Source organism: Phocaeicola oris, from assembly GCF_021295095.1.
Lineage (GTDB): Bacteria > Bacteroidota > Bacteroidia > Bacteroidales > Bacteroidaceae > Phocaeicola > Phocaeicola oris.
Genome location: NZ_JAJLQX010000007.1, coordinates 1 through 115,343, shown reverse-complemented (window position 1 = coordinate 115,343; position 115,343 = coordinate 1). Strand labels below are relative to the sequence as shown.

Annotated in this window: 89 protein-coding genes, 1 tRNA gene and 2 pseudogenes (1 of these 92 running past the window's edge); 47 read left to right on the top strand and 45 right to left on the bottom strand. The window is 38.8% G+C overall.

Going from position 1 to position 115,343, the window contains the following annotated elements; translation table 11 throughout:
• Positions 1-471 carry the final stretch of a lactonase family protein gene (locus tag LO761_RS05365; protein WP_272817296.1) on the top strand. Its footprint begins 690 nt before the window's first position, so only the last 471 of its 1,161 coding nucleotides appear in the window; its start codon lies off the left edge, out of view; its stop codon occupies positions 469-471.
• 57 nt (positions 472-528) lie between these two features.
• Here the strand turns inward: LO761_RS05365 and LO761_RS05360 are convergent, their stop codons facing one another.
• The 4 genes from LO761_RS05360 to dxs all read right to left on the bottom strand — a co-directional run bounded on the left by LO761_RS05360 (position 529) and on the right by dxs (position 6,816).
• Positions 529-1,500, bottom strand: coding sequence for a type I phosphomannose isomerase catalytic subunit (locus LO761_RS05360; RefSeq protein ID WP_272817295.1), 972 nt, complete (start codon positions 1,498-1,500; stop codon positions 529-531).
• A gap of 606 nt (positions 1,501-2,106) precedes the next feature.
• On the bottom strand, positions 2,107-3,561 hold the full coding sequence (locus LO761_RS05355; protein WP_272817294.1) for a TrkH family potassium uptake protein: 1,455 nt from the start codon (positions 3,559-3,561) through the stop codon (positions 2,107-2,109).
• The gene (gene trkA, locus LO761_RS05350) at positions 3,561-4,901 is read right to left on the bottom strand and encodes a Trk system potassium transporter TrkA (protein WP_272817293.1); all 1,341 of its coding nucleotides are present in this window, start codon (positions 4,899-4,901) and stop codon (positions 3,561-3,563) included. The genes LO761_RS05355 and trkA overlap by 1 nt, the downstream gene beginning before the upstream one ends.
• A gap of 16 nt (positions 4,902-4,917) precedes the next feature.
• Positions 4,918-6,816 carry a 1-deoxy-D-xylulose-5-phosphate synthase gene (gene dxs / locus LO761_RS05345; protein WP_272817292.1) on the bottom strand — a complete coding sequence of 633 codons (1,899 nt, stop codon included), beginning with the start codon at positions 6,814-6,816 and terminating at the stop codon, positions 4,918-4,920.
• Positions 6,817-6,945: 129 nt separating this feature from the next.
• Between dxs and LO761_RS05340 the strand changes: the two genes are divergently transcribed.
• From LO761_RS05340 to LO761_RS05330, 3 genes are read left to right on the top strand one after another with little or no spacing between them, the layout of a single operon-like run.
• Positions 6,946-7,935, top strand: a complete 990-nt coding sequence (locus tag LO761_RS05340; protein WP_272817302.1) for a GSCFA domain-containing protein — start codon at positions 6,946-6,948, stop codon at positions 7,933-7,935.
• Positions 7,902-10,367 carry a bifunctional UDP-N-acetylmuramoyl-tripeptide:D-alanyl-D-alanine ligase/alanine racemase gene (locus LO761_RS05335; RefSeq protein ID WP_272817291.1) on the top strand — a complete coding sequence of 822 codons (2,466 nt, stop codon included), beginning with the start codon at positions 7,902-7,904 and terminating at the stop codon, positions 10,365-10,367. The genes LO761_RS05340 and LO761_RS05335 overlap by 34 nt, the downstream gene beginning before the upstream one ends.
• Before the next feature lie 10 nt (positions 10,368-10,377).
• Complete coding sequence (locus LO761_RS05330; RefSeq protein WP_272817290.1) at positions 10,378-13,326, top strand: DEAD/DEAH box helicase; 2,949 nt, start codon at positions 10,378-10,380, stop codon at positions 13,324-13,326.
• Positions 13,327-13,514: 188 nt separating this feature from the next.
• Here the strand turns inward: LO761_RS05330 and LO761_RS05325 are convergent, their stop codons facing one another.
• Positions 13,515-14,597 carry a phosphotransferase enzyme family protein gene (locus LO761_RS05325; protein WP_407951545.1) on the bottom strand — a complete coding sequence of 361 codons (1,083 nt, stop codon included), beginning with the start codon at positions 14,595-14,597 and terminating at the stop codon, positions 13,515-13,517.
• Between the two features lie 137 nt (positions 14,598-14,734).
• On the opposite strand from LO761_RS05325, the gene LO761_RS05320 reads away from it, so the two are divergent.
• The 5 genes from LO761_RS05320 (at position 14,735) to LO761_RS05300 (ending at position 19,595) form a co-directional block, all read left to right on the top strand.
• On the top strand, positions 14,735-15,055 hold the full coding sequence (locus LO761_RS05320; protein WP_272817289.1) for a hypothetical protein: 321 nt from the start codon (positions 14,735-14,737) through the stop codon (positions 15,053-15,055).
• Between the two features lie 3 nt (positions 15,056-15,058).
• The gene (locus LO761_RS05315; RefSeq protein WP_272817288.1) at positions 15,059-16,666 is read left to right on the top strand and encodes a pseudouridine synthase; all 1,608 of its coding nucleotides are present in this window, start codon (positions 15,059-15,061) and stop codon (positions 16,664-16,666) included.
• Positions 16,667-16,759: 93 nt separating this feature from the next.
• Entirely contained in the window at positions 16,760-17,680 is a 921-nt protein-coding gene (locus LO761_RS05310) for a DMT family transporter (protein WP_272817287.1), read from the top strand.
• Between the two features lie 67 nt (positions 17,681-17,747).
• On the top strand, positions 17,748-18,884 hold the full coding sequence (locus LO761_RS05305) for a hypothetical protein (RefSeq protein ID WP_272817286.1): 1,137 nt from the start codon (positions 17,748-17,750) through the stop codon (positions 18,882-18,884).
• A gap of 78 nt (positions 18,885-18,962) precedes the next feature.
• Positions 18,963-19,595, top strand: a complete 633-nt coding sequence (locus tag LO761_RS05300; RefSeq protein ID WP_272817285.1) for a porin family protein — start codon at positions 18,963-18,965, stop codon at positions 19,593-19,595.
• A gap of 36 nt (positions 19,596-19,631) precedes the next feature.
• On the opposite strand, the gene LO761_RS05295 is transcribed toward LO761_RS05300, so the two are convergent.
• On the bottom strand, positions 19,632-20,804 hold the full coding sequence (locus LO761_RS05295; RefSeq protein ID WP_272817284.1) for an acyltransferase family protein: 1,173 nt from the start codon (positions 20,802-20,804) through the stop codon (positions 19,632-19,634).
• Between the two features lie 365 nt (positions 20,805-21,169).
• Between LO761_RS05295 and LO761_RS05290 the strand changes: the two genes are divergently transcribed.
• A complete protein-coding gene (locus LO761_RS05290; RefSeq protein WP_272817283.1) occupies positions 21,170-23,848 on the top strand; it encodes a hypothetical protein in 2,679 nt (892 codons plus the stop codon).
• Positions 23,849-23,891: 43 nt separating this feature from the next.
• Positions 23,892-25,349 carry an NHL repeat-containing protein gene (locus tag LO761_RS05285; protein ID WP_272817282.1) on the top strand — a complete coding sequence of 486 codons (1,458 nt, stop codon included), beginning with the start codon at positions 23,892-23,894 and terminating at the stop codon, positions 25,347-25,349.
• 481 nt (positions 25,350-25,830) lie between these two features.
• Here the strand turns inward: LO761_RS05285 and thrC are convergent, their stop codons facing one another.
• From thrC to LO761_RS05250, 7 genes are all read right to left on the bottom strand, one after another.
• A complete protein-coding gene (gene thrC / locus LO761_RS05280; protein ID WP_272817281.1) occupies positions 25,831-27,132 on the bottom strand; it encodes a threonine synthase in 1,302 nt (433 codons plus the stop codon).
• Positions 27,133-27,134: 2 nt separating this feature from the next.
• Positions 27,135-28,358, bottom strand: a complete 1,224-nt coding sequence (locus LO761_RS05275) for a cofactor-independent phosphoglycerate mutase (RefSeq protein ID WP_272817280.1) — start codon at positions 28,356-28,358, stop codon at positions 27,135-27,137.
• 484 nt (positions 28,359-28,842) lie between these two features.
• A complete protein-coding gene (locus LO761_RS05270; protein WP_272817279.1) occupies positions 28,843-30,924 on the bottom strand; it encodes a beta-galactosidase in 2,082 nt (693 codons plus the stop codon).
• Between the two features lie 24 nt (positions 30,925-30,948).
• Positions 30,949-31,449 carry a pyridoxamine 5'-phosphate oxidase family protein gene (locus LO761_RS05265; protein WP_272817278.1) on the bottom strand — a complete coding sequence of 167 codons (501 nt, stop codon included), beginning with the start codon at positions 31,447-31,449 and terminating at the stop codon, positions 30,949-30,951.
• 2 nt (positions 31,450-31,451) lie between these two features.
• Positions 31,452-32,432: a glycoside hydrolase family 43 protein gene (locus tag LO761_RS05260; protein WP_272817277.1), complete on the bottom strand. Its 981-nt coding sequence runs from the start codon at positions 32,430-32,432 to the stop codon at positions 31,452-31,454.
• A gap of 8 nt (positions 32,433-32,440) precedes the next feature.
• Complete coding sequence (locus LO761_RS05255) at positions 32,441-34,831, bottom strand: beta-L-arabinofuranosidase domain-containing protein (RefSeq protein ID WP_272817276.1); 2,391 nt, start codon at positions 34,829-34,831, stop codon at positions 32,441-32,443.
• A 31-nt stretch (positions 34,832-34,862) separates the two neighbouring features.
• Positions 34,863-36,056, bottom strand: coding sequence for a class I SAM-dependent methyltransferase (locus LO761_RS05250; protein ID WP_272817275.1), 1,194 nt, complete (start codon positions 36,054-36,056; stop codon positions 34,863-34,865).
• A gap of 711 nt (positions 36,057-36,767) precedes the next feature.
• Here LO761_RS05250 and LO761_RS05245 point away from each other — a divergent pair.
• The 8 genes and pseudogenes from LO761_RS05245 (at position 36,768) to LO761_RS05215 (ending at position 47,391) form a co-directional block, all read left to right on the top strand.
• Positions 36,768-37,364 carry an RNA polymerase sigma-70 factor gene (locus tag LO761_RS05245; RefSeq protein WP_272817274.1) on the top strand — a complete coding sequence of 199 codons (597 nt, stop codon included), beginning with the start codon at positions 36,768-36,770 and terminating at the stop codon, positions 37,362-37,364.
• An 80-nt stretch (positions 37,365-37,444) separates the two neighbouring features.
• Complete coding sequence (locus LO761_RS05240) at positions 37,445-38,251, top strand: FecR family protein (protein ID WP_272817273.1); 807 nt, start codon at positions 37,445-37,447, stop codon at positions 38,249-38,251.
• 12 nt (positions 38,252-38,263) lie between these two features.
• Positions 38,264-38,371, top strand: a pseudogene (locus LO761_RS12580) (anti-sigma factor); the annotation flags it as partial.
• A gap of 153 nt (positions 38,372-38,524) precedes the next feature.
• Positions 38,525-41,998 carry a TonB-dependent receptor gene (locus tag LO761_RS05235; protein ID WP_272817272.1) on the top strand — a complete coding sequence of 1,158 codons (3,474 nt, stop codon included), beginning with the start codon at positions 38,525-38,527 and terminating at the stop codon, positions 41,996-41,998.
• A gap of 13 nt (positions 41,999-42,011) precedes the next feature.
• A complete protein-coding gene (locus LO761_RS05230; RefSeq protein ID WP_272817271.1) occupies positions 42,012-43,655 on the top strand; it encodes a RagB/SusD family nutrient uptake outer membrane protein in 1,644 nt (547 codons plus the stop codon).
• A gap of 63 nt (positions 43,656-43,718) precedes the next feature.
• Positions 43,719-45,236: a Gfo/Idh/MocA family protein gene (locus tag LO761_RS05225; RefSeq protein ID WP_272817270.1), complete on the top strand. Its 1,518-nt coding sequence runs from the start codon at positions 43,719-43,721 to the stop codon at positions 45,234-45,236.
• Between the two features lie 11 nt (positions 45,237-45,247).
• Positions 45,248-46,105 carry a sugar phosphate isomerase/epimerase family protein gene (locus tag LO761_RS05220; protein WP_272817269.1) on the top strand — a complete coding sequence of 286 codons (858 nt, stop codon included), beginning with the start codon at positions 45,248-45,250 and terminating at the stop codon, positions 46,103-46,105.
• Positions 46,106-46,122: 17 nt separating this feature from the next.
• A complete protein-coding gene (locus tag LO761_RS05215) occupies positions 46,123-47,391 on the top strand; it encodes a 3-keto-disaccharide hydrolase (protein WP_272817268.1) in 1,269 nt (422 codons plus the stop codon).
• 428 nt (positions 47,392-47,819) lie between these two features.
• On the opposite strand, the gene LO761_RS05210 is transcribed toward LO761_RS05215, so the two are convergent.
• A complete protein-coding gene (locus tag LO761_RS05210) occupies positions 47,820-48,692 on the bottom strand; it encodes an FKBP-type peptidyl-prolyl cis-trans isomerase (RefSeq protein WP_272817267.1) in 873 nt (290 codons plus the stop codon).
• A gap of 12 nt (positions 48,693-48,704) precedes the next feature.
• Positions 48,705-49,289, bottom strand: coding sequence for an FKBP-type peptidyl-prolyl cis-trans isomerase (locus tag LO761_RS05205; protein WP_272817266.1), 585 nt, complete (start codon positions 49,287-49,289; stop codon positions 48,705-48,707).
• A 125-nt stretch (positions 49,290-49,414) separates the two neighbouring features.
• Here LO761_RS05205 and LO761_RS05200 point away from each other — a divergent pair, with 125 nt between their 5' ends.
• Both LO761_RS05200 and rd read left to right on the top strand, forming a co-directional pair.
• Positions 49,415-50,119 carry an SIR2 family NAD-dependent protein deacylase gene (locus LO761_RS05200; protein ID WP_272817265.1) on the top strand — a complete coding sequence of 235 codons (705 nt, stop codon included), beginning with the start codon at positions 49,415-49,417 and terminating at the stop codon, positions 50,117-50,119.
• A 67-nt stretch (positions 50,120-50,186) separates the two neighbouring features.
• A complete protein-coding gene (gene rd / locus LO761_RS05195) occupies positions 50,187-50,348 on the top strand; it encodes a rubredoxin (RefSeq protein WP_272817264.1) in 162 nt (53 codons plus the stop codon).
• A gap of 102 nt (positions 50,349-50,450) precedes the next feature.
• Here the strand turns inward: rd and pnp are convergent, their stop codons facing one another.
• Positions 50,451-52,742 carry a polyribonucleotide nucleotidyltransferase gene (gene pnp / locus LO761_RS05190; RefSeq protein WP_272817263.1) on the bottom strand — a complete coding sequence of 764 codons (2,292 nt, stop codon included), beginning with the start codon at positions 52,740-52,742 and terminating at the stop codon, positions 50,451-50,453.
• 193 nt (positions 52,743-52,935) lie between these two features.
• Here pnp and LO761_RS05185 point away from each other — a divergent pair, with 193 nt between their 5' ends.
• The 3 genes from LO761_RS05185 to LO761_RS05175 all read left to right on the top strand — a co-directional run bounded on the left by LO761_RS05185 (position 52,936) and on the right by LO761_RS05175 (position 55,635).
• Complete coding sequence (locus tag LO761_RS05185) at positions 52,936-54,087, top strand: thioredoxin-like domain-containing protein (RefSeq protein WP_272817262.1); 1,152 nt, start codon at positions 52,936-52,938, stop codon at positions 54,085-54,087.
• Between the two features lie 614 nt (positions 54,088-54,701).
• The gene (gene greA, locus LO761_RS05180) at positions 54,702-55,172 is read left to right on the top strand and encodes a transcription elongation factor GreA (protein WP_272817261.1); all 471 of its coding nucleotides are present in this window, start codon (positions 54,702-54,704) and stop codon (positions 55,170-55,172) included.
• Between the two features lie 55 nt (positions 55,173-55,227).
• On the top strand, positions 55,228-55,635 hold the full coding sequence (locus LO761_RS05175) for an HIT family protein (protein ID WP_272817260.1): 408 nt from the start codon (positions 55,228-55,230) through the stop codon (positions 55,633-55,635).
• A gap of 65 nt (positions 55,636-55,700) precedes the next feature.
• Here LO761_RS05175 and LO761_RS05170 read toward each other — a convergent pair whose 3' ends face one another.
• Complete coding sequence (locus LO761_RS05170; protein ID WP_272817259.1) at positions 55,701-56,744, bottom strand: mannose-1-phosphate guanylyltransferase; 1,044 nt, start codon at positions 56,742-56,744, stop codon at positions 55,701-55,703.
• A gap of 165 nt (positions 56,745-56,909) precedes the next feature.
• Between LO761_RS05170 and LO761_RS05165 the strand changes: the two genes are divergently transcribed.
• Both LO761_RS05165 and LO761_RS05160 read left to right on the top strand, forming a co-directional pair.
• A tRNA-Leu gene (locus LO761_RS05165) sits at positions 56,910-56,991 on the top strand.
• A 498-nt stretch (positions 56,992-57,489) separates the two neighbouring features.
• On the top strand, positions 57,490-60,069 hold the full coding sequence (locus tag LO761_RS05160) for a S8 family serine peptidase (protein WP_272817258.1): 2,580 nt from the start codon (positions 57,490-57,492) through the stop codon (positions 60,067-60,069).
• A 23-nt stretch (positions 60,070-60,092) separates the two neighbouring features.
• Here LO761_RS05160 and LO761_RS05155 read toward each other — a convergent pair whose 3' ends face one another.
• The 7 genes from LO761_RS05155 to LO761_RS05125 all read right to left on the bottom strand — a co-directional run bounded on the left by LO761_RS05155 (position 60,093) and on the right by LO761_RS05125 (position 68,050).
• A complete protein-coding gene (locus tag LO761_RS05155; RefSeq protein ID WP_272817257.1) occupies positions 60,093-61,082 on the bottom strand; it encodes an AAA family ATPase in 990 nt (329 codons plus the stop codon).
• A gap of 87 nt (positions 61,083-61,169) precedes the next feature.
• Positions 61,170-62,510, bottom strand: coding sequence for a MobV family relaxase (gene mobV, locus LO761_RS05150; RefSeq protein ID WP_272817256.1), 1,341 nt, complete (start codon positions 62,508-62,510; stop codon positions 61,170-61,172).
• Between the two features lie 182 nt (positions 62,511-62,692).
• Positions 62,693-63,634: a toprim domain-containing protein gene (locus tag LO761_RS05145; protein WP_272817255.1), complete on the bottom strand. Its 942-nt coding sequence runs from the start codon at positions 63,632-63,634 to the stop codon at positions 62,693-62,695.
• 466 nt (positions 63,635-64,100) lie between these two features.
• Positions 64,101-65,291 carry a primase-helicase family protein gene (locus LO761_RS05140; RefSeq protein WP_272817254.1) on the bottom strand — a complete coding sequence of 397 codons (1,191 nt, stop codon included), beginning with the start codon at positions 65,289-65,291 and terminating at the stop codon, positions 64,101-64,103.
• A 4-nt stretch (positions 65,292-65,295) separates the two neighbouring features.
• Positions 65,296-65,610, bottom strand: a complete 315-nt coding sequence (locus LO761_RS05135) for a helix-turn-helix transcriptional regulator (protein WP_004342657.1) — start codon at positions 65,608-65,610, stop codon at positions 65,296-65,298.
• Between the two features lie 174 nt (positions 65,611-65,784).
• Positions 65,785-66,705, bottom strand: coding sequence for a DUF6043 family protein (locus tag LO761_RS05130; protein WP_272817253.1), 921 nt, complete (start codon positions 66,703-66,705; stop codon positions 65,785-65,787).
• A 7-nt stretch (positions 66,706-66,712) separates the two neighbouring features.
• A complete protein-coding gene (locus LO761_RS05125) occupies positions 66,713-68,050 on the bottom strand; it encodes a site-specific integrase (protein WP_272817252.1) in 1,338 nt (445 codons plus the stop codon).
• Between the two features lie 446 nt (positions 68,051-68,496).
• Between LO761_RS05125 and LO761_RS05120 the strand changes: the two genes are divergently transcribed.
• From LO761_RS05120 to LO761_RS05090, 7 genes are all read left to right on the top strand, one after another.
• Positions 68,497-69,417, top strand: a complete 921-nt coding sequence (locus LO761_RS05120; protein WP_272817251.1) for a hypothetical protein — start codon at positions 68,497-68,499, stop codon at positions 69,415-69,417.
• A gap of 124 nt (positions 69,418-69,541) precedes the next feature.
• Positions 69,542-69,835 carry a helix-turn-helix domain-containing protein gene (locus LO761_RS05115; protein WP_004354446.1) on the top strand — a complete coding sequence of 98 codons (294 nt, stop codon included), beginning with the start codon at positions 69,542-69,544 and terminating at the stop codon, positions 69,833-69,835.
• A 3-nt stretch (positions 69,836-69,838) separates the two neighbouring features.
• A complete protein-coding gene (locus LO761_RS05110; protein ID WP_272817250.1) occupies positions 69,839-71,029 on the top strand; it encodes a primase-helicase family protein in 1,191 nt (396 codons plus the stop codon).
• A 482-nt stretch (positions 71,030-71,511) separates the two neighbouring features.
• Positions 71,512-72,441: a toprim domain-containing protein gene (locus tag LO761_RS05105; RefSeq protein ID WP_272817249.1), complete on the top strand. Its 930-nt coding sequence runs from the start codon at positions 71,512-71,514 to the stop codon at positions 72,439-72,441.
• A gap of 141 nt (positions 72,442-72,582) precedes the next feature.
• Entirely contained in the window at positions 72,583-72,936 is a 354-nt protein-coding gene (locus tag LO761_RS05100) for a MobC family plasmid mobilization relaxosome protein (protein WP_006949112.1), read from the top strand.
• Entirely contained in the window at positions 72,933-73,853 is a 921-nt protein-coding gene (locus tag LO761_RS05095) for a relaxase/mobilization nuclease domain-containing protein (RefSeq protein ID WP_272817248.1), read from the top strand. Before LO761_RS05100 ends, LO761_RS05095 begins: the two co-directional genes overlap by 4 nt.
• Before the next feature lie 2 nt (positions 73,854-73,855).
• Positions 73,856-74,503: a hypothetical protein gene (locus tag LO761_RS05090; protein ID WP_219453056.1), complete on the top strand. Its 648-nt coding sequence runs from the start codon at positions 73,856-73,858 to the stop codon at positions 74,501-74,503.
• A 60-nt stretch (positions 74,504-74,563) separates the two neighbouring features.
• Here LO761_RS05090 and LO761_RS05085 read toward each other — a convergent pair whose 3' ends face one another.
• The 10 genes from LO761_RS05085 to LO761_RS05040 form a co-directional block, all read right to left on the bottom strand.
• A complete protein-coding gene (locus tag LO761_RS05085) occupies positions 74,564-76,108 on the bottom strand; it encodes an RNA-binding domain-containing protein (RefSeq protein ID WP_272817247.1) in 1,545 nt (514 codons plus the stop codon).
• Positions 76,109-76,195: 87 nt separating this feature from the next.
• A complete protein-coding gene (locus tag LO761_RS05080) occupies positions 76,196-77,023 on the bottom strand; it encodes a hypothetical protein (protein WP_272817246.1) in 828 nt (275 codons plus the stop codon).
• Between the two features lie 37 nt (positions 77,024-77,060).
• Positions 77,061-79,709: a DEAD/DEAH box helicase gene (locus tag LO761_RS05075; RefSeq protein ID WP_272817245.1), complete on the bottom strand. Its 2,649-nt coding sequence runs from the start codon at positions 79,707-79,709 to the stop codon at positions 77,061-77,063.
• A 3-nt stretch (positions 79,710-79,712) separates the two neighbouring features.
• Positions 79,713-81,317, bottom strand: a complete 1,605-nt coding sequence (locus LO761_RS05070; RefSeq protein ID WP_272817244.1) for a site-specific DNA-methyltransferase — start codon at positions 81,315-81,317, stop codon at positions 79,713-79,715.
• Positions 81,318-81,327: 10 nt separating this feature from the next.
• Complete coding sequence (locus tag LO761_RS05065) at positions 81,328-82,104, bottom strand: hypothetical protein (RefSeq protein WP_124139921.1); 777 nt, start codon at positions 82,102-82,104, stop codon at positions 81,328-81,330.
• Positions 82,105-82,110: 6 nt separating this feature from the next.
• Positions 82,111-83,187, bottom strand: a complete 1,077-nt coding sequence (locus LO761_RS05060; RefSeq protein ID WP_124139922.1) for an XRE family transcriptional regulator — start codon at positions 83,185-83,187, stop codon at positions 82,111-82,113.
• 1 nt (position 83,188) lies between these two features.
• Positions 83,189-83,869, bottom strand: a complete 681-nt coding sequence (locus tag LO761_RS05055) for a hypothetical protein (protein WP_145992937.1) — start codon at positions 83,867-83,869, stop codon at positions 83,189-83,191.
• 206 nt (positions 83,870-84,075) lie between these two features.
• The gene (locus tag LO761_RS05050; protein ID WP_272817243.1) at positions 84,076-85,299 is read right to left on the bottom strand and encodes a site-specific integrase; all 1,224 of its coding nucleotides are present in this window, start codon (positions 85,297-85,299) and stop codon (positions 84,076-84,078) included.
• Positions 85,300-86,010: 711 nt separating this feature from the next.
• Entirely contained in the window at positions 86,011-86,406 is a 396-nt protein-coding gene (locus tag LO761_RS05045; RefSeq protein ID WP_272817242.1) for a hypothetical protein, read from the bottom strand.
• 45 nt (positions 86,407-86,451) lie between these two features.
• Positions 86,452-87,318, bottom strand: a complete 867-nt coding sequence (locus LO761_RS05040; protein ID WP_272817241.1) for an outer membrane beta-barrel protein — start codon at positions 87,316-87,318, stop codon at positions 86,452-86,454.
• Between the two features lie 19 nt (positions 87,319-87,337).
• On the opposite strand from LO761_RS05040, the gene LO761_RS05035 reads away from it, so the two are divergent.
• On the top strand, positions 87,338-87,529 hold the full coding sequence (locus tag LO761_RS05035) for a hypothetical protein (RefSeq protein ID WP_272817240.1): 192 nt from the start codon (positions 87,338-87,340) through the stop codon (positions 87,527-87,529).
• Positions 87,530-87,665: 136 nt separating this feature from the next.
• Here LO761_RS05035 and LO761_RS05030 read toward each other — a convergent pair whose 3' ends face one another.
• The 4 genes and pseudogenes from LO761_RS05030 to LO761_RS05015 all read right to left on the bottom strand — a co-directional run.
• Complete coding sequence (locus LO761_RS05030; RefSeq protein ID WP_272817239.1) at positions 87,666-88,160, bottom strand: RNA polymerase sigma factor; 495 nt, start codon at positions 88,158-88,160, stop codon at positions 87,666-87,668.
• 91 nt (positions 88,161-88,251) lie between these two features.
• On the bottom strand, positions 88,252-88,824 hold the full coding sequence (locus LO761_RS05025) for an Ig-like domain-containing protein (protein ID WP_272817238.1): 573 nt from the start codon (positions 88,822-88,824) through the stop codon (positions 88,252-88,254).
• Positions 88,825-89,042: 218 nt separating this feature from the next.
• On the bottom strand, positions 89,043-89,435 hold the full coding sequence (gloA2, locus tag LO761_RS05020; protein ID WP_272817237.1) for an SMU1112c/YaeR family gloxylase I-like metalloprotein: 393 nt from the start codon (positions 89,433-89,435) through the stop codon (positions 89,043-89,045).
• 202 nt (positions 89,436-89,637) lie between these two features.
• Positions 89,638-90,078 (bottom strand): annotated as a pseudogene (locus tag LO761_RS05015) (mobilization protein); the annotation flags it as partial.
• Between the two features lie 12 nt (positions 90,079-90,090).
• Between LO761_RS05015 and LO761_RS05010 the strand changes: the two are divergent.
• The 3 genes from LO761_RS05010 to LO761_RS05000 all read left to right on the top strand — a co-directional run bounded on the left by LO761_RS05010 (position 90,091) and on the right by LO761_RS05000 (position 92,864).
• The gene (locus LO761_RS05010) at positions 90,091-90,675 is read left to right on the top strand and encodes a DUF6261 family protein (RefSeq protein ID WP_272817236.1); all 585 of its coding nucleotides are present in this window, start codon (positions 90,091-90,093) and stop codon (positions 90,673-90,675) included.
• Between the two features lie 225 nt (positions 90,676-90,900).
• Complete coding sequence (locus LO761_RS05005) at positions 90,901-91,761, top strand: TIM barrel protein (protein WP_272817235.1); 861 nt, start codon at positions 90,901-90,903, stop codon at positions 91,759-91,761.
• 188 nt (positions 91,762-91,949) lie between these two features.
• On the top strand, positions 91,950-92,864 hold the full coding sequence (locus LO761_RS05000) for a glutaminase (RefSeq protein WP_272817234.1): 915 nt from the start codon (positions 91,950-91,952) through the stop codon (positions 92,862-92,864).
• A gap of 86 nt (positions 92,865-92,950) precedes the next feature.
• On the opposite strand, the gene LO761_RS04995 is transcribed toward LO761_RS05000, so the two are convergent.
• The 5 genes from LO761_RS04995 to LO761_RS04975 all read right to left on the bottom strand — a co-directional run bounded on the left by LO761_RS04995 (position 92,951) and on the right by LO761_RS04975 (position 102,826).
• Entirely contained in the window at positions 92,951-94,180 is a 1,230-nt protein-coding gene (locus LO761_RS04995) for a serpin family protein (RefSeq protein WP_272817233.1), read from the bottom strand.
• A 560-nt stretch (positions 94,181-94,740) separates the two neighbouring features.
• Entirely contained in the window at positions 94,741-96,324 is a 1,584-nt protein-coding gene (locus LO761_RS04990; RefSeq protein WP_272817232.1) for an FAD-dependent oxidoreductase, read from the bottom strand.
• A gap of 62 nt (positions 96,325-96,386) precedes the next feature.
• On the bottom strand, positions 96,387-98,228 hold the full coding sequence (locus tag LO761_RS04985) for a RagB/SusD family nutrient uptake outer membrane protein (RefSeq protein ID WP_272817231.1): 1,842 nt from the start codon (positions 98,226-98,228) through the stop codon (positions 96,387-96,389).
• A gap of 10 nt (positions 98,229-98,238) precedes the next feature.
• Positions 98,239-101,568, bottom strand: a complete 3,330-nt coding sequence (locus LO761_RS04980; RefSeq protein WP_272817230.1) for a TonB-dependent receptor — start codon at positions 101,566-101,568, stop codon at positions 98,239-98,241.
• Positions 101,569-101,800: 232 nt separating this feature from the next.
• Positions 101,801-102,826 carry a FecR family protein gene (locus tag LO761_RS04975; protein WP_272817229.1) on the bottom strand — a complete coding sequence of 342 codons (1,026 nt, stop codon included), beginning with the start codon at positions 102,824-102,826 and terminating at the stop codon, positions 101,801-101,803.
• Between the two features lie 133 nt (positions 102,827-102,959).
• Between LO761_RS04975 and LO761_RS04970 the strand changes: the two genes are divergently transcribed.
• Together LO761_RS04970 and LO761_RS04965 are read left to right on the top strand one after the other, a co-directional pair.
• Positions 102,960-103,508, top strand: a complete 549-nt coding sequence (locus tag LO761_RS04970) for an RNA polymerase sigma-70 factor (RefSeq protein WP_272817300.1) — start codon at positions 102,960-102,962, stop codon at positions 103,506-103,508.
• A 54-nt stretch (positions 103,509-103,562) separates the two neighbouring features.
• Entirely contained in the window at positions 103,563-104,096 is a 534-nt protein-coding gene (locus LO761_RS04965; protein WP_272817299.1) for a methylated-DNA--[protein]-cysteine S-methyltransferase, read from the top strand.
• Between the two features lie 63 nt (positions 104,097-104,159).
• Here the strand turns inward: LO761_RS04965 and LO761_RS04960 are convergent, their stop codons facing one another.
• A complete protein-coding gene (locus LO761_RS04960; RefSeq protein WP_272817228.1) occupies positions 104,160-105,245 on the bottom strand; it encodes a metallophosphoesterase in 1,086 nt (361 codons plus the stop codon).
• A 445-nt stretch (positions 105,246-105,690) separates the two neighbouring features.
• Here LO761_RS04960 and LO761_RS04955 point away from each other — a divergent pair, with 445 nt between their 5' ends.
• Together LO761_RS04955 and LO761_RS04950 are read left to right on the top strand one after the other, a co-directional pair.
• On the top strand, positions 105,691-105,981 hold the full coding sequence (locus LO761_RS04955) for an Ig-like domain-containing protein (protein ID WP_272817227.1): 291 nt from the start codon (positions 105,691-105,693) through the stop codon (positions 105,979-105,981).
• Complete coding sequence (locus LO761_RS04950) at positions 105,953-106,114, top strand: hypothetical protein (protein WP_272817226.1); 162 nt, start codon at positions 105,953-105,955, stop codon at positions 106,112-106,114. The genes LO761_RS04955 and LO761_RS04950 overlap by 29 nt, the downstream gene beginning before the upstream one ends.
• A gap of 391 nt (positions 106,115-106,505) precedes the next feature.
• On the opposite strand, the gene LO761_RS04945 is transcribed toward LO761_RS04950, so the two are convergent.
• Positions 106,506-108,212 (bottom strand): Na/Pi cotransporter family protein, encoded by a 1,707-nt coding sequence (locus LO761_RS04945; protein WP_272817225.1) that lies wholly within the window; start codon positions 108,210-108,212, stop codon positions 106,506-106,508.
• A gap of 87 nt (positions 108,213-108,299) precedes the next feature.
• Here LO761_RS04945 and LO761_RS04940 point away from each other — a divergent pair, with 87 nt between their 5' ends.
• From LO761_RS04940 to LO761_RS04915, 6 genes are all read left to right on the top strand, one after another.
• Complete coding sequence (locus LO761_RS04940; protein ID WP_272817224.1) at positions 108,300-109,970, top strand: nucleoside kinase; 1,671 nt, start codon at positions 108,300-108,302, stop codon at positions 109,968-109,970.
• A 72-nt stretch (positions 109,971-110,042) separates the two neighbouring features.
• Positions 110,043-111,572, top strand: a complete 1,530-nt coding sequence (rpoN, locus tag LO761_RS04935; RefSeq protein ID WP_272817223.1) for an RNA polymerase factor sigma-54 — start codon at positions 110,043-110,045, stop codon at positions 111,570-111,572.
• Between the two features lie 7 nt (positions 111,573-111,579).
• The gene (locus LO761_RS04930; RefSeq protein ID WP_272817222.1) at positions 111,580-112,233 is read left to right on the top strand and encodes a hypothetical protein; all 654 of its coding nucleotides are present in this window, start codon (positions 111,580-111,582) and stop codon (positions 112,231-112,233) included.
• A 44-nt stretch (positions 112,234-112,277) separates the two neighbouring features.
• Positions 112,278-112,661 carry a glycine cleavage system protein GcvH gene (gene gcvH, locus LO761_RS04925; protein ID WP_272817221.1) on the top strand — a complete coding sequence of 128 codons (384 nt, stop codon included), beginning with the start codon at positions 112,278-112,280 and terminating at the stop codon, positions 112,659-112,661.
• Positions 112,662-112,740: 79 nt separating this feature from the next.
• Positions 112,741-113,250 (top strand): 5-(carboxyamino)imidazole ribonucleotide mutase, encoded by a 510-nt coding sequence (purE, locus tag LO761_RS04920; protein ID WP_272817220.1) that lies wholly within the window; start codon positions 112,741-112,743, stop codon positions 113,248-113,250.
• A gap of 6 nt (positions 113,251-113,256) precedes the next feature.
• On the top strand, positions 113,257-115,101 hold the full coding sequence (locus LO761_RS04915; protein ID WP_272817298.1) for a 4-hydroxy-3-methylbut-2-en-1-yl diphosphate synthase: 1,845 nt from the start codon (positions 113,257-113,259) through the stop codon (positions 115,099-115,101).
• Positions 115,102-115,343: the final 242 nt, after the last annotated feature.

The following is a 115,343-nucleotide window of genomic DNA, read 5'->3' as shown; positions in this document are numbered from 1 at the left end:
AAGGTGAGCCCTGGGAATGGCCCCCGGCATCTTATATTTAGTGCGGATGGGAAATATGCTTATCTAATGAATGAGCTTTCGGATAATGTGACGGTTTTTGATTATGTCAATGATGATCTGAAAGAAAAGCAGTCTATCAAGTCTGATTCTTTAGACGCTCGGGGTGGAGCTGACATACATATTTCTCCGGATGGAAAGTTTCTTTATTCTTCTGTCCGACTGAAAGGTGATGGTATTGCCATCTTTAGAATTAATCCTACTGACGGTACGTTGACGAAAATAGGTTATCAGTTGACCGCGCCTCATCCACGCAACTTTGCGATTACTCCTAACGGGAAATATATTCTTGTTGCCAGTCGCGATGGTAATTGTGTTGAGATTTACGGTCGGAATGCCGAGACCGGTTTGCTTACTAATATGGGGAAGAAGATTGAAATGGAAAAGCCGATGTTTGTTAATTTTATACAATGACGCAAAGAGAACTGTTTCTTTTTTCGGGGAAACAGCTCTCTTTCTTTTTGTATTAGCTTATACGTAGCTTTCCAAGAACTTAACGTGTTCGTTTACCGTTATTTGAATCATTTTTGTGGTAGCCGGAAATAAGATAGATTCGCCTGCCCGAAGTTGCGACTGATTATTTTCATGGTCGGTGACAGTGCATGAACCTTCTAAGCAGATGTAAATGACGAAAGAATCTAACTCACTGTAATCCACACTCATATCTTCTGTTAAATCGTATACCGAAGTGGTGAAGTACGGGCAGTTAATTAACTCTACCGATTTATTCTGCTCAGGAGTGTATAGGGTGCGATAATCGTCTTGCACAGTATAGTCGATGGCATCTTTTGCCAACTCAGTGTGAAGCTCGCGTGTCTTTCCGTTCTTATCTTTTCGGTTGAAATCATAAATACGATAAGTAATATCGCTGGTTTGTTGAATCTCAGCAAGAAAACAACCTTTCCCTATACTGTGAATTCGTCCGGCAGGGAGAAAATAGACTTCATCAGGCTTTATTTTATAATCAGCCAATGCATCGACAATGGTATGATTCTCAACCATTTGTGCATACTCTTCAGGAGTAATCCGTTTCTTTAGACCACTATGCAGGTGGGCTGTATCATTTGCATTATCAATGATATACCACATCTCGGTTTTTCCCATGGAGTTGTGACGTTTTCCGGCTAACGCATCGTTTGGATGGACTTGAATGGATAGGTCGTCGCGTGCGTCAATAAATTTTATTAGCAATGGAAAAGTGTTGCCGAATTGCTTGTAGTTGTCTTCTCCTACTAATTGCCCTTTGTATTCTTTTACCAGTTGGGCTAAGTTTTTTCCGGTATCCGGACCATTTGATACAATGGACTCACTGCCATGTACGCCAGATACTTCCCAGCTTTCGCCAACTTGTTCTTGCTTGACGTTTAAATGTTTAAAGGGGATAATTTTATCGCCGCCCCAAATGGTCGACTTTAATATGGGATTAAATTTATATGGATACATAATTGTATGTGTTATTTTGAATACAAAGTTACGTTTTTTATTTAAGTTAGTTGGAATTTATAACTTAAAAACTGTTAGTATTTATACCTCAATTCAGGATAAGAAATTCGTTATAACTTTATTAAGAACTTTGTATTCGAATTCGCAGCTCGTAGTCTTTTGGAAAATAAGTCCGCAACGCTTAGTGACTTCATATATATGAATATAGAAAGAGATACGATTGATTTTCCGTATTCATCAGAAGAATTTTTCGTTTCACAGATGTGATTCACTCGTTTCACAGATGTGATTCATTTGTTTCACAGATGTGATTCATTTGTTTCACAGATGTGATTCACTTGTTTCACAGATGTGAAACAACTAAATTATGCGTGTGAGTTGATTGATTCATACGTATCATTTTCTTAAGTTTCTTTATGACAAAATCAATGAGTCTGCCGAGAGAGAACACGAAAACATCGTTTAAACATACTGTAAGGTCGTTATCATCTAAGAGACAATCATTTTTATGTAGTAAGGCTTATCTCTGACTGAGGGAGATATTATCAATTGGTTAACTCGTTTATAGGGGAATGAACGAGTTAGTATTCGGAAGTATTCCGTGTATTACAGTTTTTTCCAGAAACTTGGCATAAAGAGAATCAGGATAGTGAACAGTTCTAAACGACCGGCTAACATCAGGAACGAGCAAATCCATTTGGCGGCAACAGGGATACCACTGTATGAATAGGCCGGTCCGCAACTACCAAGGGCCGGTCCGGTATTGCCAAGGCAGGAAATGACCACACCGTAGGCTTCAGTGAAATTCATACCCAAAATCATCAATATCAGCCAACTGGCAAACATTACAATCAAATAAGTGGATATGAAAGCTAAAACGATGGTTTTAGTTGATTCCGGAATCACTTGCCGACTGATACGGACAGGGAAGATAGCATTTGGATGAATGATTCTTCTGAACTGATTATGAGCGACTTTGCACATAATGGCAAAGCGAATGCATTTAATGCCTCCGGAAGTAGAACCGGCACACGAACCTATAATCATCAATAGGCTGAGTATCATCCAGAGAGACGGTCCCCAGAGCATGTAATCATCGCTCATGAAACCCGTTGAAGTTTGAATGGATACAACTTGGAATAAGGAACGGCGGAAAGAACCCTCCAAGTTGCCTCCTTCGGAAAGAAAGAGTCCTAAAGTAATACCCATAGTCGCGAGTACTACAATGCTGAAGTACCAACGGAATTCGGTATTGTAAAAGAGTTTTTTGATACGTAACTTGAGTAATGTCGTGTACAATAAGGTGTAGTTTACGCCACTGAGGAACATGAAAATAATGGTGATGTATTCTATCCGAGCTGAATGAAAGAAAGAGATGCTCTCTTGTTTGGTAGAGAATCCTCCTGTTGAACATGTTGCCAATGCATGACAAACACTATCGAAAAGTCCCATTCCTGAGAAGTGAAGCAATACGGTTTGAGCAACTGTCATTCCAACATAAATCATCCAAATCCACTTAGCTGTTACGCCGATACGCGGATGAACCTTGTCGTGTGTCGGGCCGGTTGCTTCGGCAGCGAAGAGCTTCACGCCTCCTGTTCCGATGATAGGTAGTACGGCGATGGTAAAGAACACAATTCCCAAGCCACCAATCCATTGGGTGAGACTGCGCCAAAAGAGCAGTCCGTGCGGAAAAGATTCTACATTGTCGAGAATACTCGCTCCGGTTGATGTAAAACCGGAGATGGTTTCGAAGAACGCGTCGCTCACATTATCAATGTATCCGCTGATGAGATACGGATTCATACCCATGATGGATGAGACAATCCATGCTGTAGCTACAATGATGTATCCATCGCGTCGACTGAAAGAGCGTTTTGTCCCTTTCCCCGCATAGAAGAATAAAGAGGCTACTCCGGCGCAAATAGCCATGGAGATAAGGAATGCAACCAAATCGCTCTCCTTATAATATAAAGAAATCAAAGCACAAAGCAGAAGGAATCCTACTTGGATATAAAGCAGGATGCCCATTGCGTAGAATATGATTTTTTTATTGATCATCAGTTGAAATAAATTTCGGCTTTTTTAATCATATCACCAAGACAGAACACCATCACATGGTCGCCCGGAAGAATCTGCGTATTTCCGTTAACCAGCATGCCTTCACCTTCACGAATCATACCGCCGATAGTGATGCCTTTGGGAAGTCCCATGTCCTTTATCGGTTTTTTTGTAATCTTGGAACCTTGCTTTGCTATGAATTCACCGACGTCGGAGTTAGAGAAAGTAAGACATTTCACATTGGTTACATCAGCATCGAGCATCATTTGATAGATATGGCTGGCGGCAATTTTCTTTTTATTGATAACCGTACCGATGTCCAAACTTTCTGCCATACGGATATAATCGATGTTTTCTACTTCTGCGACTGTTTTGGGAACTCCCATCTGCTTTGCAGCGAGACAGGCAAGGATATTAGTTTCCGCATTACCGGTTAGGGCGACGAAAGCTTCGGTATTCACTATACCTTCTTCTTTTAATAGACTAAGGTCGCGTCCGTCACCGTTAATTATCATAATGCGGTCATCAACCTGTTCGGTAAGTTTGTTACATCGGTTGATGTCCTTTTCTATAATTTTTACTTGCATATAATCAGGTACATATTGTGAAGTACGAACAGCTATTCTGCTACCTCCCATAATGATGACATTACGAACATCGGCATAATTCTCCTTACCGGATATCTTTCGGATGTAGGGGATATATTTCTTTGTTGTGGTGAAGTAGACAATATCATTTAGCATGATGACGTCATCACCTCGTGGGATAATAGTTTCGTCACCACGTTTGATAGCCACGATATGGAAAGGAATTTCACGTCCGCCGAGATTTTTCAAAGGGATATTTAGAATCTCAGCGGTTTCATGCATCTTTGTTCCAACCAATACAAGTGCTCCACCTGCGAATTCCCACCATTGACGAATCCAACTCATCTTGAGTGCGTCAACGATTTCTTTCGCAGCGAGCATTTCCGGATAGATGAGCGAGTCGACCCCCAATTTTTCAAAGAATTCTTTATTCTTTGGCAACAGGTATTCATAATTATCTATTCGAGCAACAGTTTTTTTCGCGCCGAGATTTGTAGCAAGCATACAGGCTGTCATGTTACGGCTCTCTTCCGGAGTGACACCAATGAACAAATCCGCGTTAGCTACGTCAGCATCTTTCAGCGCGGATATAGATGTGGGAGAAGCACAAACAGTCATCAAGTCGAAATTTGAATCCATTCCGGCTAACTTGCTTTCGTCTTCGTCCATAAGGATGATGTCTTGCTTTTCATCCGACAAAAGTTTTGCCAGATGCGTACCTACAGAACCGGCTCCTGCTATAATTATTTTCATTCCTTTGTCCTCTTTTTTAGAAAGTGGTTAATACTTTATAAATGCTATCTTCATCCATGCCACAAATGCGATAGAGTTCTTCTATCGGCCCATGTTGTACAAATTTATTATGGACACCAATTCTATAGACTTGCGGATAGAAATGGTGATCATTCATGAATTCTAATACGGCACTTCCCATGCCACCGTTCAGAATACCGTCTTCCAAGGTAATAATTTTTTCGAAATGCTGACCAATTTCTTGTAACATTTCTTCATCTAAAGGTTTCAAAAAACGAAGATCATACCACGCGATGCTTTTTCCATAGTCTTTTTCTGCACGTAGAATAGCTTGTTCGGCAACTTTTCCGATAGATCCCAATGAAATAACGGCCATATCAGTTCCGTTTTTTAACTTCCTGCCTTTACCAATATGGATTTCTGCGAACTGACAACGCCAATTGACAAACGACCCGCGCCCTCTGGGGTATCGGATGACGAACGGTCCTTTATCAGGTAACTGAGCTGTATACATTAGGTTTCGCAACTCTGTTTCGTCAAGAGGAGAAGCAATGGTTACATTGGGGATAGGTCGCATATAAGCCAAGTCGAATATGCCATGATGTGTCGGTCCGTCCTCGCCAACCAGTCCTGCTCTATCCAAGCATAGGACTACATTGAGCTTTAGTAGTGCCACATCATGAATAAAATTATCGTAAGCTCGTTGCATAAACGATGAGTAGATATTGCAGAAAGGCAAGAGTCCTTCTTTAGCCATACCACCGGAGAACGTGACCGCGTGTCCTTCTGCTATTCCCACATCGAATACTCGTTCGGGCATATCCTTTTGCATAATATTCATGGAACATCCCGTAGGCATAGCCGGAGTTACTCCCATTATCTTATTATTCTGTTTAGCGAGTTCCAGAAGTGTTTCTCCAAAAACATCTTGGAATTTCGGTGGTAATCCTTCTTCGTCTTGGATGATGCGTTCGCCGGTTTCCTTGTCGAACATACCGGGAGCATGCCAAACAGTTGCTTCTTTTTCGGCCGGTTCAAATCCTTTGCCCTTTACCGTGTGGATATGAAGCAGACGCGGCCCTTTCATGTCTTTTATATCGTTCAACACTTTAACCAGACCGTTCACATCGTGACCGTCAACCGGACCGAAGTAACGAATGTTCATTCCTTCGAACACGTTCTGTTGGTGCATCAACACGGACTTTATACTATTGTTAAAACGAATAATCCTTTTCCGACGGTCTTCAGTCAGTATTCCCATTTTAGAAAACAGTTGAGACAATTTGTAACGTACGAAGTTATAACTTTCAGAAGTCTGAAGGTTAAGCAAGTACTGTTCCATTCCACTTGTGTTTCGGTCAATGGACATATTGTTATCGTTGAGGATAATCAATAGATTATTCGGGTCCATGGAAGCGTTATTCAATCCTTCGAAAGCCAGTCCGCCGGTCATAGCGCCATCACCGATTACTGCTACGATATGCCGCTTATTCTCTTTTTTAAGCTTGGCTGCTATGGCCATGCCTAATGCAGCGGATATGGAGTTTGACGCATGTCCGCAAGAAAAAGTATCGTATATGCTCTCTTCCGGAGAAGGGAATGGACGCAAACCATTCAATTTTCTGTTTGTTTTAAATGAGTCACGACGCCCTGTCAGGATTTTGTGCCCGTAGGCCTGATGACCAACATCCCAAACAATCCGGTCGTATGGTGTGTTGAAAACATAATGCAAGGCAACGGTCAGTTCTACTACACCCAAGCTGGACGCGAAATGACCGGGATTACAAGAAAGTTCATCAACAATTTTCTGTCGAAGCTCCTTACATATCTCTGTAAGCTGATTAATATCTAACTTACGCAAATCATTAGGAGAATCAATAGTATTTAATAATTGATATGAATTTTCTTCTGTCATCGTTATCAAATTAGTAGAACAGAACTTAGGCACAAAGCCTGTTTTCGCTTTATTTAAGAGACAAAATTAGTATTTTATTGTATATAATGTGTAAATTTGTCCTTAAATTTTATGTTAGGGATCAAGGATATGGAATTTCGGACGCACGTAGATTTGCCGTTAAAGCAAATGGAGATACATCATTCCGATCGATTGATGTTGTTTGGTTCGTGCTTTTCTGAGAATATAGGAGAACTACTTGCCGATAACAAGTTTCGGATTGATATTAATCCGTTTGGCGTACTTTATAATCCGTTATCCGTTTCTGAAGCAATGAATGAACTGTTGGACAGAAAAAACTATCATGTTAATGACCTGTTTTATGAATATGGACTTTGGCACAGCTGGATGCATCATTCCTCTTTTTCTTCTATAGACCAATCCACTTGCTTGGAACAGATTAATTCTCGTTTAAAACAGGCAGCCATTTTGATTAGAGAAGCAGACGTGTTAATCTGTACGTTTGGCTCAGCTTGGGTATATGAAAAAAACGGGAAGGTTGTTGGCAACTGCCATAAGATGCCGGAGGCTTTGTTCATCCGACGCCTGTTGAATGTGGATGAGATTGTGAAAACCTTAAGTACAACTCTGATGCGTTTGCGAAAGCAGAATTCAAAAATTCGGATTCTTCTGACAGTCAGTCCTATTCGTCATAGAAAAGACGGATTGCACGGAAACCAGATAAGTAAATCAACGCTTCTTTTAGCTATTCATAAATTGCAGAAGGTAGTGTCTGATTGTTATTATTTTCCTTCGTATGAGATTATGATGGATGAATTGCGTGACTATCGTTTCTACTCCGATGATATGTTGCATCCTTCTTCTTTAGCCATTGACTATATATGGGAATGTTTCCGGCAATGTTACTTTTCTCCGTCGACGGTTCAAATTATAAATGAATGGGCAGATATAACCAAGCAATTGAAGCATAAGCCTTTTATTCCGAGTTCAGAGAGTTATCGTGAATTCTTAAATGGAATAGTGTTAAATTTAAATCAACTTAAAAGGAAGTTACCTTATATTGATATCAAAAAAGAACTTGAACAATGTCAAACTCAATTGAAAACATTTCAAAAGTGATTGGTGCCAAGCGTATAGGCACAGCACAAGCAAATATAGATTGGTTATTGACCGACAGCCGTTCTTTGGGATTTCCCGAGGAGACTTTGTTTTTCGCGTTAAAAACAAAGCGAAATAATGGGCATAAATATATCCCCGACTTATATGAACGTGGCGTTCGTAACTTTGTAGTGAACGACTTGCCGGAGAATATTGCAGATTATGCTGATGTTAATTTCCTTCAAGTAAAAGATTCGCTAAAAGCTTTGCAGTCTTTGGCTGCCGACCATCGTAAGCAATTTCGGATACCAATTGTTGGTGTCACCGGTAGCAATGGCAAGACCGTTGTGAAGGAATGGATTTATCAATTACTCAGTCCCGATAAAATTGTTACTCGTTCGCCACGCAGTTATAACTCACAGATTGGTGTACCTCTCTCGGTTTGGCTGATGAACGAGCATACACAAGTGGGAGTTTTCGAAGCCGGCATTTCAGAAATGGGAGAGATGGAGTCGCTTCGTGAGATTATTCAGCCTACTATTGGCGTACTGACTAACATCGGAGGCGCTCATCAAGAGAATTTCTTTTCCATGCAAGATAAATGTATGGAAAAGCTTACGCTTTTTAAAGATTGTGATGTTCTTATTTATGATGCTGATAATAAACTTATAAGTTCGTGTGTTCAGAAATCCTTGTTCACGGCTCGTGAGATTGCTTGGTCGAAGATTGATAATGAGCGTCCGCTGTTCATTGAGTCGGTTGAAAAGGGAGTTGAAAGTACCACGATTAAGTATCGCTATCTTGGTATTCCGGCACGATATACTATTCCATTCATCGATGATGCTTCCATAGAGAACTCGCTTCATAGTCTGGCGGTAGCGCTTTATTTTATGGTATCTCCGACAAAAATCGCGGAACGTATGGCCACACTTGAGCCGGTAGCCATGCGTCTTGAAGTGAAAGACGGTAAGAATGGTTGTGTGCTTATTAATGATAGTTATAACTCCGATTTAGCTTCTTTGGATATTGCGCTCGACTTTATGCAGCGCCGATCGGCTGATAAGAGCAAGAAGCGTATGCTTATTTTATCCGATATATTAGAATCGGGACAGAGTAATAAGTTGCTTTACAGAGAGGTTGCTCAAATGGTGCACAACAGGGGGATTGATAAGATTATAGGTGTTGGCGAGGATATAAGCGCGGCTTCTAATCTGTTCGATGAGGAGAAATATTTTTTTCAGACAACAGAAGAACTGATTGATTCTAACATCTTACAGAAGCTTCACGATGAAGTGATTTTGATTAAGGGTGCTCGTGAGTTTCACTTCGAGGATATTTCCGACAGATTGGAGTTAAAGGTACACGAGACCATTCTGGAAGTTAATTTGAACGCGTTGATTGATAACTTGAATTGGTATCGTAATAAGCTAAGACCGGAAACTAAATTAGTTTGTATGGTAAAGGCTTCTGCGTATGGGGCAGGATCATACGAGGTAGCGAAGACTTTGCAGGATCACCGCGTGGATTATTTAGCCGTTGCTGTCGCCGATGAAGGATCGGTTTTACGTAAGGCCGGTATTACCGCTTCTATTATGATTATGGATCCGGAGCTTACTGCGTTTAAGACCATGTTCGATTATAAGCTGGAGCCGGAAGTATATAGTTTCCAATTGCTCGAGGCTTTGATAAAAGCAGCAGGGAAAGAAGGAGTTACCAATTTCCCTATTCATATAAAGATAAATACCGGTATGAATCGCTTGGGCTTTGAGCCTGAAGAGATTCCTCAACTGATTAGCCGTTTGAAACGTCAGACAGCTGTTATCCCTCGTTCCGTATTCTCACATCTTGTAGGAAGTGATTCTGCTCAGTTTGATTCGTATACGGTTCGTCAGATTGATATATTCAAGAAGGCTTCAAGTGAGTTGCAGGCGGCTTTCAGTCATAAAATCCTTTGTCATATTCTGAATACGGCAGGTATTGAGCGTTTTGGCGGCGCTCAGTTCGATATGGCTCGCTTGGGCTTGGGATTATATGGCGTTGATCCGTTTACAAATAAGGTTCTCCATAATGTCAGTACGTTGAAGTCTACTATCCTTCAGATTCATAATGTGAAGAAAGAGGATACGGTAGGTTATAGCCGCAAGGGTTGTTTGGAACGAGATTCCCGTATTGCGGCCATTCCTATTGGTTATGCCGACGGGCTTGATCGTCGTCTGGGCAATGGGCGTGCGTATTGCTTGGTCAATGGACAAAAAGCTCCATACATTGGTAATATTTGTATGGATGTGGCTATGATTGATGTAACGGACATTGATTGCGTGGAAGGTGACCGCGTGGAGATATTCGGCGACAACCTGCCTGTTACTGTTTTGTCTGATATTCTTGGAACTATACCTTATGAAATTTTGACCAGTGTCTCCGATCGTGTGAAACGAATTTACTATCAGGATTAAGGAGGATAGGGTGAACGAAGAAGAAAAACAGACCATCCGTAAGATACGTGTAAAGCTCCTTACCGCGGATAAGGATTATCTGTACGTATTACCTGTGGGATCTTCGGCGGAAGAGGTCATGAAGGTAAAATATCATGTGCGCAAAGAAAATGATGAGTTTGATGAGACTGTTAAAGTGTTGTGGCATGATGCCCGATTGAATCTGTTGGATGTTAAGAGAGTCGGCCCGAATGAGTATGTCCCTTCGTTTATGGTATTGGAACCGGACTATCTGTTGGATATCAGTTCGCTGGCGGAGTGCTATAAAGATTATGGGAATCATCCTGTTAATTACTTATTAAATAGGTTAGAGCCGACTGACAATGCCCGCCCGTTGCTATTGGGTAACATAGCGAATCTATTTTTAGATGAATGGATTCATGCGGGGAAGCAGTCTCCCGATTTCATTTCTTGTATGAAGAAGGCGTTTCGTATGTACCCTATTGAACTTGCCGCGTGTGAAGAATTATTGGATGGAAGGAAAGAAAAAGAGTTTGCTAAAGATTGCCGCGTACATTTCGAGCATATTCGCCGGACGGTAGAAGAAACTTTTGCGCAGTCGGGTTATGAGTTGGACAGAAATGACGCGGTACTTGAACCTTCATACATTTGTGAAGCTCTTGGCATTCAGGGAAGGCTTGACTATATGCAGCGCGATATGAGCAGTTTCATTGAAATGAAATCAGGACGTGCTGACGAAATGACCGTTCGTGGAAAAGTTATTCCGAAAGAGAATAATCGGACTCAGATGTTGCTCTATTTAGCAGTGTTGGAATTTAGTATGAATCATAATCATCGGCATACACATCCTTATCTTTTATACACGCGGTATCCGTTGCTTTATCCGTCACGCGGATCATGGGGCGATGTAAAGAAAATCATCAATCTTCGGAATCTGATTGTGGCCAACGAGTATCAAACACAGGCACGCAATGATATGGTTTATACCAAGGAGTTATTGGGGCAGATTAACCCCGTTACGCTGAATGTTCGTCGTATGCACGGCCGTTTTTGGGAAAATTATCTGAAGCCGACTGTCAATCGGTTTGGCAATCATATAGCTCAACTTTCTGAAATAGAAAAGAGTTATTTCTACACGCTTTACAACTTTATCACTAAAGAACTTTATATAAGCAAGTCCGGTAGTATGGATTATTATGGACGAACGGGCGCGTCCGCGCTATGGCTTAGTTCGTTAGCCGAGAAGAAAGAGGCGGGAGAAATTCTTTATAATCTGAAGTTGACGGATAATAAGGCATCCGAAGAGAGGCATCCGTATGTCACGTTGAGCATTCCGCCATACGATGAGCTGTTTATGCCTAATTTCCGTAGCGGCGATGTGGTGGTGCTTTACGAACGAAACAGCGACGCGGATAATGCCACTAATAAGTTGGTTTTTAAAGGCAGTATAGACGAGATTACAGACGCGAAACTCCGAATTCGTTTACGTTTTTCACAGCGTAATTTGTCTGTCTTTCCTCCGGAGAGTTATTATGCGATAGAGCATGATTCAATGGATACTTCATTCCGTGGAATGTATATGGGACTGGTTTCTTTTTTACAGGCCAATCCGGATCGGAGAGATTTGCTGTTGAGTCAGCGAGTTCCGCGGTTTGACGTGCGTTATGATGAGGCAATTCGGAGTGCGGAGAATGTTTTTGAGCGTATGGCTTTGAAAGCTGACGCGGCGAAGGATTTCTTTTTGTTGGTGGGTCCTCCGGGAACAGGAAAAACATCGTGTGCCCTCAGGAGAATGGTGGAATATTTTTACTTCAGAAAACATCAACAGGTGCTTTTAGTGGCATACACGAACAGGGCGGTCGATGAAATTTGTCAATCAATCAGCGCGATAAATCCGGAGATAAAATATATTCGTGTGGGTTCGGAATTGAATTGCGATAAACGATTTCATGACCACTTACTATCGAATATATTGGCCGGCTGCGGAAGTCGTAGCGAGGTTCGGGAGACGATTTGCGATTGCCGTGTATTTGTTGGAACAGTCGCCTCTATCTCTATGCGTACCGAATTGTTTAAGTTGAAGCGATTTGACGTGGCTATTGTGGATGAAGCGACACAAATACTTGAGCCACAACTGTTGGGCATATTGTGCGCTAAATTCCCGGATGGGGGAAATGCTATCGGAAAATTTGTTTTGATTGGTGATCCTAAGCAATTGCCGGCAGTGGTATTACAGTCGGGTGAGGAGTCGGAGGTACATGATGCGTTACTTCGCAATATTTCTGTTTACAACTTGAAAGATTCTCTTTTTGAACGACTGTATCGTCATTTGCGCAGTGTCGGGAATACGCGGGCAATGGATATGCTTTGTGTCCAAGGGCGTATGCATCCGGGGGTCGCGCTATTTCCGAATAACGCATTCTACTCTGGAAAATTGGAGTCGCTCGGTTTGGCTCATCAAAAAGAGCATATAGACAAACCTGTTCTGTTTATTCCTTCTAAAGTCGATAGTCAAAGCCCTTCAGGGAAGACCAATCGGATGGAAGCCCGACAGGTAGCTGTGCTGGCCAAAGAAATTTATGAGTCGGACTCGGTGAACTTTGATTCTGCGCAGACCTTGGGTGTGATTACCCCTTATCGAAGTCAGATTGCGTTGATTAAAAAAGAACTTCGCGCGCTGAACATTCCGGAGTTAAACAGCATTTCCATTGATACTGTGGAACGCTACCAAGGCAGCGAACGCGATAACATCATTTATTCGTTCAGCGTTAACGAGTTTGGACAACTGAAATGGCTTTCGAACTTGATGGAGGAAGATGGGGTTCAAATAGACCGCAAGTTGAATGTTGCGCTTACCCGTGCAAGGAAACGGATGTTTATTATTGGTGTTCCCGAAATCCTTCAGTCCGATGCTATTTATAAAAAGTTGATGGATAGTATTCCATGGCGGTATATATAATATTGTTTTTAGTTCCAACGAATTGATGAGAACATATAGATAAACGCAAGAAAAATGCTTTCGTCGGCCGACGAAGGTGCTTTTACGAGAGAAAATGCACTGTCCCGCGTCGGGACGACGCAAAAATGTAGCAAAGAACAAAAAAGGGCACCGGATGAAAAGTGCCCTTTTGGTATATGATACGATGATTATCGGATGCTGTTGATGTATTCCGTCATTTCCGGAACGGCTTTCTTTGCTTCGTAATAAAGTTTCATTTGCGCTTTTGTACGAATTAGATTATGCTCCGGATAGTGAATCTGATAGTAGGTATCGCCGTTAATGTAATCGGCTAAGAATCGGACAGCCTGCATGTATGGAAAGAGCGTTGCCGCAAAAGGCAGGTTGTCAATCTCAATAGGAGTGAGGAATGACTTGGCAGACTCAATATAACCCTTTGCAAACGCACGGAAAATATCCATGTTGAATTGAATCTTATCTAAATCCGGCTCATCTTCCGGAGCAGGATTCGCGCCGGAACGGAGGAAGTCACCAAAATCGGAGAAGACAAAACTTGGCATAACGGTGTCAAGGTCAATAACACACAAAACATCGTTGGAATCTTCATCGAATAACATGTTGCTAACTTTTGTGTCGCAGTGGCAGATACGTTTGGGAAGCAGTCCTTGGCGATACAGTTCTTCCGCTTTACACATTTCCTCAGCGTCTCGCTCAATATCGTCGACAATGCTTTGAACTTTTTCCAACCGACCGGCTTTATTCTCCTGAACAGCCTCATGCAACTGGTGGATGCGGAGTTCCATATTGTGGAAATCGGGGATGGTTTCGCCCAGTTTCTCTGGCACGTCAGCCAGCATAGCCTCGAACTCACCGAATTTCAAACCAACCAGATAAGAGGTCTCCGGATTAACGGCATCCAATGTCTTGGAGCGTGGAATGAAGATACAAATTCTCCAGTAACCCTCACCGTCGAAGTAATAAGTCTTACCGTCTTTGGCAGGGATGAAGCGTAACACCTTACGGTCAATGTTTTCGGTATGAGCGGCAATCAGTTTGTCATGAATATGATTGGTAACGACTTCGATGTTATGCATTAAAAGGTCAATGTTCCGGAAAACATTGTGATTTACTTTTTGCAAAACATAATTCGGTTCATTCGGATTGGCAGAAGTAACTAAGTACGTTCTATTGATAAATCCGGAAGTTAGCGGTTTGATATTCTCTACTTTGCCGACTTGCGGAAACTGTTTAATGATTTCTTCTATTTCCATGATATTGATGTATTTGATTATTAATGTTAGCAAAGATAACGTCTTTCCGCTAAATCAGGAAATTCTATATAAAAAAACGAACGACGTTAGACTTTAATAGCAGAATTTCATAACTTTGCCTTATATTACAGATAGGTATGATAAAGAATTTCAAGATTATTACTTTGTGTGGCAGTACTCGTTTTAAGGACGAGTTCATGGAAGCTCAGAAGGACCTTACGCTGTCCGGAAATATAGTTATCACGGTAGGGCTGTTCGGTCATTCCGGTGATGAGGAAGTTTGGAAGCCCGGAGTGAAAGAGATGCTTGATGATATGCATCTTCGTAAAATAGATTTAGCCGATGAGATATTTGTTATCAACGTAAATGGTTACATCGGTGAAAGCACAAAACGCGAGATAGCTTATGCTAAGTCTGCCGGAAAGAAAGTCAATTATTTGGTTCCCATAGCCGATTGATTGATGGCTTTCCATCCGTTATATACAGAAATCCCGAAGCCGGAGCGGTTTACCTTTCCGTTTTGCTATACGCCACACCCTCTTAGTGTGATGGCTGCTGAGGAATTGCAAACTTATATTGCTTCAGTTAAAGTTTGGCAGGAAGAGATAGCAAAAGGAAAGATGTTCGGAGTGCTTGTGGTAGAGAATCAGCAAGGAGAGTTGGGTTATTTGGCGGCTTATTCCGGTATCCTTTCGAATCGGAACGATTGGGAGTATTTTGTTCCTCCTGTTTACGATTTACTTCGGCCGGGTAGTTACTTTCAGGTTCATGAGGCCGAAATATCGCAATTAAATAAGGCTGTTGCGGAAAAGGAAAGAGAGGATGCCTATTTAAAGATGAAAGGATGGCTGAATAAGCAAAAAGAGGAAGTATATCAACGAATTGTATCCTATCGGCAGCAGATGAAGATTGCAAAACAGCAGCGGGATGAACTTCGAAAGCATCTTCTTACACCGGAACAGAAAGCGGAGTTAATAAAGGAAAGCCAATTTATGAAAGCCGAATTGTGTCGGATGAGAAAGCATTTTGAACATGTTATAACTCAAAAGGAAAAAGAGTTGGCCATATTCACGGATGCAATAAATGCTTTGAAGAAGGAGCGGAAAGAAAAGTCGGATGCTTTGCAGCGTTGGTTGTTCAGCCGATTTGTGATGCTGAATGCCCGGGGCGAAAAGAAAGATTTGTTGAACATATTTGCTACCACTTCACAACGTATCCCTCCGGCAGGAAGTGGAGAATGTTGTGCTCCGAAGCTGTTACAATATGCTTATCTTCATCATTATCGGCCTGTTTGTATGGCTGAGTTCTGGTGGGGTGCTTCATCGAAGGAAGAGATTCGACACCATCTGCGGTATTATCCGGCTTGTCGTGGAAAATGTCTTCCTATTCTGACTTTCATGACGCAAGGATTGAGCGTGGATCCGAATCCCTTGGAAGAGAAAGTTTCACTTGAACTTCCTATATTATATGAGGATAATTTTCTGATAGTCGTGAATAAACCGTCCGGAATGCTGTCTGTTCCCGGGAAGAGTCAAATGCCTTCTGTTTATTCTATTATTAAAGAGCGTTGTCCGGCAGCGGAAGAATCGCTCATTGTCCATCGGTTGGATATGGCTACTTCGGGCGTCATGCTGTTAACCAAGACAAAAGAAGCGCACGAGCAATTGCAGAAGCAATTTAAAGAGCGGACAATACATAAAGAATATGTCGCTTTATTAGACGGAGTAATAAAACAGACACACGGGATTATCTCTTTGCCAATTTGTTCTGATCCTTTGAATCGTCCTTATCAAGTAGTTGACTTTCAAAAAGGAAAGTCCGCGGTAACCGATTATCAAGTGATTGATATAAAAGACTGTGCAACACGAGTCTGTTTGGTCCCTCATACAGGAAGAACTCATCAGTTACGTGTTCATTGTGCTTCTTCGTATGGATTGAATTGTCCGATAAAAGGAGATTCTCTATATGGAAAGCCGGCTGACAGATTATATCTTCACGCAGAAAAGCTAACCTTTACCCATCCTAAAACGGGAGAGCGAATGGAGCTTACAGCAGAGGTCCCTTTTTAGAAAGGAAGGGAGGCATAAATAACAAATATAACAGATAGCTTCTTCTCTTTCTATCTATTTTTTATCTTTGCGTTCACTTTATAATGCTTATTCATGGATAGATATAAATTAAAAGGTCATTCGGCCGTTTTCATGGCAAATGTGATTTTTGGTTTAGGTGTTCCTGTCACTAAGCTCCTTTTAGATAATTGGGTTACACCCATAGGATATATCGCGACTCGGAGCTTAGGTGCCGCTATTATTTTCTGGATTGTCCAATGTTTTGCTCCTAAAGAAAAGGTCGTGACAAAAGATTTGATTGTTATCCTTTTGGGCGGATTACTTGGATTCGTGGTTTCTCAAACATTGACATCTTTCAGTTTATATTATACCAGTCCGTTTTATTATTCATTGGTTGCCGCTATGACTCCTGTGGCGGTGATGCTTTTAGCTACTGTTTTTATTAAAGAACAGATTACAACCAGAAGCATTATTGGTGTATTACTGGCTCTCCTTGGAGGAATGCTGATGATTTTTGCCAGTAAAGTGAATTTGAATGGCGGATCAAATGATTTGTTAGGTATCTTCTTGGCAATCCTAAGTTTGTTGACATGGGCTGTTTATTTGATTGTAACCAGAAAGATATCGTCCAGATACAGTCCTGTAACTCAAATGAAATGGGTGTTCCTTATTTCTGCTCTTGTTACTGTTCCGTTTGCAATGAAAGATTTCTCAACGAACAAGTTATATACTTCGGGAATTGCGTGGGATGGTATCATTGAGATGGCATTTATTGTTGTTTTCGCTACCGTGCTTGGATATTTCCTTATTCCGTTTGCGATGAAATACCTGAAAGCAACTACTGTAAGTGTTTATACCAATTTACAAACAGTTGTCGCGGCATTTGTTGCTATGGCTATCGGTCAGGATATATTGACTTGGGATAAACCGATTGCAGGTATTCTGATTTTAGTTGGTGCCTATATCGTTACTACTCGAAATGATGATTCAAATAGTTCGCCGGTAAAGAAATAGCCTGACAGGAATAAGGTTAGAATCTTATATAGGATGAAAGATAATTGTTGATAATATATAATTGTATATGCTTAAAAAGTATTTTCTATTTATCTTGGTCTGCTTGCTAAGCATGACGGTTTACAGTCAGATAGTAACCGAAGCTCGTAAGTCAGGGCATTTGATTTATTTCCCTTCCGGAAAAGAAGGAAAGATAAGGAAAGGTGATAAGGTACTTGTTAATTATCAGATGGATGACGGGAATTTCATGATAGAATATAAAGGGCGAAAAGCCGTTGTTGATATCAGTTATTTGATGGTAAATATCGGAATTTTCCGGATGTTAAGTGCTAAAGAGCTGCTTGCACGGGAGGATGAGAGGTTGCGTGTATATGAGGATTCAGTTAAAGATGCTTATGACAGCAGAATAAAAAAAGAAGCCGAAGAAGGTGTACGGAAAGAAACTCTGGCTTTACCTGCAGTAATGTTGAAAGATCAAGTAATAGCAAAGACGAAAGATTTAGCTTTTCAATCCGATCATTCATTCTTGAAGGGAGATACTGTGTATGTGTTTTATCTGACAGAAAAAGAAGCTGGTGTTTATAATAAGGATTATTACGGATATGTTGACGCGTCGGCATTAGAAATGGAAGAGCGGGATATGAAGATATTGCTGTCTTTGCCTAAGGATGTAAAAGAAAGCTATGCAGACAGGATGATGATTCTTCGGAAGAATTATATATCTCCCGAGAATCAGGAGAAAATTCGGCACTTGATTGAGGCGGATTTCAAGTTGTTATATCAGAGTGGCTATCCCATATATATAATAAAGAGTGATCCGATAGGAGTGAATATTGTAGGTCATTTCGATTTGACTTTTAGTTTTATAAATCTGTCGCCTAAGTCGGTAAAGGCTGTGTCGCTATGCGGTTATTTTGTAGATGAGGAAGGCAAAATGCTGATTAATGATATCGTTCCGAGAAATAAGAATGTATTCTGTCGAGGAACAGTCACTGCATTGAGTAATAAGAAAGGTACACAGACATGGCATGACCTTAGCTTTTATAATATAGCTGTCAGCCAATTTATACCAACTTCTATTCAAATATACTATCAAGATGGTTCTTCAACATCGTTAAACTGGGAGAAATGTCAAACTCTGATTAAGAAATATAATGCTTTAACCACCGAACAAAGAAAGTTTTTTGAGGAACATTGGCAATAAATAACATTTACTTAAACGATGATGTTAGAAAATTGTTGTTTCTTTGTAACGAATATTTTAAGTTTAAAACAGAAGAAAATGAAAAAAGTTTTAATAGCTATTGTTGTTACTGTATTATTGGCTATCCCTTCTTTTGGTCAATACAGTAGTGGAGGTTTTACCCTTGATTCGGAGAATTTGTACTATGGCATCCGTCTTGGGTTTACAAGTGCCGGTTTGAGTGGTGATCTTGACAGATATGGAAGTAAACTCGGCCTTAATTTAGGTGGTGTTGTCGGTTTAAGAGTTTCAGAGACCAATCCTCTTTTCTTGGAGAGTGGATTGTATTATACGGAACGTGGAGGTAAAAAAGGAAAGGAAAGAGTTGGTTATAATAACTTAGAAATTCCATTGTTGATTAAGTATGGTTTCAGAGCTCAGGATGTTGCGTTCCTTCCATTTATCGGACCGTATTTCTCATACGCTATTAGCGGTAAGACTAAGTATACGGCAGATGGTGTAACGATAAGTACCGGTTCTTTTGATGAACATAAGGCTCCGACAGGTGGTTTAAAACGTGCCAATATGGGATTCAAACTCGGCTGTGGTGTTGAATATAATAAAATGTACGCAGAACTCGGCTATCAGTTTGGTGTTACCAATGTTTGTAAGAAAGATGACTTGTCTGCCCGCTCCAATGCTTTGTTCGTAAATATCGGTATTAATTTTTAATACATAGTGCTTTAGTAAGGAAGGTAGCTTTTTGAGCTACCTTTTTTTATTTATAAAACGCTTGGCTAAATACTTTCGAACGGGTTCGTCATAGAGCTTCAGACTGGTGTATGCCAATAGAATATTCCAAATCATAACGATGACAGACATTTCCCACGATTGGCCGAAAGTATAGTATTCATTCTTTATCAGCCAAGAATAAAACAAATACATAAATGGATAGTGTACCATATAAAGCGGATAAGATATATCGCCTAAGAATTTACAGATACCGGTCGATTTCTTATCTGTGGTGGTTCCGGACGCGCCAAGCCATACTAAGGCAGGGAAAACGATAATGATACAAAACGACTCGAATAATCCGTTCATGCAAAAGGGTTCCATCGCGCTGATAAACGGAACGCAAAACAGTAGTAACAATACTAATGAGCATATCCAAAAGGTTCCATTTACTTTTATGGGATGAAATATGCGAGAGAGCAGCATTCCCATGGAATACGGGAAGAGCATTCGTAATGCACCGCCAAAGAAGTTAACCGTGTCTAATGTCCAACCAATTCCCAGACTGCCGTAGTGGGAGATATCCAAAGTGGTAAACCAGATTAGAATTACTCCTAAAATGAATGTTAATCCTGCTAAGATTTTCGTTGATAACTTATGGATGAATATGCCGTAAAGGATGTTTCCTATATACTCAAAGAACAGTGACCAGAAAGGCCCGTTTAATGGATACATTTCTCCGTTTCCACGAACCTCGTAACTACCTCCGGGTGTAGCAGGAATAAGAAACATTCCGCAGAGTACGGCGAGCATGACGGATGATGTGGCTACGTGCGTTCCGTCCCACTGTATGTTTCCTTGCAAACAGAAAGTGATTAATCCTAATACTGCTCCTAAAACTACCATAGGATGCAAACGAATCAACCGGCGTTTAAAGAAATTCTTCTTGGTAAAGCCCTTCTTCCAGCGGTCGTCATACGCATATCCGATAACAAATCCGGATAAAATGAAGAAAAAGTCAACTGCTAAATAGCCGTGATTAAATACTTTAATCAAGCCGTCACTTACTCCGTTAACCGACTCGGCAAAGCCATATCCTTCGTTCACATGATACCATAAAACTAATAAGGCTGCTACTCCACGCAGTCCGTCGAGCAACTCATAATGGGGCTTACTGTCTGAGAATGAGGCAGAGGAAATATCTGACATTTGGAATTTGTTTTATTGTCATAAATGATGAGCGTGCCAAAAGTACAAAATAGATTTATATTTGTTATGGGGTTAAATGTAAAATTTTATGTGAAACAGGAAAAAGGTTATTTGATGATTCCCTCAACGGATACGTATGAATGACTTTATGCTATTACATGTACTATTTTGTCCGGTGATGAATATCGCTTTTGGTAATGAAAAAGAAAAAAGGTTTTAATATGCAGCAATATCAAAAAAAACACTTAATTTTGTGAAATGGAGCGCAAATCATCTTCCATTACAAGAGAAAGATTTGTTTCTAAGAGCCTTAAGAAGTGAATAGATCTATGGAAAAACAAAGGATAGAATAAATATAATATAGTATGATGAAAAACATTTTTAGTATGGCTATGCGAAAGCCTCTTATTTTATTAGCCGCGTTATTATTAACCGGCTGTTCCGGCTCTTTCCTTGATAGATTTAAGAATATGGAAAAGGAAAGTGTAAAGGCGGTTGAGAATGACTTTGCGTTTAGTGGTTATACAGATCATTGGCAGAATGTATATAGTCGCCAGTATCGGTATGGTAATCTTTACCGTATCAATATTCCGGACTTGGAAAAGAGTATTCTGCAGTCGAAAGTTGATGTTGCCGAGAGTTTAGGTATACCCGGATTACAGATGCAGGAAGGATTTGTCAATGGTTTGGTGAGAGTTAATTATGCCATACTGGAAAATCCTACAGTCGACCAACTGAAGGATGCGTTCAATTCAACTGCTGATATACTTGCATTTGTCGAGCGTACATCGGAAACAGGTAAAATGTTAAGTGAAAAGGATCCGATGAAAGTATGCAGTTTACATAACTATCAGTCGAAAGCTAAAGATTTTTCTACTCTTAGCGCATTCGTTTTGCAGAACGGAAAGAAGAATTTGTATGTCGCGTTGGGTGAAAAGACTCAGCTTGCTATGCTAAATGGTATCATAAAGAATACTAAGGAAGTTGTAACCGGTTATGATATGAAACGTGGTTGGTTTGCTTGTGAGTCGAATATCAGAACCGTTACTTGTGCTCCGGGTAATCCTATTGATGTGATGGGCATGGGCATGAATGAAGGTAATTCTTGGTTTGTTTTCAATGGTTATCAGGAGTTCAACGCTCATAATCAAATTGTCGACTGGGTGAACGAAGCTAACAATGTTGTCATAGCCGATCTTGGTTCTGCGCCTATTTACGGGTGCGATGATTACGACGGACTTCAGGTTCAAATGATGGGAGCATCGGAGTTGTGGTTGAAGTTCAGAGAAGAGAAGCATGGCTACTTATTCCGCAATATGCCTAATGTAAAGGATATAAACGACCAGATGCCGGAAGCAAAGTACGATGGCTATTATGCTAACATTGGTCAGGCTAACCAAATCAATCATAGTGATAAACCTTTTGTGATTAGAACCGGTCCGACACTTGGCGGATTGACAAATAGCATGGTGCTGTTTAACAAGAAAGGTGATAGCTTTGATCGTGCAAAGATGTGGGATGCCATTATGAGCCGTCGTGCTGTGGCTGTGGCTGAGAAGGGGGTCATTATGGGTTCCGATCAGTTCCGGCAGGCTATGCAGTTGCTTTACCTTGACAGAGTATATTTGGAAGATTATTTCGGAGACAGACTCCATCTGAATTCCCGTGTAGAAGGAAAAGACCTCCATATTACGGTTAGCAATCTTTATTCACATCAGATAAGTGGTACCATTACAGTCGGCTTACCTAAAGGTGTGACGATGAAAGGGGATGCTTTACAGAAAGTTCAATTGACTGCCGGAAGTACAAAGGAACTTGTGCTTGAACTTACTCCTTCGGTCGAGGCTATGGGTAGTATTCATCCTATAGTTGTTAAGTTCGACGGGGATAATGCCTCAAAGTCGACAATGGCTTCTTTAGATTTGGCTCCGGTAATTTCAGAACATCAATTGCTGTACGGTCCTGCTTCTGGATTTCAATTCCCTGTAACTGTTCATAACTTCACTGATAACGAAAATGTTGACGTGAAGATTTCCATTGCGTCAAAAGATAATCCTAATAAAGTTCTTGCTACCGATATTAAGTCTGCTCAGATTAAGAAAGGTACTTTCGCGACAGTTATATTCGATATTAAGCAGGCTTCCGGCAGCTATATTGTCACTACTGAAGCATTGGGGACTAAAGCTCAGAGTCAGGTAGGCATTAGTGATGAAGCAGGAGAAGTTGCTTTAAAGGAAGTCGATATTGATGGAGATGGTGTTAACGAATATGTGATGGAGAATGATCAGGTTCGGGTTACATTATTGACTACCGGTGCCAGAATTATAGAGTATTATCTGAAATCGAAGGATGACAACTTATTCTTCAAGCTTTGGCCTGAGAAGCCGAATGATGTTGACCGTCCGTTCCGTGAGTGGGGATTTTATCCATACGGTGGATTTGAAGATTTCTTAGGTCAGGCCAGTGTTGAAACACATAAGGTTTATAAAGCAGAAGTTGTAAAGAAAGGTGGAAGCTATGCAGAGGTGAAGATGACAGCCGACTTTTACGGAAGTGTTATAGAGAAAACGTTCTCGCTCTATGGTAATACACCGTTACTTGGAATTCGTTTTGCTTTGACAATGATTCATCCGGAGATGAATGTACTTGGTCCTCAGCCTATTCTATCTATTGGTAAGACACATGGAACAGAGGATAAGTTTATTATTCCGGAAGTTGGCGGAAATCAGGAATATATTATGAATCCGAATAAGATGTGGGGTAAAACTCTGACATTGCAGGAGGGATGGAATGCCGGTTACGATACGAGAGAGAACATCTCTTTTGTCGGAGCTTATCCGGTTCATCGTCCATACTTCTTGCACATGTGGATGAATTTGGAAACGAATGGTGATTCGCATTACCCATATACAGAGTTGCAACCTTGGTTGCCGTTGTATCAGAATACGACTTCATATTTCTCATATTATATGTGGGCTGCTGGCAGTTCATGGGAAACCGGTGTGAAGGAACTGAGAGACAGAAATCTTATCACGGAAAGATAAGTTTTATACGTAATACGGTAAAGAAAATTATAAAGTCAAGATAATGAAAACGAATTTTCTATTTTTTATGGCAGGAGCGGTTCTGGCTATATTAAGTTCTTGTGGTGGAGCTGCAAAGGTTACTCCGCAAGCCGATGCAGATAGTATGAATGTAAATGTGAATGAAAAGATGAAAGACTATAAGATTTATTCCATTTCCATGAATAAGATTTGTAAGGAGTGGGATGGTCAATGGCAAGGCATGACAGTAGCTTCGGATGGAAATTGCTATTTCTCATCATCTACTCATTCGAAGAGTCATGGCGCAGGGTTTCATAAGTTCAATCCTACGACTTATCAGCATACGATGTTGACTGAGGATATGACTGAGGTTTGTGGGGAAAGCGCTACACTTTCTCAACAAGGTAAGATACATTCTCCGATTGCAGAAGATGATGGTTGGTTGTATTTTTGTACCCATCTGTCTAATTATTGGAAAGAGGGTATCGAGAACTATACAGGTGCTCATGTCTTAGGATATGAGATGGCAACCGGTAAGTTCAAGGATTATGGTATTGTCCGGCCGAGATATTCTATATATTCTGCTTTGGGCATTGATCCGCAGAGGAGAAAGATTTATGTATTTGTCGTTCCGTTCCTTCCGGAACTGTATGAATCGGACGGATGCCATTTATATAGTATAGATATGGATTCGGGTGAGAAGAAAGACCTTGGGTTGGTGGTCAAAGGAAGAAAGGCTGCTTCTTTTTGGTTTTTTATTGATAATAAAGGTAATGTATGGTTCACACTCTGGAAGAGGAATTATGAATATGAGAATGATAAAGGTAATCTTTATGTTTATCGTCCCGATCAGGATAAGATTGAGACGTATGTCGATGTTTTGCCGAAAGGCAGACTTATTGACGGTACTCCGGTTGATGCCCATAATTTGACTCAAAGAGCTTGGACTTGGCTTTCTCCGTTTAAAGATAGGACGAAATGCTATTTCTCAATGGGTACGCTTGGCGGTGGGGATGAACATCTTTGGATATTTGATCCGATGAAGAACATTGAGAATGGTGAAGCTTTTCAAGAGATTGCCGCAATAGGTTCTAACTATTTTGAGACTGCTGTAGGTGGTGATAAACTATATTTCGTTCAGTATGAGAGTTTGGAAGACGCAAGAAAGATTTTCTCTGAGGATGAACGAGAGATAGATCCGTCAAGCGATAAATATGTAGATAGAAAGTTGCACCTTAGAAGCATATCGTTGAAGGATGGAGACGATCATAATAAGATTACCGATTATGGTCCTATTATCGATCAAGATGGCCGAGCTGCCCGTATGATTATGTCTATGTCGGCTGATGATAAGGGGCATGTATTTGTTTATGGAAGTTGGCATGTTAAATCGTTCAAGGAAGCTACATTACAGTATCTCTTGTTTGAATATCCTAATGGTGACCTGTACAGATTGCTTAAACGCGGTGAGTTCTTTGCTGTAATAAATACGAATAAATAGTTTCGTGTTTGAAAGATTTGAAAGATGAAAGAGGGTGTGATTAATGAACGTCACGTCCTCTTTCTATTATAAGGTAGAAATTACTCTTTCTATCATTGTACATGGATGGCATATTATTTATTATCAAGATAATCAAGTTGTTCTACCAAGTTTTTTTATAACCTGAAAAAGAGATGTGGATAAATTGCAAAACTCATACGTATGATTCATTCGTCTCACATAAGTGAAACAAACGTCTCACATAAGTGAAACGAGTGTCTCACATAAGTGAAACGAAAAAGACTTCTGATGAATACGGAAACTCGTGTGTATCGCTTCATTCACTTATATATATCAAAGTAGGAGTTGATTATGATTGGTTTCCCTTAAAAACCGTGTATCCATCTAAAAAGAAGTAGTGAATCCCGGCTTGTGTTATTTTGAATTCGACGAATTTGCGTTAATTATTATAGATAATGAGTCTTATCCTGAGCTGAAGCAATTAACTGTTAAGTAGAAATTGCTTTAAATCGGAGAACTTTTTGCTTAACTCAATACTTTGTTTGGTTCCTTTCATAAAGTTTTGTAAATTCAAAGGAATGGCGATTGGTTCATTGATAATCTTTTCTACCGTATCTTTGAATTTTGCCGGATGAGCCGTTTCTAAGAAGAATCCGGTCTCTCCCGATTTTAGACCTTCGCGTATAGCACGATGCCCACATGCTCCATGCGGGTCAAGCAGATAATGTTGTTCTTTCCAAACTTTTCTGATTTCTTCTTTTATTTGATTATCCGTACATGTTGCGCCACTGATGTCTGCACAGATAGCTTCATAATTATGATGATATAAATCCAGGATTCGGGCAAAGTTACTGGGATTACCCACATCCATGGCGTTAGCTAATGTCTGAATGCTTTTTTTCGGAGTATAAATACCGGTTTGTAAATACTGAAAAAATACATCATTATTGTTATTAGCCGCGATGAACCGACTTATAGGGAGTCCCATCTTATGCCCGAATAGTCCGGCTGTAATATTTCCGAAGTTACCGCTTGGTACACATGCGACTATATCCTTTTCAATACCTTTCTTCTTTAATTGCGCATAGGCATGGAAGTAATAAAATGCTTGAGGAAGAAAACGAGCTACATTAATGGAATTTGCGCTTGTCATTTGCATGTGCCGATTTAATTCTGTGTCTGAGAATGCAGACTTTACCAATGCTTGGCAGTCGTCAAAACTTCCATCTATTTCAATGGCCGTAATGTTTTGACCGAGTGTAGTGAATTGCTGTTCCTGAATGCGACTTACTTTCTTTTTGGGATAAAGCACATATACGTGTATGCCTTCCACCCCGAGAAAGCCGTTGGCTACAGCGCTGCCGGTGTCTCCTGAAGTGGCAACTAATACATTTACTTGTTCTTTGCCCTCTTTATGGATGAAATACTCTAACAGACGAGCCATGAAACGGGCACCTACATCTTTAAAGGCCAGTGTTGGTCCGTGGAACAGTTCTAATGAATAGATATGATCGTTTAGTTTGACCAAAGGAATATCGAAATTCATGGTGTCATATACTATCTGTTTTAAGGTGTCTGCCGGAATATCTTCCCCAAAAAATGCGTCAGCCACTTCATAAGATATTTTTTGCAGGCTCATATCTTCTATATCTTGGAAGAAAGAAGCCGGTAACGGTTTGATATGTTGTGGCATGAATAGTCCTTTATCTTTAGCTAAGCCTTTTATAACAGCTTCTTGAAGAGATACGCGCGGTGTATGATGATGGGTGCTATAGTATATCATGATTATATCTGCATAAATTGATTCATAAATTCATTGAGTTTCAGTAATCCGTACGATCCGTTTACACAGCTGACTTCATCAAATGTCTGTACCTCATCTGCTTTTATGCCCCGATGCCATACAAGGAAAGGGACAGGTTCCGCGACGTGTATACAAATTTCCACCGGAGTAGGATGATCGGGAAGAATGGCGACGCAAACCGGTTCATTCCAATTCTTTATTTCATTATATATAGGTTGGACAATCCGTTTGTCCAAGTCTTCAATGGTTTTCAGCTTTAATTCGAGATCACCATCATGACCGGCTTCATCGCTTGCTTCAATATGTAGGAAAACGAAGTCATCTTTCTGCAACGCATTGATAGCTGCTGCTGCTTTTCCTTCGTAATTGGTATCAGCTTGTCCTGTTATTCCGGGAACGATAATGCTTTTCAACCCTGCGTAGTAGCCTATACCTTTAATCAAATCGACAGCGGATATGACACTGCCCTTGTGAATGGAAGGATACATTTGCATTAATGTTTGCATCATAGGGCGATAGCCACCACTCCATGGCCAAATAGAGTTGGCTGCTTCTTTTCTTTCCTTGTTGAATGGATGTTTGCTGAGCAATTCTTGAGAGCGGAGAATTAGTTTGTTCATTAAGTCGGCTGTCTCTTTCGGAGTCATACGGCCTGTTTCAACAGGTGCATTGGTGATAGGCTTTACCATTAATTCTCTCCAAGGCTCGTTTGGATGGTCGTGTGGTGGAGCGCATTCTATATATTTGCTTCCTCCTTTAATGATAAGTAAATGACGATATTGAGTGCCGGTAATAAATTTGATTTTATCATTGCCCAACTGCTTATCAAGATATTTGATGAGCATATCTCCTTGTTCTGTAGTCAGATGTCCGGCATGATGATTTTTAATAACTCCGTTAGCCAAAGTAATGATATTGCACCTGACTGCCAGATCTTCCGGTTTCATATCATAACCTATAGAAGCAGCTTCCAATGGACCACGACCTTCATAAACCTTATTCATGTCATAACCTAAGATGGTTGCATTGGCTACTTCCGATCCGGGATGAAAACCTTCCGGTATGGTAATCAGTCGGCCTGTTTTTCCATTACGTGCTAATAAGTCCATATACTTCGTTTCGGCATATTGGAGAAGCGTTTTTCCACCAAGTCTTTTGACTGAATGATCTGCCATGCCATCGCCTAATATAATGATATGTTTCATGATTTATTTACTTTTTGAAATATACTATCAGCTAATGGGACTGCGGTAATATAAAAGCAGTACATTTCACCGATATTGGTTGATTAAAGAAAAATAAATAGGGATTTGACCCAACCTGTAAGAAATATAATTAAACCGTTCAAAGTTTAATTACCAGGATTTAAATTGATTGATATATGTGTAACACGTAGAAACACGAAGACTTGCATTAACCCCGAAGGGTCAATGTGAAGAAAGATGTGGATGTTGTAAATAATGTAGTTATAAAGTAAACTTTATTCATTATTTCTTTCTTCTGCTTTTAATTTATGCTCCAAATATAGTCATATATTTTATACTATATAATTTTTGGCTACTTTTTTATTTCACTTTAACATATCAACTAAATTGATGGATTTTAGAAGAAGTGGAAACCTCCGTGGCGTTTTTCGTGTATTAATATATCGGTAGAAAATATTACATCGTACCCATATAGAACTTTGGTTTATTCTATGCCAATGACAACGCCCCACGGATCGATTTGGATATTAGTACCCTTATTGAGTTGTTGAGAATCTAACAATGATTGGCTATTCCCATACGGGTAAGCAATTGTTTTTGTCTCGTATGAGAAGTTAAAGAGGTAATGTACTTTCTTTCCTTTCTCATTGATTCCGGAGCGAAGAACGATAGGGAAAGAGAAGTTACGTTCTACTGTTGCGATATTCTTTCTTTTCGCAGCCCGGGCAATCAACTTCTCCAGAATTTCCATCGATGGGTTTGTTCCTATATATATAAGGTGTCCTTTGCCGTATGAGTTTTCTGTGATGCATGGCCATTTTCCAAAGAATACATGATCGGCGTATGCTAACGGCTTAGCATTTCCTAACTGGAGGAATTCCATCCATGTATCTATGGTATTATCGGATGCGCCAATTTCATTGCCCTTTAATGAAAGTTTGTTGATGGATGAGAATTCCTGATATGTGAACCCGCAGGCATCAGCCAAAGGACCTGGAGCTATGCTCGTCCGGACGTCATCATCTTGATCGCAATATCCGCTTTTATACAGCATCACTACTTCTCCACCATTCTTTACGAAATTGCTGATTTTATGAAGCAGCTCATCAGTTGCTATATATAAAGAAGGTATGATCAACATTTCATATCCTGAGAAATCTTGTATCTTATCCACAGGAATAATGTCACATTCTATGTTTTGTTTATAGAGTGCTTCATACATCATATAGTCTTTATATTGTGTGCCCGAATTGGCATACGGCATGAAATCGAGGGCATGTTTTGAATCATGACTGAAGAGCAAAGCAACTTTATTATGTTTCTTTAAGTTGACCAATTGGTCTCCTATGTTATCCAATTCTTTAGCCCCTTTCGAGAATTCGGCATATACTCTGTTTGGTAACCCTTCGTGTCCAAGAACTCCTCTCCAATAAGTCTCCTGTCCATAATGGAGTGTGCTCCAATGCCAGTATTCAACCATATTGGCACCTCCTGAAAGGAAAGCGTACATGTTTTGTCTGAGTTGTCCATCGTATGGCGGCCATTGGTTTTGGCTGCTCCATCCTGTCCCTTGTGCATTCGTTTCGGTTACAAGAAAGTTATGTTTTTTACTCACCACCCGCATATAATCGGCAGCATAACCAATTTGCATACCGTCTTGAGCATCTTGCATGTTATAATAAACATTGATGGCAGGATATTCCATCTGTCGGAACGCATCTACCTGATCGATATTGGCAAATGCCGGCATGAAACAGTGGGTGACAAACTGATCGGGACGTTTATATTCGTTCACTATATCAATTTGCCAGTTTAAGAAATCAGCAGTTACTTTTCTATTCCAACGCTCCCACCAGAGTTTATAGGACGGGTTAGTTACTCCTTTTCTATCATAGAAATCACTCCAATTGTTAATATTCATGCCCCAATAGTTCAATCCCCATCGATGATTGAGAGAATCCAAATTATGATTGAACTCTTTCTTTATATAATCGCGGAACCCTTCAAAGTAATCTTGATTGTCAATGTTGCGTGCTTCTACTTCATTGTCAACTTGATAACCGATAATGGCAGGATGGTTTGCAAAGTGTTCCATCATCTTTCGAATAATTCTCTCGCAATATTTCAGGTAAGTAGGATTTTTTAAATCCATATTCTGACGAATGCCATAATAGCTTTGTTTGTCTTGCCAAGTATGCGATAATACTTCAGGATGCTCTGCGGCCATCCACGACGGAATGGAATACGTCGGAGTACCCAGAATCACTTGAATTCCGGCCTCATACATCTTATTCAGAATTCTATCCATCCATTCGAATTTAAAGATACCATCTTGTGGTTCGAAGAGCGACCAAGTAGATTCACCTACTCGAACAACAGTCAGTCCGGCTTCTTTCATCAGTCTGATATCTTCATCTAATCTGTCGGTTGGAGTATATTCGCTGTAGTATGCGGCACCATAGAGCGGTTTATCAAAATGATAAATTTTATCATCCTTTACAGGATTATTGGCAAAGGTATTGACTGCTAAGGCAATTCCTAAGATTGTAATCAAGTGCTTCTTCATGGTATTCGTTTTAAGAATGATATATTATAATAAGGTATGCATATTCGGATCCTGCAATTTACGGATGTTACTCTTTCCCGTCATCTCAAGGATGGTCATGCGGAACACGTTTGTATATGGAACAGATTCCATGTTGACAGGGAAGCCATTCGGGTGATAGTGAGTATTCAATAACGTCAGGCAACGAACTTTGTCTTCATTCGGAACCAATTCTATTTTTCCTTTCCCAATGATACTTTCGTACACCATGGTACAATAAAGTTTTGAATCGTCGAAGAGTAACGTATGATTACAGTCCATTTCAAAAGCAACTACATCCTGTTTGTCCAGATAATCGTATTTCAAGCCTTCTTTTGCGCCATGAAAATACAGATAGACTGTTCCATCTTTCACTTCCACGCCAAAATTAAGTGGAAGAATATATGGTATTTCTTTACCGTTAAACGCAATGCGACAAACGTCACATTGCTTGATAATCTCCACTTGCTGCTTAAAGTTAGTTACTTCTCTGCTTTTTCTTCTCATACTTATAGCTTAGCTTTTTTTACACCTTCGAATGTCATCTTAACCGGACGGATTGTTCCATCCTTTTCAAAATAGAGCCTGTCGATACAAGTGCAGCGGCTGTTACCACTTGTTTCTGTTAGCGGGCGGCGATGATAAATAATGTAATATTCATCCTTTCCTTTTCCTTTTATGACAGAGTGGTGCCCCGCGCCGGTAGCGATGTTGGGGTCTTGCTGAAGAATCTTTCCGATACGTTTAAACGGACCATAAGGAGTATCGGCAATAGCATAAGCTACACAGTAATCCGGACCTGTCCATCCTCCTTCCGACCACATAAAGTAATACTTCCCGTTGCGTTTTAACATAAACGGGCCTTCTACATAATTATTAGGAGTTACTTCTTTGTACATCGTGCCATCGTCAAATGGAATCAGATGTAGTAAATCGTCGGACAGCCTCACCATGTTACAGTGACGCCATCCGCCGTAATACATATAATATTGCCCGTCGTCATCCTTAAATACAAACTGATCAATAGGTTGGGCTCCATTTACAATGTCGTTGATAAGCGGTTTCCCTAAAGCGTCTTTAAACGGACCTTCGGGCTTATCAGCTGTCGTTACGCCAATACCTCCAATTTCACCTTCGTGTACATCGTTACCTCCGAAGAACAGATAGTATTTATCATTTGCGTGGATAACAGCAGGAGCCCACATTGCTTTCTTTACCCACTTTACATTCTCGTTTGAGAGTACTTTATGGTGTTTTGTCCAGTGTACTAAATCAGTAGAGGAGAATGCGTCTAAAAAAGTCTGTTCTTCATATTTGGCAGAATAAGTTGGGTAAATCCAATATTCCTTGTCAAACACCAAACCTTCCGGATCGGCATACCAACCGGGAAAGAGTGGGTTTCCACTCATTTCTTTTGATTCTGTACTTTTATGAGAAGCACATCCTCCACATGTAAGGAGTAAAGTTAAAGCAATGTAGTGCAGTTTCATAGTCTATTTTATTTTTCAAATTTCGGGAAGCAAGAGAATGGTTCATCCTGAACTTCGAAGTAAGGCCAATATTCGAACTGGTCATCACCATCGATAGTGAAGTGTAGAGGTTTACCTGCAATAGGTTTCAGCTTGTTAATCAATGATGCTATATTTGAATTGATTTCTAAATTCTTTTTTCCTTTAACACCTACTGCAGCCATCAAGATAGGACCATATTCCAATGCATAATGATTGCTCTCAAATCCCGGTTCTTTTCCTTCATACTTGGTAATTTTAAATTCTGCCGGCAAGGAGAAAATAATCTTATCTCCTTGTTTCCATTGTCGGCTGATGGTATAATAAGTTCCCGGTATTCCTTCGCCTTGAATCTCTCCATTAACAGATATTGCCATCTTCTTAGATGCCCAAGACGGAATGCGGATATGGATATCACCTTTTACGGCCTGAGTATTGAAAACTTCTATGGAAACATCCATGCCGTAGGGGAATTGAGTATCCATCTTCAACTGTAAAGTTTGGTTTTCTATGGGAATGTTTACTTCAGACGCGGTAAACTGATTAATATAAACACCATTCTGTGCAAAGGAATAAAGATATTCAGGAAGAGATCCGAATATACGGGTTCCTTGACCTTCGCAACAAGTGTTCATCGCATGGTAAGAACCTGGAGAATGTGGTCCATATTTGCGCCCATCCAGTTTAGCGAAATAGCGAATGCCTTCAGAGCCATATTGGTTGGCAATGGCTACATTATAAATAGACTTCTCTATCTCAGCCGAGTACTTTTCTTCATCGGGATAGATGTTATGGAAGCGTTGGTTAATTTTAATCCAGAAAGCATTGCCACAAAGTTCTCCGGCTTGCTGATGCAGGTAGTATGACTTGGGTTCGTATACAAAAACTCCTTCGTTAATGGACATTTCTCCACCGGTCATTTCCCAGTTGTCATGGAACAAATCCCAAGCACCTTTCATGGCATCCAGATATTTCTGAGCACCGGTTGCACGATATAAATCAAAATACGGTTCAATGGCAGTCAGCAAATAGTTATGCGGACGGTCGTATGGGTATTTGTAAATGATTTCTTTATTGCGGTTAGCCAAACCTTCCATGAAATAATTCTCTTGGAAATATTGCATGACTACCTTTATATCTTCCTTTTTTCCTATAGGAGTAAAGTAAGTACGGGTCATGGGAACAACACCTTGTATACCTTGCAGACAGCGTCTGAGCATTTCAGGAAGAAAGGCGCTCTGATCAAACCAGTCGTAGAATCCGCGGAGCAATGTAAATGCCTTTTTATTTCCGCCGTAACCGGCGTCAATCAGTCCGTGAGTAACCCATGAACGGGTATAAGCGCCACATTCACCTGTAAACATTTTATGTTTTGGAAAAGCCATCAGATAACCGTCAGGCTCTTTGCTTTGATCTATCACATCAATGATATTGTTCATCTCTGCGCGCAGCGCGTTATTTTCCATCCAACGCAGTGTATTTCCTGCCCCCATTAGGAAACGACCGGCTTCAGAGCCCGGAAGCTCTTTAAACCAGAATTGTGCCAACGATGAGTCAAATGGTTTTACGGGGAGTCCGCCTTTTAATTTAAAATTGCGGACCAACTGTTCTTCAGTGAATGAGTTTAACAAATAATTTATATTACGCTCCATGACGGTTTTTATCAATCCGTCATTCACCTTTATTCCTGTCAGTGGAGTTTCAACGACATTCTTAACCGGTTTCCATTGCTTCTCGGGAATGACATTCTGTGGATTGTTGGTAACAACAAACTCTCCCTGTGGACGATGAGGACGAGTCAGCAACTCAGGTTGACTGCCTTCTTGCGGATTTGATTCCGTCACTTTACAGCCAACAGCAATATCTTTTCCATCCTGCATTACCATAATTTTTGTAAGACATAATTTATTATCTCTTAATTTGGTCGCAGTGAAACGTACATATCTTCCCTTAACTGTTTTGGTCGCAAAAGAAGCTACTTCATCATAAGGAAGAGGGTAGTCATTTGAAAGAGTCATATCCTCGTACGTAATATATTCTTTGAAGTCGGGATCATTCGAAACTTCCAGACGGAACCGACTGGGGAATCCACCTCTTCTTGGTCCCCAACAGTTGGAAGCTGGTAATATTTTGATACCGTCGATACTTTGTGTGGAACCTAAATCTATCTGAACCCACTTTGTCTCGTCATTGCTTGACGCATACGAGATATAATCTTTTAAAAAGTTTTGGGAAACCCGCTCAACTCCCATGTGAGCTTCTTCAATTTCTTTGGCTTCATTGTATTTAGTGATTTGAGCATCAGATGCTTGTATGCATCCGAATAAAAAGAATGTAGCCATCAGGCTCTTTCCAAAAAATGAATGATGTGAATTTTCCATTATGAAATTATATTTAAGAATATTAATTTATTTATTGCAAAGATATATTTTTTGTTTTAATCAGTACCTTTTTACCGTTTAAAAGTGTGGTAGCAAAAAGAAAATGTTCTCCGCCTTCTTTGAGTTTTAGTTTTTTACGCAGTTCAGCAACCGAAGCAGGGTAGTTCCGGATAGTTAGATTCGCTTGCCGGACATTATCTAATAATTTATGCAATTCGTTTTTCTTGAATCCGGAAACGCCTTGAACACAGAATCGTCTGCCGGGGAAATCGGGGTTATACGAATGAGAGGTATATAGGTGGCTGTCCGGTGCTAATTTCTGAACGTTATATCTTTTCGTAAGCAGCTTATACGCTCCGCTTTTCATGACTGAGGCATTGGGCTCGTAGAGATATTGACCTATTTCTTCGGCAAACATACATGTTGTGTACTGTTCTTCTTTTATGGAAAACTCAAACTGTTGACTCTCTTTTATCCTAAAATTTACGCAATGAATAGGGATTTCTTCACGGTTTAGGACGGAGTCTTTCTCAAGCGTCAGCAGCAGTTCTTTGCATTCGTTATTTATTGCAACGATATGTACCGAGCTGATATGTTTTAGTTCTCTCATTGTTTGAGTAATATCAAGCATAGGAGAAAGTTTGACTAATACTTTATCGGCTTTCTCGATTAATGTGTTTTCTATTTGAGTGATATCCGGCTCACATTCGGCAATGACAATCACCTTACCACCATGCTCATCACGTCGTGCGGGATCCAAATAGATAGCGTCAACGTGATGTATTTGTCTTAGATATTCTACTCCGTCAGCATGGAGTATAACGATTTTATTCGATAATCCAAGCAGATTAAGGTTATATTTAGCCAACTCGACTAATGAAGGCTGTTGTTCTATGTAAGTTGCCTGTTTAAAATGCCGTGCGATGAACGAGAAATCTACGCCCAGCCCTCCTGTCAAATCAACAAAAGAATTACCTTTCAGTAGTGATGCTTTATATTTCGCGGTTTGTTCCGATGAGCACTGTTCCATCGAAAGGTGAGGGGGATAAAGTATGTTGTCTGTATCTGCCCATGAAGGTAGTTTAAACCTTGCGATTTGCCATCCTTCTATCTGAGTGAGTGCCATAGGCATATCAATGTCAGGCGATTTGTTCCCTTGGAGCGCAAGCGTACGCACATCGTCATTCCGGTGCTCTTTTATGTATTGAATGGTTGCTTCGTTCATTGGCTGTTTTTATTCCTACAAAATCAACGTGAGTTAGATGAAATGTAGGTGTCTATCAATTTGATTGATTAACAATAGTTTTACCTTTGAAGTTCTAAATTTCAAAGTGTTACAAATAATTATTACTCTGTGTGCCGAAGACAAAGTTACGGAAAATGTTTTTATGCTATATGAATTCTATGATGTTTTTAATGATATGATGATAATTTTCCAAGATTAATAGTGTTTTCTATAATATAAAAAGAAAGAATGTATTGAACCGGATTCTTAAGTCAAAACGTTTTCACAGTATGTTCAAACGATGTTTTTAGCATTTTCATCCGATTCATTAAAACTTGTCTTCAAGAGACTTCGAAAAGTGAACCGTATAAACTGCTCAACTCATACGGACGGTTCATTTGTCTCACAAGAGTGAAACAAATGTCTCACAGGAGTGAAACAAATGTCTCACAGATGTGAAACAATTGTCTCACAGGAGTGAAACGAAAAAATCTTCTGATGAATACGGCAACTTATATGGTTCACTTTTCAGCTCATACGCATCAGCATAATAGTTGTTATGGTTGGTTGACAAAAAACATGTATCATCTTAAAAGAAGCAGAGATTGAGACAAAACAGTTTGATAAGCGGACGAGTTCATTGGTAAATTTCAGTTTGCTGTCTGTTGGAAATCTTATTTGGAATAGTTAGCTTTGTAAAAAACATTTAGAATGCCTCTGAATAAAACCATAGATTTGAGCAAACATATTGAAAAGGAAAAACATTTTACCTTTAACGTTATCTATAATACCTATTATAGACGTTCTTTCCTTTTTGTAAAGTCGTATGTGCGCGATGATTTTGTGGCTGAAGATATTGTTTCCGATTCTATGATTGCTTTGTGGCAAAATATAGATTATTCAAAATCAGACTCTATTCCTTCTTTCTTATTAACTATTCTGAAAAACAGAGCATTAGATTATTTGAAACATAAAAAAATGGAACAGAAAGTGATGACAACTAGGTCAAATTGGGAAAAGCAGGAGTTGAATATTCAGATTGAGGCATTGGAAGCATGCGATCCAAGTGATATTTTTTCTGAAGAAATAAAAAACATAGTTGAAAAAACACTTGATTCATTACCAGACAAAACTAAACAGATTTTTCAGATGAGCAGAATGGAAGAGAAAACGAATAAACAGATTGCAAGTGAGCTTGATTTGTCAGAAAAGGCCGTGGAATACCATATTAGTAGGGCTCTTAGGGCTTTGTATGTTGCGTTGAAAGATTATTTGCCCTTATTTTATTTCTTCTTTTATTTTATTTAAAACACGAAAAACAAAAATTCTTTGGATTCTCTTTAGGGTTAAGGCTAAATCAGTCGTAATATTAATGTAATGAGATAAAAATGGACAATCAAACATTATTTAGATATATATCCGGAAAGTCTTCCGAAAAGGAGCGTAAATACGTTACGGAATGGATTCTGGAGGATGACGAACATAAGTGTGAATATTTGAAGGCTCATAAAATATATGATGCTACACTTTGGAATTCATCAGAAGAAAAGAGGACGAAGAAGGCGAGTTTATTGTTTATGAGATATGCTTTGCGGATAGCAGCTGTTGCTGTAATGCTGCTATGTATAGCAGAAGTTTGGCGATTATCTGTCCATAAGGCTGCTGTTCCTTCCATGATGTCAGTTTATGCTCCGGCAGGTCAGCGTACGGAAATTGTTTTACCTGATAGTACAAGAGTCTGGTTAAATTCCGGCAGTAAACTTACTTTCGCTAATAAGTTTGAAGGTGAAACTCGTAATGTAACATTGGATGGAGAAGGTTATTTCGAAGTGAAGAAAGATATTTCGAAGCCTTTTATAGTCGAAACGAATAAGTTGAATATTCGTGTTTTGGGTACAGAATTTAATGTGATAGCTTATGGGAAAGAAAATACATGGGAAACATCATTGATTAGAGGGTCAATTGAGCTTTTTGATCATGCAAATCAGTCGATGGCTGCAAAGGTGGAGCCAAATTCCACTGCTATATTGATTAATAATAAAATTATAAAGAAGCCAATAGAGAATAAAGAATACTTTTTATGGACGAAAGGACTTATATGTTTTAATAATAAAACTATTAAAGAGATATTGAAAAAGCTTTCTCTGTATTATGATTATAATATTATCATTCGTGATTCTAAATATCTTGACTGACAGTATACCGGAAAGTTCTGGACTCATGATGGCATCGAACATGTGTTAAAAGTATTGCAATTAGATAGTAAATTTAAATTCATAATAAAAGGAGAAACTAAAAATGTCATAATCTATTAACCATTTAATACTATTTGCCTATGGGAAACAAATAATGCTTAAGAAAAACACAAGAAAAACGGACAGATGTTGCAGCATCTATCCGTTCGAGTCAATAGCAATTGACTCAATAATAAATTCTAAGTTTTACCTTAAAATTGTCAAAACAAAAGTATGGAATATTTTTCTAATAATGAAGCCTTTAAACAATTTTTATGTACTATGAAAGTTCTTGTACTATTATTGCTCTTATGTGTAGGCTCAGTATTTGCTAACGAGACAGGTGCTCAGAGCCAGCGCGTGACAATTACCTCAAGCAACGTAACAACCCGGCAGATTATAAAAGAGATAGAGAAACAAACAGATTATCTATTTGTTTATAATGAGAAAGATGTAGACCTTGGTCGGACTGTTAATGTTGATGCTAAAGAAGAAACCGTTTCTAAGGTGTTGAACAGTATCTTTAGAGGGACTCAAATAAACTATGTAGTTGAAGGTACCAATATTATGTTGATAAGGACAAAAAATGTTTCGGATAATCCCAATGTGAAAGATGTAGAACAAAATCAACAGGTACGTGGAAAGGTACAAGATACTAATGGAACACCAATCATCGGAGCTAATATCCTTGAAAAGGGAGCAACTAATGGAACAATTACAGATATGGACGGAAACTTTATGCTGAATGTATCTGATAATGCCACATTGATTGTTTCTTACATCGGATATACCACATCAGAGGTGACGGCAGACAGACAACACACTATGACCATTGTATTGAAAGAAGATACCGAAGCTTTGGAAGAAGTTGTGGTGGTGGGGTATGGCTCTATGCAAAAGAGAGATTTAACTGGTGCTGTCTCGCAAGTTAAAGGAGATCAAATATCAAATTTACCTCTTCGTAGTGCATCAGATGCTTTACAAGGGAAAATAGCCGGTGTGACAGTTACTGCTAATTCTGGTAGTCCTGGGGCATTAGGAGATGTCCGTATTCGTGGTATAGGAACATTGAATGGAAATGATCCGTTATATGTTGTAGATGGTCTTCCACAAAGCAATATCGGATGGTTAAATGCTCGTGATATTCAAAATATAGAAGTGTTGAAAGATGCTTCTGCACAAGCAATCTATGGTTCTCGTGCTGCCAATGGAGTAATATTGATTACTACTAAACGTGGTGAAAAGAGCGATATTTATCGTACAAATATAGAATTTGATGCAAGTGTGGGTTTTCAATCCGCAAGTAAGGAATATGATATGTTGGATGCAGAAGGCTTTATGGATTACAAGAATAGAGCTTATGCTGCGGCCGGTAAAGAACTAATATCTGATTTTTCGACCAAAGAAAAGAGAGATGCTATCTTAAATTTTTTGGATAAAAATGGAGGACGTCAAGGTACTAATTGGTGGGATGCTATTACAAATAGTTCGTCGGAAGCATTAAATCAAAACTATAATGTTGCTTTTTCAGGAGGAATAAAAAAGTTGAGATATCGCAGTAGTTTTGGTTACATGAATCATAAAGGACTTGTAAAAGGTTCAGAGTACGAACGTTTAAATGGTAGATTAAATGTTGATTCTGATGTGAAAAAATGGCTGACTTTATCTGCTAATGTCAATGTATCATACGAGGAAAGAAAGAATATCGACGAAAACAATTCGTATCAGGCTACAGTTTTTACAGCGGCTTCTGCCGATCCTATAACTCCTATTTATCGGAATAATTTAGTTGATGTGCCGGAATTCTTAAAGGAGCGGATATATGATTCGTATGAGCCTACTAATCCATGGTCAAAATATACCGGTGTTTTATATTCTAATAAATATAATCCGGTAGCGCAAGTAAATCGTGCAAGTTTAAATAAATGGCATGGTATAGCTACAAAGATAGGTATTTCCGGTGATTTTAAATTGTTCCCATTCCTCACTTTTAAATCAAGTATATCTGTTGATTTAATACGTAATCAATCTGACGGATTTATTCCGAAATATTATTTAGATGGTGACGAGTACAGTTCATATGCTACAGCCAGTCGTTCTCAATCTAATACAGATTATTGGGTATTTGATAATTACTTAACTTATACTCAGAAACTTGGAGAACATCACGTAACTGCAATGGTCGGTACATCTGCAGAAAAGAACCGTTATGAATATATTGGTGCTTCAAAACAGGGTATGATTAATAATGAGAAAGGACAACAAATCATTAATGCCGGTACAATGAATCCGACTGCAGATGGGTATTATTCAATAAATACTCTGAATTCATATTTCTGTAGAATATTTTATTCTTACGCTAATAAATATATGTTAACAGCTAATATTCGCTATGATGGATCTTCGCAATTTGCTAAAGGGCATCGTTGGGGAGTATTTCCATCTATATCTGGAGGTTGGAATTTTTCGGAAGAGAAATTTATGAATTGGATGAAAAATTGGTTGTCACAAGGGAAAATCAGATTAGGTTATGGAGAAATCGGAAATCAAACAATTCCAGGAGGGGCATATCTTAATTTATTTTCCAATAGTAGTTATGTATTATTTGGTTCCAATAATCCGCAACTATCAGGAAAAAGAAGTCAAGTAGGTAATGAAGATTTAAAATGGGAGACAACTCGTCAATTTGATGCAGGTTTAGATTTATCATTTCTTTCCGGCTCATTGAGAATATCATTAGATTATTATAATCGTGATACAAAAAATATGTTAGTACAAGTTCCAGTTCCTGCAGGTTTAGGATTCCCTAATACACCATGGGTAAATGCCGGTAGTATTAATAATAAGGGATTTGAAATAACAGTTGAATATGATGGAAAAATTAACGAATTCGGATATACGATTAATGCAAATGTGTCAACGTATAAAAATAAGGTAACAGATTTGGGAAGTGATGCTAATATTCCGGGGACAGGCGTACATCTTGGTTATTATACCTATACGATGACAGAAGTTGGAAAACCTATAGGATACTACTTTGGTTATAAAACAGATGGTGTATTCCAGACACAAGAAGAAGTTACCAATTATGTAAATAATGGGCAGCAAGTTATGCCTAATGCTAAAGCTGGAGATTTAAAGTTCGTTGATTTAAACAAAGATGGTAAACTTGATAATAATGATAGAACCATGATTGGTAATCCTCATCCTGATTTTACTTTCGGTTTAACATTAGGAGGAGAATATAAGAGATTCGATCTTACTGCATTTTTCCAAGGTTCTATAGGTAATGATCTTTTAAATATTTTAAAGTATGATTTGTATGGTGGCGTGGGTTGGTATAATGCACCCAAAGATATCTTGACTACATTCTGGAATGGGCCAGGGAGTACAAATAAGAATTTTGCTATTGATGCGGATAGTAGATTAAATCGAGAGATGTCTGAATGGTTTATTGAAGACGGATCGTATGTACGTTTGAAGAATTTACAATTAGGTTATACTATACCGGTTTCATTGACTAAAAAGATAAGTATCGATAATTTGCGTATCTATGTTGCAGCACAAAATTTATTTACTATTACAGGATATTCTGGCTTAGATCCGGAAATAGGAGAATACAATGGTAATCCTATATATAAAGGTGTTGATATGGGATACTATCCACAGCCTCGTACTATAATGTTTGGTATTAATATGAAATTTTAAAAGGAGGAGTCGTATGAAAAAATATATTATATCAAGTGTCTGGGGAATGGCTTTACTTGTAAATTTCTTATTTTCAAGTTGTACATCTGATTTTTTAGATCGCCAACCTCTTGGTTCTGTGGATGAATCTGTATATTTGAATTCAGAAAATGGTGGATTTAAATTACTTATTAATTGTTATACTCCGATTTTGGATCATTGGAGCTTTCAACAAATGAAATTTGATATGGGCGACCAATTGACTGATGATTGTATGAAAGGAGGTTCTGACGCTGCTGATAGAGTTGTTATTACAGAAGTAAGCAGAGGCAATCCTCCAGCAACAAGTAGTATGTTGAGGGATTTATGGAATCATCGTTACCAAGCCATTTCTGCATGTAATGTATTCTTGTCGACGGTAACACCGGAAACAGAAGTAATTGCTGATGGTGGAGCTATTGTCGCAAAAGAGAATATTCTTCGTTGGATAGCAGAAGCTAAATTCTTGCGTGCTTTCTATTATTTTGATTTAGCGGTAATGTTTCAAAATGTTCCTATTATTGATCATCCTTTAACTGCTACAGAGAAAAAAGAAATTTCAAAATCTGATGGAAATGCAGTGAAAGAATTTATCCTAAAAGACTTAAATGATGCAATATCCGAATCTAATCTTCCTTCAGCAAGCCAAATCCCGGAATCAGAATTCGGCAGAGTTTCTAAAGAAGCTGCTTTATCATTCAGAGCACGAGTTAAGATGTTTTTTGGGGATGATCAAGGTGCTTTGCCAGATTTGAAAAATGTTATAGATAGTGGACAATTTGGCTTGGTAGATGATTATGAGACATTATTTAATAGTGTGGCTAAAGGTTATATGTCAAAAGAAGCCATCTTTTTAACACCTCGGGCTTATATACCTAACTATACTACAGGAAGTGTTGTTCCTCAAATGTGTATTGGGCGAAATACAACAGGAGGGTGGGGAGGAGAATGTCCCACCAAAAACTTAGTTGAAGAATATGAAATAGGAGATCCACGTTTGACGCATACAGTCATGTCTTCTGGAGATATTTTTTACAAAGGTGATGGTGTTACTACAGAACTTCATGATTATTCAGGGTATGACGATTATTCTCTCCAGCATAATAGAAAGATTTGGGTAGATTATTCAAGAAGACCGGATGGAGATCTTATGCATACAGATTGGTCTTTCTTCCATATTCGTTATGCAGATGTCTTATTAATGTATGCAGAATGCTTGATTGAAACAGGTGGAGATAAACAATTGGCTGTAGATATTATTAATAAAGTTCGCCATCGTGCATTTGTGACAACGTCTCCAACGGATTCGTATGCTAAATATAGGAAATTTAATATTTCTGGAGATCAGAAGATAACGGAAGAGGTATTTAATAAGAAGTATAAAGTTAAAATTTCTGATGATTTGCGTGCTGCTGTTCGTCATGAGCGAAGAGTAGAATTTGCAGGTGAAGGCTTACGTTTGTATGACTTGCTGCGATGGAAAATGTTTGTTTCTACAATGCAGAGTTTCGGTAAAACAGATGAAGGAATTTATAGTGGTACTGGAACTAATGTTACAGATAAAACGTGGCCGTATCCAATTCCACAGACAGAAATAGATTATGTTGGAGGATCTTTGACTCAAAATGATAATTATTAACAGATAGAGGGAATCCACATTGTCAGTGTGGATTCTCCTTTTAAAATATTGATCTTGTTTGTTATGAAGAAAATTTCACGTAGAAGTTTTATAAAAGACAGCCTGTTGGGTGCAGCTGCTTTTACAATTGTTCCTAATACTGTGTTAGGAAAAGGTTTCGGTCATGTATCACCGAATGATAAATTAAATATTGCGGGTGTTGGAATCGGTGGAGTAGGCCGTCGGAACTTGAAAAATATGGCGACTGAAAATATTGTTGCCTTATGTGATGTGGATTGGGATTATGCCATGAAGACATTCCATGATTATCCGAATGCCAAACGTTATAAGGACTGGCGCGAGATGCTTGATTCGATGGGGAAATCCATTGATGCCGTAACTATTGCTACACCCGACCATACGCATGCTATTATAGCGTCTCATGCCATGACATTAGGGAAACATGTTTATGTACAGAAGCCACTTACTCATTCTGTATATGAAGCGCGCCTTTTAACCAAACTTGCCAAAAAATATAAAGTTGCTACACAGATGGGCAACCAAGGGAATTCATTTGATTGGGCCCGTCGTGTGTCAGAATGGATTTGGGCAGGGGCTATCGGTGATGTGTACGAAGTACATTGCTGGACGGATCGTCCTATTTGGCCTCAAGGGTTGATGAAACCGATTGAAAAAGTAAAATGCCCGAAGACTCTTGATTGGGATTTGTTTATCGGACCAGCAGAAATGCGTCCTTATCATCCTTCATATACTCCATGGAATTGGAGAGGATGGTATGACTTCGGTACGGGTGCCTTGGGAGACATGGCATGTCATATCATGGATCCTGTTGTTTGGGCATTGGGAATAAAATATCCGATAAAGGTTATGGCGAGTTCTACATTGAGTAATTTATATTCTCCCCCTCATGCCGAAGTAATCACTTATACCTTCCCTGAACGAAAAGCCAAAGGTAATGTGAGAATGCCGGAAGTAAAAGTAATATGGTACGATGGTGGCTTGATGCCTCCTCGTCCGGAAGAACTTGAAGAGGGTGAGATGATGGGAGATGAAAATGGAGGTATTATTTTTATTGGAACAAAGGGTAAGATTATGACAGGATGCTATGGCATGAATCCTACTTTGTTACCCAAGACAGCCATGCAATACTTTAAAGAACCGGAACCTACGTTACGACGTGTACCTGGTGGACATGGGAATATATGGGATACGGACGCACATGAACAGGATTGGATTCGTGCATGTAAAGAGTCACCTGAAAGTCGTGTGGAACCGTCTTCCAATTTCCAATTCTCCGGTCCATTTACAGAAATGGTTGACATGGGAGTATTGGCAGTTCGTTTTGCTGGTCTTACAGGATTGCATAAAGAACTTCATTGGGATGGTGACAATATGAGATTTACAAACATTTCGCCCAATGATAAAGTGAAGATTGTGAATTATGATGATTTCAAAGTTATTGACGGAGACCCTCGTTTTGATCGCCGGTATGCCGAATATAATGCACTCGATCTTGCCAAGGAATGGGTTAAGCATACTTATCAAAATGGTTATTCTTTACCAGATATGCCCAATGATTAAAAACAAGTGATATGAAGAAAATATTTTTATTGTTACTGATTGCTTTTTCATGCTTTTTGTCTAATGGTTATGGAAGTAATGATACAAAGGCAGAGAAGCAAGACTGGAAGCTCGCAATACAATCATATACGTTTCATAAGTTTACCTTTATCGAAGCATTAGATAAAACGCAGGAATTGGGAATAAAGTATATAGAAGCTTTTCCCGGACATAAACTTGGTGGGAAATATGGTACTGCTGTTTTTGGATATGACATGGATGAGCAAACCCGTAAGGAAATAATAGACAGCGCAGCTGTAAGAGGAATTAAGATCGTTGGAACGGGAGTGTTTACTACAGATAAAACAGAAGATTGGGAAAAAGAATTCCAATTTGCCCAATCCATGGGAATGGAATATATAACCTGTGAACCTAATCTTTCGGATTGGGATATGGTAGAACGGTTATCTAAAGAGTTCAGTATAAAAGTTTCTGTGCACAATCATCCGAAGCCATCTCTATATTGGAATCCGAAGAATTTGCTTGACGCCATATCTTCTCGTGATAGGAATATCGGATCATGTGCTGATGTAGGGCATTGGAATCGCTGTGGATTGAATCAATTAGAATGTTTACGAAAGTTAGAAGGAAGAATTATTTCGTTACATTTTAAGGATATTGAAGCTCCAAAAGCGAATGGAGAATGGCAACATGATGTGATTTGGGGCACAGGAATACTGAATGTGCCGGAAATGCTGAAAATCTTGAAAGCTCAGAATTTTAGTGGATATTTTGCTATAGAGTATGAGTACAATTGGGATAATTCTGATCCTGATATTAGAAAGTGCATAGATTATTTTAATCATATCACTGAAGAAATTTTAAAATAAGAGCATAAAATTACGTAATGAAAAAGATTTTGATATATTTTTTGCCTGTTCTTATGGCAATAGTGTTATTCTCTTGTGGAAGCGGTCAGCAAAACACGTTGACTCCGGAAGAGCAGGCGGAAGGGTGGGTGCTTTTATTTGACGGCCGGACAATGAACGGTTGGCGCGATTATAATGGCACGGCACTTACGGAACCCTGGCATGTGGTTGATGGCTGTATACAAGCAAAGGGAGATGGTAGTGATGGGAGTGGGTATATTGTAACCGACAGGGAATATGAGAACTTTGAACTTGTTTGGGATTGGAAACTCTCGAAGGGCGGTAACAGCGGCATGCTTTATCACGTGGTAGAGCGTCCCCAGTTTAAAGTTCCATACGTGACGGGACCTGAATACCAACTGATTGATGAGCCGAATTTTCCGGACAAGCTGGAAGAATGGCAGAAGCTTGGGGTTGATTACGCGATGTACCTGCCAGATCAATCTAAGATGAAAGTTAACCCAGCCGGAGAATGGAATAATTCTAAGATCGTGTTTGACAATGGCCATGTGGAACATTGGCTCAACGGAGCGAAGATACTTGAGTTTGACGCATGGACAGCCGATTGGTTTCAACGTAAGAACAGTGGCAAATGGGCAGACGCTCCGGAATATGGTTTGTCTCGGAAAGGACTTATCTGTTTGCAAGACCATGGTTATCCGGCCTCTTTCCGTAATATCAAGCTGAAAGAGTTGCCACGTAAGCCGGAGACGGTGGAGTTGTTTAACGGGGTGGACTTGAAAGGTTGGGAAGCATTCGGAAAAGAACTTTGGTATGTACAGGATGGCCTTTTGGTTTGTGAGAGTGGACCGGAAAAGAAATATGGCTATCTTGCTACCACTAAGTATTATGATGACTTTGACCTGAGGCTGGAATTTAAACAGGAGGCGAATGGCAATTCGGGAGTGTTTATCCGTTCTATTGTTGACAAGGAAGCAATAGTCGAGGGCTGGCAGGTTGAGGTTGCTCCAAAGGGTAATGACACCGGTGGAATATACGAGTCGTACGGACGAGGTTGGCTTGTTCAAATTCCTCCCGAGAAAGAGAATATCTTAAAAGAAGGAGAGTGGAATACGATGCGTATTAAAGTACAGGGCGATCATGTGACCACATGGCTGAATGATCAGGAAATGGTCAACATTACCGACGAGGAGATAGGGAAGGGACATGGGCGAATCGCTCTTCAGATTCATGATGGTGGTGGAATAAAAGTGCTTTGGCGTAACTTGAGATTGACAACCTTATAGCATAGAAAAGGATGCTGAAAAGAATTTTTAAATGTGTATTTAATCATGTTATTTACAAGAAGAAGCAGAGAAATGCTTTCCTTATATTTCCTCATAGGTAATGTTTTTTAAGGATGAGGTGGTTGTGCGGGAGCACAGCCACTTTTTTAATCTTTATTTCTTCTGACTCTTCGCTTTTATGCTTTTGAATATGTACTTTTACAAATCGGTTCTTCAACAGTATGCAGCTACTACTCCGATTCATACGGATCACTTTGCAGAATCTTTTGATAACTTTGTGAACTTATGTGTATCACTTCTTCCAACGAGTTTATATCTTGTGCCGGATGTGTGCATCTGATATTAAGTTATAAATGATACCCGAATGGTAAGTATACAAAAAGGCTGCCCTCAATGAGCAGCCTTTTTGTTATATATAATCCGAAATATTATTTTTTCGCTTCAATCTCCAGCAATTCAATATCGAAGATGAGTGTAGAGAACGGTAAAATCTTGGCACCACCGCCTTCTTCACCGTATGCAAGTTCTTGTGGGATGTAAACCTGATACTTAGAGCCTACAGGCATCATCTTCAAAATCTCAGTCCAACCTTTGATGACACGGTCAACACGGAATGTAGCAGGAGTGTTACGCTGATAAGAACTGTCGAATTCTGTACCGTCAACTAATGTTCCACGGTAGTTAACCTTGACCATTGAAGTGTCAACAGGCAGAGCACCGGTACCCTGTTTGATAACTTTGTATTGCAGTCCGTCAGGAAGAGTCTTAATGCTATCTTTTTTGGCATTCTCGGCAAGAAATTTTTCACCGGTAGCCTTATTATCGGCATACTTTTTTAAGTTGATATTATGACGAATAGCCTTCATCTTTGTGTCAACAAGAACATTAGCACTATCAGGAGTAAGAGTGGCTTTGTTGGTCATTGCAGCAATAAATCCGGCAATAAGATTGTCCTTGCTTAATTTTTGGGTAGAGTCGCCTGCGAAGATACGTTCGTTCATGGCATCGTACATTCTACCTGCGACTTGTTGTCCTATTTGTACACCGGCCATATAAGCTTCGTCCGCCTTTGACGTTTTATTGAATCCTTCTAAAACACCTTTACGGAAGTCTGCAATGTTGGCAGAGTCAATGCCCAACTGTTGGCTGACATACATATCCAATCCTTGAGTATTAGCAACGCCGATCATGTAAGAAAGGCTGTCAACACTATTAGAAAGATTAGCCTTAGGTGCCTGTGCGTTACAAGCTGTAAGGCTTGCTGCAGCTACAACAGCTGCAAAGTAAACTAATTTTTTCATTTTCTTTTGCTTTTATATTACTTGTAATAATTCTACGTCGAATATGAGTGTGCTGTGTGGAGGAATCGTTTCTCCGGCCTGCTGGTCACCGTATGCCAGTTCAGAAGGAATAAATAAACGCCATTTAGAACCTTCACTCATCAGTTGCAGAGCTTCAACCCATCCTTTGATAACCTGATTTACACCGAAAACAGCGGGAACACCACGTTTGATGGAACTATCGAATACGGTTCCGTCAATTAAAGTTCCTTCGTAATGGCATTTTACTCGGTCGGTAGCAGCAGGCTTACGTCCGTTTCCTTCTTTTAGAATCTCGTATTGTAATCCACTTGGTAGTGTTGTAACTTCAGGGCGTTTTGCATTGTTGGCAAGAAATTCTTTCCCTTTCTTTTGGCTCTCTTCATTCATTTGAGCTTCCTTTGCAGCGAAAAATGTATTGACCAGATCGCGAGCTTCGGTAAAACTCATTTTTGTATTTTCATTATCATATACATCTTTTATTGCTTGGGCAAAGTCCTCAATAATGAGTTTATCGGCCCCCATGCTTTTTAAGTTTTGGCCCATTCCCATGCCAATAGCATAACTGAATTTATCCATTTTATGATTAACCTTTTAGGTGATTGTTGTTTATAAATTGCAAAGGTAGAAAGTTTTTATGGAATGATAGAGCTTTTAGACTTAATTTTTCTTATTTTTGTAGGAAGCATAAAATGGAGGAAAAGATGGAAAAGAAAAACTTAGTAGTTTTGACAGGTGCAGGCATGAGCGCAGAGAGTGGTTTTGCGACGTTCCGTGATTCAGGTGGTTTATGGGAACAATATAATGTAGAAGATGTTGCTACGCCGGAGGGCTATGAACGTAATCCTGAGTTGGTAATTGAGTTTTATAATGGATTGCGTAAGCAATTGTTGTCCGCAAAGCCAAATAAAGGCCATGAGTTGGTTGCGCAATTGGAAAAGAATTTTAATGTGACAGTGGTTACTCAGAATGTAGACGACTTGCATGAACGTGCAGGGAGTACACATGTTATTCACTTGCATGGCGAATTGATGAAGGTTACTTCAAGTGTAGATCCGAATAATCCAAAGTATATTAAGACGCTAAAGCCGGAAGGATGGGCTGTGAAGATGGGTGATACCGCGTCCGATGGCAGTCAACTCCGTCCATTTATTGTTTGGTTTGGAGAATCTGTTCCGAAGATTGAGGATGCCATCCATTATGTGGAGAAAGCAGACATATTCCTTATCATAGGGACTTCGCTTAATGTATACCCTGCAGCCGGATTATTGAATTATATATCGTATGAGGTACCCGTTTATTTAATTGATCCAAAAGAAGTTGCTATGTCTTCGAGAAAAAAAGTACATGTTATTCAAAAGGGGGCTTCCGAAGGGATGGAGGAATTTATAAAATTAATGGAAGTATAAAGAAGCGGATTAGATTAAATTGTTTACCTTTGTTCGCGAATTTACTAATATCTAAATTTTTACAGTCATGAAAAAGTATGTATGCTCAGTTTGTGGTTGGGTTTATGACCCTGCGGTAGGTGATCCTGATAATGGTATTGCTCCCGGAACGGCATTTGAAGATCTTCCAGAAGATTTCGTTTGCCCTCTTTGTGGTGTAGGCAAAGACGAATTCGAACCGGAAGAATAAGTGAAGTAGTTGATAATTGATAAGCAGATATTGTTGTTAATTATACATAAAAAAGACGAGTCTTTAAAGGGCTCGTCTTTTTTATTATAAGAGTAGTAAGAATTATTCTTGCCCTTTTTCTTGATCGGAATCGAGTTGTTGTTCCTGACGATTCTGATGGTTGTTATGATGTTCATTATTACGATGAGCATTGCTATGACGGTCTTTATTAAAAGGACGACGTTCGCCATCTTTACGTTCAGGGCGTTCTTGATAACCTTCCGGTTTTGGCTGTAAAGCACGATGAGAAAGTTTAAACTTACCCGTTTTTGGATCAATATCCAATAATTTAACCTGAATGGTATCACCTTCTTTCAAACCGGTTTCTTCAATTGTTTCGAAGCGTTTCCAGTCAATCTCAGATATATGGAGCAGACCATCCTTGTTTGGTAAGAACTCTACAAATACACCGTATGGCATAACTGATTTAACTTTGCCTTCGTAAGTTTCACCAACTTCAGGAACGGAGACTAAGCCCTTAATCATGCGCATTGCATCGTCAATGCTCTGTTTATTAGAAGCGGAAACCTCAACATGTCCGCCATCTTCTTGCTCTTCAATAGTTATGGTAGCACCTGTAACTTCCTGCATATTCTGAATAATCTTTCCGCCCGGGCCTATGATAGCACCGATGAACTCTTTAGGAATAACAAGAGATTCAATTCGTGGAGCATGTGGCTTCAAGTCCGGACGTGGCTCAGCTAATGTATCAGTAATTTTACCGAGGATAAACTCACGACCTGCTTTTGCTTGATTCAATGCCTTTGCAAGAATTTCGTAAGAAAGTCCGTTACACTTGATATCCATCTGAGTTGCTGTGATACCATCGCGAGTACCGGTTACCTTGAAGTCCATATCGCCCAAGTGATCTTCGTCACCTAAAATATCGGAGAGAATGGCATATTTATCGCTGTCATCATCCTTAATCAATCCCATTGCTATGCCTGATACCGGTTTCTTAATAGGAACTCCTGCATCCATCAATGCCAATGTGCCGGCACAAACAGTAGCCATAGAAGAAGAACCGTTTGATTCTAAGATATCTGAAACGACGCGAACTGTATAAGGGTAGTTAGAAGGAATCTGTCCTTTGATTGCACGCCAAGCCAAATGGCCATGTCCGATTTCACGACGGCCAACGCCACGCTGCGCTTTAGCTTCACCTGTAGCGTATGGAGGGAAGTTATAGTGCAACAAGAAACGTTGCTTGCTCTGATCCAAAACATCATCAACAATTTTTTCATCCAGTTTGGTTCCTAATGTACAAGTTGCAAGTGATTGAGTTTCACCACGAGTGAATATCGCTGATCCGTGAGGCCCCGGCAGTGGACTAACCTCGCACCAGATAGGACGAATATCGGTAGTCTTACGACCGTCAAGGCGAATACCTTCATCGAGAACGCAACGACGCATGGCTGTACGCATAACATCGGCATAGTAACGATCCATCATAGCTTCTTTTGCGGCTAAGTCATCTTCGGAGAGATCAGCATGAGCAGCCTCATATTTCTCTTTGAAATCAGCAAGAATCTTATCGAATGCTTCTGCACGTTGTTGCTTTGGAAGGGCTTGTTTTGTTGTGTCGTATGCCGGTTGATAAAGTTCCTCATTCATTTGTTTTCGGAGTTCTTCATCATTATTCTCGTGGTTATACTCACGTTTAACAGTTTTGCCTACTGCTTCAGTTAGTTCCATTTGAGCTTTACACTGTACCTTGATAGCTTCATGAGCTGCTTTTAAAGCATTCAGCAAATCTTCTTCGCCTACTTCGCTCATTTCACCTTCTACCATCATGATATTATCATAGGTAGCGCCAACCATCAGATCCATATCAGCTCTTTCCAATTGTTCGAAAGTTGGATTGATAACAAACTGTCCGTCAATTCTAACTACGCGAACCTCAGAAATAGGTCCTTCGAAAGGAATATCAGAAACAGCAAGCGCAGCAGAAGCAGCAAGTCCGGCCAGAGCGTCAGGCATATCGACACCGTCAGCAGAGAAAAGAACGATGTTTACATAAACTTCGGCATGGAAGTTTTCTGGGAACAAAGGACGGAGGGCACGGTCGACTAAACGGCTGGTCAGAATCTCATAATCAGAGGCTTTGCCTTCACGTTTTGTGAAGCCACCCGGAAAACGACCGAATGCAGAATACTTTTCTTTGTAGTCTACCTGAAGTGGCATAAAATCTGTACCGGGAACTGCGTCTTTTGCGGCACAAACAGTAGCCAACAGCATGGTATTGCCCATGCGCAGCATAACAGAACCGTCTGCCTGTTTTGCCAGCTTTCCCGTTTCGAGTGTGATGGTTCTTCCATCAGGAAGCTCGATTGTCTTAACAATTGGATTGATCATAAAAAATATTTATCTTAAAATTCATAAAATACGTGCAAAGATAGCTATTTATTTAATAATAAGCTGATAAAGTACTAATTTCTTGATGTTTTTATTGATTTTTTTTATTTAAAAGCATAAGAAAGATAAAAAAACTTTGCTAAATCATTAAAACACGTATCTTTGTACCCAAATTATATAGTATAATATATTCATGAAAAAAGGTGGAATATTAATGTTTGGTTTGCTGTTGGGATTAAGTGCATGTAATAACGAACCAAAATTTGTTGTTGAAGGAGAAGTAAGTGGCGCGGAAAACCAAATGCTTTACTTTGAAGAGTCGGGAATAGAAGGCGTAATTTCTGTGGATTCAACTAAGCTGAATGCTAATGGCGCGTTCCGATTTACGCAGAAACGTCCTATTGCTCCGGAATTTTATCGTTTACGCTTGAAAGATAATATTATTAATTTTGCTATTGACTCGACAGAAGTGGTTAATATAAAAGCTGACTCGAAGAATTTTGCTACGGGGTATACTATTGAGGATTCAGAAAACAATATAAAGATTAAGGAATTAGTCTTACTTCAGAATGATTTGCAGAATAAGGTAAATGAGTTGGGAAAAGCAAATTTACCTTTGGGTATCGCTCAGGATAGTTTGAATTTCTTGATAAATAGCTATAAAGATAATGTAAAACGTAACTATATTTTTAAAGAACCGAATAAAACTTATGCATATTTTGCATTGTTCCAAACGTTGAATGGTTACATGATTTTTGATCCATTGTCAAATAAAGAAGACGTTAAATGCTTTGGAGCAGTTGCAACCAGTATGAACAATGTGTATCCTCATTCAGATCGTTCGCGTAATCTATACAATACAGTTATTAAAGGAATGAAAAATACCCGTACCCCTAAGATGGATACGGTTTCTGTTCCGGCTGAAAAAATAAAGGAATCCGGAGTTATTGAAATTGCGCTGAATGATTTGAATGCTCATGTTCAGAAGTTGACTGACCTGAAAGGTAAGGTCGTATTACTTGACTTTACGGTATATAATAATGCCATGTCTTCCACTCGTAATCTTGCTTTGCGAGAATTATATAATAAGTATGCTGAGAGAGGATTCGAGATTTATCAAGTCTCTTTGGATACAGACGAGCATTTTTGGAAGACGCAAGCAGATAAATTACCTTGGATCTGTGTTCGTGACCCGAATGGCATATATTCTGCGTATGTTAACATTTATGGTATTTCTAATCTTCCGACAGTTTTCCTTATCAATCGTAATAACGAATTATTGAAGCGTTACGATTCTACCACAGGAATGTTATCATTACAGTCTGATATAGAGAAAATTATGTAAACTGTTAACGTAAGTTCGGGGAATTACCATATACGCATTGTGTATCATTGCTCTTTTTTAGATGGATAAACGGTTTGGAGGAATCGTTCGTATATACAGCAGTTATTGCTTCGATGCGTATGAGTATGAAAGTGAACCATATAAGTTGCCATGTTTATCAGGAGAGTTTTTCGTTTCACATAAGTGAAACAAGTGTCTCACAGGAGTGAAACAAGTGTCTCACATCTGTGAAACAAATGACTTATCCGTATAAGTTGAGTAATTCATCCGTATGAGTTAGATAATTTAAATGGTTCACTTTTCAAAGTTTCTTGATGACTGATATAATTAGCCTAACGACAAAATGAAAATGCCTTTTTGGACTTGCTATAACGTCTTTTTAATATAATGATTAGGTTTGATTTAGCCTTTCTGTTATCTGTATTAAGAAATGCATTTGTTTATTTTTTTATATATATGTTGTAAAGCATCGAATTAATTTTGTTTTATCACTTTTAAATCGTATCTTTGCAAATACTTAAAAGGTGAAGGGGGTTCCGACATGTATATGCCGGAATTCTTTTTATTTTTATATTAAAATGAACAATAATTATAATAAATAGGAGGAAAATATTATGGGTTATATCTCAGAAGATGGTTACCGTAAAATGGTAGAGGAGCTCAGAAAATTAGAGTCTGTTGAGCGTCCAAAGGTGATTGCTGCTATCTCAGAGGCTCGTGATAAAGGAGACTTGTCGGAAAATGCCGAGTATGATGCAGCGAAAGAAGCTCAGATGATGCTTGAAACAAAAATTAATCAGCTAAAGAGTGATATCAGTGATGCTAAAATTATTGATCCGTCAAAGCTCAAGACCGATACTGTTCAGATTTTAAGTAAAGTTGAATTGAAGAATGTGAAGACCGGTATGAAGATGAGTTATTCTATCGTTCCGGAAAAAGAAGCGAATTTGAAGTTGGGTAAGATTTCTGTTAATACTCCAATTGCTCAAGGCATCTTAGGAAATAAAGTTGGTGACATTGTTGACGTAAAGGTGCCTAAAGGGTCTATCAGACTGGAAATTATGAATATCTCGGTTTTAGAGTGATAACGATACCGCATGATGTAGTTTTGTCTTTTTCAAATAAATCATACAGAAGACTATGGCAACAATATTTAGTAAAATCATTTCAGGTGAAATTCCCAGTTACAAGGTAGCTGAGGATGACCGGTTTTATGCGTTCCTTGATATCAACCCGTTGGTTAAAGGTCATACACTCGTTGTTCCGAAACATGAAGTTGATTATATTTTCGATTTGAGCGATGAGGAATTGGGAACTATGCAGGTTTTTGCCAAAAATGTAGCTGCGGCTATTAAGGAAGTTTTCCCATGTAAGAAAGTGGGTGAGGCTGTGCTTGGTTTGGAAGTACCTTATGCTCATATTCATCTGATTCCTATTAATAAGGAATCAGATATGATTTTTTCTAATCCAAAACTAAAACTCAGTGATGAAGAGTTTAAACAGATTGCCGGCATGATCAATGAAGCTTGGAGAAGCAATAAAAAGTAGCATTCTTCTTCTTATTTAAAAATTAGGGGATGCATCATCTCGATGCATCCCTTTCTATTATATTTTTAAATATATTTTTCACCTGACTTCATTTGCAATTTATTATAGAACTTACGGATAGCGGCATTATCATCTTTTTTACATATCAGTATTACCTTATCTTTTACTGCAATCAGATAATCTTTCAGTCCTTGGGCAATGATGATATTGTCTTTTGGAGCGGTAATAATATTATTTTCGCAATCATAAAGCATAGTTTCTCCACTGAGCGTAACATTCTGATGCTTGTCTTTGTCGTGGTGTTGATACATCAGTTCCCAAGTACCAAGGTCAGCCCAGCCGAAATCGCACAATTGTACATATACGTTGTCGGCTTTTTCCATCACAGCATAGTCAATAGAGATGTTCGGGCAAGTAGAGAATTCTTCAATTCCGTTGGACAACTTTGTACAAATTTCCGGCATATATTTCGCAAAAGCTCGCATAGCCGTATCTACATTCCAAAGGAATATGCCTGAATTCCAGTAAAATTCTCCGCTATCGACAAATATTTTCGCGAATTCCAATTGTGGTTTTTCCACAAAAGTCTTTACTTTGATAAATCTGTCTTCTTTTTCGTCTGTCAGTTGAATATACCCATATTCGGTGACGGGACTGTTTGGTTTGATTCCTAAAGTGAGGAGATATGGATGACGATCAATAAACTCAAGTCCATTGTTAATTGCCTTACAAAACTCGTCTTCCTTTAGGATGACATGGTCTGTAGGAGCTACAATGATATTGGCATTGGCGTTTTTCTGTTGAATAAGTGAACAAGCCCAGTAGATGCTTGGAGCTGTATTTCTACGCATTGGCTCTAATATAAGCTGATTTTCATTAAGTTCGGGCAGTTGTTCAAGGACAATATCCTTATATGTCACATGAGTTGAAATAATGATATGATCAGTAGGGACAATTTTGCGATAGCGGTCGAATGTCTGTTGTAGAAGGGTTCGGTTTGTTCCTAAAAAATCAACAAATTGTTTGGGAAGTTTTTCTCTGCTGACAGGCCAGAGTCTTCTTCCTACCCCGCCTGCTAATATAATACAGTAATTGTTATTGTAGGCCATATATATGCTGGGTTATAATCTGTGTAAATATAGTTTTTATTTTTAAATGTAATACCCTTATTTCTCTAAAAAGATATGCAAAACCATCTTTTTTGAAAAAAAATATCAGAAAGTTTGTAGATAAAGAAAAATAGAGTACCTTTGCATCCGCACTTTGATAAAGATGCCCAGATGGCGGAATCGGTAGACGCGCTGGTCTCAAACACCAGTGGAGCAATCCATCCCGGTTCGACCCCGGGTCTGGGTACAAAGTAAAAAGCTAAGTAGTTTGTTTTCAAACACTTAGCTTTTTCTTATTTTATAAATGTTCCCAAATTGTTCCCGGTCAGCTACATGAAATTCACATTTTATATGTTCAACATAGTTAATCCTTGAATGATTTCTCATCCTTGTTATTCAATATAAGAATGCTCGCTACGGCTTCTAAAGGCATCATTTCTTTATTCTTCCTTCTAGAAATTCTAAATCAAAGATTTTTCAAGCTATCTCTTAAATATCCACTTCTATATGTAACAATTAGGAACAAAAGAACTTCGTCAATGAAGTCTATGTCTCCATTGGAAAGTACTTAATGCAAAGAATCATGCTATTCAAAATCTCCATTCATGGTCAATTATTTCTAATATCAAATACTAAAATTACATCGAGTTCACGTTAAATTAGTTACGTATTATATGGTATTCTCAATACTTATTATTAATTTTGTGATTATGAATATTTTGTAAAGATTAAAAACCTCTACACAATGAATAAAAGTCATCTATTTTTAAAGAATGAGTTTGGTATTTGCCTCGTGTTCAATCAAACACGAGGTAGAGATGAAGAAGCATCAGAAGAAGTTAAGAACTATCGACAGCAGAGAGCAAAACTTCATCGTTGCCGTATAGATTTTGAAGAGGCTTTGGATAATCGTCATAATTTAAGGTCACAAGAAATAGTAGTTGAGCATTTTGATATGCTATCAATTAATTTTTTTAAAATTGCTGATCGCACATTGATAAAAAGATATTGTGCTACTTATGGCTTATCAGAACTCAGTTACTCCAATATGAATCAGACTGTTCTGTTTGCTATAGCTGACGAAGGGCGATTTAATGATGTTTTTATGTCTCAGGTTGATTCATTTTCTACAGAAGAAGCTAACGAAAGTACAGAGTATAAGCTATTGACTGTAATGGATAGTTTTAGCTATTGGAGCAGTAATTCAATGAAGTCTTTTGATATTACGGATGGTAATGCACATGATGTGCTCCTAGAATTGGTAGAAACTACACCAAGAATGGCAAATAAACAACTGGCCATAGTGGAAACTATGAAAGGGTATCTAGACAGTCAGAAAATTGTATATAAAGAGATAGAGCAAGATATATATCAGATAGATTTTATTAAAAAGGATGACTTGGCTTCGCTCTTGGATAATTTTGATGTTATACAAACTGTTCAATCGTTGTATAACATTCGTGTTCGTCCTAACACATTTGGAAATCCAGAGATAGAATCGGATGCAACTTTGAATTTGCTTGAGGGGGCACCAACGATTGGTGTTATTGATACGGGTGTTCAGAGATTAGCCGTACTAGGTCCAATATTGGAGCAAGATGGCTTTGATTTGACCAATAAGGAAGAACAGCAACCTTATGAAATTAATTTAATGTCCGATTCTAGTCATGGAACTACTGTTGCCACATTGGCTGCCTTCGGGAATAATTTCTACCAGGATATTAATGCAAAAAACATTGATGCTGATGCTAAAATATTTTCTATAAAGGTACAAAGAGGTGAAAGTGGACCATTGAATATTGCAGAAATAAAAGATGCTATCATTAACGCTCATCATGATTATGGCATTCGCATCTTTAATCTCTCAATGTCGGTTCGTGGAAAGTCATACAACCAGGATATTTCTACTTACGCATACATTCTTGACCAATTAGCTTTCTTATATGACTTGTTAATTTTCATTTCTGTGGGCAATCTAAGTACGGAAGATATCGAAGAAATGCAAATTGTTGCTGCAAAACCTGAAACAAGTAAAAAAGTAAAGCAATTTTTGCAGTATCCTAATCATTATTATAACCCATTTATTACATTGGAGGAAACCGAATGCCATGATGGTGAATGCATGAATCTCTGTGAACCTAGTGAGAGTATGAACAATATGGCAGTTGGTGCTATCGCTGAAAACTATAATCCAAGTCGGAATAGTCATGGATTGAGTTGGAACAAAGAACTCCCTGCATTTTATTCTCGTAAATATTACATGGATTACAATTCTTTAATTAATGGAACTCGCTTCAAGAACAACCAAAGAAATAAGAATCTCTTTAAGCCTGATATAGTTATGCCTGGTGGTGACCAACTGGATGTTGCATCAAGAATGCTGGTCTTATCGCCGAGATTGGATGGAGCAGGATTGAAAATGGAACAGAACTCAGGAACAAGCTACGCAGCCCCATTAGCAGCTAATATTGCAGCTAAAATTGTTCGTAAGTATCCTAACCTAAGCATGCAATCTGTAAAGGCTCTGATGATTAATAGTGCCGACCCGATAAAAACGTATTATCTTGATAAAACAATTGATAATTTAAAAGCTTTAGATAATAATTCTTACCCAAATGTAGATCGCAACGAGAAGTCTCGTTTGTCCAAGAAATACAGTTCAGAGCGATTATCAAAGTATATTTCAGGTCATGGTGTCCCCAATATTTCCAAATGTTTAGATTCTACTGATAATCGTTGTACATTTGTTATTGAAGATAGAATAGACTTCGATAGTCATAAGGTCATAAATCTGAATATCCCAAGTTATTTACTCCAATACTCAAAGAAAGGTACATTGCTAACTTTAACTGCTACTCTCTGCTATAAGTTCAATCCAAAACGGGGCGATGCTTTATCTTATTGCCCATTTCATATTGCCTTCAATTTGGGAAACAGCATGAACCATGATGATCCAAGAAAGAATGCAGAAGAGTATGCAAGACAAAGAGCATCTGACGATAATGATAGAATGGCCATTAAGTCTAGTGTTGGAGCATGGTCTGATGATTTTTACCCAGCGTCTAGCAAAATATTTTCAAATGTACAGAAAAAGATTTTAAATGTAAGTCGTGACGAAATTGAAAAGGTTCGCAACCAGATATCAATTATTTTTCGTTGTACAGGACGTGATTTTTTAGAGGGAACAGACCACCCTTTCTCATTCGTTTTGACAATTGAACAGAATCATTCTGTTGAAATAGATGGCAATAGTCTATACGACAACCTAGAACAGGAGAATACTGTAGAAGCTATTGCTCAGGCTACTCTTCAAGCTGAAGTGTAGTCTACACAACAAAAGGATTGGTATTAACCAATCCTTTTGTTGTTTAAGAGTTTTTTCCAAATATCTGTTCGGATAACATTGTTATCATATCCATCTAATACATTCCGCTTAATAGCATTCAGCAAGGCTTGTTTAATAACGTAGTAGGATAAATTGTTGCATTCTTTGTTAATAATTTCCTCTTTAGCCTTTTCATTGTCGAATTTGAACCGATCTTTAATCGTATATTGAACAAGAGAATGTACCTGTATGGGGGTTGGCAAATCTATTTTAATTGTCAAATCAAATCTCCTAATAAGTGCTTCGTCAATCATCTGTAATTGATTAGTAGCAGCTATAATGATTGTGTCTTGACTGATGAAATCAAACAACTGTAATATTGTATTTACAACTCTCTTCATTTCACCATGGTCTTGATCATAATCTCTTATCTTACCCAAGCTATCAAATTCATCCAATAGAACAATCGCTTTTTCTTTGTCTGCAGTCTTAAATATTTGAGTGAGGTTTTTACTTGTTTCTCCTAATTTGGATGAAACGACTGTACCCAAATTTACTATAATCAAAGGACGATCCAATTCGCCAGCCAACACATAGGCACTTAATGTCTTACCACATCCGGATGGACCATGAAGCAATATTTTATTTGAAACAGGAATATCCATTTTAGCGAGAGTATCAGCTTGCTTTCTTTCCTTGATAAAATACTCAAGTTCTTCCTGAATATTGGGTGTACAAACTAAATCCTTCATCGTAAACGAAGACATTACTGTCTGTATGATAAACTCTTCAGCTCTACTCTCAATTTCCTTATTTAATCGAAACTCTCTCAACTTACCTAAAGAATTACCTCTATCAGTATCTTTAATGATAGAAAGTATCTCTGAAGCAAATTTACCTCTGTTATTCTGCTGCGAGTATTCTACATACTGATACAACAAATCAAGCAAACGAGTATTGTCGTTTGCTAAAGCAAATCTTGCAATTTGTTTGATGTAATCAGCCTGCTTCATATAAAGAGTTCCTTTTTTATTTGCAAATATAGCTCATTGTTGTCGAATTACCAAAATTTATAAGAAAAATATGGTTCTCATTGGACATTACATTTTAATTCTCCCATGTCTTTTTTGAAAAATATTCTGCTCATTATTCTCCTTCCATTGCTCATATTTCATTTTAAACCAATCTACTACAGGCAAATCATCAATGAATAACCGCCATTTATTCTTTGTTTCAAGTTGAATAACATTCTTGATATATGCCACAGATTGCTCGGTAGTAAACTTGCGATTATGCTGCTTGGAGTAAAGCGAGCCACTAAAGCTGACCTTTTTGAAGCATGAAATGGCTCGTATCAAGTGCGTAGCAAAACCCATTTGCAAACACTCACGAACGATAGCCTTGAGATCTGCAAGGTAAGGAATAAGTTCTTCCAACTTCCTTTCCTCTTCTTGTTTACTAATTGAGTATCGGGTGAACTCGTCTTTTATAGTTTCCATCTGCTGCTGATGCATCATTTCAGAAGTAGCCATTTGCTTTTTGAGTGTAGAGATATTCCCTGTCAATGTAGCCTTGTCTGCATTAAGTTGCTTGTTTTCCTCTTCCATTCGTTTCACCTTATTACCTCCAAAAAGAGAAGATACACTATCCGTAATCGCTGTTGTGGCAGTTACTGCAGAACTCTTCAGTTTCTCTACTTTAATTCCTTGTTTCACCTCTTTAAGTTCTGATTGAAGCTGTTCTTTGCTTGATTCAAGTGTTTGTAGTTCACTTTGTAGGTTCTCGGTTGCACCAATGAGTGATTTGTAATATTCAGAAATGGAGATATGTTTGGCTTCCGATCCATCAATACCACGCTGTAAGCCATACTTATTCATGAGCTGGGCATAACTATCTTGGTAATTCTTTAGTTGGTTGCGTGCCATCACATCATCTGCACATAGTCTGGGTGTACCAACTTTCTTCTTTCGGTATTTACGTTTACCATTTTCTTCCTCTTTTTTGGCTTTTCTTCGCTCACAGGTAACAATAGGCACAATCGTAGCATGGATATGTGGTGTGTGTTCGTCCATGTGAAGAACTGCCGACACCACATTTTCCTTGCCGTATGTTTCTTGCAGCCATTGCATATTATCTTGACACCAACTATTAAGTTGTCCTCTATCCTCTATCCGTTTCATATCCTCGTATGTTCCTGTGAGCAGCACACGGATTGCTCTTACTTGGTTTTTACCAATTTTACGAGTGATTCCAGCCGTATTGATACGATAACTAATAGCTTCACTTCTGGAGTGGATTCCATCAGGGAACTCAATAAGTTCTTTGTTTAGGTGAGTGCGGCTTTCATCTGCATTCTTAGGATGGATTGTGCGCTCAATATGAGCAGACATACCTGTGTCGGCTCCTTTCGCTTTCTCTAAATGTAATACTGCGTATCCCATATCTGTCTTGCATTATTTGGGTTTAAGTTTAGGTTGACGATTCTCTTCGGGGTTTCAAAAGGGGCTTCCCCTTTGCCCATTGGGCATTTTTAGCAGAGGAGTGTAACGGCTGCGTAAAGAAAATGCCCTAATGAGCTATGGTATTTCGCTTGTGAAATATCCATAGGGGAGCAAGCGATGATTTATAGCCCTCTTCCCTTTCCCTTTCGTTGTTGTTGAGTGGTAATAGGCTTATCACAAAGCAGGTCGTTAATGTCCTTATACTTTGAGTAAGCCACGGAGCCATCTTCTACCTTTGCACCTAACTCTTTTGAGAGTTCTGCATTAGCAGCCCAGCCAGCCCTATCGTTGTCGAAAAGACAAACAATGTTATCATAGGAAGTTAAAAGGCTCTTTGCCTTTTGCAAGTTGGTGACGGAGTTAAGGATTATAATATCCGAAACTCCAGCCGACTTGTCATCACTAAGGGCTAAGATACCCTTTCCTTGCTTTTGCAAGGTCATATAAGAAAGGTAGTCCATAAATCCCTCAAATATCAAACAAGTATTGGCGTGTTCTTTTGCCTTGATAATCGTAAATGATTTAGGTGCTATACAACCTTTGAAGAATGTGTTGCGCAGTTCGTAGCCACCTGTCTTGTTAGCAAAGCCTATAGCAAAGTAGGTTTTATCCTTGTAAGTAAAATGTAGTTCTATACATTCCTTTTGAGCTATCGCAATATCCACTTTGCGCTCCGCGAGGTAATGAAGTAAGGCTGGGTGAGATAGTTCGTAGACTTCTATGTTCTTAAAAGCAGGTTCTTCTGGAGTAGTAATTCTTGTAGGTTGGTAGGAGTGATAGTTCATAGTGGATATGCCTGGAGCTGACTTTTCTATTTGTGCAAGCAGATAGGAAATATCTCTTGAATGATATAACTCTTCTGCAAGTGCGATGATACTACCACCTTTGCCAAGTCCGAAGTCATACCAAAGGTTGAGCTTTGTGTTTACCTTGAATGATGCCTGTGTTTCGTTTCTAAATGGCGATTTATAATATAACTTCTCGCCACTAATTTTGATAGGTGTATGCCCTATACTTTGCAGAAAGTCCTGCAATTTGATATGTTTTGCTGTTTCAATGTTCATAATTGTATGGCTTAGATGTTGTTAGAAAATTGATGATTTGATGAGTTTACTTGTAGGTGCTTGATAATGAGTGTTTATATTATACATCAACTCTTCATCAAAAAAATAAACTAAAGGGGAAGTGATGCTTGTGCAACTATTTCCTTATATCTTTACTTCGTTATTTCACGGTTTCATCTTATCACTATTTACCAGATAAGATATTTTTTCTTGGGGAGCAAGTTGTACTTTTGTGCAGACAAAAGTGCTTGCTACTTCAGGAAGTAGTGAAATCGCTACTCTATGTTCTCAGGATTTACTGCTTACCAAAAGAGAAACTTGGCACCATAGTACACTATTTCTCTTTTGGACAGCAATTATACACTTCATCCATGATTTATTTCTGATGGATTTCTGATGAGCATTTATTCTCCTTATATTCAGTAGCTTATATTCTTGTTTCATCATTTCATCAAAATAATAGTATTTATTTATCTGAAAGTTGTTCGAGAGTGACGGTGTAGTACCTGCCCATTCTCCTTACATCGGAATAATAGTTTGGGCGATTGAAGTCTATCTGATAGGTGGTGTAGCAAAGTGTATTGCTTGCTGGCTGCAATTTCCAAATATCTTGTACTATCTTTCGCACATGGCTTTTCTCAGCTTTCACTTGCGTATAGTTGAGTAGCGTAACTATGTCGTTTAGGCAGAAAGAATACTCTTTAATATTCATCTGCTTCATGATGTCAATGGCAAGTTCTGCCATTTCAATCTCCAGCTTGTTACGATTGCTCCTAATAATTCGTTTTAAAGCTGGTGTTTCCGTGAGTTTAGGATTGAACCACATACGGCTTTCTTCTTGGGTACTTAGTGTGCGATGCTGGAGAAAAAATAGGAAGGCAGGTATTTCTTCTTTGAGCTTCTTGAGAAAATCCGTATCATCAGATTGCAGCTTTTCTATTTTTCTCACCCAATAGCGGGTTTCTCCCATGTCTATGATAAGAGGGAGATACTCGTTGTTGGAGCATAGTACAAATTTGGAAAAGAAAGCTATTTCAGAGCGGTCTTTTCCTTTGGCCTCCACCTTGTAGGTATGTGTGGTACTTAGGTTCTTTAGTCGTTCACTGTCTTCCCTACGGTTAAGCAGTACTTCATCTACTACGATGATGAGCTTTCCTGCCCAGTCGGCATTGAACTGACTGCGGAAGTCTTCATTGGTGTTAAAGGTTACATTGTCCTTAAAAATGGCTTTAAGGAAGTTGAGAAAAGTACTTTTACCAGTATTGCGCTCCTCTGATACCAACAGAAGAATAGGTAATTTCTGAATGGGCTTTAGATAGAGCAGCTGCAAATAATCCATTCCTAACTCGTACTGTTCACCAAATATATGCGATACAAGGGCTTCTATGTGTGAGAATGTTCCTTCTTTGGGCTCATGGTCTATCGGCTCATAGAGATTGAGGAAGTTTGCTACAACTGGTTGATAGTTCACATGGTCTGGCAAGGTACAGAAGCCATTGTACTTAGGTACACTTGCCATAAAGTCCTTGCCGTGGTCTTGGCGCAGCGTTTCGTTGTTCCACACGATACGCTTGCGTACAAAGCCACCTCCTAATTTGGGTTGGTCTACCAATTTATATAAGGTGGTACCAACTCGGATATATTCTTCCTTTTCCATAGTATTAGATTTTTGAGGTTGCGTTACCTAAGATTTTCTGCACATCAGACATTCTGTATCTGACCTTGTTCCCTACCTTTATAGGCTTCAGATAGTTCTTCTTGCCCCAATGCCATAAGGTAGCATCACAGACTCCACATAATTGTTTTACTTCTTCCTTAGAAAGAAAGCGTTCCTTGCGTGATTCTTCAACGATGGTTGTAAGTTCGTCTTTTGCACGGTTAATAAGGTCGTTGGAAAATGCCAACAAATCCTCACCAGACACCTCTAATCGCACATGTGCGTTAGAGCCTTGAATGATAGATAAAATATCGGTCATATTTTTTAGACTCCACCAGCTTGTTTGACTTCCTGTTGTCGGTGGCTTGCAAACAAAAAGTCGCCACCTCGGTTGAGATGACGACTGCAAATTTATATCGAAAAATGATTGATTTTCAACGAATTGCAAAACGCTTAATTCGCTTAAATATTAAACGAATTAAACGAACTGTTATTAGGATAAAAAGGTCTTGAATTCATCTATCGAAGCACGGTCTTTTCCCTTATCCATCAACCTTATTCCTGTCTTTCCGATAGTCTCAGTAAGCTCTTTGTAAGCATTCTGAACACCACGAAGTCCTATTAAACGAATATTGTAATACTCGGACAATGCTCTATAGAATGGTGCTATATCACATTCATGGAGCAACCCCTCTTCTTCCAAAGCGATTTTGAGATAAACAATATCTTTCTCTTTTGGTTTGGTTAATATTCTATTCCTTATCTTAGAAAGTAGCTCTTCGTTTTCTTCTGGTTTCAGAAGTTCCTTCAGACTCCTTTCATCCTTTGGTCTGCCACGCTTCTTGTTAACATTGTTCTTATTATCATCGGAAGTGATTGCTTCCTCCAATGCAGATTCAACAACAGTATCTGTGGACAAGGAACACTTATACAATCTAAATTCCTCCCAGTCCTCCTTAGTTCTTTCTCCAGAAGATATACTTTTATGAATAATGTATTTGACCAGCAACGACAAAATCCATCTATGAACTCTATTTGTTTTACTATTATGAATAAGGCTCTCCCCCTGCTCTACCATACACTCGTAGCTTCTGCCAAAATACAGCCACGCAAGCATTGCAGGAACGATAGATTGTCTATTAGTGTCATGAAATTCATGTACCAATCGTTCTGCAAGGGTTGAATTAGTAAGCATCTCTTCCAAATCAGAAAAATCTTTCAGTGTATCATTGTACATTCTTTTCTTGACCTCACTCTTGTACTTCGGTACAATCTTTACAACTAACATAAAGACTTTCTGAAACCCAGCACTATCCTTACGGTTCATTTCCTCAACAAATGAGCCATATTCTTTAGGATGTGTATCAAGCCACTCTTTTATAAGTTGTTTGAAATCTTCAAAACTTCCTTTCATAGCCTAATCAGTCTAAAAGTTTTACTAAATCTTTCTTCATTTCTTCATCAATATCTCTATACCGTCTAAAGGCTTTGCTCCCCTCTTTGTGTCCTGATAATGCGGAAACTAAATTCGGGTCTTTTACCTTCTTATAGATATTACCAATGAATGTGCGTCTTGCTAAATGGCTGCTTGCTAGCTCGTACAAAGGGCGTTTTACTTCGTCATGCGTCAAAGGGTCTAAGATGGTTACAATTCTATCTACACCAGCTTCCTGAAAAATACGCTTAATAGCTACATTATACTTTTGCTCTGATATAAATGGAAATAGTTTAGTTCCTTTATAGTCCTCATAACGTGCCAATATTGTCTTGGCTTTGCTATTCAAAGGTACTCTGACCGTAATAGGATTGCCTTCCCTTGTCTTCTTAGGAATGTATTCTATTGCTTCATTCACTATATTTCTTTTGGTCAATCTATACAAATCGCTTACTCGGCAACCTATCAAAGTCTGAAAAATAAATATATCTCGTTGAACTGCAAGTTGTGGATACCCTGATAAATCAGCATTATATATTTGGTCACGCTCATCCAGTGTAATATAATAAGGTGTACCATAGGTACATTCATCTAATGGGAACTCATCGAAAGGACGATTTGTTGTTATCTTTCTATCATAACACCATATAAAGAACGTTCTTATACGAGAAAATCTGTCTATTAAGGTATTTTTGCCTCTTGGTAAAGGTACTCGTTTCTCAGGAAAAGCCTCATACAACTTAGGATATTTCTCATAGTAGATATGTTCATTTTCAAAGAAATCCCACATATCTCTCAAAGTATCAGCTGTCACATCATCAACAGTAAGAATAAAGTCACGATGACCACGTTTAACGGTTCTGACATACATTTCATATCGAGCCAAAGAACGCTGAATAACCTTAAAGTTCTTCACACGTACCACAGATAATTTATGTTCAACAAGAAATTTAGCAAAGAGTTCCAAAAGTTTAGGCTTATTTTCTGACATCAGCTCTTCCTCTGTCTTATATCGATTAGGATGATGATATTTGTCGATAATCATTGCCAACCATTCATTATCAGCTTCTGCCGTGTACTGCTTGGTAATCTTTGATACAATATCCTGAATACTTTGGGACAAGTGCAACTTATTTTCTTCTGAAACCAGCGCAACACGATCTTTGTAGCCCTGCTTTTCACTACTCCAATGATTCGGATTGATAACAAGTTCACTTGCAGCCTTAATATCTTTCTTACCATCACGCAAGCGAAAATAGATTGTTGCCATACTATCTGTATCGTACTTTTTTGCCGTCTTACGAATGAATGCTGTAACTTTCATAATTAATGCCTTTAGTTCTGCTGCAAAGATAATAAATTGCTCCCAAATTGTTCCCAATCATCCTAAATTTATTTTTATCTTTTTCAATCAGATTAAACGCAGTGTTCTTTTATTGCATTGATTACAAGGTATTTATGTTTAACTATTAAGTTTAATAGGGTTAATTAAAATGTTCCCATATTTAATATTTCAAATGCGGTTCTGGGTACTACAAATCCCTTGTAAGTCTTTGATTTACAAGGGATTTTTCTTTTTCAGAATGTACTAAAAGTGTACTATATAACAATACAATGAAAAAGGTATACTTTTATAGTTTTTCGCCACTCAGATTTATATTTAATTAACGACAACTCTTCCCTTTTATTCTGTTTATTTCCCTTTCTTGGCTTTTTCTCCAACGAATGCCCTATCTTTGTAAACAATACCTATCTTAGAAAATTGCAAAAATGGAAAATGACAATCTAAAGATACAGCTTGACAGTATTCAGCAGATATTAAGCTACTGTATTACCCAAGCCTATAATATCCTCATAGGAAATGTTCTGAGGAAGAAAGGCTGTATTAGTGATATGCAGCTCAAAGAGATTTTGCAGAAAGAATATATCCGAATAACCGATGAACTCTCTTTCATTTATCTGAATTATCCTGCCCTCGCATGTGTAGAGGAATACTACAATGCTGCCGACTTTTTGTGGGAAAGCACATTCTTTGAATCGCTGACCAAAGAACAAAAACAGAAATATACCTCTTTCTCCGTATCTTCATTTGAATATACGAAGTACATTAAGACACATACCCACTATAATGATACCCTGCCAATGTTCTCTTACCTTGTCGATGCTATTTTGTATGAACGCTACGCAAAATATCTCATAGGAGAAATCGAACGAATTGAATTGACAGAGGTACAAATCGTTCAGCCTCGCCCTTCAATTTTGGTAAATGATGAACCATGCGAGCAGAAAAAGAAACCGGTCATCGTTGGTAAAGGAATAAATCCATTTCAATCCGAGTTTACAGATGAGCAAATTGAGATTCTTACCGCTTGCATCAACGAAATCCAATTATTCACGACCCACATATCTGCCAAGTTACTCAAAGACTTTTTTGCTTGTAAACTAAAAGGTGTTTTGAAATCAAACAACAATCGCCAGCTGGCATATCTCATGCAAAGTCTTAATCTTCGAGGGTTCATTACTGATGAATGGCAATCTGCGATTGCTCGTAATGAACTTGTCTTGGGGAAAACAAAAGATACGCCACTGACACGCACCGACCTTTCCACCGCAACAGACCAAATCAACATGAAGCAGCCGAAAGGATGGGAAACCATTGATAACTACATCAAACAACTGAAAAAAGGTTGAGCATAGGTTGATACCTCAAACATTGCTCAACGCCATTTACTTTTATCGTTTCTAATTTTGCCCTCGTTAACAAATAATTAGCGAAGGTGCACCTTCATATTGTTTAATTCAAAATGTTTTCAATATGAACAAGACATTAGAAACTCGAGTTGAAGAACTCGAACAAATGGTATTCATGAATAAGAACGTGCTGAGTTTTGAAGAAGCCAGCAGATTCTTGAACCTCTCAAAGAGTTATCTCTACAAACTCACATCGGGAAATCTGATACCTCATTACAAGCCACAAGGTAAAATGCTTTATTTTGAGAAGGCAGAACTTGAAGCGTGGCTACGGCAGAATCCTATTAAGACCACAGCACAGATAAATCAAGAGGCTCAAAGGTATATCATGGGCAACAAACCCTTAATGCAGAAATAGCTCATGGCACAGGAAGAATTTATCCGTGTTGGCACAACCTTATATAAGATTGTGAACCAACCACGCATCAATGGCGGTTTTGTCAAGAAGCGTATCGTGTGGAACAATGAGACGCTACGGCAGGACTATGGTAAGAACTTCATTGCCACTGTCCCGAAGTACGATGGTTTCTGTACCGTACCTAACCACGTGAACTATCAACCAGTGGTTGACAAGTTTCTGAATCTCTACGAGCCGATAGGACACCAGCCAAAAGAAGGAGAGTTCCTACACATCGAATCCCTGATAAGGCATATCTTCGGGGAACAATACGAGTTGGGCATGGATTACTTGCAATTGCTCTATCTCCAACCCGTGCAGAAACTCCCCATTCTCCTGATGGTGTCAGAAGAACGCAACACAGGCAAGAGTACGTTCCTTAACTTTCTTAAAGCTGTTTTCCAAAACAATGTTACTTTCAACACCAACGAGGATTTTCGCAGCCAATTCAATGTTGATTGGGCTGGTAAACTGCTCATTGTCGTGGACGAGGTATTGCTCAACCGCAGGGAGGATAGTGAACGGTTGAAAAATCTCAGTACAACGCTTTCCTATAAGGTGGAAGCAAAAGGCAAAGACCGAGATGAAATCTCCTTCTTTGCCAAGTTTGTGCTCTGTTCCAATAACGAGTTACTCCCTGTCATCATTGACGTGGGAGAAACCCGATATTGGGTCAGGAAGATAGAACGTCTTAAAAGCGATGATACCGACTTTCTGCAAAAGCTGAAAGCCGAAATTCCAGCCTTTCTTTATTTTCTGCAGCATCGCACGCTATCTACCCAAAAGGAAAGTCGTATGTGGTTTGCACCCAAGCTGACTTTTACACCCGCTCTACAGCGTATAATACGCAGCAATAGAAACAAGATAGAGTTAGAAATGTCCGAGCTCTGCTTAGAAGTAATGGAGCAGATGATGGTTACCGAATATTCTTTCTGTATCAATGATATGGTGTGCCTACTAAACAACACAGGCTGCAAGGCTGACAAAAGCCAAGTCCGAAGGATTGTACAGGATATTTGGAAACTTTCGCCGGCTCCCAACAGCCTTACCTATCTCACCTATCAGATAGACTACAATAGCTTCAGGAACTATTCGCCCATCAAGCGGACAGGTAGATATTACACCGTGACCAAAGAACTACTCACAAACATTTAATCATTTATTTTGATGAAATGATGAAAGAAGCATATAAATTCCTGATTGGCAACATCTTGCTCATTCATCCTTTTGCTCATCAGTATAAAGGAATGATGAAAGAGGTATTCTGTACTATCCAAAAGAGAAATATATCAAGTTTCTCTTTTGGTTGGCTCCTTTACGTGAGTTGCGACCCCATTTCCCGATTTTGTTAAATCGGTAACACTTTTGTCCGCACAAAAGTACAACTTGCTAAACAAAGGCAGGTATGCAATAAAGGAGAAATCTCTGTATTTCGGGAAAAGGTTAAAAAGCGAGATAGGGAAATAACGAAGTAATGAAATCGAGATTTTGGCACTTCTAAGAAGCATAAAAGTATATTCTACTTTGGTAGGCATTGTGATGAAGCTACGATGAGTACATAAGTCGTTTATAACGAGTAGATTATGTTTCATTTCATCAAATCATCAATTTTTCAAACCATTCAACTTCACTGTAATATGAACATTCAAGAAATTAAAACAATAAAGCTGCAAGATTTTCTTGCGAGTCTGGGACATACACCTATCAAACAACAAGGTAACAAGTTGTGGTATCTCTCTCCCTTTCGTATTGAGCTCCAAGCTTCATTCAAGGTAAATACAGATCTCAACCAATGGTATGACTTCGGGATAGGAAAAGGTGGAAACATCATTGCTCTGGCAGAGGAACTATATAAGTCTTCCGATGTGTCCTATCTTATTAGGCAGATAGAACGCAATGCCCCAGCCTGTGTGCATCCCTTATCTTTTCCTCATTCAAAGAAGGAATCACCGCAACACACACAACCCTTTGAGAACTTAAAAGTTCTACCTTTAGCGCACCCTGCCCTTATCAGATATTTACATGAAAGATGCATTGATATGGAGGTAGCTACCACTGTGTGTAAAGAACTTCATTACGACTCTAATGGTAAGCATTATTTTGGGATAGGTTTTCCCAATAGCGCAGGTGGGTATGAAATACGCAACCCATTCTTCAAAGGCTGCATTGCTCCAAAGGATATTAGTGTTTTCTATGCCCATGAGTCGAAGAAGAATTGTTGCCTTTTCGAGGGCTTTATGGACTTTTTGTCTTTTATGACATTAAGGAAACTGAAGAATCCGCAGCGGACGGGGTTAAGCCAACAAGATTATGTGGTACTCAATTCTGTATCAAATATTCATAAGATTACAGAGAAATTGTCGCATTACGACAGCATCCAATGCTACTTGGATAATGATGATGCAGGCAGGAATGCTTATCAACAATTAGCCAAAGAATTAGGCGATTCTGTTTCTAATTGCTCCACGCTATACAATGGCTTTAAGGACTTCAACGAGTATCTATGTGCAGAAATTAAGCAACCAAAGAAAGCAGAAATAAAAAGAAATAAGGGTATTGGATTATAAATATGGTAGATGCCTCATACCTTCTATTTTTCGGGGAGCAAGTTTATGTTTTGGGCATACCAAAACCACTTGCTCCACCTCCCAAGATAGGTGTAGAGGATTATCCCGCTGGTCTCCATCAAATCAATTAAAGAAACAATTATGACTAAATCAGAATACAACAAAGGCGGTCGTCCAACCAAAGGCGCAGCCGAAAAAAAGAAATACCGCATCACGGTAAAACTTACCACTGAGGATTACTATACACTCAAAGGCAAAGCCATAAGCGCAGGAATATCCATGAGTGAATTTGTAAGAAAAGTTCTCGATAAAGGAAATGTGATTGAACGCTTGACCATTGAGCAGGCTGACTTCATCCGCAAGCTGTGTGGTATGGCAAACAATCTCAATCAGTTGGCACATCGTGCCAATGCGGACGGCTTCTATGCTATTGCGCCCTTCCATAAACTTATCCTTGCCAAGATTGATGAAATCCTAAATTTGATACGAAGATGATAGCTAAGCTTATGAAAGGTTCAGGCTTCAAGGGTGTTATTAACTACATCCTCGATCCGAAGAAGGGAACGGAACTTATAGATAGTTCGGGTGTAAGGACAGATGATATTAGCCACATCATTCAGAACTTCATCGATCAAACAAATCTAAACCCAAGAGTGAGTAAGGTCGTCGGACATATCTCCTTGAGTTTCTCCACACAGGATTCTCTCAAATTAAGCAACGAGTTCATGACACAAGTCGCTCGTGAGTATATGGAGAAAATGGGGATAAAAGATACGCAGTATATCATAGGTCGCCATTTTGACAAGGATCATCCGCATGTCCATATTGCTTTCAATAGGATAGACAATCACGGCAAGACCATCTCCGACAAAAACGACAGATTCAGAAGCGAGAAGATTTGTAAGGAACTGACCACTAAATATGATTTATACTTTGCCAGTGGCAAGGAAAAAATCAAGGAACACCGCTTGAAAGAACCAGACAAGACCAAGTATGAGATTTATCAGGCTTTAAGGGAAAAGATTCCTAAAAGCAGGATTTGGAAATCATTACTCGCTCACCTGAGAAATGAAGGGATTGATGTGCGCTTTAAGTATAAAGGCAATACACAGGAAGTGCAAGGCATTATCTTTGAGAAGAACGGCTACCACTTCAATGGCTCAAAGGTGGACAGGAGTTGCAGTTATTCCAAGATTGATTTTGCCTTGCAGCAGAATAACAAAGAAAACTGTCAACAGGCACAAGGAACCGTCAATCTTATATCAGATGTTGCAGATGCTACGAGCACACTTGTTAATGACTTCATCGAGGGAGGATTAGATCTATTTCAGTCTCACGGCACACTCCCAGCAGAAGTTTACAATACACTTGAGAAAAAGAAGAAAAAGAAAAAACGTAAAATACATTTATAACTATGGCAGATAATAATACATTTGTCCTCTTTGAGGAAATCAAGAATAAGTTGGAAATAATTTATAAGGAAGTAAGGGAACTTAAAGAAAAGGACATCAGTTCTGTTTCTCTTCCTACACCTACTGCTCCAGCGCAAAGTAATGAGCAACAAGACCAAGAATTGCTCAAACAGTATGAACTACGGACGAAGGAAATACTCAATAAGTATATAGCCATACAAATACGTATCAAGGATGAGGAAGCCAAATCTATTGATAAATTGGTGGCAAGCGTATTGACTATGCTACATGAGTGGGAGGAGCAGAAAAAGCAACCACAACCGCAAGAACATATCCACAAGCATAGCTTTGACATCAAGTCGTCTAAAGTTTTTACTTATGTGGTTATAACAGCAGTTGCTTTTCTTGTTTCTTTGGTCGGCAACTTCTGGCTGTGGCAAAGCAAACAGCAATATAATGACGATGCTTTAAAGTTCCGAATTATCAGAGTATGGCGAGGTTGCAGCCCGAAGGAAATACTATGGCTCAACGATGTGTTTGATATTCATCGTAACGAAACCACAATCGGAAAAATCAAGAAGAAAGCTGATGGGTACGACTTGGAATTGAAGCAGAAGGCAGACAGTCTGATGCAAAGAAAATTGAAGTAACTCTATACGGAACAAGCCCAACCAAACGGGAAACTTGGTCGGGCTTGCTATAATGCCATATTATTCTATGATTTCCCAGAAACCACCATTATCTGGTCCAACACGACGGAGGTATTTATTACGCATATATTCGATATTACGCATAATAGAAGTCGCACTAATACCAACAGCAGAAGCAAGTTCCATCTTGGTTATATAGGGATTTTCAGCCATTAGCTGCAAGATGGTAATACGATTTTGCGTTAATTTATCACCATTTTCTAATGCTTTAGCCACCGTTTTTTTCACGATCATCTCTCGCTTATCAGTAACCTTAGTTTGTTTGTCAGTAACCCTATCAGATACCCTTTCTTGCTTATCAGTAACCTTTTTAGATACCTTCGAGAGAGTATCAGTTACCTTATCTGCATTCTCTTTCACAGACTTTTCTTGTTCTGACATAACTTTTGGTACTGTGATCTTCAAAATAAAATCATCAAGATGGAAGGATAAATGTGGTGTGCCATTAGCTTCCAACTCTCTGTACACACGATCCACGCCCTCGCCAAACTCTTTCACAAAGTCGTATGCTTTAAGGAATTGGGCAATTTTGGGATTGCGAGAGAAGTGCGTATGACGTATGTTCGTAGGCTTTACAGTTCCGGGTAATCTACCTGGCGACTCAAAAACAAGACGATCATCAAGCATCTTAATCTGAATTTCCGTTCCCTTAATATTGTAGGCACGGTGGCAACAAGCATTGACCACCATCTCTTGAATCACAAACTTTGGATAATCCCTATTGGTTACGAACTGTCCATGCTGTCCAAGAAAAGTATGCTCCTCCACTTGTGTTTCAAGGTAAGCTATCGTAGCTTTCACCTGATCAAGTATCGTTCCTTCAAAGGTTACATCCTTAATCACGTTCATCTCGACTCCCACTCGCTCCTCTGTACCCTTATAACGGATGAAACGAGTACGCCCACGAGGAAAGAACTTCTGGGGATATTTGCCAAACAGCAGAATACAAGCCACACTAACTTGCTCTTCTCCCTTTGCGTTTATAGTCAAGAATCCATTGTTCTCTTGTAGATATTGCTTTGCAGACTTGGTATAACCTATCAATTCCGTATATCTTTCGACAGCAGCCATATCAATATCATCTACCGTAGCACCATACACAGCCGTATCCTCATAATAACGCTCGCCCTTGTCGTACATCAACTGTATACGCTCTTCAAAAGACAACTTTCTACTCTTATCACCAACACGCATATAGGCTTCGTCTGCCTGATTAGCGTGTAGCTCCGAACTTGCAGGGATGTACATTAACAAGATGTGATTGTCATTCCCATCCTTATCAGTACAGGGTAGCAGGTCACTGGTAATAGGCACGGAAGGATTACAGAAATCTAAAGGAACACGCAGCAGCTCATTCAGCTTCTCCGTATATTGATCCACGCCCTCTATCTTCCTCGTCTTATCAGATACACCAATAGCAATTGTCCCACCATCCGCATTAGCAAATGCAACAATGGTAATAGCCAATGCCTTTGGATCTATTTGAATACTTTTGCAATCAAAAGTCTGTTCTTCTTTGCGAGTTGTTATTTCTTGTATTGTCATTTCTAATACTTTACATTTGTTAGTATAACGGCTATTTTTGTCTTATATATATGCATCATTGCCATATAGTATATGGCTAATATTCATTTACTGCGTTTTGCTTGGTTTCTTTTGCATTATATCAACTATCTTTTCTATTTTCTTAGGGTATAAGTCCTTATCTATCTCATTTTCAAAAAGACAGAAAATAGTGTTATTAAACAACTCTACATAAAATAGTAATATTGCTGGGAGATATGCGTAATAATGTCGCCATAAGTGTTCAATATCAACATGAGTTGCAAACATAAAATTAAAATTCATTTCTCCAGTTTTATTCCATGGTCTTGTTGTAACAGGATGAATTGCTCTATTGGATAAATTCAGAATAGACCCCATATTTTCTTTTTTATAAATACATTCATATATGAATGATCCTTTAATACTATTTGCCATCCTTATAGAGTCCGTTTTATCCAAGTATTCCCTAAGTGTATCATCGTTAAGATGGGCAGGATCGTAATCATTGCGCTTGATAAAATCATCATAAAAATTATCATCATATACAAAACGCAATAATATTTTGAGGTTATCCACGAGCGGTCTTCTTAATAACGCATATGCTACAACTAATCGCATCTTGTTCGAACAGTCTAAAGACTCTTGCATAAAATAGCAGAAATCCTTTAATAGTCCCAAGATAATACTTTTATTTAGCTGCAATCTAAAACCGGCCTGATTATGTTCTCTTAAATAATCCCAAACATCAAAATCTTCTTTTTGGATGTTTGGTATCTCTACTTCATCTATAGGATAAGTAGTTACCTGTAAGAACTTATATTCATCTCTGACCAAGAACTCTTCTATTTGTCCTATGAGTTCAAAACACATTTTGTGTGTTTGCTGATATTCTTTGGGTAAATAATAGAAATCCATACTCATTTATTTTTTCGGAACAATGTCTTGCCATCGTTTACAGTTCATTCAGATACTGCAACAACTGCTTGACAGTAATTGCACCTTCTATCTCTTTTGTCTGGAATACCATAAAATATTTATAGGCGCTTCCAGCAAGGTCGGCCCATTTATTGCCAAGCCAAATCTTGTTTCTCGAATCATCATTGACTAAATGATCGCCTTTTGTCTCTACAAGAATAGTGTTTCCAGACTTCATTCGAACGATAAAGTCAGGGTAATGATTGATATACCCATTAATGCAGAAATCCTTCTTTTCTCGATTACGATGCCAGAACAATACATTGGGATTATCAGCTATGGCAGAAATGACATCGTATTCAAAGTCATTGACCGTTTCTTCGGCAACATACAACCCTTTATCGATGCCGACCATTTCTTCTTTTGGCATTGCAATAGCATCAATAAAGGTATAATGCCCTTTAAGTTGAATCTTTCCCACATTTAACCATTGCTGGAAAACCTGTTTCTGGTAATCCTTTAAAAGAATCTCTATTTTCTCTTTGATGGTATCTCGTGTCAAGTAGAGGTTGTCCACCAAACTAGCAATAGCATCGGCATCGAGCCCGGAAATCACCCTATCTATGTATTTCTTAATATCTGGCTCCACAACATTGTCAAACTTAATCATACTTGCAATTTGCTTGCTTAGCATATCTTTCTGAGTGTTCGCGGACTTATCCATATATTGCTGTCGGATAAAGTCTATGGCTTGCTGATTGTTGCGACGCACTGGCACATAATCATCGCCTGATTCCGCAACATCGATAGTAACACCCTGTGGACGGACAATGGTGAAATCTACAGTAGCATCCTTTGATGGCAAATCAAAACCTTTCGATAACATCGATTTTTCCAAAGGAATCCATTCCTCATCGGAGAATATTGATGCAACAGTCTTTGTGTAGAAGACAGGGAGGTTTATTTCTGCTACTACCTCTTTATAACTTTCATTGATAGGATAATACATTTCTGTTGGTATAATAGCCGCAAGTGGATCGATGTTTCCGCTTTGTGACTGTTCATTTATTTTCCGATTATACTCATTGCCCATCTGCTCCGCCTGCTTTTGTAAGTCTTGGATATATTTACTTGGAGCATCGTTCTGTATCGTTTCTTTGATTGTAGTTACCTCTTCTATTGATAATTCGATAGCATCCTCTGCCTCATTCTCTTTCTCCTGATTTTGTGGCTTATCAAACAAATTGGGAATACTTTTCTTTTCTTCAGCAACACTATCCATATTTACTTCACGGAAGTCTTTTTTACTGAATCCCGCCTTTTGTAACGAAAGAATGATTCTCTCAACTGTATCACGGAAGTCATTACTACTTGTGAAAACATAGGAAAGATTGAGCAAAGGATTCTGATGCTGGGTGGTATATGGCTGACGGAGTATGCGCCCCAAAATTTGTTCTACATCTACACGACTTGTTTTGTTCGCCAATGTTGCCAAAATGTAGGCAAAGGGACAATCCCAACCTTCTTTCAGCGCATTTACGGTTATAATGTATCTTACTTCACAAGCACGACTCATCAAGTCAATGCCCTTTAATTCGTCTTTATTAGCCGTCTTGATTTTGATTTGCTCCTCAGGAATACCAAAGCCAATAAGGTTATTTTTTATCTTATCAAAAGTAATGTTGTCGTTATCAATCTTTGGTTGAGCTTGAAATAATACAATTGGACGGATGTATCTACCACCATGCTTTTCCATCTCAACGGCATGTTGTTCCAGACTATTACGCATTCGGATGGCACAAACAAGCACATCTTTAGGCGAGTTGCGATTTTCCACGATAACGGGAAGTTTCACCATGTTTTCACGCTTCAGTTGCATGGCATCTACAAAACTGATGATATTGCTATTGTCGCGTGGAGTTGCTGTCAATTCCAATATGAATCGGGGAGATAGATTGTTGAGCAGTTCTACTCTTAGATCGGCCTTGAAGTTATGACTTTCATCTACTATCACCAACGGGTTCTGCTGGGCTATCACCTGTATGAGTGCCGTTGGGTCTGCATTGTCAATCAACTGGTCTGGGTGAACATAATATTGCGTATGTTCAAGGAAGTTTCCATTCTCTCGAAAAGCACGAGGCTTCAATTGCTCTACACTTTTATCTTTCTTCACACGGATGGTCTCCACAAACGACTGAGCACTTAACACGAAGATGGTCAGATTATCGTGCATCTGCACAGGATTAATGCCTTGCCCCATCAGCGCAGCCTCCTTGTCCACTACTGTCACGCGGTGGGAAAAAAGCGTATCTATTGTTTGACGATATGGATGAGTGGCATCCTGTAATTTCTCCAAAGTTTGCTTGAGAATGGTATCGCTGGGAACAAACCATGCCACAACCCGATTAGGAGCACCTGTTTGCAGGTTATCCATAATCCTCTTAATAGCATTGCAGGCAATGAATGTCTTACCGCCTGCCGTGGGAACTTTCAGCGTTACACGCGGCGCACCGTTCACGGTATTGACATAGGGATGCAGATAGCTGTTACTGAATCCATTCACCGAAACCCCTCTGTTTCCCCAATATCGGGAATAGGCAACAGAGAGACTTTTGCTACCATTCAAAGCCTCAATATATTGCTCCAGATCTCGGAGCACTTGATGTTGATATTCTTTCAGTTGCATACTTTAAAATCTATTGATGTCGCGAGGAATCTTCTTGAATGTAATATTCAATTGCGCCAGCTGCTCTTTACTAATCGTGCAGATATCAGCATAAATCACATAATGGTCTGCAGTCTTGGGTACTATGTTTAATGTGTCATACGACAAAGTTGTGATCTCATTGGGCTCGTAATAAAAAAAATAGCCCGTACCATCCTTGTAGTCTAACAGATAGGGATAATCCACTGTTTGCTGATTTGTCAGGTAATCGTGGGTCTCTGTATAATAAATGTATTCACGCATTTTTCCTATACCGACCTGCTCGTTTAGGTTACCATCTTCATTGAACAGAGGAGAACCTAATTCGTAGTAATCGAAAGAGCCCCCCAAGCCTTCAACAGCTTTCTTCCCTTCTCCGTAGCCTTTGATTACCCGGCGTATTCGTTCCGCAGTAATACTTTCTGCATAAGCTTCCATTTCTATTAAGATAAACTTTCTGTTGCCCTTCGTATTAAAATTAACATCTAACACAGAATGAGCTGTCGTTCCTGAGCCTGCAAAAGAATCGAGGATAATACTATCATCATCAGTTGCAATTTGAATCAGGTGTTCTATCAATTGGAATGGTTTAGGTGTCGTAAAAGGAATTTGTTCAGAGAAGATATTTTTTAAATTGTTCTTGGCGATTTCATTTGTAGCCACATCAGCAGCAAAGAGAATGGTTTCAGGGGTTAATCCTCTATCTTTATCATTTAGATATGTCTTCTTTCGCGGAACATTATTACCACTTTCTCCAAACCAAATTCGTCTATCGGCAATAGCTTGCCGCATTACCTCTTCTGTATATAACCAACAGCGTCCATTTGGTAAAGTATGTTTTTTTCCGTTTGGAGCTATCAATGTGTAAAATTGGCTTTCAGTGGCATGTCCTGCTTGTGCTGTTGCTGGGTCAGACTTCCATAAGCCACGTGGGTCATTATCAGGGTTTTGATATCTACTCAATGCTTCTTTCGACATGGGTAAGAGATGCAGGCATCTATCTGTCTTCATTATATCTTTACAATAGCAAAGGATATAATCGTGACGACATGAAACAACCTTTCTATTCTCTCTATTTTTTCTTTTTTCCCAAATAAAAGTGGCTACAAAATTTGTGCTGCCGAAAATTTCATCACAAATACACTTTAGATTCGCATATTCATTATCATCAATACTTATAAAAATAATTCCTGTACTGGATAATAGCAACTGGAGTAGCCTTAGCCTTGGATACATCATGCAAAGCCATTTATCATGCCTGCTAAGATCTTCGCCCTCGACACCTACCACTTCTCCGAGCCATTTGCGTATGTGTGGGTCATTCACATTATCGTTATACACCCAGCCCTCTTCGCCTGTATTATAGGGAGGATCTATATAGACGCAATCTACTCGTCCCTCATATTCTGGTAATAATGCCTTTAACGCTTCGAGATTATCTCCATGAATAATCTTATTTCCACTATGAGTTTCAGAGGTATCAGAAGGGTTATCCCCCCGATATCCATATTTATGTTCCAACACACGGAACGGTACTTCCGCATGATGGTTAACGACCTTGTCTTTTCCCAACCAATGTAATGTAGGCATATCTGTTATGTTACTTTATCAATTGTTGTTTCCAATGATTATAGTATTCTTTCAAATATGTTTTTTGTCCCCCTCGAAAAGTCCTACCATCCTTCAGGCGTTGTAATAACTTTCCCACTTCTGAGGATTCCCGATTATTCCATCCAAGTTCTGTCACTAAATAATTTTCTATATCAGAAGGTGTTACTCCTTGAAGATATTTATGAATAGTACGAACATAAGTCTTACACGATTCTTCATCATCTGGATGTGCCAAGCTCTTTGAATTGAACATACGATTATCCATCTCACGAAGGGCAATCGGTAAGATCGGATCTATTTCATGTTTTGACTCATTATCAGCAAACGAGCCTGATACGTTCTGTGCATGCCATCTCATTTTCCATTCATTAAGTCCTTCCATGTTCCATGAAAGTGCAATGATATATTTGGCTGTCATATAGTCATCTACTTTAAAGACAGCCTCAGAATCCATGTGACAGCATACTACAACATCTTTAGGCATGTTTTTATACTGACATTCCCTTTTATATGTGATTTCTGTGGCACATTTTATAGGCTTAGTGCACTCCTTAAACTTCATAGGCCGAGAAAACATTTGGTTTACATTATCTTCACCAAATATTTTACCTACTTGCATAAAGTTATTTTTAGTATAACTATAGAAGACGACACATTCTACTTTGTCATCAGAATCAGCAAGTTCAAATGCTTTGCGGACACATGCAACCAAAGCCTTTATATCAGGTCCATATGCATCAGCATAATATTTTGTTATTGTATTCATGTTATTTCAAAAATTAAGCAATATTTTACGTGGTTTTATTGATACAGATTTGTTTTCGCTAAACAGTTCTGAATTAATCTCATCTGGCATTAACCCAACTATGTCTGATAATTCTTCCATTGAGTAATTGAGCTCTGAAATGTGTAAATCAAACATTCTGTTTACAATTTTAGGGTTATCTATTGGAACTTGAACAGACTCATTTTTTCTTTCTCCATGTCGACCAAGAGTTACATATAAGTATCTTGATGTTTGCTCTGAAATGCATTTCAACTCCTTAGCTCTATAAATAATAGCAGCCTTAGAAACCTTCCAGTAATATTTCTTCATCCCTAAATCTTTATATTTAAGATTATAGAGATCTTCTTTGCATTGACTCTCTGGCATTAAAAACTCTCCTGCAAATTCATTAGCTTCTATTTCTTTGTGATCTTCAGGCTTCTCTAAATTCTCTGAACGTAAATGCATTACAAGATGACCTAATTCGTGGGCAAGGCTAAATCGTTTTCTATCATTAGGAATGTTACGATTTATCCAAATTACTGGAGCTTGATTTGTTGTGAACATTGTTAGACCATCAAATTTATCCATATCATCAACATCCAAGAACATTACAATAACGCCATTTTTTTCGAGCAATGAAACGATATTATCTATTGGGCCTGCAGAGATACCTAAATAATTCCTAATCTTATAAGCTATTTCTTGTGGACTATTATCTGCAGTAGGCTCAATAGAGGGAATTCTCAATTCGGGAATATTTATTGACTCCAGCATCTCATCTATACTTTTGCTCAAAATACTGATTTTGCTTTCAAGAATAGAGAGCTCCCTTACCGTCATTGAAGATCTTTTCCTATAAAAGAGACTTGTTTCGCCTGCGATACGGATATCTTTTTCAAAAAAAGATGCAGGATAGTTAAGTGTTTTAGCTATTTTAGAGACAAATTCAGGGGTAACTGTTAACACACCCTTTTCAAATCTCGAAAGGGTAGCTTGAGCAATGCCCAACAATTCGGATAACTTACTTTGAGAAAGCCCTCGACTCTCCCTTGCAAGTTTTATGCATTTCCCGTTAACCATATTATACGGCCTCCTTGCCTCTTTGTTTTTCTGGTTTCACTGTTACCATTGGCTCATCACTAGAAGGATTTTTTGTCATTAAGATTTGGTTCGATGCAGCAATATCACCAATATCTATAGGTGCCCAAAGATGTTGATCTCCTTCCAAATATAATATATAAATATGTGAAACTCTTTCGATTTCATCCAACTGATAGCCAAGAATTAGCATAGGCAAAGTGTCATCACCTTCTGCCTTTTGGTATATTCTCTTGGTGGAAGACTTCGTAATATTTACCCATGGCATTCCATTATCATCAAGTTTTTTTATCCAGACTTTATAACTCCCTATCTCTAAAATAGAATTTCTTTTGCTGATTTGAGCTATTCGGACACCTTCTAATTGGGAAAGATGTTCAATTATCAATCCATGCATATTACTTGTACAGAAGGTATTTTCACGGCGGGCGATTGCATGCCCTTCTGCATATTGCAAATAGCAGTCTCCCGCTTCAAGGATTTTAGCAACAATATTATTGGCTAAAGGGGTGAAAAATTTCAAAACGTCGTCCCGACTAGCATCTTGACGGGGATTCATTTCTTCGTCTGTAAAGAGAAATAACGAATGATTTCTCAAAAATGAAATATTATTTCTAATCATAATAAAAATTTTTGGTGCAAAGATAAACAAAAATTTTAACATACGCATAATATTTAAAATAAAATGCGCATAATTTTATAAAAAATTTGTGTACTTTGGATTGAAAAATATTTCGTCTATTAGAATAATAGTATGCACTCCTTGCTATATATGCGCAACATGGACTAAATTTCTTCTTTCGTTAGAACAATGATTGCTTATTGGCGAAAGAAAAAGATATTATCTCTTCGCCAATAAATGGATCAACACTATAGGTTGAGTGCTGGCAGGCTATTGATGGCGTCCTCCTTCAATTTATCCACTGCACGAGTATATTTTTCGGTGTGTTTCAACCCACTATGCCCCAATAGACTGGCTACGGTCTTGATATTAGCACCATTATTCAGGATGTTCACAGCAAAGCTATGGCGGGCGCAATGCCAGCTTATGTGTTTATTGATGCCCGCACGCTTTACCCACCGTTTTACAGATTTGCAACAACTCTCGTATGTGGGTAAATTGAAAATGGAAGTGTCTAAGTTTTCTGGAGCTTCTCCTATCAATGAAAGCAAACCATCATTCAAAGGGATAATTACGCCACTATTGGCAGAATGTCCTTTAGTCTTATTCTGCTCAAACTTCAACAGGTGATTGGTGTAGTCGATATTTTTATAAGTCAGGTCTTTCACATCGCAGAAACGCAAACCGCAATATAGGCAAAGAATAAAGGCTCGTCTAACATTTGGGTTCTCGTTGTCGTAATGGCATTGGATTAAAGATTGGATTTCGTCCATAGACAATACATCCTTGCGCAAGATCTGCTCGTCAACCTTGCACACCACACCCTTACATGGATCTTTCAACATCACTTCATGGTCGATAGCATAGCGCACCACTTTCTTGAAACGCTGGTAAATGCTCTTTGCGCCCTCACCAACACTTCGCGATTGCAGATACTCCACAAACCTTTCCATCATTTCCTTTGTTATCAAATCGGGCTTGATACTAAACTCATAGAGAGGATAGTACTCTTTCAAGAAGTCCTTAAAACGATTCAAGGCAATCTTAATCATTCGCAGGTCTTTCTTGGTATAGCTATCAATGTAAGCCTGATAATAGTCTAAGAAGTTGACATTTCTGTCTTTCTTCAGGCGATAACCAAGCATACTCTCCTTAAACTGTTGTTCACGCTCCGCACGAATATTGGCAGCCAATTCAAGCGTTTCTTTATTTTGCTGTCGCTCGGCAGGAGTGCGTGGCTTGGCTGTTAAATACAACTGCAGATTTTCTTTTCGTCTGTTGTGTTTGATGTGAACTTTGGGCTTACCCACCATCTTACCTGTTTCATACAAAACAGGCTTGCCATTATCGTCCAAAATAGGTGTTTCTTCTCTACCGAGATAATACTCCAAATAGAGACTAATCCGACCATCGGCAAGCACATTTTGCTCCAATTTCGGGTTTTCCTTTGCTTTATTCTCTAACTTTGCCATAATTGATAGTTATGTACCTAAATGCGTATCAAACCGAGTAAAATCATTAACTCATTTATTTTCAGATGTTTTCTTATTTTGCAAAGGTACTAAAAAGTTTCGAATATCAAAGTGTACTAAAAGTGTACTATCTAACCAAAAACAAGCAAAAATGGGCTAATTTAGCAAAAATAAGAAAAATGTAAATTATTGATTATCATCATTATATATTCTTTTCGTTTCTCTTGTTTTCACTACCTTGTACCGGGTCTGGGTACAGGTAAAACAGCTAAGTATTTAAAAATCAATACTTAGCTGTTTTCTTTTTACCTCACCTGTTCCCAATTTGTTCCCGCAGAACTTCATTCTCTCCCTCGCTAAATGTGGTTGAATGCCTTTAAATATTGATTGCTTTGCAATTTGTAATGCTAATGAAAATCAATATGTTGAGTAGTTGAAGAACCATCAAGGTACAAACAGCAATAAAATGTAACTATTCAACAATTTCAAATGAAGTGTCTTGTCCTGATATAGCTTATCTATTTGGTCAAGCTATATCAGGACAAGACATATTAACATATTAAATAAATCAACGGACATTATGCGGGTAATCCCATGTGCTTAAGCTCAAACTTTTCAATCTCCGTGAATCAGGCATTATCAGAGGGACAATAGTAAAGGTCTGAATTTATAGCTGGGCAGCCTGTTTCCGCTCTTTTGGTCGGTATATGCTTATTGCTTTTCTAACTTGATATTAGGTGAAGCATAAGCCTTATCCAATACTAAAAGAAGAAGCGGAATCATTGTATATGTGGTAGGATCAGCTTCTTCCACGTTGTACTTCAGACACAGAGTGTCGGCATGCGACATAAGTGAAACCGGAATGTACTTCGTGGGGCAGTTGGTTTCGCAACCTATTACGGCGATGACGCTTTGACGGGTGAAATCTATTTGAGTGGGGGTACCACCTTCTCCCATAAAGGCTGCACAGCCGAAAATGCTGTCGAACGTCTCCTTGCTGTCGTAGTAGCAGGATGGATGGGACGGTGCATCATTACGCACAAAGTAGCCGTGCGCTTCGATGTAATCAACTTGTTTTGCTTTGTCTGTCATGCCGCACGATACCATGAATATCGCAGCAGCAACGATAGATAATAACTTTTTCATATACAACTAATTATTAAAGTTTATTCTTATACCTATATTTAAGTCCAGATTGAATGGCTTGTCTTTATACACGTTGTCAACGGAGCTGTGGTTGTCAATGTAATAACTTGCACCCGGTTCGATGAACAGGCTTGTGTTTCTGGCAATGTTGGCTTCAATACCTGCGGAGAGTGTGGCAGAGAGTTGAAGCGGTTTTTCGCTTACCCTTTGCTCTTCAATGGAATTTTTGCTGCCACCGATGACAAATTTCGTCTTGGCCTTGCCCGATACGCATTTCTCTACCATACCACCGCCGCTAACATAAATGCCGATACGCTTGCTGTTCCACAACTTGTAGCGGAGTTTCAGCGGAATGCCAACATAGTGGAGCGTTTGTTCCGTGTGATAGTAATTCTCGTTGGAACCCGATTCCATTGATGATGACAGCAACGTGTACGTTATGCCACTCTCTACGGCAAGGGCTTCGGTTAAGGGTACCGATACACGAATGCCGGTACGCACGGGCAGCTTATAATGCTTTTTTGTTTCGACGTCCATCCCTTGGTTAAGTTTGAAGATGTCATCATAGGGATTGTTCCCCTCCGATGGTTCTCCCTGACCAAAGCCACTTGAAGTAAAATCATCTTGGGTCGAAGTGTTGTTTGCCATGATGTTGCCTGCATAGAGTGATACAGAAGCTGCCTTTCGGCTCTTCGACTTCGTAGCCATACGGTCGGTAATCCACAGATCCTTATAACCGCCTCGTTTTCGTTTGTTATCGGTTTTCTTTTCGACTTTGCCATTCTTCCTTTCTTCTTTGCCGTTTGATGGAAGGACTTGTTCGCCCTGTATCGGTTCTTCGTCATGCGTTATCGTGTCATCGTTCGCGACCACTTGCAAGGGAGATTTTCCAGTGTCTGCCAGACGGATGGCTTGCGTGGTGGTAATCACGCCCGGTGTAGTGACTTGCGGCTTCGGCGTATCAATACTTTTGCCTATGCTCCTCTTGGCTATTTGCGGTAATTGGTCATTTGGAATGGGAGTATTGAAAAACAACGAACCTATACCCATGAGCAACGCAATGCAAGCAGCCGCTCCGCAATAGCGCAACCACAATGGAACGATGCGATGCTGACTTTTCGTCGGCAGATTGTCCACAATGCCGTTCCAAAGCTCCTCCGGCGGTTCGGGAAGATAATTCTCCTCCTCTTTCCTCAAATGTTCTATCCAATCGAAATCACTCATCTGTCGCTCCTTTCCTTATATTGATTTATTTTCACTGCAAGCATCTTCTTCGCCTTGTGGAATTGCGAAGCCGATGTGTCTTCTTTTATTCCGAGAATGTGGGCTATCTCCTTGTGGCTTTTCCGCTCGAATACGTAAAGATTGAACACGGAGCGATAGCCTGCGGGCAACTCGCCTATGAGTTTCCTCACCTCTTCGTATGGAATGTCGTCTGTTTCCGCCGTTTCTTCTACCACGTCAGCGTATTCGTCCACCGATTTGATAAACTGCATTTTCTCGCTCTTGCGAAGAAACTGTAGCGAATTGTTTACGACGATTCTTGTCATCCACGACCTTAACGAAGCGTTTTCCTTCGGCCGGTACTTGTCGATATTCCCGAATATGGCAACGAAAGAATCCTGAAGCGTGTCGCGGACATCTTCAGGATTGACTACATAACGAGAACACACAGCGGTCAAGTAGCGGGCGTGCAAGAGGTAAATCCTCTTCATGGCCTCTTGCTCGCCTCGCCTTGCTCCGTCTATCAGTTCCTGTTCGCTGTAGTTCTCGTTATGCATCACGTTCATCCCGAATGACAGTTCGTTACTTAACCGTTACGTTGATGGTTGCCGACTTTTTGTTCTTGTCGGTCACGGTGACTGTTGTCTTGCCGGCCTTGACACCCTTGATGGTAATCTTGCTGTCCTTGACACTGGCAGTCGCGACTTTCGAGTCTTTTACTGTTGCGGTGTAAGGCGCAGTACCCTTCGATACGGTAACGTCAACCGTCTTTCCGACAGCCATCTCCGCTGACTTCTTGTCAACAGTCAATGAAGACGATGCAGCCTTCACGGTCACGATAACCTGTCCTGTCTGTTTGCTTTTGTCAGTTACCTTCACGACTGCACTACCCTCGGCAACACCTGTGATTGTGATTGTCTTGCCCTTGGTTTTGACCGTTGCAACCTTCGTATTCGACGAGTTTACCGTAAACGGAGCCATACCACTTCCGATAGTCACCGTAGCGGTAGCTTTCGGAGCAATTTCCACTTTTGCAGGATTGAGTTTTAATGTGTTAACGGGCTCGTCGTCATCGTTGTCGCACGAAGCGAATGTCATAGCAGAGATACTGATAACAGCCATCATCATTACTTTCAAGATATTGAACTTTTTCATTTTTATCTTTTGTTTTTTATTTGTTTATTACTGTTGTTCTTTTTTTGAGCGCTCATCTATATAATACCGATGTCCTGAAAACCTTGCCTGCGGAAACAAACTTTTTTTTCATCCATAAAAAACAAGACCGGCAACCTAAAGTGTGGTGCTAGTCTTGGCAATGACATAATTCTCTTATTGACTGACGATAAAGCGTATTGTTGGGCTATACGTCAAGGTTATTGCACTCCATAAAGTTCGATGGGAAGTTTATCCGGATCTTGAAGAAAGGTGAATTTGCGCCCTGTATATTCGTCTATTCTTACAGGTTCACATTCTACGCCCTTGGCTGTAACTTCAGCTATCGCTTTGTCTATATCTGCTACGGCAAAGGCAAGATGGCGGAGCTCGCAAGCTTCAGGGTGACTAACCCGTTGTGGTGGTGAAGGAAAAGAAAAGAGTTCCACAACATAAGTACCATCCGGCAGAGCAAGGTCAGTCTTGTACGACTGGCGTGAATCCCTATAATGTTCACTTATTATTTTAAGGTTCAAAATTTCAGTATAGAATCGAAGATATTGCATATAATCTGAAGCTATGATTGCAATATGATGAACTGCTTTGATTTGCATAAGGTATAGAATTTTTAATTGTATTTATTACACTCTGTTTGTAATGAGGCTTACCTACACATATATATTATAATTTAATAATACTATATTCTAATTCACTTAGCTATAGCATAATTGGGGTTACAAAGATAGATGAATTATCATTGATATTCCGTTATCAACACTGATTTCTCTACATTAAGAGAGGTGTTTTCGCCTCCGATTATCTGACTAATTGCTGTGTTTTGTTTATTTTCCAATCATACGCCCCGTCTGCAACATCGCCCACCTCTTTGAGTGTGTGGCGATGTTTGATTTCGTCAAAGGACTGCTTATGTTCCGCATAGCCACACAGCCAGTCACCAACCGCCTTTTGCATTTCGGCTGTTTCGCCATATTCCTGCATCACACTTTTAATGTCAGCGGCTTCCGATGGGGCAAAGATTGACTTGTGCTGTTCCGTTCCAAAATGGATAATCGCATTGATGGCTCGTCTGAACACCTCGCTTGCTTGGTAGAGAATATCGGCAATGACATTCAGAATTTTCCGGCTGGCTTCCAATGCCCCCTGTAACAAACGGATAGTATTGTCTTTCTTCTTGGTGGCTGTGAGAACCGCTTGGCTGATGCGCTGCTGTATGTCTGCTTCCTGCGCTTGAAGTTGCTCACCGACATCGTGGCTCAGAGCCGTGTCTCGGACGAGACGGCGGAGATAGCCGTGGTGGATAAGGAGGCGGACGACCTGATAACCTATATCCTCTCGGCCATCCGCAACGCCAGACAGTCGCCCGTCAAGACGCAACGCGAGGCGGCCACCACGCTCTATAATGCCACAAAAATCTATGCCGGCATCCAGCAGATGGCGCAGCGGCAGGAGGTGCAGCAGGCACGCGGACTACTCACCGACCTTGCCAAGCCCGACCTTAAGGCGCATGTGCAGACACTCGCCCTCCAGCCCGCCGTTGACCAGCTCTCCACGACCATCGACCGTTATGCTTCGCTGCTCGAAAGTCGTGCCACGTCGCAGGTGGCTACCAACCTCGGAGCGGCAAAGCCCGTTCGAAAGAAGATGAACACCCTGTATGACGAGATGACCACCGTGGCTTTTGCATTCAGTATAGCAGTACCTGCCGCAGAGCTTTCCACCTTTATCACCAAGCTCAACAAACTTATCGACGATACCACTACGGCATATAACCAAAGCCGGGCGCAGATGAAGGCAGCCAAGGTCGCGGCATCGGGCGAGAAGAAAATGGAGTAAGGTCGGCAAAGGCAGCGTGAAAACCTCTTCCTTTCCCTCTCATGGGGGAGAGAAAGAGCAAAAAGGCAATCCCCTTTTATCGGACTATATACCGGATTCAACGTCCAGTTGAGTAGATTTGATGTGAATGAATCGGTAAAGTATCAAATAAAATTGTTTGATAACTTTGTTTTTCTTTTTTGATTTCTTAATTTTGTTTCTGCGTTGAAAATAAATTAAAATACCATGAAAGTATCAAGACGATCTTTTTTAAAGACAGGGTTGGCAAGTACTGCTTTGCTGGCTACAGGCAATTTGAATATAGTTGAGGCCGGAAATCCGGCTGTTTCTGAAACAAAAAAGGAGAAGAAGACTAATCCTTTCGAATTGAGTTGTGCAGGATATACATTTGTTAATTTCGATATCGATACGACATTGAAAACACTGCAGAAATGTGATATTCATAATCTTTGCATTAAAGATTTCCATCTGCCGCTGAATGCTACGGACGATCAAATCGCGGCATTTCATAACAAGTTGGCTTCATTTGGTGTAACCGGTTATGGAGTAGGGCCTATTTATATGAATAATAAGGAAGAGGTAGACAATGCTTTTGCATACGCTAAGCGCGTGGGAGTAAATGTGATGGTTGGCGTTCCGTCTTATGAGATTCTTCCGTATGTGAGTGATAAGATGAAGGAATATCCCGACTTGTATTATGCTATTCATTTGCACGGACCGGATATTGATCGATTCCAAACCGCGACAGTTATATGGGATAAGGTAAAGGATTTGGACCCGAGGATAGGAATGTGTTTGGATATTGGGCACGACTTCCGTGCAGGATGTGATCCGATTGCCGACTTGGAGAAATATCATTCACGCATATTTGATATGCATATTAAAGATGAGAGTGAACCCACTAAGCAAGGACACTGTATGGAGATTGGTCGGGGAAAGATAGATTTTCCTGCTTTAATTCGTATGTTGCGTAAGGTAAATTATACAGGAAAACTTAGTTTAGAGTATGAGAAAGATATGAAAGATCCGTTCCTCGGCATCGCAGAATCATACGGATATTTGAAAGCATTGTGCGATAATGCTTAATCATTTATAAATGAAAGGGGAGGAGGTACATCAATTGATGTATCTCTTTTTCTTTTTATCCGACTGATTTGATAGTTTGCCTTTATTTCTTGGAAAAAGTTTATAAAAAACGTTTATCTTTGCATCTGGCTGTCATTTAAAGATAATCGGATATAGTTTGTTTTTAATTTGAAATCACCCATAGAGCTATGAATTATCAGGAAATATTAGAACATGTATGTCAGGAAATCCAACCGTTTTCCAAAGAAGGTAAGCAAGCCGATTATATTCCGGCGCTGGCTAAAGTGAATCCCGATCAATTTGGCATTTGCCTGCATACTATCGGTGGTGAGACTTTTGCGGTAGGTAAGGCGACGACGCGTTTTTCTATTCAAAGTATCTCAAAGGTATTTGCTTTAGCTATGTGTCTTAGCTTGGAGGGAGACGAACTTTGGAAGCGGATGGGAAAAGAGCCTTCGGGAACGGCGTTCAATTCACTCATCCAGTTGGAAGAGGAGAAAGGTATTCCTCGAAATCCGTTTATCAATGCCGGAGCAATCGTCATGACGGATATTTTGTTGAGTAAACTGGCAAATCCGGAGGAAGAGTTCCTTTCTTTTGTCCATTCGCTTTGTGGGACAAACAGTGTGTCGTACAACGAAGAAGTGGCACGGTCGGAGCGCAGCCGGGGATACCTTAACGCAGCCATTGCCAATATGTTAAAGTATTATCATAACATAGAGAATGATATAGAGCGGGTGCTCCAATTCTACTTTCTGATGTGCTCGGTCGAGATGAGTTGCCAGGAACTTTCAAAAGCATTTCTTTCTTTTGCAAATCATAAAAAATCTTTTCAATATAATCATATCATGCTTACTTCGTCGCAAGTGAAGCGGATGAATGCCATTATGCAGACTTGCGGATTCTATGATGAGGCCGGTGAGTTCTCCTACTTGGTTGGACTGCCGGGGAAAAGTGGGGTGGGCGGTGGCATTGCTGCTATATATCCTATGCGTTATTCGGTTGCGGTATGGAGTCCGCGATTGAATCCGAAAGGTAATTCTGTCATGGGAATGAAAGCGTTGGAACTTCTCACAACAGAGACTCAGGAATCTATATTTTAGTAGAAATACATGGTCTGTTAGGATTAGATAAAAAGACATAAGAACATGCTATATTCTCATGTCTTTTAGTTCTTATATATTTGTTTTTACAGTTCCGTTACTTTTCCCATAAAGAGAATCGCGCCTGTACTTTGTTCTTGAATGAGATAGAGGAACGGACGGTTCACATGGAATTGTATGGAGTGAGCTTCCGGACCTGCCGACGTATAAAGATTAATTACAGTTACGGCTGCAGCTTCTGTTCCTTCCTCATCTACATTAATATAGGTACCTTGAATGATGTCTGAAATATTGAGAGGTTCTTTCGAAATACCAAAGAAATCGGCATTGGCTGAGAAAGCATGGTGAATACCCATCGTCTTCATGTCATCAACCAATGTCTTGCGATATTCTTGTTTGAACTTCGGCAACTCAACATCAATATTTATATTGTCAAGCTTTTCGTACAGACTTTGATACATCTGATAGTCAAGTTTCTTTATGGCATCATTCATAGTCGTATTTTTATTTGGCAGAAGAACCATCATGCGATATGCCTGATTGCCGTAAGGTAAGCAAAGCATCTCGAAAGTGTTATTTGTGGCATAGGCAAAAGGATTCTCTTGATGCATCATATCAACTTTTTCGACGCTTCCGTCTAAGTTGGTAAATTTCTTTTTCTTTGTGTCCGCTTTATTGAATTTGCTTGTCCATGAGCCTTTAAAGTACAATGCATTAATCAGCATCATTCGCGTTCCCGGGTCTAATTCTTGTAAGAAATCTTTAATACAATCGTTTGTTTTGTCGGCTATCCAGTCGTTAATAGCTTTTAGTGTATTGGAACTATTAAAGTCTGCGTTCTTCACTTCTGCGTCGAATACGGTTTTGTTGGTTTTCACAAAATCTGTTTTAAGAATCAAATTATTAGCCACCCATATAGAGTTGGCAATGGACATTTTTATAGAGCTGTCTATATTCGGCAGCTCTTTCATCATGGTTTGATAATATTCGTTGAATTCTTCGGAAGATGAATCTTCAAAGCCAAGAACCTTTTTCATTTCATCAAGCGTAGCGTTTTGAGCTCCGTTAGCTGTCATAGCTAAAGCCATAGACAGAGAGAATGGTGAAACCATTAGGTTCGGCTTGTCAATCTCTGTTGCATTTATCTGCTGAAAGAATTTGAAAGAGAAGTTTTGAATATTTTCATTAATGGTTTTTGAACGCGTAGTGAGCGTAATCTCCTGACGTTTCCCCGGAAGTGGGATACTTTCATTCTTACTGCATCCCGAGCAAATGAACAATGTAGTACAAATTACTAAGCCAATGAATTTTTTCATAATTATCTGAATTTAAATTGAAACTTTTTATGTAATAAATACAGGATTTTTAAAATACTGCATCTGTGGTTGTTAATTATTTCAAAAGGATTCCTACAGACGACTTTATAAAGATGTCTGTTCGTCTTAAAAAGTGATACGTATGAGTTTCCTAAATCATCAGAAGTTTTTGTCAATTCATCCGTATGAGTTGAGCGGTTTATACGTATGATTTTTACAACTCATCAGTATGACTTTTGCAGCTCATCAGTATGACTTTGCAAAGTGATTTCCTTCTGTTTGGATGTAGTTGACCAGCAGAATAAGAAAATAAAAAATAGAAAGGCATTTGCCACTATCTCACTATGGTTTGCAACTGATAAATTAATGATTAATAATAAATTATATTCAAAAAGTTGCAAACCTATTTTATATTTTAATTTATTGCTGTTGGGGGGAAAACAGAATAAATAAAGTTTCGAATTTTTATAAAAAAGGCGGCGACACTCTCGTGCCACCGTCTTTTTAACTTAAATATTTATTGCCTATGAGTAATATTAAGGGAAGCTATAGTTTAATTCTTATTTCAAACTTTCGAACATATTCATAACTTCTTGAGAATTGACATCTTGAACACAATTTTTGTGATCATCTATTGCTTGACAAGCAGCTAATGCAGACGTTTCTCCTAAGACCATGAAAACCGGCTCCATTCTGATGGAGCCATACGCTATATGAGAAGCAGATAAACACACAGGAACCAATAAGTTTGAACATTCATTTTCTTTTGGAGTAATTGCACGGTATGAGATATTATAAGCTCCATTCGGCGATACTTCAACATTTCCTTCATTTTTTACCATGCCATTAATGACAAGGCGTGTACAGTTATGGCTGTCCATGGTATAAGCAGCCCATCCGATAGGATCATTAGCTGTTAACTTATGTTGACAATAGTCTTGCGTCATAACCATTCTACCTATCATTCTTCTGGCTTCTCGAATATAAAGTTGAGGGGTAAAGTGATTGGATTCTTCGTATTCATCTTTTGGGTATCCCCACAAAGCAATTTCGTTTCGAATAGATTCCGGAACACGAATATCATGACCAACAAAATATAACATTCCTTTTGTATAATCCAAGTGCTCTTTGAAAATCTGTTTACGTTTTTCATAACTCCCATCAGGATATTCCCAATTTGCGCCAATCATATCCGTGGAAAAGCCATTCCGATTGTTTATATCTGTTTTATTATTGGGCATGTGAGACCAAATAAACAAGTCGTTTAATTGAGTGTAATTTGCTTTTTCAATCAAGCGAATCATGAGTTCATATTTCGAAGGATCGTAATTATCAGGTTTAGTAATTTCGATCATATTTGTAGGATCTTTGGTCAAAGTAATTCGGAAATTATAGGCTTGAACATGGTTATCTCCTGTTCCTTGAACTCCAATTTTCTCATTCTGAATGCCATAAAGTAATCCGCTGGAAGGATTACCCGGAATCTTATAAGGGTCTATTCCGTCAGGAAATTGATGACCTTTTAACATTTGAACGCCATTTAAAGTTTCGCCATATTGGGAATTAGATTCACGGCCAATGGTATAAGAAACGCCGGCTTTAGCCATTAAATCCCCTTCATAAGAGCAGTCGATAAAGACTTTTGCTTCTACTGAATTTGTTTTACCGGTTGATACGTCTTCTAAAATAATACTTTTTACAATTGTACCTTTTTTATTGGTCCCAATGATTCTATTATTGTAGAGTACATCAACATCAGCTTCTTTAATATAATCATTAAAAACCTCTAATGCGATGTGAGGCTCAAATGTAAATATAGCCTCCGATTTTCCGTATTTTTCTCCTATACGACGATAAAAATTCATAGAAAAGCCTTGTATAATTTCTACTTTACCAATATCGGTTTGACCGAGTCCCCCGGAAGAAAGACCTCCGAGACGAGTTGTCGGCTCTACAAGTAATACACTTTTCCCTTGTTTCTTTGCTGTATAGGCGGCAATAACACCTCCAGAAGTTCCTCCATAGATGCAAATATCAACTTTTGTTTTTTGAATATCTTCGTTCTCATTTTTGTCTTTACCTTCATAAGCTGCCAATGGATTGATAAAAGCTAATAGAAATAGTGTTAATAATAATTTCTTCATAAGAACAATATTTAGAAGAGGTTTCGTGATAAGAATACCTCTTGATGGTTTTATATGTGTAATTAATAGCCCGGATTTTGAGTTAAGTTAGGATTGACTAATATATCATTTGCAGGGATAGGCCACAAATAATTCTTGGCAGGGTCAAAGCTCATCTTATAGAATGTAGTGATATAACCGGCTGTTTCCATATAAGAAATATCTGGCAGACCATCTTCATCAATGGAAGGGATACCACCAATAGGATAGTTTCCATTATCCCAATTATTCAATAATGTTATAAATTCAGGAGAAAGTTCACGATTTGATTCGCTACCAGTCTTTCCATTCCAGTCTGCGCTACCAGACCATGCACGTGGTAAATAGTACATAGATTTATTGTGCGATTTTTCGGCAATATGCCAACGTAGCAAATCTCGATAACGAATACTTTCGAAAGCAAACTCCGAACGACGTTCCATACGAATAATTTTTCTAAGTTCCGATTGTGAAGCTTCTATGACTTTCGGATAATCAATATCTGTTCCATTGTATGCCCTTGCTCTGACAAGATTAATGCTTTTATCCAATACATCTTGTGTGCATGTTCCTAATTCATTCATGGCCTCACAATAGGTCATTAACACTTCCGCGTAGCGCAAATATGGATAACAATTATCTGATGCACCTCCGTTGGAATTATAATCTTTCCAATTATCTTTTACGTATTTTCTTAACATTAATCCATTGTAGGCAGAATGCTGGTTAGATGCTTTTGAATCATTATTAAGAACCATATTGCCCGTTGTTGTTTCGTATACTTTGTTTGCGTATGGACTCGGATTATACTCATATCCTAAAGTAATGTATTCCGGATATTTTTTAGGAAATGTACCATCTATTTTCGATTGTTCATATTCAGCATAGTCACTTGCATATTTTGTCTTGAAAGGTTGAATGGTATATGCTAATCTTGGATCTCTATTTTCAAAAGGATCTTTTGGATTATAAAGAGGAGATTTATCAATTGGCAAACCATCGATGCAGGTGTAAGAGCATAATAATTCCAACGAAGGGCTTTGGTTTGCGAAACCACCATATTTACGAATAATATAATTTCGGACATTGGCTAAAAAATCATATCCTTTTTTTAGCGTCAAATCTCCTTTAAAATAGAACATTAATTCAGGAGAGCTGTTTGCGATAAACAAGTCTAAGTAATTGTCATGTAATTTATAAACTCCCAAATTTATACATTCCAATGCAGCATCTGCCGCTAATTGGTAATTACCATGAAATAATGCGAAACGAGCTTTAAAACCTAATGCAGCTCCTTTTGTTGGACGTTGTTCTCCACTATAAGAGCTGGGAAGCATATCTGCTGCTTTATCAAGACATTCGTAAGCATACGATAAAACTTCACTCTTTGGAGAACGGGTTGCTGTATAGGCCTCTTCTAAAGACATGCCTGTTTTATTTAATACACAGTCTCCAAAATAAGTAGCTAATTCCGCATAGGCAAAACCAATCATGAAATATGCTTCTCCTTTATATTGTGTAATTTTTGTTTCTGGTACTCCGGAAGCGGTTCCATTATTTAATGCATCAATAACTTTTAAGGATCTTGATATAGATTTATATAAAGAAGCCCATCTTGTTGATGCTATATAACTTTGAGATGTTATGGTCCCAAGAGTTATTTCATTGGATCCATTTCTATTCATTAAATCATCATCCCAAGAGATATCGTCAATAGGAAAGAATTCCGGTCGCCACAAGTCGTTAAGTGACATTTCTATTTCCGTTTCATCATGATACCAGTTTTCACTGGACCCTTCAGATAATGGATTTAGATCTAAGTCTGCACAAGATGATAAGCCCAACAAAATAGAACCTATTATTAAGTATTTATTTATATTTTTCATATTTCCTTATTTAAAATGTTACGTTAAGACCAAAAGTATAAGATGACATTATCAGATCGCTGTATTGATTCCATTCCGGATCATATCCTTTTGGATAGTTAGAGAATGCGGGTAAATCATTTGCACTGAAGTATAATCTAAGTTTGTTAACAGAGAATTTCTTTGTAAATGAAGAAGGAATAGTATAGCCGAAAGTTATATTTTTTACTCTTAGATATCCACCATTAAAGATATAGAAGTCGCTGTTAGCAAATGTATTAGATAAGTTTGATGTCAACATAGGATATTTTACTTTTGCATTTTCTGTATCAGAATTTGAAGGACTCCAATGGCTATCGATCAAGATTGAGGGGCAAGAATATGCTTGATAGTTAAATGGAGTTATTGCCCAATTCCAATATACATTTTGATGTCCTATACCTTGAAATGATAGATTGAAATCGAAGTTGTTCCACTCTGCCCATAAAGAACCTCCAAACTGATATTCAGGCAAAGAGTTTCCTAAACGAACACGGTCGTTAGACGCGGTAATTATTCCATCGCCATCAATATCAGTGTATTGGATACAACCGGCTTTATCATTATTTGTTAGTACTGGAATTTTATTTCCATTTGTATCATACATAGCGTCATTATTTAAGATAATGCCTTTACTCTTATAGCCGTAGAACTCGTTATAATAGGAACCTTCTTCTGTAATCATATTTCCGTTTATTACTTGTCTGTCAGCCATATACCCCATCTTTGAACGATAATCTGAAATATTAAAGCTTGCGCCATATTTAACTTTGTCTATCATATCGTTCCAAGAAAATTCAAGATCCCACCCTTTGGTATGCATATCTGCAGCATTGTTTTCTGGAGAGTTATAACCGAAATATGAAGGGAATCCAATTGTTAGTAACATATCAGTAGTTTTTTTGTAATAGTAATCTCCGGAAAAGCGTAAACGATTACGCATCATAGTCAGGTCAATTCCAACTCCGTATGTAGTAGTTGTTTCCCATGTTATATCGTTAAATGCGTATGTTGTTTGGTATGCTGTTTGAACAACATCAGCAGAACCAGTTGAAGCATTCGGAAGAAAACCAGTTCCAAATGTTAATGCTGCTTGATACGGGAATTCCGATCCAATACGCTCATTACCTAATTGACCAATTGATGCACGAATTTTTAAGTAATTGATGATACCGTCTTTTTTGAACCATGGTTCTTCAGAGATTACCCAGCCAAGACTGACAGAAGGGAAAGTGCCCCAGCGGTGACCTTTTGCAAAACGTGAAGATCCATCAGAACGAATATTAGCTTGTAACATATAGCGATCTGCCCACGAATACATAATACGACCGAATATAGACCGATATGCGTTATGCCCCGCAGAACCATAGTTATATTGATAATCTTCAGGGCCTAAATTTAAATAAGGGAAATTAACCAAATTATAATTAGTTCTGTAAGCTCCTTCATTTTCCCAATTATAAGAGTAGTCTTCGTAACCGGCCATGACATTCATGGAATGAAGATATAATTGAAATTTGTAGTTTGCATAGAACTGCATGGTAAGGCTATGTGTGTCATTTCGAGCCTCAGTAACTGTTGTTGAACCAAATCCACTTCCGACAACTTTATCACCACTTATATTATAGACAGTATATTTTTTACGGTGATTCTTTTCTTTATAGAAATAATAAGTTGGTGCTGCTACGGCGGAAAGTGTTAAATTTTTGATAGGAGTTAAATCTAACTGAATTTTCCCGCTGAATTTATAAGAACGACCGAGTATCGAACCTCCAAACTCATGAGCGGCTATAGGATTATCGCCATCTTTTGCATCTGCATAAGTTCCATTTGACCAATATGCATTAAATAAAGGAGAACGAGCCATAAAATCCCTCATAACAGATCCCTCTATGTTATGTGGTGTTCTTTGATGTGTATATGCTAAATTTAAATCTACATTTGCATGTATCCAATTACTTATTTTCCAGTCATTATTAGAACGAGCATTGAATCTTTCATAATTTTTATAGTCATAAAGAGCATTTGCATTATAATAGTTTAAACTAAAATTAGTTTTTATATTATCAGTTCCACCAGATAAAGAGAATGTATGGCGTTGATGATTTGTTGTTTTATGTAATCCTAAATTCATCCAATTGGTGTCAGGATAACTATCAGTATCTTTTTCCCTATAAGAAGCATAATTATTAATGAGATCTTCAGAATATGCAGAATATAATGAAGATGCTCCGTCATTATAACGATATTCATTATATCCTTTCATCCATTCTACAATATTGGCATACTTTGGTTTTTCTGTTGCGGCATCAATACCATATTCAACATTATACGACATTTTAAAATCCTTGTTAGTAGCGCGTTTTGTAGTAATTAGAATAACACCGGCAGCTGCGCGAGAACCATAGATTGCAGCTGATGCTGCATCTTTCAAAACCTGAATATCTTTTACGTCTTCAGATGCGACATCATTAATATTGCCAGGAACACCATCTACAATAACAAGAGGGTCATTTGTTGACATGGTAGTTACACCGCGGACACGAATGGTAGCACCTGCGCTTGGATCACTACTTGAACGTGTAATTTGAACACCTGCAATTTGACCTTGCAGCTGAGATGATAATTGCGGTGTATTCTTTGCTGTGATTTTTTCGCCACTAACAGAAGATGTAGCACCTGTTAAATCCGTTTTGCGAGCAGTTCCATAACCAATTACTACCACTTCATCTAAAGCTTCGGTATCTTCTGCAAGAGTGATTATTAAAGAGTTTTTCCCATTGACAGCTATCTCTTCTGATTTATAACCAATATAGGAAATAACTAAAATGGCATTACTATTAACAGATATGATATAATTCCCATCTATATCAGTGATCGTCCCGTTCATGGTTCCTTTTTCAAGTACATTGGCTCCAATAATCGGTTCTCCTTTGCTATCAACGACTTTACCTTTGACAGCTTTGTTTTGATTAATGCCTTGATTGGAAAGTGTTGAGTTCGGACTCCCATCAATCACCCCCTTTTTGGTCAGGATAATTTTTTTATCTAAGATGATATAAGTTATATCCGTCCCTTCGAAAAGTTTATTAAGTATTTCATAAACAGTTTTATTCTTAACTGAAAATGATACCAAACGATTTAGATCAATGTGTTTATTATTAAAGAAGAATCCAAAATCAGATTTCGTTTCAATTTGAGTTAAAACATTTTCAACTGTTTGATTCTTGGCATTAATAGTAAATTCCGTGTTTTGCGCGTATGTATCCGCTGCATAACATATTCCGACCGAACAAAAGAGAAATAATAAAAACAGTCTCATAAACAAAGGTATTTGTTTCAAAATAAAGGGTATAGTCTTTAATGTCCAATAATTTTGGGCTTTTAATAGTTTATGCATAATTTTGTAACGACTTAATGGTTAATAAAAAAGTTGTTTGTTTAAGCAAACAATTAATTTTCCATGCGACAGATACGGCAATATCTGCCGCATGTTTTTCTAAGGAGGTATAAAATTGTTTTTCATAAGTATTTAAATTTTAAGAGTTAATAGTTTAATAAACTTCTATTTTCTGTTTTTCATCTTTTATATTAGGACTTTCTATATATTTCCATTTGATACCGGAAGAAATTTTGAAGTATTCCATAATTCTTTCAAAACGTTGGTTCGTAAACGAGCCGGTAAATGAATAATTCTGGAAGTGTTTTTCATTTTTAAAAACAAACTCGACATTAAAACGTTTGCTAATTAAATAGAAGGCTTCTAATATAGGAGTATTATGGAAAATGAGCATCCCATCTTTCCAAGCTGTTTCTGTAATGCAATTAGTTGAATATAACTTTAGCTCAGCTTTTTCAGTATTCAATATTAACTTTTGCTTTGGTCGAATCTTAATCTGTTTAGGTATGTTGGATTTGTCATGATAAATAAATCCTAAGCTTCCTTCTACAAGTGTGGTGGTTATATAGTGATCTTTTTCATAGGCTTCAACATTAAAGGAAGTACCATATACTTTTATTTGTGACCGGTTGGGAGTTGAAATGATGAATTGTTTATCCTTATTTTTGGCAACTTTGAAGAAAGCTTCGCCAATTAGTTCTACTTTCCTTGCAGCACCTGTAAATTTTGTAGGGTATCGTAAGGTTGATTCGGAATTTAAACACACCAAAGTACTGTCTGGCAGGGTTACAGATGTAATCATTCCCGGATTAGTTTTTATTTCTATCATCTGTCCTGATTCCGGTATTATCTTATCAAAAGATTGGTAAATAATACCTATTAATAAAGGGATAGATAGCAGTGCTGCTATACGTTGCGTCCATTTCCACCATCCGATTCTTTTGTTTTTTTGAATATGATGTTTGACTTTTGCAAAAGCTTCTTCGGTATCTACCTGTTTCAATGCCAACAAAGTATCGGATGCTAAATTGATGGAGAGAATTTGATTTACTATCTTCTGGTGAACATTACTCTCGTTTAGCCATTCTTCTACACGTTTTGTTTCTTCTACATTGGTTAACCCTTCACAATACCGTGGCAGAAGTTCTTCGATTTGTTGATATGTCGAATCTTGTTCCATGCAAATACCCTTTTATATTAATGACAAATGAAAGCATAAAGTTCCTAAACGAAAAATTATTTTCTGTGAATAAATTATTATCTTTGTTTCCAAATAGGGTAAACAACATGGGGTAGTTGAAGACAATAATCTTATTTGCGACTTACAGAAAGGTAATGAAACCGCGTTTAATGTAATATTCAAAAAGTATTACCCTGTTTTATGTGCCTATGCGTCAAGGTTTGTTGAATTTGAAGATGCGGAAAGTATTGTTCAGGATTTGATGACGTGGATGTGGGAGAATCGTGAATTTATAACTATTGAATCATCGTTGAGCAACTATTTATTTCGGTCGGTATATAATAGGACACTGACACTTATCACTCGAAAAGAAGTAGAGAAAAAGGCTGCTGCAGAATTTTATATGCGTCGGAATGAACTTGTTTTAGAAGATATTAATCGTTATCAGATAGAAGAGTTGATAAAAAGAATAGAGGAGGCTATTCAAAAATTGCCTGATTCTTACCGTGAAGCGTTTGTAATGCACAGATTTAAGAATATGACTTATAAGGAGATTGCTATGCGATTAAAAGTTTCATCTAAAACGATAGATTATCGAATTCAACAAGCACTAAAGTTATTAAGGGTAGAATTAAAGGATTATTTGCCTTTGATCTTTATCTTGTTTAAAGACTTGTTGTAACCTGTAGATAGAGAAAAAGGCCTGTAGTAAATTTTATAAAGAAAAATATCAATGATTGGCGCCAAAAGTAATATATTTATTCAGCAATATCATTCGCCATGTGGTGATTTGCTGCTCGCTTCTTTCGAGGATAAACTGTGTTTGTGCGATTGGCTCAACGAGAAACATGATAAAGCGGTAATAATAAAACGGCTTGAGACGGCTCTGCGTGCAGAACTGATTGAGATTCCTTCGGACGTGACGAAAGCTGCTGGTTGTGAGTTGGATGAATATTTTGCCGGAAAGCGGACGATGTTTAATACCCCTCTTTGGATGATCGGAACAGATTTTCAAAAGTCAGTATGGAGAGCTTTGCTTTCTATTCCGTATGGTACTACCAAATCGTATGGGGAGTTGGCCGTACAAATAGGGAATTCAAAGGCTGTTCGTGCCGTAGGTGCTGCTAATGGTGCTAATGGCATTTCTATTTTTATTCCCTGCCATCGAGTTATAGGAAAAAATCATTGTCTGACAGGTTATGCCGGAGGTTTGGAAGCTAAGAAATATCTACTTGATTTAGAAAATAAGGTGCATAATGATAGAGCATAAATATTAGAAGGAAGAAATTAATGTAATATGTACCTCTGAATCCATAATTTTTTGGAATAAATCTTATTTAATAGTTGCCACAATATATTCCGATTGTGTTCCGATGCGAAATTTTGCGCCCCAAATGCCCAGCCCTGAGCTGACGTAATAATACGTATTACCTCGTTGGTGTGGCCCGAATGCATCTTCGTAAATAGCATCGGTAATCCATGAAAGCGGCCAAACCTGTCCATAATGTGTGTGTCCGGCGAACTCGAAATCTACTTTATTCTGTTCTGCCTCTTCCAAATGGTAAGGCTGATGATCCAGTTCTATGATATATTTCGAACGGTCGATGTTTTGCATTACTTCGGAAAGCGATTTACGTTGAGGATTTGTCCTGTCATCTCGTCCAACGATAGCTAAATCACCTATATAGACAATGGAATCTTGAAGAATATGAATGCCGGCATCCTCGCAGAACTTTTTATCGGAGGTGATTCTGGTGTAGTAGTCGTGATTTCCGTAAATGGCATAGACTGGAGCATTAAGATTCTTGAACTCTTCTGCAGTATGTTCCTCTAAAATAGGACGGACAGACCGGTCGACGATATCACCGGCTATGAGGATAGCGTCAGGATTTTCTTTGTTTATCAGATTAATCCAGCGGTGCAAGTCGGAACGTTTATTATGGTATCCTAAATGCATATCGCTGATAAGCACTACTTTCATCGGTTTTGAAACTTTCTTTTCCGAAGTGAGTGTTATCTCAACCTTTTTCTTATTGTTATAATGAATATTTGCGTATGTGAAGAGCACAACCATAGAAAAGAAAATAGAAAGGCTTCCTATTATGCTGTTGTGTGTAAAGCTACTCGGAATAAGGTGTAATACAGTTCCTACATTGAGTAAAAGGAAAAGTATCACCAAATAGAGTAAAATAATGAGCCATGCAGTACCCATCTCATAAAGGATAGTGGCTAAAGACATGGGTAATTTGTCTAATTGTCCGGACATACTGAAAAAGAATGTAAAGAAAGGCAGAACCATTAAAACAACGACCGATATCTTAAATGGTGTTGACAAGGGTAAAATATTCCATATTTGCCAAGAAATATAAACTTGTCCGGCAATGGGCAATAACATAAATAGTAGAAATATATATTTCATTTTATGACTTATTTCCTGACAAAAATAAAATAAATAATTTAATTATGATGAGTCCGATGATTTTAAAAACAAAATTCAATGGTCTTTATAGCATACATGACATCGATTATTAGTTTTTGGGGAAAGAATCAATAAAGTAGATAAAGTGATGCCAATCACTCTTCGTGTTAACGGTCATGAACTTCTTTGGTGATGGCCATAAAACTGTTTGATGATGGGCATCACTTTGAAGAATGATGGTCATCTGTTCAATAGTTGTTGACCAACTCTATTAGTATATATAAAAATAACGTTAAAGATTTATCGGAAGATTCGTGTCATATATTAGGGAGTATAGCTGATTTTATGCAGTTTTGTAAACTAAATAGAGAAATTTTGACTATGAGGAAAACTTTATACTATCTTGTTGTCGTTCAAGTATGCTGGTTGTTTGTAGAACCTTTACGTGCTGCAATTACAACTGAAGTGTCTTGTTTATCAGCGTTCAGTTGGTTTCAAAACAATTGTCAGTGTTGAGGCTGTTAATGTTGAAGTTCCTGTTGGAACGGCTCCTCGTTTGCCTTTTCAAGTTTGGATTACTTATTCGGATGGTACGTCAGAATACAGGCAGGCAAAATGGATGAATTCATCTCCGGCTGCAGAGGAGGCAGAAGCAAATGCTAATATTAATCCCGTTGGAACAGTGTATTTAATACAGGGCTATGTTCTTGGTGATAATACAACTCCGAATAGGTGATCCGAATGCTTCGTTGAATGCTGCTATTAATGCCATGCGTCCGGGTAACCTTCCGGAATTGGAGGATTTAAGCGAATTGGTTCCTCTGATTGATAAAGCAAAGAAAGATGGGAAAGAAGACGCGAAGCTGTAGGATGCTATTGGTTATGCCGAGATGGTTGTGAAGTATGTTAGCGATGGCAGTGGAACCATGGATATGATTCAGCGTGCAACTTCAAGGCTGAAGGCTGTCATGAAATGAGAAACAGTGTATTATATTCTTGTCGTTAGGCTAATTAAATCAGTCATCAAGAAACTTTGAAAAGTGAACCATATAAATTAACTAACTTATACGGATAATTCACTTGTTTCACTAATGTGAAACGAAAAACTCTCCTGATGAATATGGCAACTTATATGTCTTTCTTTCCACATTCATACATTGGAAACTGTAGTTGTATAAGATTATTTTTTAAAGTCGTGTATTAATTTAAAGAAATAGTGATGCCCAATCACATTATTTTGAATTCGTCGTCCCCGTTATTTTATTCTTTTTTCTCCTTTGTATTTGTTCTGGCCTCAACAACATTTACAACGTAGTCACCTAATTTCTCGCATTCGTTAATTATATCCATATAATAGACACCTATTTGATAATCGTATGCTTTGTTGTTGACATCGGTAATGTTCTGATTTTTTAGGTGAGAACGGAAGTTATTAATTTCGTTTTCCAAATTATAAACCTGATTAACGTCCAAACTTTCTTTATTGTCAATCAGTTTATCCATTTGATTCAAAGACTGATTGATTAAGAAAAGCATGTGTTGAATATGGTTATACTGTGTTTCTGTGAAATCTTTATCCCCGTTATGCTTATGATTAATGGTGCGGGCCAGATTGTAGCAGCTGTCACCGATACTTTCTATTTCGGAAATCTCTCGAAGCATAGCACGAATTTTTCCTTTTGTTTCTGGGCTTAGATGAGCATTGCTGACATTATCCAGATACTTGGCGATTTCAATCTCCATACTATCCGATATGTTTTCATATTTCTCAATTCGGGAAAACAGTTTGGCAAATTCCGCGTCATCTTTCAAATTGAGCAGTGTCTGGACAAAGCCGAACATGCGGTGAATACGCTTGGCGAAGTTCTGTATTTCTTTTTGTGCCTCAAGGACAGAGAGTTCAGGAGTTTCAAGGAACCCACTGCTGATAAAGCGTAAACGGAAATCATCTTCCTCGTCATTCTTCTTTGGTTTGATAACTTTACAGACAAGTTTCTCAATTTGAGGGATGAACCAAATGAGAATGGCAGTATTGGATATATTGAATGATGTATGGAATGCAGCTAAAACAAATGAAAGTTTTGCGGCATTAGCAAGAAATTTCGGATCGGATTTAGTAAGCGTTTCATCATAACCTACGACTCCGCAAACCATATCCACAAACAGATGGAAGATACACAATACCCATATCACGCCAAATACATTAAAGAACATGTGCGCCAAAGCTGCTCGACGGGCTTGTGTATTAGCTGTTAACGCGATGATATTTGATGTAACAGTCGTTCCTATGTTCTCACCCATGACCAATGCAATGCCCTGATAGATTGGAAGAACTCCGCTGGAGCAAAGAATCATGGTGATAGCCATAATAGCAGCTGACGATTGCACACACATAGTCATTATACTACCTATTAATAAAAAGGTAATGGTAGTGATAAAACTTTTTGGATTGAAAGATGAAAAGAAGTCAAGAACGGATTGATTTTCCGATAAGTGCATGTCTATTCCGGTTTGTCTTAGTGTGCCAAGTCCTAAGAACATAAATGCCACACCAAATAAAAAATCGCCAAGACTCTTTTTGTTTTTAGTATAACAAAGAATGATGGCGATTACAAATGTTGGATAAACGAAATCGGTTATATTAAACGAGAAGCCTGCGCTCATGATCCACGCGGTAAGTGTAGTACCGATGTTGGCTCCCATAATTACTGAAATGGCTTGTGCTAAAGTGAGGAGACCGGCATTGACGAAAGAGACGGTCATGACGGTTGTTGCTGTTGATGATTGAACTGCTGCTGTTACAAAAGTACCGGTCAGCATTCCGGTGAATCGGTTGGTAGTCATTTTTTGTAGAACGTGTCGTAACTGGCTACCTGCCATCTTCTGTAAACTTTCGCTCATAGATTTCATTCCATACATCAGTAGGGCTAATGATCCAATGAGCTTGAAAAAGATCCAAATCGACATATTTTAATCAATTTTATGATACGTATTCGAAGATTTATAAAAAGTTCTCCCTATCTTTAAACAATTGAAAAATAAATTGTAGTGAGAATGGAACACATGTTACAAATCTGTTGCAAAAATAATAATATTTCTAAAGAATTCCCAATTGGGAGCTCTCTTTTGGAAATTTATAATGGATTTAATTTGGCTATGCCCTATGGGGTAGTCAGCGCGAAAGTGAATAATGTTGTTGAAGGTTTGAATTTTCGGGTATATAATAATAAGGATGTGGAGTTTCTTGATGTTACATCCGCTTCAGCCATGCGAACTTATGTTCGTTCGCTTTGCTTTGTGATGTGTAAAGCGGTAGAAGATCTTTATCCTAATGGAGACTTTATTATGGAACATCCGGTTTCAAAGGGTTATTATATCTGTTTGACTATCGGTCGTGAAATTGGACTGGATGATGTGATGCGCTTGAAACAACGTATGCAGGAGATTATTGATCAGGATATTCCATTCCATCGCTTTGAGGCACATACGTCGGATGTTGCGGAACTTTTCAAAATGAAAGGCCGTGAGGATAAGGTTCGTTTAGTTAACTCTACAGGTAAGTTATATTCTCATTATTATACATTGGGAGAGTGTGTGGATTACTATTATGGTTGTCTGCTTCCGAGTACAGGATTCATAAAGAAATGGGATCTCGTTAAGTATTATGACGGTGTTTTACTTCGTGTTCCGAAGCAGTCGAATCCCAATGAACTTGAGGATATAGTAAAACAGGACAAGATGCTTGAGGTGTTTAAAGAAACCCGTCGTTGGAATAGAATTATTGGCGTATCGAATGTGGGGGATTTTAACTTGGTTGCGTCTAAAGGTTTTACTTCAGATATGATTAAAGTGTCGGAAGCTTTGCAGGAAAAGAAGATTTCAAATATTGCCGATGAAATTTATCGTCGTAATCAGGGGGAACACCATGTTCGCATAGTACTCATCTCCGGTCCTTCATCTTCCGGTAAAACCACATTTAGTAAACGACTCAGTGTCCAATTGATGGCTAATGGTTTAAGACCTTATCCTGTTTCGTTAGACAACTATTTCCTTGACCGTGAGCATACTCCGAAAGATGAGAACGGTGATTATGATTTTGAGTCTCTTTATGCACTTGATTTGGATTACTTTAATCAACAATTACAAGACTTGTTGACAGGTAAGGAAGTGATGTTGCCAAAGTTTAACTTTACTACGGGAAAACGAGAATCGGATAAGAAGTTGAAACTTGATGAGAATATGATTCTTATATTAGAGGGGATTCATGCCTTAAATCCGGAATTGGCTTCACATATCCCGGATGAGGAAAAATATAGGATATATGTGTCGGCTTTGACAACTATTCAGTTGGATGATCATAATAATATTCCTACTACCGACAACCGTTTACTTCGTCGTATTGTGCGTGATTATAAATATCGTAATTATTCGGCTGAGGAGACTATCTGTCGTTGGCCAAGCGTGCGGAGAGGTGAGGATAAGTGGATTTTCCCTTATCAGGAGAATGCTGATGCGATGTTCAATTCGGCTTTGCTTTTTGAGTTGGCTGTTATTAAGGATGTAGCCGAACCTATATTAAGAAAGGTTCCCGAGGATTGTCCGGAATATTCTGAAGCTTATCGCTTGAGCAAGTTCTTAAGTTATATTAAGTCAATTCCAAGTCGCGAAATTCCGCCAACTTCTCTGTTACGTGAATTTTTGGGTGGCAGTAGTTTTAAATACTAAAGAAATATTTTTGGAAAAGGTCGGTTGTTATCTGAATTATAGCTAATTTTGTCATTGGTTAAATTAAGAAAGATGCCACAGAAGTCAACTCAAATACAGACTCAGTCAATACAGCAGGTTCAGACTTTATCGCCACAACAGATTATGGTGGTAAAGTTGTTGGAGTTGCCTAAGCAGGAATTCGAGGAACGAATCCAAACGGAGATTCTTGATAATCCTGCATTGGAGACGGTGGATAAAGCTGTTGAAGGTGGAAGTGATGATTATGAAATGGAGGAGTACGGTGAAAAAGAGGACCGTCAGGGTGATGAGGAAGGTTTTCTTGGAAATGATGATGATTCTCCGTCCGATTATTCCGATAACGATTCTTTGAGCGATTACCGTACGGAGGATGACATTCCTGATTATAAACTTCAGGAACAAAATCGAAATAGAGGAGAGGTTGCTGAGGAGATTCCTTTCTCTGATATAACTTCCTTTTATGATGAATTGAAAGATCAGTTGATGATGCAGAATTTGACAGAAAAGGAGCGAGGTATTGGTGAGTATCTGATTGGATCGCTGGATGATGACGGCCTTTTGCGTAAGTCTCTCTCGTCTGTAGCTGATGAATTGGCTATTTATCAGGGCGTTAATGCGAATGAGGATGAGTTGCGGAAGATATTAAAGGTTATTCAGTCGTTCGATCCGGCGGGAATAGGAGCTCGTGACCTTCAAGAGTGTTTATTGCTTCAGATAAGGCGTAAACCGGATTCTCCATTGAAAAAAATAGAGCAGGATATCATTACAAGATGTCTTGATGACTTCATGAAGAAGAATAAGGATCGGATTATTCAACGATTGAATATTACAGAGGAGACGTATCAGGAGGCTTTAACTGAACTGACAAAATTAAATCCACGCCCAGGGAGTTCTTTGGGGGAAGCTATCGGAAAGAATTTTCAACAAATTATTCCGGATTTTATTATTGATGCCGATGATGATGGTAATGTAACAGTCAGCCTGAATAATTGGAATGTGCCGGAACTTCGTTTAAGTCGTGAGTTTTCTCAGATGCTCGATGAGCAAATTCGAAATAAAGATAATCAAAGTAAATCACAGAAAGATGCATTTTTGTTTCTGAAACAGAAAGTAGATGCCGCACAAGGATTTATTAATGCGGTGAAGCAGCGCCAACATACATTGATAGTTACTATGAATGCGATAGTTGATATACAGAAAGCATTCTTTCAAACGGGCGATGAATCTCTGCTGAAACCAATGATTCTTAAGGATGTAGCGGAAAGAGCACATTTGGATATATCTACAGTATCAAGAGTCAGTAACAGTAAATATGCGCAGACTAATTTTGGTATCTACCCGCTGAAGTTCTTTTTTATTGCCGGATTTAAGAAGAATGATGACGATGATGAGATACTCTCTTCGCATGAGATAAAACGAATTTTAAGAGAATGTGTGGATGAGGAAGATAAGAATTCACCGTTGACGGATGATGAGTTAGCTTCGTTGCTGAAAAAGAAAGGTTATCCGATAGCCCGCCGTACCGTGGCGAAATATCGGTTGCAGTTGAATATACCAACTGCTCGTTTAAGGAGAGAATAAGAATAAAATGATACAAGAAGAATTGAATGAAATAGAAAAAAAGAAACCGATCGATGCACTGAACTTTAGTGCTCATGCTATTTCTGTCATTTTTACGCCTTTCCTGATTCCGGTATTGGCTTTCTTTTTGTTACTTTTCTGCACTTATCTGCGTATTATTCCATTAAATTATCGGTTGCAGGTGATCATACTCGTTGGAAGTTTTACTTACCTTATTCCTATGGCTGCCATTTACTTGTTTCAACGGGTAAATGGGTGGGGAATAAAGGAGCTTAGTGTGCGTGAGCGCCGTTACGTTCCTTATGTACTTACTATTATCAGCTATCTTACTTGTTTGATTACCATGTATCGTATGCATCTGCCCCGTTATATGACAGGCATCATTATCGCTTCTTTGCTCTGCATGATATGTTGTACACTTATTAACTTTCGCTATAAAATTAGTATTCATGTGGCTAGTAGCGGACTGATGGTAGGAGGCTTGGTTTCTTACTGTATGCTTTTTAATTTTAATCCTATCGGTTGGCTCTCCTTGTTTATCTTATTGTCAGGAATGCTTGGAACAGCCAGAATAATTATCGTTCATCATACGTTATTGGAGATATTATTAGGATTTCTTGTTGGATTGTTTTGTGGAATCATTGGAATTTTGTTTATTTGAATGAAATTTAAAATTAAATACTAACCTTATTAATTAAAGACATTATGAATTTCCCTAACAATGTACGTTACACCAGCGAGCATGAATGGATTCGTGTTGAAGGTGACATTGCTTATGTAGGCATTACAGATTATGCGCAAGATCAGTTGGGTGACATCGTTTTTGTTGACATTCCTACTGTTGGAGAGAAAATTGGCAAAGGCGAAACTTTTGGGACTATCGAAGTTGTAAAGACTGTTTCTGACTTATTCCTTCCGGTTGCAGGTGAAGTGTTGGAAGAGAATGAGAATTTAGCCGATGAGCCAGAGTTAGTAAACAAAGATCCTTATGGTGATGGATGGCTTATCAAGATTAAACCGGATAATGCTGCCGAAATAAACGAACTGCTGGATGCTGAAGCTTATAAGGCATTAGTGAGCGAGAAATAAATTTTAAAATCAATGTAGAATCGTGTGGATGGGTGGGCGAAAGCTTCTCTCCACACGATTATTGTAATAAATAAGTTTTATGAAACCGTTAGTAAGTATTATTATGGGTAGCACTTCCGACCTTCCGGTCATGGAGAAAGCTGCTAAATTACTGGATGAGATGCGAATTCCTTTTGAGATTAACGCACTTTCCGCGCATCGTACTCCCGAGGCTGTTGAGAATTTTGCAAAGAATGCTGCTGATCGTGGTCTGAAGGTTATCATTGCCGGAGCCGGTATGGCTGCTGCTCTTCCGGGAGTGATTGCTGCCAATACCACACTTCCTGTCATTGGAGTACCTATCAAAGGTTCTGTTCTCGATGGGGTTGATGCCCTTTATTCTATTATTCAGATGCCTCCCGGTATTCCTGTTGCGACCGTTGCTATCAATGGAGCTATGAATGCCGCTATCTTGGCTGTGCAAATGCTTGCTTTGAGCGATGCTGAATTAATGGAAAAGTTTGCTTCCTATAAGGAAAGTTTGAAACAGAAAATAGAGAAAGCAAACGTTGATCTCAAGGAAGTAAAATATGACTATAAAACGAATTAATTTATGATCGATCTTTTCAATTATTCCCGTCGCGAATCATCTGTTGTAAATGTAGGAGCTACTCCGCTGGGTGGTGAGAATCCTATTCGTATTCAGAGTATGACAAATACGTCGACTATGGATACTGAAAGAAGTGTGGCCCAGTCTATTAGAATTATTAAGGAGGGGGGGGAATATGTTCGTCTGACAACGCAAGGAGTGCCCGAGGCAAAAAATCTGGCAAATATCAACGCAGGAATCCGTCAAGCCGGATATGATACGCCATTGGTAGCTGATGTTCACTTTAATGCAAATGTAGCAGATGTGGCCGCGATATACGCTGAGGCTGTTCGTATCAATCCCGGAAATTATGTGGATCCGGGACGTACCTTCAAACAGCTGGAATATACAGATGAAGAATATGCGAAGGAAATAGAAAAGATTCGTGCTCGATTAATTCCTTTTATTAATATATGTAAGGAAAATCATACGGCAGTTCGTATCGGAGTGAACCATGGTTCGCTTTCCGACCGGATTATGTCGCGTTATGGCAATACACAAGCAGGAATGGTAGAGTCGTGTATGGAGTTCCTCCGCGTCTTTGTAGAACAGCATTTTACTGATGTGGTTATTTCCATTAAGGCTTCAAATACTATTATTATGGTAAAGACTGTCCGGCTGTTGGTCGATAGAATGGAGAAGGAAGGTATGAACTTTCCACTGCATCTTGGTGTAACGGAAGCAGGAGGCGGTGAGGACGGACGAATAAAATCGGCTATTGGTATCGGTGCTTTGCTGGCTGATGGTTTGGGAGATACTATTCGTGTTTCATTGAGCGAAGCTCCCGAAGCAGAGATTCCTGTAGCGATGAAGTTGCGTGATTATATGTTGGAGCGTGAGGGACATCCGTATATTCCGGGCAAGGAAGCAGCGGTTTTTAATTATTTAGATCCTTCGCGACGTGAGACTGTGGCTGTCCATAATATAGGTGGAAATAATGTACCGGTGGTTATCTCTGCGCGTATGACCGGAGATAAAAAGGAAATGGATCAACGGTTTAAACCCGATTATATCTATTACGGATCGGAACTGCCGACTGATAGAGATGAGTCTGTTCCTGCCATTGTGGATGCTAATCATTGGGTACCCGATGAGAAGAACTGCTTTCCGGCATTCAATAATGAGCATCTTTTTGAGTTGCATTACTGTTCTGCCGATATGAAGTTCCTTTTTTTGCCTTTCTTGGGCTTTAGCGATGAGGCTTTGGCAGCATTGCGTCATCATCCGGAAGTGGTAGTTATTGCTCAGAGCAATCATCAGAACCGTCTGGGCGAGTTCAGGGCATTAGTTCATGAGCTGATGAACGAAGGTTTGAAGAACCCGGTTGTATTCTTTCAGCATTATAAAGAGGAACAGCTGGAAGACTTGCAGATTAAGTCGGCTGCCGATATGGGAGCACTCATGGTTGATGGGGTATGCGATGGTGTTTTTTTGTTCAATCAAGGAAATATTGCATCGGGTGTAGTGGATGAGACGGCTTTCAGTATTCTTCAGGGGGGACGTTTGCGCATGAGTAAGACGGAATATATCTCTTGTCCCGGCTGTGGTCGGACTTTATATGATTTGGAAGAGACCATTCAACGGATTCAGATGGCAACTTCTACATTGAAAGGTTTAAAGATTGGAATCATGGGATGTATTGTCAATGGTCCCGGTGAGATGGCCGATGCTGATTACGGATATGTTGGAGCTGCGCGTGGAAAGGTCAGCTTGTATAAGAAGAAAGTGTGTGTTGAGAAGAATATTCCACAAGAAAAGGCAGTGGAACGACTCATTCAGCTCATTAAAGATTCCGGCGATTGGAAAGAATAAGTTTTGGTGTTTAAAGTAAAATAAATTATTCTTTAACCTTCAACAGAAATTCTATAGTCTTTTGATGATTTTTCCAACTGATATGTATGAGTTATTAAGTTTATCAGAAGTTTTCTGACTTATACTGATATAAGTAGACACATTTAATAACCATAAAAATGTGTATAACTTATGCGTAAAAAGTACAAACATTACAGTGAGGAAGAAAAATTAAATCTTCTTCGCGAGTATGAGGAGTCTGG

Coding starts and splice junctions, on each gene's coding strand:
- LO761_RS05130 (WP_272817253.1), bottom strand. CDS start 66,705: ATGAAAGGAAGTTTTGAAGATTTCAAACAACTTATAAAAGAGTGGCTT.
- LO761_RS05000 (WP_272817234.1), top strand. CDS start 91,950: ATGAATTATCAGGAAATATTAGAACATGTATGTCAGGAAATCCAACCG.
- LO761_RS05270 (WP_272817279.1), bottom strand. CDS start 30,924: ATGAAGAAGCACTTGATTACAATCTTAGGAATTGCCTTAGCAGTCAAT.
- LO761_RS05075 (WP_272817245.1), bottom strand. CDS start 79,709: ATGCAACTGAAAGAATATCAACATCAAGTGCTCCGAGATCTGGAGCAA.
- gcvH (WP_272817221.1), top strand. CDS start 112,278: ATGAATTTCCCTAACAATGTACGTTACACCAGCGAGCATGAATGGATT.
- LO761_RS05155 (WP_272817257.1), bottom strand. CDS start 61,082: ATGAAGCAGGCTGATTACATCAAACAAATTGCAAGATTTGCTTTAGCA.
- LO761_RS05275 (WP_272817280.1), bottom strand. CDS start 28,358: ATGAAACATATCATTATATTAGGCGATGGCATGGCAGATCATTCAGTC.
- LO761_RS05340 (WP_272817302.1), top strand. CDS start 6,946: ATGGAATTTCGGACGCACGTAGATTTGCCGTTAAAGCAAATGGAGATA.
- LO761_RS05105 (WP_272817249.1), top strand. CDS start 71,512: ATGAACATTCAAGAAATTAAAACAATAAAGCTGCAAGATTTTCTTGCG.
- LO761_RS05160 (WP_272817258.1), top strand. CDS start 57,490: ATGAATAAAAGTCATCTATTTTTAAAGAATGAGTTTGGTATTTGCCTC.
- LO761_RS05060 (WP_124139922.1), bottom strand. CDS start 83,187: ATGGTTAACGGGAAATGCATAAAACTTGCAAGGGAGAGTCGAGGGCTT.
- LO761_RS05355 (WP_272817294.1), bottom strand. CDS start 3,561: ATGATCAATAAAAAAATCATATTCTACGCAATGGGCATCCTGCTTTAT.
- LO761_RS05090 (WP_219453056.1), top strand. CDS start 73,856: ATGGCAGATAATAATACATTTGTCCTCTTTGAGGAAATCAAGAATAAG.
- LO761_RS05205 (WP_272817266.1), bottom strand. CDS start 49,289: ATGGATAAATTCAGTTATGCTATTGGCATGGGAATGGGCCAAAACTTA.
- LO761_RS04945 (WP_272817225.1), bottom strand. CDS start 108,212: ATGTCGATTTGGATCTTTTTCAAGCTCATTGGATCATTAGCCCTACTG.
- LO761_RS05285 (WP_272817282.1), top strand. CDS start 23,892: ATGAAAACGAATTTTCTATTTTTTATGGCAGGAGCGGTTCTGGCTATA.
- LO761_RS05300 (WP_272817285.1), top strand. CDS start 18,963: ATGAAAAAAGTTTTAATAGCTATTGTTGTTACTGTATTATTGGCTATC.
- LO761_RS04995 (WP_272817233.1), bottom strand. CDS start 94,180: ATGAAAAAATTCATTGGCTTAGTAATTTGTACTACATTGTTCATTTGC.
- LO761_RS05185 (WP_272817262.1), top strand. CDS start 52,936: ATGAAAAAAGGTGGAATATTAATGTTTGGTTTGCTGTTGGGATTAAGT.
- LO761_RS05320 (WP_272817289.1), top strand. CDS start 14,735: ATGATAAAGAATTTCAAGATTATTACTTTGTGTGGCAGTACTCGTTTT.
- LO761_RS05240 (WP_272817273.1), top strand. CDS start 37,445: ATGGACAATCAAACATTATTTAGATATATATCCGGAAAGTCTTCCGAA.
- LO761_RS05310 (WP_272817287.1), top strand. CDS start 16,760: ATGGATAGATATAAATTAAAAGGTCATTCGGCCGTTTTCATGGCAAAT.
- LO761_RS05170 (WP_272817259.1), bottom strand. CDS start 56,744: ATGGCCTACAATAACAATTACTGTATTATATTAGCAGGCGGGGTAGGA.
- LO761_RS05055 (WP_145992937.1), bottom strand. CDS start 83,869: ATGTTAAAATTTTTGTTTATCTTTGCACCAAAAATTTTTATTATGATT.
- LO761_RS05250 (WP_272817275.1), bottom strand. CDS start 36,056: ATGAACGAAGCAACCATTCAATACATAAAAGAGCACCGGAATGACGAT.
- greA (WP_272817261.1), top strand. CDS start 54,702: ATGGGTTATATCTCAGAAGATGGTTACCGTAAAATGGTAGAGGAGCTC.
- LO761_RS05220 (WP_272817269.1), top strand. CDS start 45,248: ATGAAGAAAATATTTTTATTGTTACTGATTGCTTTTTCATGCTTTTTG.
- rd (WP_272817264.1), top strand. CDS start 50,187: ATGAAAAAGTATGTATGCTCAGTTTGTGGTTGGGTTTATGACCCTGCG.
- LO761_RS05200 (WP_272817265.1), top strand. CDS start 49,415: ATGGAAAAGAAAAACTTAGTAGTTTTGACAGGTGCAGGCATGAGCGCA.
- LO761_RS05140 (WP_272817254.1), bottom strand. CDS start 65,291: ATGGAAAAGGAAGAATATATCCGAGTTGGTACCACCTTATATAAATTG.
- LO761_RS05175 (WP_272817260.1), top strand. CDS start 55,228: ATGGCAACAATATTTAGTAAAATCATTTCAGGTGAAATTCCCAGTTAC.
- LO761_RS05295 (WP_272817284.1), bottom strand. CDS start 20,804: ATGTCAGATATTTCCTCTGCCTCATTCTCAGACAGTAAGCCCCATTAT.
- LO761_RS05025 (WP_272817238.1), bottom strand. CDS start 88,824: ATGAAAAAGTTCAATATCTTGAAAGTAATGATGATGGCTGTTATCAGT.
- mobV (WP_272817256.1), bottom strand. CDS start 62,510: ATGGGATACGCAGTATTACATTTAGAGAAAGCGAAAGGAGCCGACACA.
- LO761_RS05085 (WP_272817247.1), bottom strand. CDS start 76,108: ATGACAATACAAGAAATAACAACTCGCAAAGAAGAACAGACTTTTGAT.
- LO761_RS05305 (WP_272817286.1), top strand. CDS start 17,748: ATGCTTAAAAAGTATTTTCTATTTATCTTGGTCTGCTTGCTAAGCATG.
- LO761_RS05225 (WP_272817270.1), top strand. CDS start 43,719: ATGAAGAAAATTTCACGTAGAAGTTTTATAAAAGACAGCCTGTTGGGT.
- LO761_RS05050 (WP_272817243.1), bottom strand. CDS start 85,299: ATGGCAAAGTTAGAGAATAAAGCAAAGGAAAACCCGAAATTGGAGCAA.
- LO761_RS05145 (WP_272817255.1), bottom strand. CDS start 63,634: ATGAACATTGAAACAGCAAAACATATCAAATTGCAGGACTTTCTGCAA.
- LO761_RS05095 (WP_272817248.1), top strand. CDS start 72,933: ATGATAGCTAAGCTTATGAAAGGTTCAGGCTTCAAGGGTGTTATTAAC.
- LO761_RS04980 (WP_272817230.1), bottom strand. CDS start 101,568: ATGAGACTGTTTTTATTATTTCTCTTTTGTTCGGTCGGAATATGTTAT.
- LO761_RS04985 (WP_272817231.1), bottom strand. CDS start 98,228: ATGAAAAATATAAATAAATACTTAATAATAGGTTCTATTTTGTTGGGC.
- LO761_RS04940 (WP_272817224.1), top strand. CDS start 108,300: ATGGAACACATGTTACAAATCTGTTGCAAAAATAATAATATTTCTAAA.
- LO761_RS04930 (WP_272817222.1), top strand. CDS start 111,580: ATGATACAAGAAGAATTGAATGAAATAGAAAAAAAGAAACCGATCGAT.
- LO761_RS05260 (WP_272817277.1), bottom strand. CDS start 32,432: ATGAAACTGCACTACATTGCTTTAACTTTACTCCTTACATGTGGAGGA.
- dxs (WP_272817292.1), bottom strand. CDS start 6,816: ATGACAGAAGAAAATTCATATCAATTATTAAATACTATTGATTCTCCT.
- LO761_RS05210 (WP_272817267.1), bottom strand. CDS start 48,692: ATGAAAAAATTAGTTTACTTTGCAGCTGTTGTAGCTGCAGCAAGCCTT.
- LO761_RS04990 (WP_272817232.1), bottom strand. CDS start 96,324: ATGAAGAAATTATTATTAACACTATTTCTATTAGCTTTTATCAATCCA.
- LO761_RS05335 (WP_272817291.1), top strand. CDS start 7,902: ATGTCAAACTCAATTGAAAACATTTCAAAAGTGATTGGTGCCAAGCGT.
- LO761_RS05235 (WP_272817272.1), top strand. CDS start 38,525: ATGGAATATTTTTCTAATAATGAAGCCTTTAAACAATTTTTATGTACT.
- LO761_RS05215 (WP_272817268.1), top strand. CDS start 46,123: ATGAAAAAGATTTTGATATATTTTTTGCCTGTTCTTATGGCAATAGTG.
- LO761_RS05065 (WP_124139921.1), bottom strand. CDS start 82,104: ATGAATACAATAACAAAATATTATGCTGATGCATATGGACCTGATATA.
- LO761_RS05080 (WP_272817246.1), bottom strand. CDS start 77,023: ATGGATTTCTATTATTTACCCAAAGAATATCAGCAAACACACAAAATG.
- LO761_RS05110 (WP_272817250.1), top strand. CDS start 69,839: ATGGCACAGGAAGAATTTATCCGTGTTGGCACAACCTTATATAAGATT.
- LO761_RS05135 (WP_004342657.1), bottom strand. CDS start 65,610: ATGACCGATATTTTATCTATCATTCAAGGCTCTAACGCACATGTGCGA.
- LO761_RS05230 (WP_272817271.1), top strand. CDS start 42,012: ATGAAAAAATATATTATATCAAGTGTCTGGGGAATGGCTTTACTTGTA.
- LO761_RS05045 (WP_272817242.1), bottom strand. CDS start 86,406: ATGGTATCGTGCGGCATGACAGACAAAGCAAAACAAGTTGATTACATC.
- trkA (WP_272817293.1), bottom strand. CDS start 4,901: ATGAAAATAATTATAGCAGGAGCCGGTTCTGTAGGTACGCATCTGGCA.
- pnp (WP_272817263.1), bottom strand. CDS start 52,742: ATGATCAATCCAATTGTTAAGACAATCGAGCTTCCTGATGGAAGAACC.
- LO761_RS05255 (WP_272817276.1), bottom strand. CDS start 34,831: ATGGAAAATTCACATCATTCATTTTTTGGAAAGAGCCTGATGGCTACA.
- gloA2 (WP_272817237.1), bottom strand. CDS start 89,435: ATGCAAATCAAAGCAGTTCATCATATTGCAATCATAGCTTCAGATTAT.
- LO761_RS04975 (WP_272817229.1), bottom strand. CDS start 102,826: ATGGAACAAGATTCGACATATCAACAAATCGAAGAACTTCTGCCACGG.
- LO761_RS05100 (WP_006949112.1), top strand. CDS start 72,583: ATGACTAAATCAGAATACAACAAAGGCGGTCGTCCAACCAAAGGCGCA.
- thrC (WP_272817281.1), bottom strand. CDS start 27,132: ATGATATACTATAGCACCCATCATCATACACCGCGCGTATCTCTTCAA.
- LO761_RS05290 (WP_272817283.1), top strand. CDS start 21,170: ATGATGAAAAACATTTTTAGTATGGCTATGCGAAAGCCTCTTATTTTA.
- LO761_RS05125 (WP_272817252.1), bottom strand. CDS start 68,050: ATGAAAGTTACAGCATTCATTCGTAAGACGGCAAAAAAGTACGATACA.
- LO761_RS05120 (WP_272817251.1), top strand. CDS start 68,497: ATGGAAAATGACAATCTAAAGATACAGCTTGACAGTATTCAGCAGATA.
- LO761_RS05265 (WP_272817278.1), bottom strand. CDS start 31,449: ATGAGAAGAAAAAGCAGAGAAGTAACTAACTTTAAGCAGCAAGTGGAG.
- LO761_RS05115 (WP_004354446.1), top strand. CDS start 69,542: ATGAACAAGACATTAGAAACTCGAGTTGAAGAACTCGAACAAATGGTA.
- purE (WP_272817220.1), top strand. CDS start 112,741: ATGAAACCGTTAGTAAGTATTATTATGGGTAGCACTTCCGACCTTCCG.
- LO761_RS05030 (WP_272817239.1), bottom strand. CDS start 88,160: ATGAAGAGGATTTACCTCTTGCACGCCCGCTACTTGACCGCTGTGTGT.
- LO761_RS05360 (WP_272817295.1), bottom strand. CDS start 1,500: ATGTATCCATATAAATTTAATCCCATATTAAAGTCGACCATTTGGGGC.
- LO761_RS05070 (WP_272817244.1), bottom strand. CDS start 81,317: ATGCCTACATTACATTGGTTGGGAAAAGACAAGGTCGTTAACCATCAT.
- LO761_RS05325 (WP_407951545.1), bottom strand. CDS start 14,597: ATGGAAATAGAAGAAATCATTAAACAGTTTCCGCAAGTCGGCAAAGTA.
- LO761_RS05005 (WP_272817235.1), top strand. CDS start 90,901: ATGAAAGTATCAAGACGATCTTTTTTAAAGACAGGGTTGGCAAGTACT.
- LO761_RS05245 (WP_272817274.1), top strand. CDS start 36,768: ATGCCTCTGAATAAAACCATAGATTTGAGCAAACATATTGAAAAGGAA.
- rpoN (WP_272817223.1), top strand. CDS start 110,043: ATGCCACAGAAGTCAACTCAAATACAGACTCAGTCAATACAGCAGGTT.
- LO761_RS05315 (WP_272817288.1), top strand. CDS start 15,059: ATGGCTTTCCATCCGTTATATACAGAAATCCCGAAGCCGGAGCGGTTT.
- LO761_RS04960 (WP_272817228.1), bottom strand. CDS start 105,245: ATGAAATATATATTTCTACTATTTATGTTATTGCCCATTGCCGGACAA.